This window comes from Streptomyces sp. MMBL 11-1, assembly GCF_028622875.1.
In the GTDB taxonomy this organism is placed as follows: Bacteria; Actinomycetota; Actinomycetes; order Streptomycetales; family Streptomycetaceae; genus Streptomyces.
The window spans coordinates 5,118,883-5,227,120 of record NZ_CP117709.1; the positions used below are offsets into that span (position 1 = coordinate 5,118,883).

The 108,238-nt window shown below is 69.6% G+C and carries 129 protein-coding genes and 4 pseudogenes (2 of these 133 running past the window's edge); 75 read left to right on the plus strand and 58 right to left on the minus strand.

Annotated elements, in window-relative coordinates:
• From PSQ21_RS22830 to PSQ21_RS22850, 5 genes and pseudogenes are all read right to left on the minus strand, one after another.
• On the minus strand, window positions 1-614 hold the 5' portion of the coding sequence (locus tag PSQ21_RS22830; RefSeq protein WP_274032554.1) for a hypothetical protein. 208 nt of this gene lie to the left of the window's left edge; the window shows 614 of its 822 coding nt (coding positions 1-614); the start codon lies at window positions 612-614; its stop codon lies beyond the left edge, outside the window.
• Between the two features lie 54 nt (window positions 615-668).
• A pseudogene (locus PSQ21_RS22835) lies at window positions 669-2,246 on the minus strand (phage portal protein); the annotation flags it as partial.
• 217 nt (window positions 2,247-2,463) lie between these two features.
• Window positions 2,464-3,174: a hypothetical protein gene (locus PSQ21_RS22840; protein WP_274032555.1), complete on the minus strand. Its 711-nt coding sequence runs from the start codon at window positions 3,172-3,174 to the stop codon at window positions 2,464-2,466.
• A gap of 3 nt (window positions 3,175-3,177) precedes the next feature.
• Window positions 3,178-3,573 (minus strand): hypothetical protein, encoded by a 396-nt coding sequence (locus PSQ21_RS22845; RefSeq protein ID WP_274032556.1) that lies wholly within the window; start codon window positions 3,571-3,573, stop codon window positions 3,178-3,180.
• 67 nt (window positions 3,574-3,640) lie between these two features.
• Complete coding sequence (locus tag PSQ21_RS22850; RefSeq protein WP_274032557.1) at window positions 3,641-5,191, minus strand: phage terminase large subunit family protein; 1,551 nt, start codon at window positions 5,189-5,191, stop codon at window positions 3,641-3,643.
• A gap of 104 nt (window positions 5,192-5,295) precedes the next feature.
• Here PSQ21_RS22850 and PSQ21_RS22855 point away from each other — a divergent pair, with 104 nt between their 5' ends.
• From PSQ21_RS22855 to PSQ21_RS22870, 4 genes are all read left to right on the plus strand, one after another.
• Entirely contained in the window at window positions 5,296-6,321 is a 1,026-nt protein-coding gene (locus PSQ21_RS22855) for a tyrosine-type recombinase/integrase (RefSeq protein ID WP_274032558.1), read from the plus strand.
• 105 nt (window positions 6,322-6,426) lie between these two features.
• On the plus strand, window positions 6,427-6,825 hold the full coding sequence (locus tag PSQ21_RS22860; protein ID WP_274032559.1) for a KTSC domain-containing protein: 399 nt from the start codon (window positions 6,427-6,429) through the stop codon (window positions 6,823-6,825).
• A complete protein-coding gene (locus PSQ21_RS22865; protein ID WP_274032560.1) occupies window positions 6,822-7,142 on the plus strand; it encodes a hypothetical protein in 321 nt (106 codons plus the stop codon). The genes PSQ21_RS22860 and PSQ21_RS22865 overlap by 4 nt, the downstream gene beginning before the upstream one ends.
• On the plus strand, window positions 7,106-7,321 hold the full coding sequence (locus PSQ21_RS22870; RefSeq protein ID WP_274032561.1) for a hypothetical protein: 216 nt from the start codon (window positions 7,106-7,108) through the stop codon (window positions 7,319-7,321). The genes PSQ21_RS22865 and PSQ21_RS22870 overlap by 37 nt, the downstream gene beginning before the upstream one ends.
• 74 nt (window positions 7,322-7,395) lie before the next feature.
• Here PSQ21_RS22870 and PSQ21_RS22875 read toward each other — a convergent pair whose 3' ends face one another.
• From PSQ21_RS22875 to PSQ21_RS22895, 5 genes are all read right to left on the minus strand, one after another.
• A complete protein-coding gene (locus PSQ21_RS22875) occupies window positions 7,396-7,800 on the minus strand; it encodes a hypothetical protein (protein WP_274032563.1) in 405 nt (134 codons plus the stop codon).
• 59 nt (window positions 7,801-7,859) lie between these two features.
• Window positions 7,860-8,750 (minus strand): JmjC domain-containing protein, encoded by an 891-nt coding sequence (locus PSQ21_RS22880; protein ID WP_274032565.1) that lies wholly within the window; start codon window positions 8,748-8,750, stop codon window positions 7,860-7,862.
• A 99-nt stretch (window positions 8,751-8,849) separates the two neighbouring features.
• A complete protein-coding gene (locus PSQ21_RS22885; RefSeq protein ID WP_274032566.1) occupies window positions 8,850-9,092 on the minus strand; it encodes a DUF397 domain-containing protein in 243 nt (80 codons plus the stop codon).
• Window positions 9,093-9,643: 551 nt separating this feature from the next.
• A complete protein-coding gene (locus tag PSQ21_RS22890; protein ID WP_274032567.1) occupies window positions 9,644-9,991 on the minus strand; it encodes a hypothetical protein in 348 nt (115 codons plus the stop codon).
• A gap of 23 nt (window positions 9,992-10,014) precedes the next feature.
• Window positions 10,015-10,479: an ATP-binding protein gene (locus tag PSQ21_RS22895; protein WP_337961682.1), complete on the minus strand. Its 465-nt coding sequence runs from the start codon at window positions 10,477-10,479 to the stop codon at window positions 10,015-10,017.
• A 139-nt stretch (window positions 10,480-10,618) separates the two neighbouring features.
• Between PSQ21_RS22895 and PSQ21_RS22900 the strand changes: the two genes are divergently transcribed.
• Both PSQ21_RS22900 and PSQ21_RS22905 read left to right on the plus strand, forming a co-directional pair.
• The gene (locus PSQ21_RS22900) at window positions 10,619-11,503 is read left to right on the plus strand and encodes a DUF5753 domain-containing protein (protein ID WP_274032570.1); all 885 of its coding nucleotides are present in this window, start codon (window positions 10,619-10,621) and stop codon (window positions 11,501-11,503) included.
• Entirely contained in the window at window positions 11,496-11,756 is a 261-nt protein-coding gene (locus PSQ21_RS22905) for a DUF397 domain-containing protein (RefSeq protein WP_274032571.1), read from the plus strand. The genes PSQ21_RS22900 and PSQ21_RS22905 overlap by 8 nt, the downstream gene beginning before the upstream one ends.
• Window positions 11,757-12,201: 445 nt before the next feature.
• Here the strand turns inward: PSQ21_RS22905 and PSQ21_RS22910 are convergent, their stop codons facing one another.
• From PSQ21_RS22910 to PSQ21_RS22935, 6 genes are all read right to left on the minus strand, one after another.
• A complete protein-coding gene (locus PSQ21_RS22910; RefSeq protein WP_274032573.1) occupies window positions 12,202-12,519 on the minus strand; it encodes a hypothetical protein in 318 nt (105 codons plus the stop codon).
• Entirely contained in the window at window positions 12,512-12,685 is a 174-nt protein-coding gene (locus PSQ21_RS22915) for a hypothetical protein (RefSeq protein WP_274032576.1), read from the minus strand. The genes PSQ21_RS22910 and PSQ21_RS22915 overlap by 8 nt, the downstream gene beginning before the upstream one ends.
• A gap of 75 nt (window positions 12,686-12,760) precedes the next feature.
• Entirely contained in the window at window positions 12,761-13,081 is a 321-nt protein-coding gene (locus PSQ21_RS22920) for a hypothetical protein (RefSeq protein ID WP_274032578.1), read from the minus strand.
• The gene (locus PSQ21_RS22925; RefSeq protein ID WP_274032580.1) at window positions 13,081-13,476 is read right to left on the minus strand and encodes a hypothetical protein; all 396 of its coding nucleotides are present in this window, start codon (window positions 13,474-13,476) and stop codon (window positions 13,081-13,083) included. Before PSQ21_RS22925 ends, PSQ21_RS22920 begins: the two co-directional genes overlap by 1 nt.
• On the minus strand, window positions 13,466-13,723 hold the full coding sequence (locus PSQ21_RS22930; protein ID WP_274032581.1) for a hypothetical protein: 258 nt from the start codon (window positions 13,721-13,723) through the stop codon (window positions 13,466-13,468). The genes PSQ21_RS22925 and PSQ21_RS22930 overlap by 11 nt, the downstream gene beginning before the upstream one ends.
• A gap of 197 nt (window positions 13,724-13,920) precedes the next feature.
• A complete protein-coding gene (locus PSQ21_RS22935; protein ID WP_274032583.1) occupies window positions 13,921-14,397 on the minus strand; it encodes a hypothetical protein in 477 nt (158 codons plus the stop codon).
• An 81-nt stretch (window positions 14,398-14,478) separates the two neighbouring features.
• Here PSQ21_RS22935 and PSQ21_RS22940 point away from each other — a divergent pair, with 81 nt between their 5' ends.
• Together PSQ21_RS22940 and PSQ21_RS22945 are read left to right on the plus strand one after the other, a co-directional pair.
• Window positions 14,479-14,784 carry a hypothetical protein gene (locus PSQ21_RS22940; protein ID WP_274032584.1) on the plus strand — a complete coding sequence of 102 codons (306 nt, stop codon included), beginning with the start codon at window positions 14,479-14,481 and terminating at the stop codon, window positions 14,782-14,784.
• Window positions 14,781-14,990: a hypothetical protein gene (locus PSQ21_RS22945; protein ID WP_274032585.1), complete on the plus strand. Its 210-nt coding sequence runs from the start codon at window positions 14,781-14,783 to the stop codon at window positions 14,988-14,990. Before PSQ21_RS22940 ends, PSQ21_RS22945 begins: the two co-directional genes overlap by 4 nt.
• 73 nt (window positions 14,991-15,063) lie before the next feature.
• On the opposite strand, the gene PSQ21_RS22950 is transcribed toward PSQ21_RS22945, so the two are convergent.
• The 4 genes from PSQ21_RS22950 to PSQ21_RS22965 all read right to left on the minus strand — a co-directional run bounded on the left by PSQ21_RS22950 (window position 15,064) and on the right by PSQ21_RS22965 (window position 16,995).
• Window positions 15,064-15,399, minus strand: a complete 336-nt coding sequence (locus tag PSQ21_RS22950; protein WP_274032587.1) for a hypothetical protein — start codon at window positions 15,397-15,399, stop codon at window positions 15,064-15,066.
• A 69-nt stretch (window positions 15,400-15,468) separates the two neighbouring features.
• Window positions 15,469-15,876 carry a hypothetical protein gene (locus PSQ21_RS22955; protein WP_274032589.1) on the minus strand — a complete coding sequence of 136 codons (408 nt, stop codon included), beginning with the start codon at window positions 15,874-15,876 and terminating at the stop codon, window positions 15,469-15,471.
• 352 nt (window positions 15,877-16,228) lie between these two features.
• Complete coding sequence (locus PSQ21_RS22960) at window positions 16,229-16,636, minus strand: hypothetical protein (protein ID WP_274032591.1); 408 nt, start codon at window positions 16,634-16,636, stop codon at window positions 16,229-16,231.
• 86 nt (window positions 16,637-16,722) lie between these two features.
• A complete protein-coding gene (locus tag PSQ21_RS22965; RefSeq protein WP_274032592.1) occupies window positions 16,723-16,995 on the minus strand; it encodes a hypothetical protein in 273 nt (90 codons plus the stop codon).
• A 1,043-nt stretch (window positions 16,996-18,038) separates the two neighbouring features.
• On the opposite strand from PSQ21_RS22965, the gene PSQ21_RS22970 reads away from it, so the two are divergent.
• Complete coding sequence (locus tag PSQ21_RS22970; protein ID WP_274032593.1) at window positions 18,039-18,812, plus strand: DUF7873 family protein; 774 nt, start codon at window positions 18,039-18,041, stop codon at window positions 18,810-18,812.
• 436 nt (window positions 18,813-19,248) lie between these two features.
• Here the strand turns inward: PSQ21_RS22970 and PSQ21_RS22975 are convergent, their stop codons facing one another.
• From PSQ21_RS22975 to PSQ21_RS22985, 3 genes are all read right to left on the minus strand, one after another.
• On the minus strand, window positions 19,249-20,370 hold the full coding sequence (locus tag PSQ21_RS22975) for an adenosine deaminase (RefSeq protein ID WP_274032595.1): 1,122 nt from the start codon (window positions 20,368-20,370) through the stop codon (window positions 19,249-19,251).
• Between the two features lie 95 nt (window positions 20,371-20,465).
• Window positions 20,466-21,482 carry an endonuclease/exonuclease/phosphatase family protein gene (locus tag PSQ21_RS22980; RefSeq protein ID WP_274032596.1) on the minus strand — a complete coding sequence of 339 codons (1,017 nt, stop codon included), beginning with the start codon at window positions 21,480-21,482 and terminating at the stop codon, window positions 20,466-20,468.
• A 165-nt stretch (window positions 21,483-21,647) separates the two neighbouring features.
• On the minus strand, window positions 21,648-22,088 hold the full coding sequence (locus PSQ21_RS22985) for a hypothetical protein (RefSeq protein WP_274032597.1): 441 nt from the start codon (window positions 22,086-22,088) through the stop codon (window positions 21,648-21,650).
• Window positions 22,089-22,274: 186 nt separating this feature from the next.
• Here PSQ21_RS22985 and PSQ21_RS22990 point away from each other — a divergent pair, with 186 nt between their 5' ends.
• Complete coding sequence (locus tag PSQ21_RS22990) at window positions 22,275-22,652, plus strand: hypothetical protein (RefSeq protein WP_274032598.1); 378 nt, start codon at window positions 22,275-22,277, stop codon at window positions 22,650-22,652.
• A complete protein-coding gene (locus PSQ21_RS22995; RefSeq protein ID WP_274032600.1) occupies window positions 22,649-22,858 on the plus strand; it encodes a hypothetical protein in 210 nt (69 codons plus the stop codon). The genes PSQ21_RS22990 and PSQ21_RS22995 overlap by 4 nt, the downstream gene beginning before the upstream one ends.
• An 807-nt stretch (window positions 22,859-23,665) precedes the next feature.
• Here PSQ21_RS22995 and PSQ21_RS23000 read toward each other — a convergent pair.
• Window positions 23,666-23,884 carry a hypothetical protein gene (locus PSQ21_RS23000; RefSeq protein WP_274032601.1) on the minus strand — a complete coding sequence of 73 codons (219 nt, stop codon included), beginning with the start codon at window positions 23,882-23,884 and terminating at the stop codon, window positions 23,666-23,668.
• Window positions 23,885-26,280: 2,396 nt separating this feature from the next.
• Here PSQ21_RS23000 and PSQ21_RS23005 point away from each other — a divergent pair.
• The 32 genes and pseudogenes from PSQ21_RS23005 to PSQ21_RS23160 all read left to right on the plus strand — a co-directional run bounded on the left by PSQ21_RS23005 (window position 26,281) and on the right by PSQ21_RS23160 (window position 46,178).
• Window positions 26,281-26,784 (plus strand): hypothetical protein, encoded by a 504-nt coding sequence (locus tag PSQ21_RS23005; protein ID WP_274032602.1) that lies wholly within the window; start codon window positions 26,281-26,283, stop codon window positions 26,782-26,784.
• Window positions 26,781-27,332, plus strand: a complete 552-nt coding sequence (locus tag PSQ21_RS23010; RefSeq protein WP_274032603.1) for a hypothetical protein — start codon at window positions 26,781-26,783, stop codon at window positions 27,330-27,332. The genes PSQ21_RS23005 and PSQ21_RS23010 overlap by 4 nt, the downstream gene beginning before the upstream one ends.
• Before the next feature lie 88 nt (window positions 27,333-27,420).
• The gene (locus tag PSQ21_RS23015; protein WP_274032604.1) at window positions 27,421-27,897 is read left to right on the plus strand and encodes a hypothetical protein; all 477 of its coding nucleotides are present in this window, start codon (window positions 27,421-27,423) and stop codon (window positions 27,895-27,897) included.
• Window positions 27,898-27,908: 11 nt separating this feature from the next.
• Entirely contained in the window at window positions 27,909-28,187 is a 279-nt protein-coding gene (locus PSQ21_RS23020; RefSeq protein ID WP_274032605.1) for a hypothetical protein, read from the plus strand.
• Window positions 28,184-28,789 carry a hypothetical protein gene (locus PSQ21_RS23025; protein WP_274032607.1) on the plus strand — a complete coding sequence of 202 codons (606 nt, stop codon included), beginning with the start codon at window positions 28,184-28,186 and terminating at the stop codon, window positions 28,787-28,789. Before PSQ21_RS23020 ends, PSQ21_RS23025 begins: the two co-directional genes overlap by 4 nt.
• A gap of 231 nt (window positions 28,790-29,020) precedes the next feature.
• A complete protein-coding gene (locus PSQ21_RS23030; RefSeq protein ID WP_274032609.1) occupies window positions 29,021-29,455 on the plus strand; it encodes a hypothetical protein in 435 nt (144 codons plus the stop codon).
• Between the two features lie 254 nt (window positions 29,456-29,709).
• On the plus strand, window positions 29,710-30,255 hold the full coding sequence (locus tag PSQ21_RS23035; RefSeq protein WP_274032611.1) for a hypothetical protein: 546 nt from the start codon (window positions 29,710-29,712) through the stop codon (window positions 30,253-30,255).
• A 122-nt stretch (window positions 30,256-30,377) separates the two neighbouring features.
• Entirely contained in the window at window positions 30,378-30,881 is a 504-nt protein-coding gene (locus PSQ21_RS23040; RefSeq protein ID WP_274032613.1) for a hypothetical protein, read from the plus strand.
• 301 nt (window positions 30,882-31,182) lie between these two features.
• A complete protein-coding gene (locus tag PSQ21_RS23045) occupies window positions 31,183-31,386 on the plus strand; it encodes a hypothetical protein (RefSeq protein WP_274032615.1) in 204 nt (67 codons plus the stop codon).
• 117 nt (window positions 31,387-31,503) lie between these two features.
• The gene (locus tag PSQ21_RS23050; protein WP_274032617.1) at window positions 31,504-32,091 is read left to right on the plus strand and encodes a hypothetical protein; all 588 of its coding nucleotides are present in this window, start codon (window positions 31,504-31,506) and stop codon (window positions 32,089-32,091) included.
• Entirely contained in the window at window positions 32,088-32,591 is a 504-nt protein-coding gene (locus PSQ21_RS23055; RefSeq protein WP_274032619.1) for a hypothetical protein, read from the plus strand. Before PSQ21_RS23050 ends, PSQ21_RS23055 begins: the two co-directional genes overlap by 4 nt.
• 2 nt (window positions 32,592-32,593) lie before the next feature.
• Window positions 32,594-33,301 carry a hypothetical protein gene (locus PSQ21_RS23060; protein ID WP_274032620.1) on the plus strand — a complete coding sequence of 236 codons (708 nt, stop codon included), beginning with the start codon at window positions 32,594-32,596 and terminating at the stop codon, window positions 33,299-33,301.
• Window positions 33,302-33,304: 3 nt separating this feature from the next.
• The gene (locus PSQ21_RS23065; protein WP_274032622.1) at window positions 33,305-34,165 is read left to right on the plus strand and encodes a hypothetical protein; all 861 of its coding nucleotides are present in this window, start codon (window positions 33,305-33,307) and stop codon (window positions 34,163-34,165) included.
• On the plus strand, window positions 34,158-34,526 hold the full coding sequence (locus PSQ21_RS23070) for a hypothetical protein (RefSeq protein WP_274032624.1): 369 nt from the start codon (window positions 34,158-34,160) through the stop codon (window positions 34,524-34,526). The genes PSQ21_RS23065 and PSQ21_RS23070 overlap by 8 nt, the downstream gene beginning before the upstream one ends.
• On the plus strand, window positions 34,513-35,037 hold the full coding sequence (locus PSQ21_RS23075) for a hypothetical protein (protein WP_274032626.1): 525 nt from the start codon (window positions 34,513-34,515) through the stop codon (window positions 35,035-35,037). Before PSQ21_RS23070 ends, PSQ21_RS23075 begins: the two co-directional genes overlap by 14 nt.
• Window positions 35,034-35,477: a hypothetical protein gene (locus PSQ21_RS23080; protein WP_274032628.1), complete on the plus strand. Its 444-nt coding sequence runs from the start codon at window positions 35,034-35,036 to the stop codon at window positions 35,475-35,477. Before PSQ21_RS23075 ends, PSQ21_RS23080 begins: the two co-directional genes overlap by 4 nt.
• Window positions 35,474-36,091: a hypothetical protein gene (locus PSQ21_RS23085; RefSeq protein WP_274032629.1), complete on the plus strand. Its 618-nt coding sequence runs from the start codon at window positions 35,474-35,476 to the stop codon at window positions 36,089-36,091. Before PSQ21_RS23080 ends, PSQ21_RS23085 begins: the two co-directional genes overlap by 4 nt.
• Window positions 36,081-36,938 (plus strand): hypothetical protein, encoded by an 858-nt coding sequence (locus tag PSQ21_RS23090; protein WP_274032630.1) that lies wholly within the window; start codon window positions 36,081-36,083, stop codon window positions 36,936-36,938. The genes PSQ21_RS23085 and PSQ21_RS23090 overlap by 11 nt, the downstream gene beginning before the upstream one ends.
• 11 nt (window positions 36,939-36,949) lie before the next feature.
• Window positions 36,950-37,633 (plus strand): hypothetical protein, encoded by a 684-nt coding sequence (locus PSQ21_RS23095; RefSeq protein ID WP_274032632.1) that lies wholly within the window; start codon window positions 36,950-36,952, stop codon window positions 37,631-37,633.
• Window positions 37,633-38,316 (plus strand): hypothetical protein, encoded by a 684-nt coding sequence (locus tag PSQ21_RS23100; RefSeq protein ID WP_274032633.1) that lies wholly within the window; start codon window positions 37,633-37,635, stop codon window positions 38,314-38,316. Before PSQ21_RS23095 ends, PSQ21_RS23100 begins: the two co-directional genes overlap by 1 nt.
• 61 nt (window positions 38,317-38,377) lie before the next feature.
• Complete coding sequence (locus PSQ21_RS23105; RefSeq protein ID WP_274032635.1) at window positions 38,378-38,836, plus strand: hypothetical protein; 459 nt, start codon at window positions 38,378-38,380, stop codon at window positions 38,834-38,836.
• 82 nt (window positions 38,837-38,918) lie between these two features.
• Window positions 38,919-39,542 (plus strand): hypothetical protein, encoded by a 624-nt coding sequence (locus PSQ21_RS23110; RefSeq protein ID WP_274032636.1) that lies wholly within the window; start codon window positions 38,919-38,921, stop codon window positions 39,540-39,542.
• Window positions 39,543-39,675: 133 nt separating this feature from the next.
• Window positions 39,676-40,161, plus strand: a complete 486-nt coding sequence (locus PSQ21_RS23115) for a hypothetical protein (protein WP_274032637.1) — start codon at window positions 39,676-39,678, stop codon at window positions 40,159-40,161.
• A gap of 99 nt (window positions 40,162-40,260) precedes the next feature.
• The gene (locus tag PSQ21_RS23120; protein ID WP_274032638.1) at window positions 40,261-40,614 is read left to right on the plus strand and encodes a hypothetical protein; all 354 of its coding nucleotides are present in this window, start codon (window positions 40,261-40,263) and stop codon (window positions 40,612-40,614) included.
• 69 nt (window positions 40,615-40,683) lie between these two features.
• Window positions 40,684-41,142, plus strand: coding sequence for a hypothetical protein (locus PSQ21_RS23125; RefSeq protein ID WP_274032640.1), 459 nt, complete (start codon window positions 40,684-40,686; stop codon window positions 41,140-41,142).
• A 3-nt stretch (window positions 41,143-41,145) separates the two neighbouring features.
• On the plus strand, window positions 41,146-41,757 hold the full coding sequence (locus tag PSQ21_RS23130; RefSeq protein WP_274032641.1) for a hypothetical protein: 612 nt from the start codon (window positions 41,146-41,148) through the stop codon (window positions 41,755-41,757).
• A gap of 279 nt (window positions 41,758-42,036) precedes the next feature.
• On the plus strand, window positions 42,037-42,378 hold the full coding sequence (locus tag PSQ21_RS23135) for a hypothetical protein (protein WP_274032642.1): 342 nt from the start codon (window positions 42,037-42,039) through the stop codon (window positions 42,376-42,378).
• On the plus strand, window positions 42,378-42,695 hold the full coding sequence (locus PSQ21_RS23140; RefSeq protein WP_274032643.1) for a hypothetical protein: 318 nt from the start codon (window positions 42,378-42,380) through the stop codon (window positions 42,693-42,695). The genes PSQ21_RS23135 and PSQ21_RS23140 overlap by 1 nt, the downstream gene beginning before the upstream one ends.
• Window positions 42,696-42,998: 303 nt before the next feature.
• A pseudogene (locus PSQ21_RS23145) lies at window positions 42,999-43,331 on the plus strand (histone-like nucleoid-structuring protein Lsr2); the annotation flags it as partial.
• Window positions 43,332-43,822: 491 nt separating this feature from the next.
• Window positions 43,823-44,812, plus strand: coding sequence for a histone-like nucleoid-structuring protein Lsr2 (locus tag PSQ21_RS37830; RefSeq protein ID WP_337961683.1), 990 nt, complete (start codon window positions 43,823-43,825; stop codon window positions 44,810-44,812).
• A gap of 176 nt (window positions 44,813-44,988) precedes the next feature.
• Window positions 44,989-45,456, plus strand: a complete 468-nt coding sequence (locus PSQ21_RS23155; RefSeq protein WP_274032645.1) for a hypothetical protein — start codon at window positions 44,989-44,991, stop codon at window positions 45,454-45,456.
• The gene (locus tag PSQ21_RS23160) at window positions 45,456-46,178 is read left to right on the plus strand and encodes a hypothetical protein (RefSeq protein WP_274032646.1); all 723 of its coding nucleotides are present in this window, start codon (window positions 45,456-45,458) and stop codon (window positions 46,176-46,178) included. Before PSQ21_RS23155 ends, PSQ21_RS23160 begins: the two co-directional genes overlap by 1 nt.
• A gap of 63 nt (window positions 46,179-46,241) precedes the next feature.
• On the opposite strand, the gene PSQ21_RS23165 is transcribed toward PSQ21_RS23160, so the two are convergent.
• Entirely contained in the window at window positions 46,242-46,823 is a 582-nt protein-coding gene (locus PSQ21_RS23165) for a YkgJ family cysteine cluster protein (protein WP_274032648.1), read from the minus strand.
• 167 nt (window positions 46,824-46,990) lie between these two features.
• Between PSQ21_RS23165 and PSQ21_RS23170 the strand changes: the two genes are divergently transcribed.
• The 3 genes and pseudogenes from PSQ21_RS23170 to PSQ21_RS23180 all read left to right on the plus strand — a co-directional run bounded on the left by PSQ21_RS23170 (window position 46,991) and on the right by PSQ21_RS23180 (window position 47,882).
• Window positions 46,991-47,308, plus strand: coding sequence for a hypothetical protein (locus PSQ21_RS23170; protein ID WP_274032650.1), 318 nt, complete (start codon window positions 46,991-46,993; stop codon window positions 47,306-47,308).
• A pseudogene (locus PSQ21_RS23175) lies at window positions 47,296-47,445 on the plus strand (adenosine deaminase); the annotation flags it as partial. The gene PSQ21_RS23170 and the pseudogene PSQ21_RS23175, both read left to right, overlap by 13 nt.
• A gap of 134 nt (window positions 47,446-47,579) precedes the next feature.
• Window positions 47,580-47,882, plus strand: coding sequence for a hypothetical protein (locus PSQ21_RS23180; RefSeq protein WP_003966771.1), 303 nt, complete (start codon window positions 47,580-47,582; stop codon window positions 47,880-47,882).
• A 106-nt stretch (window positions 47,883-47,988) separates the two neighbouring features.
• Here the strand turns inward: PSQ21_RS23180 and PSQ21_RS23185 are convergent, their stop codons facing one another.
• The 5 genes from PSQ21_RS23185 to afsQ1 all read right to left on the minus strand — a co-directional run bounded on the left by PSQ21_RS23185 (window position 47,989) and on the right by afsQ1 (window position 51,893).
• Window positions 47,989-48,195, minus strand: coding sequence for a PspC domain-containing protein (locus PSQ21_RS23185; protein ID WP_030591389.1), 207 nt, complete (start codon window positions 48,193-48,195; stop codon window positions 47,989-47,991).
• Between the two features lie 95 nt (window positions 48,196-48,290).
• A complete protein-coding gene (locus PSQ21_RS23190) occupies window positions 48,291-48,863 on the minus strand; it encodes a VanZ family protein (RefSeq protein ID WP_274032653.1) in 573 nt (190 codons plus the stop codon).
• A 194-nt stretch (window positions 48,864-49,057) separates the two neighbouring features.
• Complete coding sequence (locus tag PSQ21_RS23195) at window positions 49,058-49,693, minus strand: hypothetical protein (protein WP_274032655.1); 636 nt, start codon at window positions 49,691-49,693, stop codon at window positions 49,058-49,060.
• A complete protein-coding gene (locus PSQ21_RS23200) occupies window positions 49,690-51,219 on the minus strand; it encodes a sensor histidine kinase (RefSeq protein WP_274032657.1) in 1,530 nt (509 codons plus the stop codon). Before PSQ21_RS23200 ends, PSQ21_RS23195 begins: the two co-directional genes overlap by 4 nt.
• A complete protein-coding gene (gene afsQ1, locus PSQ21_RS23205; RefSeq protein ID WP_006127084.1) occupies window positions 51,216-51,893 on the minus strand; it encodes a two-component system response regulator AfsQ1 in 678 nt (225 codons plus the stop codon). The genes PSQ21_RS23200 and afsQ1 overlap by 4 nt, the downstream gene beginning before the upstream one ends.
• 182 nt (window positions 51,894-52,075) lie before the next feature.
• Between afsQ1 and PSQ21_RS23210 the strand changes: the two genes are divergently transcribed.
• Both PSQ21_RS23210 and PSQ21_RS23215 read left to right on the plus strand, forming a co-directional pair.
• A complete protein-coding gene (locus PSQ21_RS23210) occupies window positions 52,076-52,843 on the plus strand; it encodes a SigE family RNA polymerase sigma factor (RefSeq protein ID WP_274032658.1) in 768 nt (255 codons plus the stop codon).
• Window positions 52,844-53,216: 373 nt separating this feature from the next.
• Entirely contained in the window at window positions 53,217-54,230 is a 1,014-nt protein-coding gene (locus PSQ21_RS23215; protein WP_274035893.1) for a hypothetical protein, read from the plus strand.
• Window positions 54,231-54,252: 22 nt separating this feature from the next.
• On the opposite strand, the gene PSQ21_RS23220 is transcribed toward PSQ21_RS23215, so the two are convergent.
• Window positions 54,253-54,897, minus strand: coding sequence for a uridine kinase family protein (locus PSQ21_RS23220; RefSeq protein ID WP_274032660.1), 645 nt, complete (start codon window positions 54,895-54,897; stop codon window positions 54,253-54,255).
• Window positions 54,898-55,022: 125 nt separating this feature from the next.
• Here PSQ21_RS23220 and PSQ21_RS23225 point away from each other — a divergent pair, with 125 nt between their 5' ends.
• Entirely contained in the window at window positions 55,023-55,442 is a 420-nt protein-coding gene (locus tag PSQ21_RS23225) for a hypothetical protein (protein ID WP_274032662.1), read from the plus strand.
• A gap of 75 nt (window positions 55,443-55,517) precedes the next feature.
• On the opposite strand, the gene PSQ21_RS23230 is transcribed toward PSQ21_RS23225, so the two are convergent.
• The 3 genes from PSQ21_RS23230 to deoC are packed head-to-tail and all read right to left on the minus strand — an operon-like array spanning window position 55,518 to window position 58,829.
• Window positions 55,518-56,447, minus strand: a complete 930-nt coding sequence (locus PSQ21_RS23230) for an aldehyde dehydrogenase family protein (protein WP_274032664.1) — start codon at window positions 56,445-56,447, stop codon at window positions 55,518-55,520.
• Entirely contained in the window at window positions 56,437-57,876 is a 1,440-nt protein-coding gene (locus tag PSQ21_RS23235) for an aldehyde dehydrogenase family protein (RefSeq protein WP_274032665.1), read from the minus strand. Before PSQ21_RS23235 ends, PSQ21_RS23230 begins: the two co-directional genes overlap by 11 nt.
• Before the next feature lie 5 nt (window positions 57,877-57,881).
• A complete protein-coding gene (deoC, locus tag PSQ21_RS23240) occupies window positions 57,882-58,829 on the minus strand; it encodes a deoxyribose-phosphate aldolase (RefSeq protein ID WP_274035895.1) in 948 nt (315 codons plus the stop codon).
• Window positions 58,830-59,034: 205 nt separating this feature from the next.
• Between deoC and PSQ21_RS23245 the strand changes: the two genes are divergently transcribed.
• Window positions 59,035-59,673: a PH domain-containing protein gene (locus PSQ21_RS23245; protein WP_274032666.1), complete on the plus strand. Its 639-nt coding sequence runs from the start codon at window positions 59,035-59,037 to the stop codon at window positions 59,671-59,673.
• A 74-nt stretch (window positions 59,674-59,747) separates the two neighbouring features.
• Here the strand turns inward: PSQ21_RS23245 and PSQ21_RS23250 are convergent, their stop codons facing one another.
• The 3 genes from PSQ21_RS23250 to PSQ21_RS23260 all read right to left on the minus strand — a co-directional run bounded on the left by PSQ21_RS23250 (window position 59,748) and on the right by PSQ21_RS23260 (window position 63,035).
• On the minus strand, window positions 59,748-61,388 hold the full coding sequence (locus PSQ21_RS23250) for a phospho-sugar mutase (RefSeq protein WP_274032668.1): 1,641 nt from the start codon (window positions 61,386-61,388) through the stop codon (window positions 59,748-59,750).
• A gap of 268 nt (window positions 61,389-61,656) precedes the next feature.
• Window positions 61,657-62,481 carry a purine-nucleoside phosphorylase gene (locus PSQ21_RS23255; protein ID WP_274032669.1) on the minus strand — a complete coding sequence of 275 codons (825 nt, stop codon included), beginning with the start codon at window positions 62,479-62,481 and terminating at the stop codon, window positions 61,657-61,659.
• Window positions 62,482-62,597: 116 nt separating this feature from the next.
• Window positions 62,598-63,035, minus strand: coding sequence for a gamma-glutamylcyclotransferase (locus tag PSQ21_RS23260; RefSeq protein WP_097866233.1), 438 nt, complete (start codon window positions 63,033-63,035; stop codon window positions 62,598-62,600).
• A gap of 272 nt (window positions 63,036-63,307) precedes the next feature.
• Here PSQ21_RS23260 and PSQ21_RS23265 point away from each other — a divergent pair, with 272 nt between their 5' ends.
• Window positions 63,308-64,747 (plus strand): NAD(P)H-quinone dehydrogenase, encoded by a 1,440-nt coding sequence (locus tag PSQ21_RS23265; protein WP_274032670.1) that lies wholly within the window; start codon window positions 63,308-63,310, stop codon window positions 64,745-64,747.
• A 207-nt stretch (window positions 64,748-64,954) separates the two neighbouring features.
• The gene (locus PSQ21_RS23270) at window positions 64,955-65,917 is read left to right on the plus strand and encodes a DeoR/GlpR family DNA-binding transcription regulator (RefSeq protein WP_274032671.1); all 963 of its coding nucleotides are present in this window, start codon (window positions 64,955-64,957) and stop codon (window positions 65,915-65,917) included.
• A gap of 77 nt (window positions 65,918-65,994) precedes the next feature.
• Here the strand turns inward: PSQ21_RS23270 and PSQ21_RS23275 are convergent, their stop codons facing one another.
• Together PSQ21_RS23275 and PSQ21_RS23280 are read right to left on the minus strand one after the other, a co-directional pair.
• Window positions 65,995-66,573, minus strand: a complete 579-nt coding sequence (locus tag PSQ21_RS23275; RefSeq protein WP_443334427.1) for a TetR/AcrR family transcriptional regulator — start codon at window positions 66,571-66,573, stop codon at window positions 65,995-65,997.
• A gap of 135 nt (window positions 66,574-66,708) precedes the next feature.
• Window positions 66,709-68,463, minus strand: coding sequence for an acetyl/propionyl/methylcrotonyl-CoA carboxylase subunit alpha (locus tag PSQ21_RS23280; RefSeq protein WP_274032673.1), 1,755 nt, complete (start codon window positions 68,461-68,463; stop codon window positions 66,709-66,711).
• A gap of 365 nt (window positions 68,464-68,828) precedes the next feature.
• Here PSQ21_RS23280 and PSQ21_RS23285 point away from each other — a divergent pair, with 365 nt between their 5' ends.
• Window positions 68,829-69,275 carry a hypothetical protein gene (locus tag PSQ21_RS23285; RefSeq protein WP_274032674.1) on the plus strand — a complete coding sequence of 149 codons (447 nt, stop codon included), beginning with the start codon at window positions 68,829-68,831 and terminating at the stop codon, window positions 69,273-69,275.
• Between the two features lie 24 nt (window positions 69,276-69,299).
• Here the strand turns inward: PSQ21_RS23285 and PSQ21_RS23290 are convergent, their stop codons facing one another.
• The 4 genes from PSQ21_RS23290 to PSQ21_RS23305 all read right to left on the minus strand — a co-directional run bounded on the left by PSQ21_RS23290 (window position 69,300) and on the right by PSQ21_RS23305 (window position 72,007).
• Window positions 69,300-69,911 carry a nucleoside triphosphate pyrophosphatase gene (locus PSQ21_RS23290; RefSeq protein ID WP_047178448.1) on the minus strand — a complete coding sequence of 204 codons (612 nt, stop codon included), beginning with the start codon at window positions 69,909-69,911 and terminating at the stop codon, window positions 69,300-69,302.
• Between the two features lie 43 nt (window positions 69,912-69,954).
• On the minus strand, window positions 69,955-70,083 hold the full coding sequence (mmpB, locus tag PSQ21_RS23295; protein WP_274032677.1) for a morphogenic membrane protein MmpB: 129 nt from the start codon (window positions 70,081-70,083) through the stop codon (window positions 69,955-69,957).
• Window positions 70,084-70,182: 99 nt separating this feature from the next.
• Complete coding sequence (locus PSQ21_RS23300; RefSeq protein ID WP_030086852.1) at window positions 70,183-70,389, minus strand: acyl-CoA carboxylase epsilon subunit; 207 nt, start codon at window positions 70,387-70,389, stop codon at window positions 70,183-70,185.
• A gap of 37 nt (window positions 70,390-70,426) precedes the next feature.
• Window positions 70,427-72,007, minus strand: coding sequence for an acyl-CoA carboxylase subunit beta (locus PSQ21_RS23305; protein ID WP_274032680.1), 1,581 nt, complete (start codon window positions 72,005-72,007; stop codon window positions 70,427-70,429).
• Between the two features lie 155 nt (window positions 72,008-72,162).
• On the opposite strand from PSQ21_RS23305, the gene PSQ21_RS23310 reads away from it, so the two are divergent.
• The 5 genes from PSQ21_RS23310 (at window position 72,163) to hutH (ending at window position 78,410) form a co-directional block, all read left to right on the plus strand.
• A complete protein-coding gene (locus PSQ21_RS23310; protein ID WP_274032682.1) occupies window positions 72,163-73,032 on the plus strand; it encodes a biotin--[acetyl-CoA-carboxylase] ligase in 870 nt (289 codons plus the stop codon).
• A gap of 178 nt (window positions 73,033-73,210) precedes the next feature.
• The gene (locus PSQ21_RS23315) at window positions 73,211-74,410 is read left to right on the plus strand and encodes an adenylate/guanylate cyclase domain-containing protein (RefSeq protein WP_274032684.1); all 1,200 of its coding nucleotides are present in this window, start codon (window positions 73,211-73,213) and stop codon (window positions 74,408-74,410) included.
• A gap of 155 nt (window positions 74,411-74,565) precedes the next feature.
• Window positions 74,566-75,378, plus strand: coding sequence for an enoyl-CoA hydratase/isomerase family protein (locus PSQ21_RS23320; RefSeq protein WP_274032686.1), 813 nt, complete (start codon window positions 74,566-74,568; stop codon window positions 75,376-75,378).
• Window positions 75,379-75,506: 128 nt separating this feature from the next.
• On the plus strand, window positions 75,507-76,661 hold the full coding sequence (locus PSQ21_RS23325; protein ID WP_274032687.1) for a GGDEF domain-containing protein: 1,155 nt from the start codon (window positions 75,507-75,509) through the stop codon (window positions 76,659-76,661).
• Between the two features lie 198 nt (window positions 76,662-76,859).
• Complete coding sequence (gene hutH, locus PSQ21_RS23330) at window positions 76,860-78,410, plus strand: histidine ammonia-lyase (RefSeq protein WP_274032689.1); 1,551 nt, start codon at window positions 76,860-76,862, stop codon at window positions 78,408-78,410.
• Between the two features lie 81 nt (window positions 78,411-78,491).
• Here the strand turns inward: hutH and PSQ21_RS23335 are convergent, their stop codons facing one another.
• Entirely contained in the window at window positions 78,492-78,809 is a 318-nt protein-coding gene (locus PSQ21_RS23335) for a hypothetical protein (RefSeq protein WP_274032691.1), read from the minus strand.
• Between the two features lie 108 nt (window positions 78,810-78,917).
• Here PSQ21_RS23335 and PSQ21_RS23340 point away from each other — a divergent pair, with 108 nt between their 5' ends.
• Entirely contained in the window at window positions 78,918-79,367 is a 450-nt protein-coding gene (locus PSQ21_RS23340) for a hypothetical protein (protein WP_274032693.1), read from the plus strand.
• A 236-nt stretch (window positions 79,368-79,603) separates the two neighbouring features.
• Window positions 79,604-80,872 (plus strand): L,D-transpeptidase, encoded by a 1,269-nt coding sequence (locus PSQ21_RS23345; protein WP_274032695.1) that lies wholly within the window; start codon window positions 79,604-79,606, stop codon window positions 80,870-80,872.
• A gap of 471 nt (window positions 80,873-81,343) precedes the next feature.
• Here PSQ21_RS23345 and PSQ21_RS23350 read toward each other — a convergent pair whose 3' ends face one another.
• On the minus strand, window positions 81,344-81,562 hold the full coding sequence (locus PSQ21_RS23350; RefSeq protein WP_274032697.1) for a hypothetical protein: 219 nt from the start codon (window positions 81,560-81,562) through the stop codon (window positions 81,344-81,346).
• On the opposite strand from PSQ21_RS23350, the gene PSQ21_RS23355 reads away from it, so the two are divergent.
• Entirely contained in the window at window positions 81,561-83,048 is a 1,488-nt protein-coding gene (locus PSQ21_RS23355) for an alpha/beta hydrolase (RefSeq protein WP_274032699.1), read from the plus strand. The genes PSQ21_RS23350 and PSQ21_RS23355 overlap by 2 nt on opposite strands.
• Before the next feature lie 472 nt (window positions 83,049-83,520).
• Window positions 83,521-83,835, plus strand: coding sequence for a hypothetical protein (locus tag PSQ21_RS23360; protein WP_274032700.1), 315 nt, complete (start codon window positions 83,521-83,523; stop codon window positions 83,833-83,835).
• Window positions 83,836-83,882: 47 nt separating this feature from the next.
• Here PSQ21_RS23360 and PSQ21_RS23365 read toward each other — a convergent pair whose 3' ends face one another.
• The gene (locus PSQ21_RS23365) at window positions 83,883-84,335 is read right to left on the minus strand and encodes an RDD family protein (RefSeq protein ID WP_274035897.1); all 453 of its coding nucleotides are present in this window, start codon (window positions 84,333-84,335) and stop codon (window positions 83,883-83,885) included.
• Between the two features lie 661 nt (window positions 84,336-84,996).
• Here PSQ21_RS23365 and PSQ21_RS23370 point away from each other — a divergent pair.
• The 4 genes from PSQ21_RS23370 (at window position 84,997) to PSQ21_RS23385 (ending at window position 88,333) form a co-directional block, all read left to right on the plus strand.
• Complete coding sequence (locus PSQ21_RS23370; protein ID WP_274032702.1) at window positions 84,997-85,179, plus strand: hypothetical protein; 183 nt, start codon at window positions 84,997-84,999, stop codon at window positions 85,177-85,179.
• A gap of 347 nt (window positions 85,180-85,526) precedes the next feature.
• Window positions 85,527-86,915, plus strand: a complete 1,389-nt coding sequence (gdhA, locus tag PSQ21_RS23375) for an NADP-specific glutamate dehydrogenase (RefSeq protein ID WP_274032703.1) — start codon at window positions 85,527-85,529, stop codon at window positions 86,913-86,915.
• Window positions 86,916-87,080: 165 nt separating this feature from the next.
• The gene (locus PSQ21_RS23380; protein ID WP_274032705.1) at window positions 87,081-87,674 is read left to right on the plus strand and encodes a hypothetical protein; all 594 of its coding nucleotides are present in this window, start codon (window positions 87,081-87,083) and stop codon (window positions 87,672-87,674) included.
• 194 nt (window positions 87,675-87,868) lie between these two features.
• Window positions 87,869-88,333, plus strand: a complete 465-nt coding sequence (locus PSQ21_RS23385) for a helix-turn-helix domain-containing protein (protein ID WP_274032706.1) — start codon at window positions 87,869-87,871, stop codon at window positions 88,331-88,333.
• A gap of 78 nt (window positions 88,334-88,411) precedes the next feature.
• Here PSQ21_RS23385 and PSQ21_RS23390 read toward each other — a convergent pair whose 3' ends face one another.
• Complete coding sequence (locus PSQ21_RS23390; protein ID WP_274032708.1) at window positions 88,412-89,326, minus strand: alpha/beta fold hydrolase; 915 nt, start codon at window positions 89,324-89,326, stop codon at window positions 88,412-88,414.
• 103 nt (window positions 89,327-89,429) lie between these two features.
• Between PSQ21_RS23390 and PSQ21_RS23395 the strand changes: the two genes are divergently transcribed.
• Window positions 89,430-90,173, plus strand: coding sequence for a TetR/AcrR family transcriptional regulator (locus tag PSQ21_RS23395; RefSeq protein WP_274032710.1), 744 nt, complete (start codon window positions 89,430-89,432; stop codon window positions 90,171-90,173).
• 10 nt (window positions 90,174-90,183) lie between these two features.
• Here the strand turns inward: PSQ21_RS23395 and msrA are convergent, their stop codons facing one another.
• Window positions 90,184-90,849: a peptide-methionine (S)-S-oxide reductase MsrA gene (gene msrA, locus PSQ21_RS23400; RefSeq protein WP_274032712.1), complete on the minus strand. Its 666-nt coding sequence runs from the start codon at window positions 90,847-90,849 to the stop codon at window positions 90,184-90,186.
• Window positions 90,850-91,009: 160 nt separating this feature from the next.
• Window positions 91,010-91,933, minus strand: coding sequence for a LysR family transcriptional regulator (locus PSQ21_RS23405; RefSeq protein ID WP_274032713.1), 924 nt, complete (start codon window positions 91,931-91,933; stop codon window positions 91,010-91,012).
• 183 nt (window positions 91,934-92,116) lie between these two features.
• On the opposite strand from PSQ21_RS23405, the pseudogene PSQ21_RS23410 reads away from it, so the two are divergent.
• A pseudogene (locus tag PSQ21_RS23410) lies at window positions 92,117-93,348 on the plus strand (MFS transporter).
• Between the two features lie 12 nt (window positions 93,349-93,360).
• Here the strand turns inward: PSQ21_RS23410 and PSQ21_RS23415 are convergent.
• Window positions 93,361-94,464, minus strand: coding sequence for a hypothetical protein (locus tag PSQ21_RS23415; RefSeq protein WP_274032715.1), 1,104 nt, complete (start codon window positions 94,462-94,464; stop codon window positions 93,361-93,363).
• 67 nt (window positions 94,465-94,531) lie between these two features.
• On the opposite strand from PSQ21_RS23415, the gene PSQ21_RS23420 reads away from it, so the two are divergent.
• Window positions 94,532-95,677, plus strand: coding sequence for a cystathionine gamma-synthase (locus PSQ21_RS23420; protein WP_274032717.1), 1,146 nt, complete (start codon window positions 94,532-94,534; stop codon window positions 95,675-95,677).
• A gap of 119 nt (window positions 95,678-95,796) precedes the next feature.
• Here the strand turns inward: PSQ21_RS23420 and PSQ21_RS23425 are convergent, their stop codons facing one another.
• The 4 genes from PSQ21_RS23425 to PSQ21_RS23440 form a co-directional block, all read right to left on the minus strand.
• A complete protein-coding gene (locus PSQ21_RS23425; protein ID WP_069752587.1) occupies window positions 95,797-95,988 on the minus strand; it encodes a DUF1059 domain-containing protein in 192 nt (63 codons plus the stop codon).
• 70 nt (window positions 95,989-96,058) lie between these two features.
• Window positions 96,059-96,316 carry a hypothetical protein gene (locus PSQ21_RS23430; protein ID WP_274032718.1) on the minus strand — a complete coding sequence of 86 codons (258 nt, stop codon included), beginning with the start codon at window positions 96,314-96,316 and terminating at the stop codon, window positions 96,059-96,061.
• Window positions 96,313-96,876, minus strand: a complete 564-nt coding sequence (locus tag PSQ21_RS23435; protein WP_274032719.1) for a sigma factor-like helix-turn-helix DNA-binding protein — start codon at window positions 96,874-96,876, stop codon at window positions 96,313-96,315. The genes PSQ21_RS23430 and PSQ21_RS23435 overlap by 4 nt, the downstream gene beginning before the upstream one ends.
• Window positions 96,877-96,938: 62 nt before the next feature.
• Window positions 96,939-97,469: a MarR family winged helix-turn-helix transcriptional regulator gene (locus PSQ21_RS23440; RefSeq protein ID WP_097870909.1), complete on the minus strand. Its 531-nt coding sequence runs from the start codon at window positions 97,467-97,469 to the stop codon at window positions 96,939-96,941.
• Window positions 97,470-97,625: 156 nt separating this feature from the next.
• On the opposite strand from PSQ21_RS23440, the gene ilvA reads away from it, so the two are divergent.
• The 4 genes from ilvA (at window position 97,626) to PSQ21_RS23460 (ending at window position 101,907) form a co-directional block, all read left to right on the plus strand.
• Entirely contained in the window at window positions 97,626-98,855 is a 1,230-nt protein-coding gene (gene ilvA, locus PSQ21_RS23445; protein WP_274032721.1) for a threonine ammonia-lyase, read from the plus strand.
• Between the two features lie 151 nt (window positions 98,856-99,006).
• Window positions 99,007-100,029, plus strand: coding sequence for an ATP-binding cassette domain-containing protein (locus PSQ21_RS23450; protein ID WP_274032723.1), 1,023 nt, complete (start codon window positions 99,007-99,009; stop codon window positions 100,027-100,029).
• Entirely contained in the window at window positions 100,026-100,889 is an 864-nt protein-coding gene (locus tag PSQ21_RS23455; RefSeq protein ID WP_274032724.1) for an ABC transporter permease, read from the plus strand. Before PSQ21_RS23450 ends, PSQ21_RS23455 begins: the two co-directional genes overlap by 4 nt.
• 202 nt (window positions 100,890-101,091) lie before the next feature.
• Window positions 101,092-101,907, plus strand: coding sequence for a DUF899 domain-containing protein (locus PSQ21_RS23460; protein WP_274032725.1), 816 nt, complete (start codon window positions 101,092-101,094; stop codon window positions 101,905-101,907).
• A gap of 95 nt (window positions 101,908-102,002) precedes the next feature.
• On the opposite strand, the gene greA is transcribed toward PSQ21_RS23460, so the two are convergent.
• The gene (gene greA / locus PSQ21_RS23465; RefSeq protein WP_274032727.1) at window positions 102,003-102,500 is read right to left on the minus strand and encodes a transcription elongation factor GreA; all 498 of its coding nucleotides are present in this window, start codon (window positions 102,498-102,500) and stop codon (window positions 102,003-102,005) included.
• Window positions 102,501-102,684: 184 nt separating this feature from the next.
• On the minus strand, window positions 102,685-103,101 hold the full coding sequence (locus tag PSQ21_RS23470; RefSeq protein WP_274032728.1) for a DUF4307 domain-containing protein: 417 nt from the start codon (window positions 103,099-103,101) through the stop codon (window positions 102,685-102,687).
• A 238-nt stretch (window positions 103,102-103,339) separates the two neighbouring features.
• Between PSQ21_RS23470 and mca the strand changes: the two genes are divergently transcribed.
• Together mca and PSQ21_RS23480 are read left to right on the plus strand one after the other, a co-directional pair.
• The gene (mca, locus tag PSQ21_RS23475; RefSeq protein WP_274032730.1) at window positions 103,340-104,221 is read left to right on the plus strand and encodes a mycothiol conjugate amidase Mca; all 882 of its coding nucleotides are present in this window, start codon (window positions 103,340-103,342) and stop codon (window positions 104,219-104,221) included.
• 1 nt (window position 104,222) lies between these two features.
• On the plus strand, window positions 104,223-104,462 hold the full coding sequence (locus PSQ21_RS23480; protein WP_274032732.1) for a hypothetical protein: 240 nt from the start codon (window positions 104,223-104,225) through the stop codon (window positions 104,460-104,462).
• A gap of 184 nt (window positions 104,463-104,646) precedes the next feature.
• Here PSQ21_RS23480 and PSQ21_RS23485 read toward each other — a convergent pair whose 3' ends face one another.
• Both PSQ21_RS23485 and PSQ21_RS23490 read right to left on the minus strand, forming a co-directional pair.
• The gene (locus tag PSQ21_RS23485) at window positions 104,647-107,868 is read right to left on the minus strand and encodes a tetratricopeptide repeat protein (RefSeq protein ID WP_274032733.1); all 3,222 of its coding nucleotides are present in this window, start codon (window positions 107,866-107,868) and stop codon (window positions 104,647-104,649) included.
• A gap of 142 nt (window positions 107,869-108,010) precedes the next feature.
• Window positions 108,011-108,238: the 3' end of a DUF4190 domain-containing protein gene (locus PSQ21_RS23490; RefSeq protein ID WP_274032734.1), read on the minus strand. 981 nt of this gene lie beyond the right edge of the window; the window shows 228 of its 1,209 coding nt (coding positions 982-1,209); its start codon lies off the right edge, out of view; it ends in the stop codon at window positions 108,011-108,013.

Here is a 108,238-nt window from a genome sequence, read left to right on the forward strand (position 1 = left end):
TGCAACGAGGTAAAGATGGCGTCCGTCTTGGCCTTCAGCATCTCGATCGACTGGTCGACCTCTTCCGGGGTATTACCCGCCACGAGGTCGCGCAGCTCGGGAGCAATGCTGCTGCTCTCCGCGTTGATTCGCTCCTGAATGTACGCACGCAGCCGATTGAATTCAGCTTCCTTCGCGAGAGTCGCCCGCTCCTGCTCTCGCTCCCGCTGTAGCTCCTCGAAGCGACGCTCCCACTCGGTGGAACGCTCATCGACCAGCTTCCGGGCGGACATGTCCGCCTCCGCCTTCTCCTTGGCGGCCTGCTCCTCGGCGGCCTGACGCTCCGCCTCCGCCTTCTCGCGAGCCTCCCGGTCCTCGCGGAGCTGGGCGAGTTCGGCTTCGAGGCCCTGGAGCCTCTCGTCGCCCTTCTGGAGCCGGCTGTACAGCTTGTCCTTCTCCTCCTGGCGCGCACGCTCCACATCGGCCTGCGTGAAGCTGCGGCCTTCAGCGGCGGGTGCTGCCGGCGGTGCGGCGGGGCGGATGGTGACGGTGCCGTCGGGATTGGTGGGTGCGCCGCTGCCAGGGTGGGGCGCCGGCGGGGCCGGGGCGTCAGCGGGGTTCGAGTTTTCGGGCACTTCTACTCCAGGCTGGGTAGCCGCCGGAATGAGTAGGAATGAGAGGCGGGCGGTCTAGTCGTTTTCCGGGTTTCTCCGCTGGGCTAGTTTTGTGCCCTTGGAGAGCGTCAAGAGTTCACTGAGAACCGATTCGATGTCCTTGCCACTGCCCGTTCCGGGAAGCCCCGGCAAGGGGCCGGCGCTTGTCGCCCCGGATTTGGCTGCCGAGGTGGACGAGCCGGTTGCCGGTGCAGGGGGCGGGCTTTCCACGCCTGTGGGCGGCAATCCCGTTGAACGCAAGATAGCGCTAGCTATTTGAGCCTTAATAAGTTCGAGCGCGCCCTCCTCGCGAGACTCCCGGAGTTGCTCGTCGAAGATTTCCTGCATCTTCTCGTCGACAAAGGTCTCGCCGAGGTCGCGCAGGGCGCCCCGCTTGGACTCCAGGCCCAGGGCCAGCTTCGCCTGCACCTCGTTGAGTTTGACCAGGACGTCGACCGGGAGCGGCGGCGGCCACTCGCATTTCGTGTCGTACACCTGAGGGTCGCGGGGGTCGATGACCAGGGGCTGGGCGTCCGCCGTGCGGATTCCCTGGGTGTCCGGGTTGTAGACGAGAGTGTCGGGCTCGTACAGGAACAGGGTCCGGAGGACCAGTTCGTTGATCTGCTTGAGGCCGAGGGTGTAGTTCGTCTGCTTGAGCGCATACCGCTGCATAAGCGGGAGAAACTGAATAGAGAGGGCGACGCCACTCGTGTTGGAGATCGCCTGGGCCTGCCCGAGAGCTGTTTCCGGTACGCCGGTCAGCTCGTGCATGGACCGCTTGATCAGGTCCATATAGGCCAGCGGCCCGCTCAGGTCGACGCCGTTCTCCAGGTTGAAAACGCTCGCGTCCTTCGGGAGGCCGCCCCAGATTTTCCGGGGTCCCTTCTCCAGATTGCTGGCCTTGGCGCCGGTGATGATGGTGACCGGGGCCGAGTGGTAGTTGATGATGTCCGAGACTTCTGTCGCCTTTTCGTTGTACTCCCGATTGAGGGGGATGATGTCAACGATGTCGGCGAGGCCCCAGGGGGAGCCGGACACGGCGATGTTCCGAATGTGAACGATGGGGATCGTGCCGAGTGGATTCTCCCGGGCGTCGAGCAGCTCGTCGTTGACGTACTCCTCGATGTAGTCGTCCGTGATGATCTCGGTGTACGTGTACACCGCCCGCGTTCCTTCGAGGGAAGTACCCCAGAACTTGTATTTGATCTTCATTCTCAGCAGCCGGTCACGGTCATGGGGGTGATACTCGGGGAAACACTGCGCCCCATTGAGCGGAAGAATGCGAACACGCCCGGGGTGCGCGTTTCCGGCAGCATCGGCCCATGCTGGTTCGTAGGCGACCTTCACGAAACAGTCGCCGCTGACTGAACCGTTTTCGCCCATCTGCCACAGGACGGTCTTCTTGTCGTTGTCGATCGTCCAGGCGCGTTCCAGCAGCGCGGGCACCACGTGCTCGTACTTCTTGTCAGACTGGAAGTGCACGCCCCGGCCGAAGCTAAAATTCGTGATGTACCGGCTAAGTGCACCGACGTAATTGATGGTGAGGCTGGGTTCACCAGCCTCACGCTTGTACCCCCAGTGATGCCCCAGGTACCAGGCCCAGTGGTTCGCGTACCGAGTTAGACGCGGGCCATGTACCTCAAATTCCTCTTAACTCGTCCGCCAGCTCGACCAATCCGAGCGGACTGACAGAGATGGTCAGGTCGCTGGCGGCTGCGCGCATGGATGGTGAGACAAAAGCAACGGACATGGGACATCACCTCCTTTCAATTCCGCCAGCGGAGATGAGCGTGAAATGAATGCTGGTCTGTACTCGACGTCAGCTCTACTGCTAAACGGGCAGGTAAGGGACGGTGAGGCCACTCCAGGGAAGCGCAACGGCATAGATGCGGGGATCTGGCGCCTGCGTCGCGAGAATGCGGGACGACGAGGCGGACTGGCCGTAGACCTCCAAGGTCAGGCGTACCGAAGGACTCTTCCCAGCCTCGACGGTCTCGATGAAGGTCAGGGTCGCCGTCTGGTCCACACCGCTGGTGATGCTGATGTTGCGGTCGACATAGGACGACCCGCCGTCGGCCCGAAGCTGGAGACGGGCTCGCGCCTGCGTGGTGGTCGCGTTGTCGGTCCACCCCACGCTCATGGTCGTGTGCACCATGAGCAGACGCCGCTGCGAAGCGGACGGAATGGTCATCGAGTGGACCTGGGTGGGCGTACGGGTCGTTCCCGTGATACTCAGCGTCGTGGTGCGGGCTGTCGCGGACGCCCACGGCACAGCCGAAAGCCTGGCGATCTGGTCCTGGATCTGGGCGATGTCCGCCTGCTGGCTGCTCTGAGTAGCGTTGAGCGACCCGATACTGGCAGACGCCTCGGTAATGGTGGGGCTGAGCGGGCCCGTGGGGGCCGTCGCCCCGCCGATCACGTTCTTGAGGAGCGTGTCGATCGGGTCGACGACCGCCGCCAGGTCGACCGGGACGTCCGGGACCTTCCCCGACGAGGGGATGGGGAGCTTCGCCCACGGTGTGGACTGTCCGGGCTGGGTCACGCGTCAGTCCACCCGGGCGTAGTTCCGGCGGATGTGCGGGCGCTCGCCCCGGTCGACGCTGGAGTAGCTCAGCTCACGCTCGCTCGCCCCCTCGGCCATGGCCGAGATGAAGGTGGGGGCCTCCGGCCAGCTTGCGCTACCGACGTGCGCCCGCTCCCGCGTGGTCTCCTCGGCGCTCTTGGTGAACACGTTGACGTTGTGGTTCGAGCGGCCAGGCGGCGTGCGGTAGCCCTGCATGACGCCCTCGCTGAACTCGCTGGGTACGTCACTGTCGGAGGCGATGCCTTCCTGGAAACGCAGGGGACCGCGCCGGGCCGGGTTGCTGGCGGTCTTCCGCTCGTAGAAGCGGTCAGCGGACTCGTGGAAATTCGGGTCAGGGGCGAGGGGGCTCTGCGCCATGGTGTGCCTCCCAATTTGAGACGTCTCACCAGGACGCTAGGTCGGGTCCTTTTCTTGTCGGTAATGGCTACCAGGGCGCATTCTGCATCTCGACCTCGGGCATGGTCATTTCTGCGGTGAGGAAGAGGGCGTTGGCCAGGGAGTCCACGTAGTCGTCGTGCGCGGCATCCACCTCGGGAGCCGCGACGATGATGTGGGGGCCCTGGTAGGTCAGCTCAGCGTCTTCCATCTGCTGCCTGAATTTCCGCCAGGTCTTTGTGGACCTGGTCTTGGCGTGGGCCGGCCAGATCACGAGGCCCTTGGACATGAGGTCCATCATGTGGGCCCAGCGCTTGGTTTGATTCGTGCGGTCACTTTTCAGGTCGATCATCTGGGAGTAGGGCATGAGCACTCGCAGTCTGCTGGCCACCACGTCGCCGAGGCCGCCGGCGTCGATGCCGATGGCGAAAACGTTGTAGTGGGAGAGGAATTCGACGATGCGGTAATACTGCGTCTCCCAGTCCAGTCCCTGAAGGTCCAACCAGTTGAGTACGCGGTGCTCGTAATTTCCGTACTCGTCGGGGTAATCCCAGTTCACCCAGCAAACAGTGACGATCGTGGAGTCCGTCTTGCGGGCGGGGTCGATTCCGACGATCACGGGGGAGCGGTGCCATTCCTGCACTGCACGCATGGAGACATCGCCGAGAGAGTCGAAGCGATCGGATGTGCAGAGCATGCCCTTGTCGAGCAGCCAGATCAGCCGGTAGGACAGTTTGAATTCGTCACTGTCCTCGCCTAGGCGGTCCATCTCGCTCTGCACGAACTTCTTGTAGCGCGGAACGCTTTTGGCGACTTCCTTCCAGTCGACCTGGAAGTGGTTGGCCTTTTTGCCCTTACGGGTGGCCTCTCGCCGGTTCTTCTGTATCTGTTCGTAGAAGCCGGACTTCGTGTAGGTGGGGGTGCCTGTCAGGCAGATCGTCCCAGCGGTAGAAGCCAACATCGGCGTGATGCTCTTGTTGAGTACCTTGTCGTCGGCAGCCTGCGCCTCGTCGATCACGACCAGGTGGTAGGTCTGTCCCTCGATCATGGCCTTCGGGTGTGCCGTCTGCTTTCGAATGAGGCTCCCGCAGCGCTTGAGGTGGAGAACCTTTCCCCGGGCCACCAACTTCTCGTCGATCTCCGGGTCCGCCATGATGTCCTGGGCGCGCTCGGATGTGAGCCTGCCAACGATGCGGGAAAAGAGAGTCTCGGACATCTCGTCGGTCGGGGCGAAAACACCGACCCACAGCCCCTCCTTGAACTTCCCCAGAAGCGTGGGAAACACCTTGGCGAGCCGGGGCAGCATGATCGCCGCGCCGGCCACGGTGTCGGCGACGGTCTCAGATTTGCCAGACTGCCGGCTCCACAGCGCGGTGATCTTGGCCGAGTCCTCGATGATGAGTGACTCCAGAATGCGGCGGGCCAGAGGGAGCTGGTACGGGCGCAGGGGGTGACCGGACAGTTCGTCGATGACCAAGATGATCTTGTCGATGATGTCCTCGATGACGGCCTGGTCTCCGTCGGCAACGTCGGCCGGCTCCGGCTCCTCGGGCATGCCGAGGGTCAGTTCGCGCTCCGTGGCATCAAGTGGGGTCCCCATCCGGCGAAGCTAAAGCCGGACAAATAATGTCAAATAATCCCCACGACGCCGCCAATGCACGGAAGCCCATGACTACCTATGCGTTGTCTCGCTAGAGTGCGCACATGCCCGCCAGCACCACACCGCCCGCATGGGCCGACCGCACCCGCCGCCAGCGCAACGCCGAGATGGACCTGGAGACGTTCACCCGCCGATGGGGCAACCAGCTCACGAGCCCCGAAACCCGCCGCAAGTACCTGCCATATTTCGAACTCTTTCTCGGCTGGATGGAGCGATACAGCGACTACGCAGGAATCGACGCACTCAAACACGCTGGCGTCGAAGAAATCGAGGACTACTTCACATACCTCGAAAGCCCCCACTGGAACGACCACCCCGGCAACTGCACCACGGAATGCGCAAGCCTTCCGTACGGAACCCCCAGCCTCAAAGCAAAGTACGACGCGCTCAGTTCTGCATTCACCTACTCCATCGTCCACCAGCTCCGAGGCACCAACCCCATCAAGGCAGTAAAGCTCGAAAGCCGCACCAGAAAGCAACGCTCTGTCCTGCTCCCCTGGGAAATCAGCGACGTCCTGGCGGCTGCCCGAGCAAAAGCGATCCGCTCCCAGATAGCCAACGGCTACGCCTTCGGCCCCGGACTGCGGTGCGAGGAAATCGAGAACGTCAGCGTCGAGCACTTCTACCAGGTCCCCCGAGGCCGCATGCTCCGGTTCAAACGCAAGGGCGGCGCCTGGGTGGACATCGACATCCCCCACCGCCTCGCCGAGCTGACGGATGAATTCCTCGACGGCCGAACCGCCGGACCTCTGATCATGTCCACCGGCCGCCGCACGCGGAACAAGGAGACCGGACAACTCGAACACACCCGGCTCGACGCATCCGGCATCTACCGCATGGTCCAGGAAGCCGGTCGTGAATGCGGTTTCGCCATCGGTCCCCACGACGGCCGCGCAACCGCCATCACGCTCGCGCTGGTCGACCCCAACAAGCCAAGCCACGACCGAGTCATGGCCTACTACGGGCACAAGGACTTCAGTACCACCATGATCTACCGGCACGCATCTCGACTCCCCGCCGGCCACCACCGCAACCCCATCGGCATCGACTGGAGCACACAAGCGCCCTGACCACGAGCCACCTATTCAGCAGCCCGCATCAAACCCTGACGAATATCGTTCGAAAACCCTCCCCTTCTACGGTCAAAGGACCGACTCGAACCGGGAGGGTTCTCGATGCCCCGAGGAATACCGCCGGGTAGTGGCTACACGCCCGAAGAAATCCGCGAATACATCCTGCAATCACGCGAAGACCTGGGCCCCCGCAAGACAGCAGCCCTTCTGCGCGCCTTCCACCTCGGCGACGACCAGTCCCTGCTCACGGAGCGCCCGACCAACACGAGCAATCCGCCCCGGCCCCGTACGGTGGCGGCGGGCTACGACTACAAGTCGAAGACCATGTTCGTAAGATTCCGGGGCGAGAGGGTCGCACCCGGGATCTACCAGGATGGCGTCGGCTACGAGTATTACGGCGTGACCCGTCGCGAGTGGAATAGGTTCCGCGCGGCCGGCAGCCCCGGACGAATGATCAACCAGGTCTTCAACGGCAAGCCCTACACTCGCGCGGCCTGGTGATTGATCCGATGCCCCTGGTCACCACCACTCGCTGCCAGCGAACTTGGCCCTGGCGCTACCGCACCTACTACCAGGAGACCGCCCCGCCCTACCGCAGGGCCGAGCCCGCGACCGTCTACCGCATCGGCACCCTCGGCATCGTCGTCGGCCGTTGGACCTCCCAGGCCGACGACGAGCACCAGGCCCTCACCGACGCCCTGAGCGCCCGCCCCGCAGCCGTTCTCAGCTCACAGGGCCACCTTCTGCCCAACTACCGCCGCAACTCGATGGAGGGCCCCACGTGTTCACCCGACGGACCGTCGACACCAAACTCCTGAACGACGCCCGCCGGCGCATCGCGAAGATGTCCCCCCAGGCCGCCCGGGAGTACAGCGCCACCGTCTGGGCCTACGGATGGCGCATCGCCGAAAACCCCGGAGAGCACCCGGAGGACGACCTGACGGAGTGGGACATGGCCCTCGCCGTGCTCCAGGCCGTACGAGAACGCATGACGTAGAGAAGCGGTGGTTCACCCCCCCAGACGATCCGCGAACAACTCCCTCGCCCGACTGGCCTTGCACAAGCCCGTAGCTAGACAAGGCCGGTCGGACAAGGAGGCGGAGCCTCGCCAAAATTGTTCAGCCGCTTCCGGGGACAGGTGATCAATGCCCGAGAAACGTAGAGTCTCCCTACCGAGTAATACCCGTACACCACGTCGCTGCCGGCGGCCTGCGCCAGAGCGCTCCGCGCGTAGGCCAACCGATCCTCAATCGTGAAGCTCTCGGCTCCGAGAGGAACGTGCAACTCCAGCGCCCCTCGGAGCCACTCCACAGCAGCGTCAATCTCGGTGAACGTCTCTTCGATGTCACGCGCGGGGCGGGCCAGCCAGTGCATGATCTCAAAGGGCGGGTAGGTGGAGGGCGCGACACCTGCGCGAACCTCCCCGTCCTTGTACGACCTGCCCGTGTAGCCGTAGGCGTGCCAGTGCTTCGTCACCCTGAAAACTCCCATGGAGATCGGTAGAGAAGTAGCAAGCTAGCGGGACGGCCAGACGCCTACGCCACGCGGCGCGCGACACGTACGAGACGCTCGCCCATCTCCTTCGTGTCCATCAGCATCAGCGCCCCCTGAAGGTAGGTGCGCATGTCGTTCACGGCGGCCACCGGGTCGCGGAACAGCGCCGCCGGCTGAAGTTCTTCCCGCATGGCTGGGTCGACGATGGCCTGCTCCAGAATTTCGGAGGCCATCTGTTCGGCCACCCAGTGCGCGGTGCGCTCCTTCATCGCCAACGTGATGTGCAGAGAGGTCTCTTCACCCACCGTGTGGGGGGAGTGGAGGTACCCGCGCGGCAGCCAGAACACGTCGCCGGGCTCCAGCGTGAACGTCTGCGCCGGCGGCGTGTTGGCCAGGTAGACACGCTCCTCATGCGTGAAGCCGCGCCCGAGGAAGTTCCCGTGTTCCTTCGTCGGGTTCTCAACGATCGGAGGGTGCAGCGGCCACGCCTTGCGCCCGGCGATCTGGATGATCAACGTCACGTACGGGTCATAGTGGTACTTGAGACCTTGAGAATCCGGCGGTGTCAGGTACGCGTTGGCGTGCACCAGGCACCCTGTCGCGGCCTGGACCTCGCGACGGAGCCGCGAGATGGATGGACGTAGTTCCTGCAACTGGCGCAGGGAGATGGTGCCGCCGTTGTTGATGTGCTCGCGTACGGCCCCGGGGTAGGGGAGGTCGCCGTCGCCGAAAAGCCGGCGTTCAATGAGCGAGCCGTCCTTGATCAGAACGAGATTGCGCATCGCGATGCACTCCTCGTCGATCAACTCGTTGACCTCGTCGAGAGTGAGGAGGTCTGCGAACGTGTCGGCGGCGTGGTGGTACAGCCTTGGAGTACGAGGCCATGCCGCGAGAACGCTCTCGGGGTCGGTGATCAGTGTGGAGAGAGCCACGGGGACACTCCTATCAAGGGGGTTGTGGAACACGGAGGGCGCCCCGCCGGGAAGACAGGGCGCCCGTACTGACTCCCGCTAGTTGCGGCGCGGGGGAGATCAGGCAGTCGCGGTGCCGTGGTCCTCGGTCCAGCGGTCCACGAAGCTCTGGATCTCCGCCTTCGTCATGCGCAGCTCTCGCCCGGCGCCGTCCGGCTTGGTGTCGCCGAGGGCGTAGCCACCGCCGGCCAGCGGAGCGATCGAGATGCAGGACTCCATGTTGCCGTCGTTGTCCGTGCCTCCGCCGCACATGGCTGCGAACGGACCGGTGATCTCCTGGTCGTAAAGCGACTCTCCCGCCATGGGAGTACCTGCTTCCTGTTGAGTGAGCGCCGGGAGAATTCCCGACGGGCAGAAAGGTACTCGCGCTCGGGGCAACCGGAAAGCGAAACCGGCATGATCGGCGAAATAGGAATATGCCAGATTTAGCAAATAGCTTGCGAGCATGCTAAAAGCCGGAAAGCCCTATTGGGTGATCCGGGAAAAGGGAAACTAAAACCCAGGCCGGTCCTGCGCAGGGGAGTGAAACGCAGGGCGACCCAGGCAACACGCGTGACGTATTGGCGACCCCTATGAACCACCTCCCGTATCAAAGTCGTTAAGCCTGCTTGGCGGTGGGCGCCCGCTTCCAGAGCATGAGCGGGCGCCCTTTTCTGCCTCTTGACCGCCCCCGCTGATAGAGGGTCGAGACAGAAACTCAGTGCTCCCGGCCGGCACCGAGGAGGAACAGCCGACGGTGCCGGCCGGGATGGGACGCCTGGGTACGGGGAGGCCCACGGCGCCCGCCCACCCGGGTTCACGGGCGGGTGTCTGTCACGGCCTGGCCCTCCGCGAGGGGCAGGCCAGGCCGTGGTCTAGATTTCGTGCAGCTTCACGAAGACTCGCTCAAGCAGTGCAACGTCCGGACGGGGGGCGGGACGGGCGGCGATGGCCGCCTGCTCCTTCAGCTCTGCGAGCGACTGGAGGCCCGCGCCGGTACGACTGATGCGACTCACAAGCGCAAGCTGTGACGCGCGGCCCTGTGCCAGAAGTGCAGTGAGGTCGGCGGAGTCGAAGCGAACGCTTAGGCGGGTCGAGCTGTACCCATCCCCGGGCGAGCCCTCCCACCAACCGTCCAGCTCCAGCCGGAACGGTTGATCCGGGTGCGGATCTTCCGTCAGTTCGGCTTCGCTGATCAGAACGAGACGCGGACTCGCATCCATCGTCGGCCCCTCCATTCCATGCGCTAGAAGCTGACCTTTGGCTGGAAGCAGACGCTCTTGCCGCCCTCTTCACACACCACGGCGAAGCCCGGCGCGAGGAGATCCAGCAGCTCCAGCCCCCGGCCGTTCTCCGAATCTGCGCCGATCACGCGGCGCTGCGGCATCTGGCAGGAGCTGTCCCACACCTCAACTCGCAGGTCCGCACGGTGAATCCGTACGCGGAAGGAGTCGCCGCCGGCATGTAACACCGAGTTGGTGACCACTTCGCTGACCAGCAGGCAGCACGTCTCCGACATGTCCCGGTCGGCTCCCGCCTCGGAGTAAACTGCGGCTGCCCATCGGCGAGCTGCCCTGACCTGGTCGGGAGTGCAAGGGAACGTTCTCTCCCGCACTGCGTCTGTACTTGCATGCTGCTGGGTGTGCATGAAGCCCTCCATCACGCGGGCATGGGGAAACCGCGTAGGTGACGCACCGCGACGACGGACCATCGGTACGTGAGACCGAGTGTGGTGCGATTGCACCTGCGGTTGCAAGCCCTAGGGGCGAAAAACCCCCACACGTGCCCGGAAGTACGCCCTCGCGCTACTCTTCGCGTTGTCTACAAGCCGCGAGAGAAGGGGAAGCACCGTGGCGGTCAGTACCGCAGGCATGGTCGCCCGGCAACGATTCGGGGAAGCCCTGAAGAAGGTGCGCCTCGACGCCCGGACCCCGAAGGGCGCACCGATCAAGCAGATCGACGCCGCCCGAGCAATCAAGCGCAGGACGATCGACCGCGTCAGCCGCTTCGAACGCGGCGCTGCCTGGCCCGAGCCAGCCGAGCTGCAAACCCTGCTCAGGCTCTACGATGCGGACATCCCGACCAGCGTCCGGCTGGAGACGATGCTGGAAGCGGGAACGGCCATCACCGAGACCTGGTGGCAAGGCTTCGAAGACGAATTCCCGGAGAGCCTCATCGAGTTCGTGGCCTACGAGGACAGTGCCCGTGAGATCACTACGTGCACTCCCAACATTCTTCCCGGGCTGCTCCAGACGCGCGAGTACGGCCGGACGCTCACGCACTACCTGGCGAAGTCGACCGCGAAACCGCAGTCGGTGGACCGTTCCGTTGAACTGCGTGCTCGGCGTCGGGACATCCTCTTCAAGGACTCACGGCCGACTGTGGAGGTACTCATCGGCGAGGCGGCGCTGCGGCAGAAGGTCGGGGGCCGTGACGTCATGCTCGCCCAGCTCGACGCACTCCTCGAAGACGCCACGGAGCGAGGCGTGATCTTCCGCGTGATCCCGTTCGAGGCCAACGCCACCCTCACGTACACGTTCCACTTTCTCAGCTTCGGAGGGACAGAGTCGCCCATCGCTGCTTTCGACGCGATGACGGGTATGACCTTCCGGAAGAGTCTCAAGGAAACTCGGGGGCTGAAGGGCTTCCTGGACGACTTGCGCGAACTCGCGCTGTCCCCGACAGACTCGTTTGAAAAAATCGAAACGATCAGGAAAGAGCTGTCTCGTGACTGACCACACCAACGCCGCCAAGCTGGACGCACTCAACGCCATGGTGGACAACGCCCCGGCAGACCTCACGTGGAACACCCCGCTGGCCTCCACCAACGGAACCGGTGACTGCCTGGAGACCGCCCGGGTCGAGGGCGGATACCTGGTCCGGAACTCCAACATGCCCGGTACCGTCCTTCCGTTCACGGACTCTGAGTGGGCCGCCTTCGCGCAGGCCGTCCGCGACGGGCAGCCCGGTTTCGCTCCGGGAGCCTGATCCATACACGACGAGACCCGCTTTCCCAGGCTCAGTTGGGAGGGCGGGTCTCGTCGTGCGCAACGTGGGGTCAGTACATGGGCGCCATGAAGATGGAGCTGCGCCCCTGGCCCGTGGCCGGTGCCCCGGTCGGTGCGGTGCCGGGGGAGCCGAGGCCGAGCTGCTGACGCGTAGGGCGCCCCCGGACGGGGGAGGTGCCGGGTTGCGCGCTCAGACGCGGCAGGGTGGCCGCTGAGAGCGCCGACGTGCCGCCTGGATGAGGGTCGGGCAGTTCCGAAGGCCAGCCGGCGGCGAGCTGGGACCTGGGGCCGCCTGTGGGTGTTCCGGGCAGCACCTGGACCGCGTCCCACGATGGGTTGGGGCGTCGCAGGAGGGGCATGACGGTCACCTCGATTCGGGACGGAAGTCTTTCAACGGTGCCCGTCCCGAATTCCGGCGGGGTAATTCAGGGGTGGCCGTACTCGGGCCTCGCGTACGTCATCTTCGGGAGGTCGTGCAGGAGAGCCCGCACGCGCCGGTATTTCACCGTCGTGCTGTGCTGGTCCCAGGGGTAGTTCTCGACCACGGGGACGGCTTCGAAAAGCCAGAGGTCGTCGGGGTGGATGTGCCAGGAGAGCTGTCCGGCCGGGGACTCGACGTAGAGGACGGGCCAGCCGGGGGTGAGCGGGTCGCTGTAGGACAGAACGCCTCCGAACAGTGCCACCATCACGGCCAGGAGGTGGGCGCGCTCGGTGTAGATGTCCGGCTCTTTCGTCTCAGCCACAGCGCACCACCACCAAGGAAATGGGCCGCAGCGTGCCGTTCGGGGATGCCTGCCAGCCGAGTCTGACAATCAGCGGGGGTTCCTGCGGGTGGGTGGCCAGCAGGCCGGCCACCACCGCTGCGATCGGGCCGGCCACCGGTGCGGGGCGGGCCGTGACGTCAGCCATATGAGTCCTTTCGGGACGGGGGCTGACGTCATCCTGCAAGTCCGAGCAATTTCTTTGGTGGCGACACGAATGGGCTCAGGCGGAAACCTCCGAGTGGCCCACACCGTCCCGGATTTCTGCGAGAAGGAGAGCGGCGGTGACTTTCCTTTCCGGCCACTCGGATGGCGGGTTGTACAGGCACAGGTACTGGGCGGTCTCCCGGTCGTATCCGGAGAGGACGAGGCCGGCAGGTGCTTCGGAACCGGGCTCGGGCCGGATGTAGTTCGCGGACACGAAGCCGAAGCGGTGCAGCTCGTACATGGCCATCTGGAGCTGTTGGTGGGGCACCACGGGGTTCCGTACGGTCCAGCCGTGCTCCTCGGGTACGAAGGTGCCGGGCAGGCGTAGCGCGTACATCAGGCACCGCTCCTCGGGGCGAACAACAGGGCCGCCGCAACGGCGAGCTGGTGCGCCATGCGAGGCCGGCGCAGCTCGTGGACGTGGTTCTCCAGCACGCGGGTCATGGCCTGCACCAGGTCGTCGCGCACGCCCATCTGCTGTGCGTCGTAGGTGTACCCCTGGCGGCGGCCGTCTTCGGCGTAGTGCAGGAGCGGCAGGGCGACCGGGGGAGGGGAGCCGACGAATCCGGTGTGGTCGCACGCTGTGCAGCAGCACGGGCGTCCGGAGTAGGTGTCGACCAGGGGGCATTGGTGGTGGGCGCCGGCTGAGCACGCGGCGGAGAGGAACAGGTACCGGCTGAGCCTGTGGAGAAGCTCGGCGGCCTGGCGCACGTCGAAGGGGTCAGCCAGCACGACGGACCTTTCCAGGGGCGGGGGCCAGCGGCGCGGTCCAGCTTTCGACTTCTTCTCGGCCGGCCTCGGTGATGGTGTAGCGGTCGAAGCGGTCGCGGCGGGCTTTGGCGGTGTGCTGGGCACGGGTGAGAGCGTTGAGGTGGGCGATAGCGCGACCTGCCGGAATGTTCGTGCCGTCCACCACCTGGAGCAGCGTGGCCTCGCCTTGATCATGGAGCCATCGCAGCACTTGCATTTTTTCGGTCATACTCCGAGATTTTTCCACCTCGGGCTGCTCCTCGGGGGGACGACACAGCAAGAACCCCCCACTGGGAACAGGCAGTTGGGGGGCTCTCGCTAAGGAAGAGGCGGTGCATCCGTCACCTCACCGACGAGGCGACAGTGCGCCGCCCGGATGCCCCGTTCCCCTTCCTTGGAGGGAACAACGGGCTGCCGGTGTCAGAGTTACGGATTTTTATTTCCATCACCCGTATGGCAGAACCTATTTCGCACCCGGCCGAGTGCGTGAAGAATCGCTTCTCTCGCGCTCACCTCGCAGTCGTGCGCGGCCTCGACGGAGTACGCGAGGCACAGCATTCCGGCTACCTCCCGGGTCGCTTTCCGCAGGTGAGGGCGGGCGCGCAGCACGCGGCCCTGCGCCAGTCGGCGGTATCGGCGACGCCGCAGCAGAGAGGCGGTGAATTCCGGGTCGGTCCGTCGCCGGAAGTCGACCTCCACCCACCCGTCGGCCCATCCGACGCCATGCTGGACCGGGATGACCACCGTGTCCATCAGGAACCAGGCGAAGGCTCCGACCGCCTGGGCGATCTGGCGTCTGTCCCGCTCCAGCAGGCGCATGCTCGCCTTGTCACCCCTTGCCCAGAATTCCATGTACGCGATAGCGAGGAGGCGCATGTCGTCGCCGGGCTGCTTATCCACCATGTGAAGCATGCTAGCCATTACGCTCGCGCCATGACTTACGTCCCGGAAACGCGCACCCTGTGTCCACGGTGTGAAATTGAAATGGGCGTCACTCGAATGGAGTACGGCTACTGCGGGCAGTGCCGCGACTTCCACGCTGCGCAGGCCGACCTCATTGCCGACAAGTACACCCCTCCGCAGATCATGGGCGGTGGCTGCATGCGCTGCTGCGGGCACTCCCTGCGGGCGTGGGCGGTCTACCACCCAGCTCCCTGGGAGGCCGGCACCGTCGTGCGATGCGTCTTCAGCGAGGACGCTCTGCTGCACGCGATGCGGTACTGCCCGTGCGGGTTCTGGCACTGGCGAGCCGCCGAGTGCGACGAGCTGCCGAGGGAGCCGGCCCTGTGAGTGACGCGGAGGCGTGCTGCTGCGTCGTCAGGGCCCTGGTGGTGATGGCGCCCGATCCCGAGACCGAGCCGGGCCGGTACTTCGTGTGCCGGACGCATGGGCAGATGATCGTGTGGGACGGGCGCCGGTGGCGCTGGTCGGACCAGGCCGAGGACATCGATCAACTCCCTCCGACGGCGGATGCCGGGAGCCACCGTCCCGTGTGAAGCTTTTTCCGGACCGGTCGTCCACGCAGGAGTCAGGGCCTCACCCCTCGCGCATGGGGTGAGGCCCTGACTTCTATGACGGGCTGCGATAGCCGTTGGGGAATATCTCCACGGTCAACTCGCCGGAATCCTCGTCCTGCTCCCATACCGTCCGGCAAGGAAACACCTCGTCCCGGCCCGTGATCTCCCGCGCACGGTCCTCGACCGTTTCTGCCCACGGAAACAGTTTCGCCGGAAGGCGCCAGGTGCCTCGCTCACACTCGATCCAGGCGATCCGCGTCTCCGGATCGCTGAAAAGGGCCAGCACTTCCAACTGCTGCCCGTTGCGGCGAACCTGGAACTGCGGAAGCCCCCGGACCTCGTTCAACAGGCGTGTGCGGATCGTACCTTCGTAGGTCAGATGAGCCACCGGGGCTCCCTCTCGCGTATCGGACAGGTCGAGGTCCCGCGCGATCGGCGCGGCCGGCGCCGCACCCTGCTACGCGGCCACACGGGCACGTCCGGACGCGAATTCCTCCACGGCCTCCCCGTGACCGGCCTTGGCCTCGGCCGGCAGCCCGTACGTCCACAGAGTCCCCAGCAAGTGCCCGGGGTCGTCGGCCGCGTACAGCGCCGAGCCGAAGACCTGCGGGACGTAGTCGGCCGGCAACTCGCTCGCAACGCACGTGGCCAGCAGGTCGTCGAAAACCAGGCAGATGGTTCGCACGACGGCCGGCCTGCCGTTGGGCAGCACGACGTCAGTCTTGTGGACCGTCCGGGCGTTCATGTCCTCGAACAGTTCCGCAGCGGCCCTCGTGGTGAGCGGCTCGGCATCCAAGCCGAACGCGAAGGGGCGGCCCGCCGGCCCCATGTCGATCCTGTCCAGAAGGTCGTCGGTCTGCTTCACACCGTTTCCTTTCCCCCAGTACGACGGAAGGCCCGGCGTAGCCGATGAAGAGGACGATTCCCAGGGGGGTGGTATCGCGCCGGCGGCTACGCCGGACCGTTCTAGGGCGCGTGCCCAGCGGGATTCCGGTAAACGGGGGGGTGTCTACCGAAACCCCGCCGCGTGGGCACGCACCAACATCAACCCACACCGGCGGGGATGAGTCACGCCACTTCCGTGAAGTTTTTATTGCGTCACTCGAATGGGTGACCCCTGGTTACGCTCCGCGCAGGCTCCCGCCGGTGGCGATGTCCAAGATGCACCGAATGGGTAGCCACATCGTGGGAGAACATCAGCAACACCCCACCACCAGTCACGACTTGAGGGCGCCCAGCAGCCGCCGCCGGGTGCCGGCCGGCAGCTCCCGCAACCACCCCATCGCCTCCCACTCCCGCACCTCACAAACGGATTTCAGCCCGTAATGCCGAACCAAATAGCGCGCAATGCGGTGCCCGTGAATGTCGTGCCCGAGCAAGCCCGCCACCTCGTAGCCGCACGGCTCCGGGTACGGGCACTCCGACGTCGGCGCCGTGTCCGTCACGCACGCCGGGCACAGGTCGACCATCTCCCCGTCGACCCGCAATCCCTGCCAGCCGTCCGCCCGCGACGCGCGCATCGCCGCCGCCCGGGTCGCACCTGCCCACCGTCCAGACGTCGCACAGCGATGCCCGCCGCAGGCCACCTCCAGCACGGCCTGCGCCCGCCCGGTACGCCCCTCCACCCTCGACCCCTTCCCCAGTTCCTCGACAACACAAGGGCCCCGCACCCAGCCATCGGCTGGCTACGGGGCCCACCCCACGGTCGGATTCACCCAACGCCGAGCGAACGCCCCTCGACCCAGTCGCAGCGGTTCCTGCCGGCCCACGACGGCGCCCACGGGTACACCCGGTTCTTCGCGTCCTTGAACCAGATCCCGGGCTCGGTCTCAGCCTCCGTCCCATCAGGCAACTGCACCTTCACAGCCCCCCAGAAGACGTACTTTCCCGGCTGGGTCCACTCCAAGGAACTGACCTCCAGGCCGGGCACGGCCATCAAGCGCGCCTCGGCCTCCGGCCACGACATCCCCTCTTCGCTACTCATCGTCCTCATCCCCTCGATTCGGCTGGTGCTCCGGCTTCGGGCACAGCCACAAGCCAGCCCAATTCCTCTGTAGAGCCGTATTCGGATGCACGGAGCAGTGCTGCGTGTCCACAAGCTCGTAGCGCTGCTCACTACGAGCCGCGTCCGCCAACAACTCCTGAAAAAGCGTCGCCACGACCCCTCCGCCCTCCGCGACAGGCGCGGCATCAAGAACCAGCTCCACCGGCCACAACCAGGCCGCTGGGCACCACGAGGGAACGCTACGCCCTGCGACCGCACTTGCGACCGCAGATCAACCGAACCGGCATATGCCCAACGCCACGGCCCAGTCTCGGAATCGGCTCCCCTTCCGGACCCGGCCCTCAAGCTAGGTCACCCCAGCGACAGCTCTAATCCCTCGAACGGGTGAACAGGCCAAGGTAACGAGCAGATTCACGCCGAGCCACCCCCGATCCAGAAGCGCGACCGCGAACCCCGCCCCCACCAGCACTGACGTGAGTGCCGCCATCCGCTCTATCCGGTGCTCCGCAGCCTCCAGCGGCTCTCCGGGCGAGTGCGGGCCATCCCCGTGCCGAAACTCCGCCGGGAGGAAGTACCACAGCTCCACGCACACCCCGGCACCCCGAGGCCAGTCCACCTCGTGCACGGCGCGAACGCCCACCCACTCCGACTCGATAGACGCCGACGACCCCGCCACGGCGTTCCCGCACACCCAGCCCTCCCCGCCCAGAAAACCGCTCACGCGGTCCACGGACGCACACATGGCCTCGGACCATGGGTCAGTCCGCTCGGTCAGAGGGAAGTCCTCCACTGCTGCGATCTGCGATTGCAGGTGCGATTGCATCATGAGGCCAAGGATGACGTAACCACCAGCCCCAGCAGACCCGTTCACCCCCAGAAGCGACCCGCGTCACACTGCGGCGGACGCACCCTCACCGTCGCTGGAAACACCCGAACGCCGAACCCGAATATCAAATCGCGACACACGAATGGGCTAAAGGGGATTTGCGTGACACTACGGATGCTTCATAACGTCCAGCCCCATGACGACGCGCCTCAGCCAGGTAGTCGCAGTGGAAAAGCCGATCAAGACCGACGCCTACAACGTGCTCAGCCAGGCGCACCACCAGGTCCAGAAAGCCCCACTGCTCACCGGTCTCTCCCGCACCTACCGCCCCCGCGACGACGAAGGCGAGCAGCAGCCCGCCGAAGCGACCCGCGTGCAGCTCCGAGCAGTGGACGCCATCGCCGAGGTAAAGGCAGTCCTCCTCCGCTTCTACGACGTCACCGCCACCCGCGACTGGGCCAACTGCGAGGCCCGAGCCGACATCAAGGTGAACGGCGAAACCCTGCTACGCGACGTCCCGGTGCCCTACCTGCTTTTCCTCGAAAAGCAGCTCACCAACCTCGCCACCTTCGTCGAGAAACTGCCCGTCCTCGACCCGGCCGAAGAGTGGCTCTGGGACCAGGACCGAGCCGTCTGGCGCACCGCGCCATATGAGAGCGTCAAGACGAAGAAGGTCCCCCGCAACCACGTCCTGGCCGAAGCCACGGCGCAGCACAAGGCACAAGTCGAGATGTACTACGAGGACGTACCCGTAGGCACCTGGACGACCGTGAAATTCTCCGGAGCCATGCCCGCCGCCCAGGTGAAGGCCCTCTCTGTACGGGTCCAGGCCCTCCGCGACGCGGTGAAATACGCTCGTGAGGAAGCCAACGGAACCGAAATCCAGCAGCAGCGCATCGCCGCGCCCCTCCTGGACTACCTCTTCGGCACGTTCACCCCGCTGGCCTCCGAACAGGCCGTCGCCGCGTAATCCCCAGACTCCCGCCGCCGGTGTGCGGCGGGTGCGCAGGAGCGCAATCTGAAGCTCAGGACTGAAGTTCAGCATCCGGGTCAGGTCACAGCGGAGGTTCGAATCCTTCTCCCGGCACCACACGCCGGGGTAGCCCAGCGGTAGAGGCAAGCCAACCCGTATCTAAAGTTCTCGCTCCTAGTTTCAACACACCACCAAGCGCCGGATCGACCGGCCCGAGCCACATCACCGAGTGGGGGTTCAATTCCCTCCCCGGGCGCTCCGTGCCTGGGTTGTCTAATGGCAGGACGCGGTGACCTCAATACGACTCGGAGCCTTAAATGTGCCGGCGTGAGCTGAAGGGTGGAAAACCCTACCAAGGGCTCGTCTTATGGAACGAGTAACCTCCCCCAGGGGGTCGGGACTGGCTACGTCCCGGCCCCCGCCAGCATGTCAATCACCGCTCAGCGAAAAGCCATTCAGCCCGAAGCGCCGCGTACCCCGGCTTGACGACCTCATTGATCATCGCGAGCCGCTCATCGAACGGGATGAAGGCAGACTTCAAAGCGTTCACCGAGAACCACTCAAAATCCGACAGCGTGTATCCGAATGCCTCGGTCAGCAGCTCGAATTCCCGGCTCATGCTCGTCCCGCTCATGAGGCGGTTGTCCGTGTTCACGGTGACGCGGAAATGCAGCTTCCGCAGGAGCCCGATCGGGTGCTCCGCGTACGAGGTGGCGGCGCCGGTCTGGAGGTTGGACGTCGGGCACATCTCCAGCGGGATGCGCTTGTCCCGCACATAGGAGGCGAGGCGGCCGAGGGAGACCGAGCCGTCCTCGGCGACCTCGATGTCGTCGATGATCCGCACCCCGTGGCCGAGCCGGTCGGCGCCGCACCACTGGAGGGCCTGCCAGATCGACGGCAGGCCGAACGCCTCGCCCGCGTGGATGGTGAAGTGGTTGTTCTCCCGCTTGAGGTACTCGAACGCGTCGAGGTGGCGGGTGGGAGGGAAGCCCGCCTCGGCGCCCGCGATGTCGAAGCCGACGACGCCCTGGTCCCGGTAGCTGTTGGCCAGCTCGGCGATCTCCAGGGCGCGGGCGGCGTGCCGCATCGCGGTGAGGAGGGCGCCGACGCGGATGCGGTGGCCGTTGGCGCGGGCGATGCGCTCGCCCTCGCGGAATCCCGCGTTGACGGCCTCGACGACCTCTTCGAGGGTGAGGCCGCCCTCCAGGTGCTGCTCGGGGGCGTAGCGGATCTCGGCGTAGACGACACCGTCCTCGGCGAGGTCCTCGGCGCACTCGGCGGCCACCCGGAACAGCGCGTCACGGGTCTGCATGACGGCGCAGGTGTGGGCGAAGGTCTCCAGATACCGGGGCAGCGAGCCGGAGTCGGCGGCCTCGCGGAACCAGACGCCGAGCTTGTCGGGCTCGGTCTCGGGGAGGGAGTCGTAACCCTGCGCGCGGGCCAGCTCGACGATGGTGCCCGGCCGCAGGCCGCCGTCGAGGTGGTCGTGGAGCAGCACCTTGGGGGCGCGCCGGATCTGGTCCAGGGTGGGCGAAATGAGTGTCTGGCTCGTCATCTGCGCACCCTAGCGCCTACGCGCGTAGAAGTGTAGCTTCGCCCGCCACGCAGAAACCGGTGCCGAGAGCTGTCGACCCCCGGCACCGGCAACCATCAAACAGCGAAGCGCGCGGCCAACTCCCACGGCTCCAGCGGATCGAACAGCCGGCCCAGGCCCTCCGCATACTCGTACCGCGACACCAGCACCTCCACCAGCTCGTGATCGGAAAGGCCGGCCATCGAGATGACGTTCACCTCCACCACCGCCTGCACCGTCCACGGGTCCATGTAGAAACGGTCGATCCGCTGATCCCCGCCCTGCCCGACCGTCTCACGCCCGGCCGTGGCGCGGAGTGCGTCGGACCGACCGAGCCGATGCGCAGCGAACCGCGCAGGGTCCCACATACCCGCATCCAGCATCAGGCTGTCGAGGTAGTCGCACGACCTCCACGACCCATCCGCCTGCTGACGGGCACGGTGCCGGCGGTGTACCCGGTCCGTGATCTCCGGGTGTGCCCAGTCGATCGGCGGCACGCTCTCTCCCGCAGGCACCGGGTACTCGTTGCAGTCCCCAGCCCCGAGAAAGGCCGACCAGGAACGCTGGGGGTCGGCGCCCCATTTCGCCTGCACCTTGTCGACCAGATGCGACAACTCATCTGCCTCGGCTTCCCGACCCGCTGGCGAGCAGAAGGAGTTGTGCCAGGCCACCGTTTCGATCTCAGTGCGCGGTCCGCCGCGCAGCCGGAGCTTCACGCTTGTCGGCGGAGTACGCCACACAGCGAGCTGGTCGCGCCGCGACAACACCTCGAAGGTGGACTCACGCACAAACATCCCGGTCGGGTTGTTGCCCTGGGCGGCGGGGGACCGGAATCCCCGCATGCCGAGCACCCGCTGAGCATCATGGAAGCGCCGGTCCGCCGCAGCCCGGCCCGCCGTCGCAGCGGCCTTTTCCTCCTCGGACGCCTCCAGGGGGGCCGGGGCCGGCTGGGAGTACGTCATCTCAGCACGCCCCAGCCAGTCGAACTGGCGGGATGCCAGCAGGTCGTGCGCCTCCCGCCATCGTGCCGGGGCGACGCCCGGACTCTCGTCGGGGCCCCCATCCACCTCCAGATTCAGGAACCCGAACCGCAAGATGTCGTCACTATGTGAACTCACGTCGCTCCCCTCGGTTACTTACGAGCGGGACCGTGACCGACGGCGATGAACAATCGATAAACGCCCTGCGTACACAACTGCGGTCGCACTTGCGACCGCAGTTGCGAGTCACCCCGGCGGACCCACGGAGGCAGGCAGACGTCAGTAGCCGAGCTGCTTCAACCGCTTCAGACAGTTCCCCAGGTGTTTCCGCGCCTCGCGAAGGCGGGGTTCGGCATCCAGGACGGCAGCTCGCACCACCACGGGGGTACCAAACTCCTCGGTCTCGCTGTTCACCGTGGCTGGAATCCGCATGAGCTGAAGCGCGGCATCCACCAGGGACCACACGGCCTTGCCCGCCATGTCGCCCACCTTGTCTGCCCCGGTGACGAGAAGGGAGACCTCGACGCCCGCCCGGTTCAGACGACTCCCGGCGAGCGTCAGTCGCAGATAGAGGTTCCGCCGCGCGTAGTCCTCGGGGTCGCTCGCACCATCGAGCGTCCGCGTGTCGAGCGCCATCCCGTAACCGACAGCCTCCTCGGCCTCCTCGATCGGATTACCGACCAGCCCATGCACCTCTGCTTCGACGATCAGGCGCAGCATCCCCAACATCTCGGCTCGCGTTGCCGGCCGAGCCGAGTTTGGAGCTGGATTCCAGCCCAGGGCGTCCAAGGCGGCGCCGAGTCGCTCTACAGGGATCGGGGGGCGCTCTGTTGAAGTCATGCCGGAATCCTACGGGTGCTATCGCAACTGCGAGCGCAAGTGCGGTTGCACCACTAGGCTGCGCGCATGACTCAACCGACGCTGGACATAGACGCGTTACTCACCGAATACGGGGCGGCCTGGCGCCGGGCCCATCCCCAGTTGACCTCCGAAGAGGAGGAGTTGCGCTCGCAGCGGTGCTGGGACCGCATCCTCACGGAGTTCAACGCCGAGCTGGACACCAACAACACCACGGCCTGCTCACACTGCCACCGCCAGCGCCCCAGGCGGTTCTTCTGCGAGCCGCGTTTCTACCCGATGAACGAGTGTGCCAACGTCCGCCAGCCGTGGCATTACCGCCGCGTGTGGGGAAACCCCAAGGCCGACAGGCGAGAGATGCGCCGCCACCGCCGTCGCGTGCGCAAGGGCCGGGCACCCCGAGTGCCTCGTGGGGGTGTCTCATGACGACGGAACAGCGGCCCGACCACGAAGACGCCGACATGCGTCAGCCGACCGATGCACCCTTCGGCCGGAACGGCGACATGCTCACGTCGATCTTCGAAGGCGTGGCCAACGTCCTCGGCTACCCCTTTATGCTCATGCTGTGGCCCAGAGTCCCCCCGGGGTTTCGCAGGGGCGCACCCCGCGAAGCCGACCGACGCGACCGGTAGCCAACTGCACGCGCGCCCCGGAGGTTGGCCCCTCTGGGGCGCGGTCGTACGACTTCTGCTCAGCCGTTCAGGAGCAAGGCCCTGATGTCCGGATCGAGCCTCGGATCGTCCAGGTGCTCCCGCTTCAGGTGCCTATCACCCTCCGTCCCCCAGTCGAGCCAGATGAGTGTCCAGCCTCGTCTCCAAGCAAAACCAGCGATGCTCAGAATGCTGGTGCAGCCGGAACAGCCGGGCACCGCGTCGAAGGCCGGCGGTGGACCCGCGACGTCGGTACATGACTTCGATCCCCTATTCATGAGATCAGCATGCCGAACGAGCACAACTCCCGCAGGACATCGTCATTTCCCGATTTCGCAACTACGGTTTGTGCACCTGCAAGCCGGCCGCAAGGCCGGCGACCCGCGACGAGTATTTATCGAACTGAACTCGCACCGGCGTAAGTTGCTTGCCTCGCGTACGTCCTGGAGCCTCTGGTCAACGGCAGGGACCTCGACGGCGAAGTTGAGTATTTTCCGCAACTGCGTCCCGATTTTATGGCGTTGGCCCGCATGCGTGGACCTGGCGCTACGGTTGGTCTGTTGTTCCTCGTTGCCTAACCGAGGTACGGCGGGCTCGGGCCGCCCGGAGACTTTGCCGAGTCGCTCGTCCGGGCGGTCCACTGCTGCTAGCTTCACCATGCGGGGCCGTGTCCGCTGCTCTGGCGACCGTCTGGTGGGCGTCCACGAGGGGTGACCCTCACGGCAGACCATCGCGTGTCGTTGAGACTCCGGCGGCCCCGCACCCAGCCCCAGGCCCACGGTCGTCGGCTCAGCGCCCCAGCGGCCAACGCTGGCCGGCGTACAGGCGCAGCTTCGATTTCACGCTGGAAATACGTGCACGCACCAGATGCGGCGTGCACCCGAGTTTTCTAGCGGCCTCCTCAACGCTCAGACGCTCCTCGCCGTCAATGACGAACCAACTCAACACTGCGGCCTCGATCGGCGTGAGCAGCAGTCCATCGTCCGGGGCGGCTTTTTCGGTACCCATGCCGACCATTTTGCTAGAGTCGCGAGCCCCGAGCCCACGGCCACTGCCGCCGGCCGTGACACTGCCTGTTGGTCTAGGGTCGATATTTGCAAGACGGACCAGGGGGCCCGGCTGTCCGTTTCGCCCGTTTAATGGTGGGGGGTCCATTTTGCAGGGATACGTCACCTATTTGTCCGTTTCCACGGGTTCGGGCGACTTCGTAGGGCTTAGGAGCGATTGTGGCACGTGCCCCGATACAGGGCAAAGGCCCCCCATGTCGGCTAGGCCACGCTTGCCCGCACATGCCCGTTCTTACGCACGGTAGTTCCAGCTACCATGCGTAATACTGAACCCAGCGTGAGTGATCGCGTACGGCCGGTGACGCAAGCGGAAGTGCAGTTCCGCTTTGCTCAGCAAATACGGACGTAAGGCAATTCACGCTTATAGCGGGGCGTAGGCATGTAGAGCATGACAAGAGTGAGGTACTGCCTAAACAAGGCATTCCTGTGTATAAGTTGCACCCCTGGCATACGCCCCAGAGAGGGGCAAGGGGTAGTTACCCCCTCATGGCCCCGCACACTCCACCTAAGCCGCGTAAGCGCATGAGCTGCGCATGAGCCCTACCTCGGGGCAAGCACGGTATACCTCGCCTCTCTCCCATACGTAGAGATAGAGGGCAGACGCCCCAGGCCCCCCGAATTTTTGCTCCCTGGCATTTTCTGGGGCGTGTCCGTCATGCCCTCTTTGTGGGGGCGGGCCGCTGTGCGCCGTTCTGCCGTGCCGTCCGCCCCGGGGGGACCGTCGGGCGCGCGCGCCGAGACAGGCTCTTACGCGGGCAGGCAGCGCGACGCACGGGCCCGGTACGGCCGGGCGGTACGGCCGGAGCTATGCCGCGCGGACCCGTGGCCGGACGCGTGAGCGGCCCGGGGGGACTGGCCGGAGCGACGGACCCCCGGGGGAGGGGAGGGCCGCAGGAAGGCGTACAGGGACGCGGACACGTAGCGTCATTCTTTCCCGAATTTCGGCGGTTTTCGCCACTCTCCGTGATTTAGGCAGTCGCGGACGCCGCTTGCGCGCACACCTGACGACGCGTCAGGAAATAGGCAAAAGTGCAGGTCAGGGGCCCTTTTTGGGGATGTCGTGATAATCATGCGCGCTTGTGATTTTTGGGCCTCGTTTGTCCCTTTATCTCCCTTCATGCCGTACCTAGTAAGGAACTAGGCGGTATCACATGCCTTGTCATTCTTTTAGCGGGCGAATCGGGCTGCCCGGGTGTCTCAGCATTTGAGATTCTCCCTAGGTTTTCAAGATTCTTTAGGTCAATTCACCCCGACTGACCTGCATAAATACTGTGCGTGCTCACTTGACTACAGGAAAGGGGTACACAGGCCCTCCCTGTACCCGTAACGTCTTCCTTGTCACCACGACAGCCCGCCACTCCGGCGGACGCGGGGGGCGCGAAAGGAAGGTGATTAGCGCGGAGGGAAATTCCCTCCCTTTGCTCTTGGGCACCCGTGCGCTTAGCGGGTGTGACGCCGGTCCTAACCCGGTTCCTGGCACTCGTGGGGGTATTTCCTCCCCGCGCGTGACCGTGGCTAAGTCCCTCGTTTCTTAGGGGACATCATTTAAGCCTTTACGGTCTCGGTTGCCATTCTCCCGTCCCATCGTGGCGCGGCCTGCGCAAGGCCAAAAGCAGAGCACACATTTCTGCGGGCGTGTCACTTCTGGACGGCCGTTTCGTCAGTCGCGTACCAACGCTGTGAAGCGTGGATGCCCGACCACGGATCGGTAAAGCCCTGTGATGGGGCCGGAGCGTGAGCGGCGTTTTCTGGACACGAAAGGTAGTTGTGTAGGGACGTAGTGTCTCACCGGTGATTCCATCGCGCGGTTTACCGTGCTCATGAACTTTCGGAATCACGAGACATTACAACGGAATCTTGAGCTGTGCGCGGATACGTGCAACAGCAGGGGGACCGGTAACACGGGACGACAGAACCGAACCGCTAGGGATGTCCTAGTAGGCGGCTGGTTACGGCAGAACTCGGCAGGGGCAAAGCTAGGGCCCCCCGGATGACGTCAATGCCCGTTGAACCATGCTGCGGATACTCGCCGCATGGGTGAATGGCGGCTCGAAAGGGCCAATAGTGCCGGACACCCCCCGAATTGAACCGCTACCGCGTAGGCACCCCCCTTGGCAGGGGGAGAGTGTCACACGTGCTCGGATTCCCTCCCCCAAATGACCGGCCGTGGATGCGGGGTCATGGGTGGATGCCATGAGCGACACAAACCCAAAGAGGAAATGGGACGCGTAAATATAGCTCTGACGCCCGGAACATTGGGTGATCTGACTAGGTGCGAGACCTAGGACGCGTACACATCTGACAACGGCTGAACCTCACAGGAAAGGAAAAGACGACATGGCCGGTAGTTACTACGGAGCGCCGACGGTTTCTTTCGGCCCCCCGCTTCCCCGCACCACGGAAAACCCGGACACCCGTAGCCACAAAGCCAAGACTCATCGCGTCGACTACCGGGGGAAGATCAATCTTCGCGGTGACCGGACGGGCGCAAAGGTCAACGCGCCCCACAAGCGCCACACGGGTAAGAACCTCCGCACCCCTAAGCGTCACATCGTCTCGGATGCCCCCACGGACTTGGGGAACTCCCCCACCTACGCGCCCGGATCGTACGCGCGTGGCATGGGGCACACGGACAACAGCGGATATCAGCACCTTATGCGCGTTGACGCAACGTCGCCCGTATTCAACATGAGCGTTAAGGCGGACGCCCGCGCCGCCCGGGACTACGCGTTGGAAAAGCAGCGCACCGCTACCGGAATTGCCCGCGAAACCTACGCCGCTCTGGTCAAGGACATTCGGCGAACTGTGCGCAACCTGGAAAAGGAGAGCAACAAGTCATGAGCCGTTCCACCACTCGCGCCCGCAAGCGGGCGCAGCGTAAGCAGAACGCCACCGCGCGCCGGTCCTCTCTCGCCTTCCTGGACCACATGCGCGCCGCTGAGTTCAAGGCCACGGGTAAGCACTCGTCCTTGGGGATGCTCGCGGCGGACAACATGGCCAAGAGGCGCGAGACCGTAGCGGACGCGTTCGCTGCCAAGCCGTCCCCGTCGGTCCTCCCGAACACCCCCACCACGGTCACGGCCAAGCCGTCCGACATGCCGTCGCGGTCCATCTGGCAGGCCGCCACGGGCACCCCCGCGCCCGTGCCGGAGGAGACGCCGGAACCGGCCAAGGTTCTGCCCGCCCCGGAGCTGAGCACGCGCACGCACACGCCGATCAAGGCTGCCGAACTGGACAAGGAGATGCGGGCGGCAGCGATGCGCATCGTGCACCACCAGGACGGCGTCCACGGGTGGCGGTTGGTCGGCGTGATCAACGTCGAGGGCGGACGTCGCACGGTCTACGCGCGAAAGCACGGTGCGTCGGTCCGCTACTCGACCGCCGCGTAGACGCACGATAGCTGCAACCGAGGGCCGCAATTCGGGCGAGAAATCGTCCGGGAGGCGGCCCTTTTCCATGCCCGAAAGTGAGGCACACATGAGCGATCTTCGGCTCCAGCACTTCGATACCCGACGTGTTTGGTGCACCTATGCCGGTCAGCTCTGGGGCACGACGGACAGCGAAAAGGCTCGCGCTATCCGAGACGCCCGCCGGTTCTACAACGCCTACCCGCATGTGTGGATTGGCGGGGTCCGTCTGATCGACATGGCCGGTCGCATCGTCTGGTCCATCGCTGCCGCGCCGACGTTCCGTCTGGAAATCGCCAAGGGCGACGGCTGGGAGGAGCTGCCTTGGTCCGAGCACCGGGCCCTCTCCCGCGACGAGGCCGAGCGTGGACGCGACCACAACGCGGCGATCTACAGGGCACCGGTCCGCATCGTGCTGGAGGAATACCCGCGCGAATCGGCCCCGGTCGATCCGATCCAGCCCCCCACCTTTTCCGCCCCCGACACCCAGCCGGAGACCCCCCGCACCGGCCGCCCCGTAGCCCCCGTGATCTTCCAATACGGATAGAGGACAACAGCATGACGCTCTCGATCGACCCCGCGCAGTTCCCGACGATGACCGTATTCACGCTGGAGGTCTTCGACACCTTCACGGCCGAAACGGTCGGCTTCTACCCGATCACCGCCCCGGACATCGAGTACGTGGAGGGTCTCGCCGCCGACTTGCTCGTGGCCATGAACTACGGCCGTGCCACGGCCCTGGACTGGCGACAGATCACCGAGCACCCCTACAACCCCGCCGCGCCCGACGTGTTCAAGGCGCGCCCCTTCGTCGACAAGATCGGAGCAAAGGCATGAACTCGCGGCGCGATGGCCTCTACCGCAAGGAAGCCCGGCAGGCGGCACATGTACGCGGCCCGGCAACCGCCCCCGCCGGACGGTTCGAGCCGGTCGAGGTGACCAAGCCCTACGTGTACGGCGGTAGCCGTCCGGGCACCCGCCCGCCCATTCCGGCGGGGGAAATCGCCGACCGACCCGACCCCGCCATGGCCGAGCGGACGCGGCGCGCGATGCGACGGGCCATCATCCAGCGGTCGTACCGGCCGCTCACCACGGCCGAGCTGGTGCCTGGTCTGTGGGTCGAGCAGATCATCGAGACCAAGAGCGGGAACTATTCCAACCCCGGTCTGCTCGCGGTCGATCGACGTCTGGAGGCGCACGCCCGGGAGGGTGTGGTCGAAGACCACCGCATCGTGCTCTGGACCCCGCTGCGCCGCGACACGGCCCGGTCCCATTTCGTGCTCGGCCCCGGGTACCCCCGTGACGACCGCTTCCCCACTCACGAAGTCTGGCCGATCGACCCCGAGCACTTCACGCCGGACATCCGCCGCCTCCTGGAGGCGTTCGCTGACCGGGCGGTCTACAACCCGGCCCGGGGCGAGTTCGAGGTCACCGCGTAAATGGCTTCAGCCGGCCTCGACACGTAGGAGGTGCCGAGGCCGGCCGTGGCTGTGCGCTGTGCACGCCCTGCATTCCGATCAACCGCTGAACCGGCAGGGATGCAGCAGAAATTCTGCCTATCAAAATCGAGGTCACCTATGGCTCGTCGAACTCTGCCCAGTGGGCTGGAAGTTGAAGTCCTTGGCCGTTGCACGGGCAAGAGCCTGTGCAACGAGACGGTCACGCATTCTGTGACACGTTTGCCGCGCGTCGACCACCGGACGTTCCCGCTTCCGCCCAAGGGCGTCTGCCAGCGGCACTCCGAGAACAACTACGTGAGCGACGACGAGTACGCCCGCCACAAGGACACGACGGTAGGCGGCCTCGTGTCTCTGGTCTTCCGGCGGTCGGAATTCGAGATCCGGCCCCTGACCGCCGAGGAAGCGGCCGAGGTCGCCCACGAGGCGGCGGCGGCGGAGCGCTGGGAGGCCGAAGGTCGGATCGGGGCGTTCCGCCGCATCGTCGAGCTGCACCAGGCCGAAGAGATCGACGGCGTTCTGGTCGACGCGTTCTCTGCCCAACACGTGATCGCGGTCCACGACGCGCTGAAGCCGGAGCAGCAGCGGATTTACGCGACGTGGGATGTGTACCGGCAGGTCGACGCGGCGTTCAAGCTCACGAAGTAATGCCGCGCGGAACGAAACGTCATGTGGTCCACGCGAAATATGGGCCGGATGGCGAAATTCTCTGCTGGATGTATTCATGCGGGAAGTCTGCTGTGTGGTGGGAGGACGTGGAGCGCTGGACCATCAAGCGCTGGCTTTCCACTGCATATTGCGGAAGCCATCGAACCGGACCGGAATACCCGGCCGAGGAAGGGCTGACCGAAAGGCCCGTGCGGCAACCCGCACGGGCCATCTCTCATAGAAGGGAAGAGAACGTGGACTTGGACTTCGATGTGCTCGTGCACCACATGCAGCCGACGCACCCCGGTGCGGCCCTGTCCGAGCCGCTGACCGGCGAAGAGGCGAACATCCGCATTCGCGGCCTGGTCGTGAACTCCATGGCCGACGAACTGTGGACGTACGAGGTCCCCGACCGCAAGGGAGAACCGCTGCGGATCGTGGCGCGGACGCAGCACACACGGAACATGGGGCTCGACGGGCCGCGCGTGGTCCGTGAGGTCTACGTGCAGCGTGCGACCGGCGGGCCCGTGCACGACTTCGACTGGTTGGAGCGCGGCGAGTACCAGACGCCCAAGCCGACCCGACAGCCGGTCAGGGTCGGCGACACGGTCTCGGCCATGCCGAACGGGCACAGCCTCGCCATGGCGGAGGTGACGTCTGTCGAGTGGAAGGTGCACCCCATGCAGGCGCACTACCAACTGCCGCCGCTGTGGACGTGGGAGTGGCGCGTCGAGGTCAAGTTCCCCGACGGGCGAACGCGCGAGGGGCGCTGGCACCCCGACTGGATCTCCAAGGCGTAAGCGCCTGGTACGACAACTGACCCATGCGGCTGAAAGGGAGCCACGGCGCGTGTATGTGCCGGGTGGCTCCCTTTCCGCTGCCCAAAATCAAAGCCCGTCCATCGAATGGCGGAAGGAAGCATATGTTCACGGTCTGCATTCTGGAGCCCTGCTGCGAGAAAACCGAGCCGGGGTACACGCCCATGCCCAAGCCGTTCTACGTGCGCACGCCGGGATGGTCGGACACGTGCCAGCACAAGCGGTCGGAGCGGCGTAAGGCGACGTTCACCGTCTACGACGACCGCGCGATGGCCGAGAGGGAGTACCAGGGTAGGGCGGGCGGTGGCTGGTACACGACGGACGGATACCTGTTCGAGGGTGAGATGCCGCCCGAGGGAGAACGATTCCGCATCATGCCCATCCGTGGAAATCTCACCTCGGGATACTTCCACTGCGAACCGGCCGAAATTCCGTTTCCCACCATTGAAACGGCAAGAGAGTACGCCGAGGATTACCACGAGTACCCGAGCGGCGTTCGTGACAAGCAGATCCTGTACAACATCGTCGGCGACCAGGACACCGTTGTGCGCTGGTCGTCGTACAGGGTTCCGGTCGGTCGTGAGCTGACTCCCGGTGACTACGCCTGACCTCGTCGAGGTGCTCTGGTTCTTCATGCTCCAGGTCTACGAACCCCCGGCCGACGGCCGGCCGGCCTCGTGGACCGATACCGCGACCCGGTACGTGCAACTCATGCCACGCCGTGATGGGACCGAGCCCGATCCTGTTGCGGCCTACTGCGTGCGCCATATGAGAGCACGCATGAGAAACGGCCTTCCCCAACTCCGTGTGCGAGTGCACGAATACCGGGGCGGCGCATTTTATGAAGCGTTTGTTGTGCACATCGATGCCACGCGCACACCTATCGGCGTTTGATACCGAGGGAGCAATATGTCTGAGCGGCAGTACGCGTACGACGGCAAGAAGGAATGCGTCGTGACAGTCGTGGCGAGCAGCCGCGAAGAGGCCGACCGGCTGGTGCGTGAAATCCTCGGCAAGGAGGAGCACTGCGGAATCCAGTTCGAAAACGGAGTTCGCATCACCGGTGAAACCATCAACGAAATGCCGGTGTTCTTCGACTCTGACCCCGCGTAGAGCAGGACCCCCAGCGTAACAGCGAGTGTCTGAGCTAACGGCAGTCCAGGACGCAGCAGCAATGCCGCGCCCCGGGCCTCCGACTGTCAGCCATTCAGAAATTAGGGAGGGATAGCGGTGCCCCACTACAAGCGGCCCGAAAAGTATTACCCCACGGTCGGCGAAACCGTGGTCGTCAAGATCCACGCTTCCGAGTGCATGATGCACCTCGGCCTGGTCGACAAGCGTCTGCCCGTCCGCATCCTGGAGAACGGCTACGGCCAGCTCCGGAACCCGGTCGACGGCCGCGACGACGGGATGCCGAACCCGCTGTCCTGGATCAGCGGCTTCTACCGCGACTCCGAGGGCTACTACGGCACCGATGTCCTCGAAATCGGCGTCAGCCACTCGGTTACCCACACGGCCGGGCGCTTCTACGTCTACGTCAACGGCCGCCAGACCTACGGCGTCCAGTCGCTGCACTTCGAGGAGATGCGCGACGAAGCCCGCGCGATGCACGAGCGGGACATCCCGAGCGCCGAGGTCCGCTTCGTGGAGAACAGCCTGGTGCTGGGGAGCTGGTGGTCCCGCTCCGTACCGGTGCCCCTGGACACCGAGATCCGCGAGCGCGTCACCGGCACCGCCCGGGACACCTGGGTCGACTTGCCGACTCACTTCAACCTGTTCGCCGGCCGATACCGCACCGAAGAATCGAGGGCAATGTGAGCGCGGAAGAGAAGCGCCCCCCGGCCGTGTGGCCGTTCCACAGCACTGCTGACGCGTACGACGCGTGCCAGTGCAACGAGGACATCCGCGACGGTGACGTCCTCGTGATCGAAGACGAGAAGGTCGTCGGGATCGCATGGACGTGGCCGTTCGCGCTGACCGAGAACTTCAACGAGCTGCACGTGACGACCGCGAACCCGCGCACCTACCAGGGCGGCATTTTCGCTGCCGGTGTCGACCGGGCGGAGCAGATCGCACAGGAGCACGGCTGGAGGCTTATCCCGCTGATGGACCCGGTCACGGCCCGCGCGTTCTTCGCCGCGCACCCGCGCTGCGGTGAGCCGATCGGCTTCAAGGGTCTGTCGGTCAAGACGGCTGACAGCCGGAAGTGGGTCGGCTGGCTGCTCGCCGGGACCACGGGATACATCGAGCTGGACTCCTACGGCCACATCAAGTTCGTCAACGAGTGGTCACCCCTCACGGAACCGAAGGAGGTCTGAACATGGCTGTCGTCGGATACAGCTACAAGGCCGAGAACCTGTGCCCGAGCTGCACGGTGAAGGCGATGCGGGCGAACGGCATCAAGGTGCAGCGCGGTAAGGCTCACGAGGACGCGATCCGGGCCGCAGCCGCAACGCTGGGGATCGACTTCGAGGACGAACGCTCCTACGACCAGGACGAGTTCCCCAAGGTCGTCACGGAGCAGATGTGCGAGACCGAGCTGACCGAGGTGCCGGAAGGCGAGACCGGTGTGCGGCACGCCATCTCGGACGAGCGGTGCACCGGAGACAAGTGCGGCAAGTGGCTCGTGCTGGGGGAGAAGTCGCCGAGCGAGGCGGGTCTGGCGCGCACGATACGCGAGAAGTACGAGCTGCCCCGCGCCCTGGCCAAGCTGACGGCCGGCACGCTGCGGGAGTGGGGGTTGTCCCACCCGGAATTCATCGACGAGGACAACGTCAAGGAAGCCGCCGCGCAGCACCCGCACGCGTGGCTCAGCTATCGGTTCGTGCTCTACCCGACGTCCGCCAAGACCGTGGAGATCCGCACTCCGGAATCGGAGGACGAGGCATGCGTGCTCTGCGGGCAGCCCTGGGAGGCGCACACCTTCACCTGCGACACGTGCGGGATCGACGTCTCGGTCATCGTGCCCCACACCCATCAGCCCCGGGTCGAGGGCCAGGTCAAGATCCGCATGGTTAAGGGGGAGTGAGCCATGGCGGAGATTTCCACGGACGCTATCGCGCAGGCTGCCGCTGATCTCGTAATCAGTCGTCTCGGCGAGAAGTACGAGCTGGTGCACATCGACCAGGGGGAGCGCCTGTCCGAGGAGCAGCTTCACCGGCTGTTCGCGGAAGACGAGGACGCATCCGGGCTCGACCACGCGGAAGGCGTGCTCGACTTCGACTGGCTGGACGAGAACCGCTACCACGGCACGCAGCACGTTCTCGGTGAACTCCTGGATGACGATGCCCGGGAATTCCTGGAGAAACACGACGTGCTCGACCAGGTGCGCCACGCGATCGAGGAGCGCGACCAGTCCGACCCGATCGGCGACCTGATGAACGGGACCGGACCGCAACTGTTCCGCTACCGGCTCGACGGGGAAGCCGAGGCCGAGCCGTGGCGGTTCTCCGACGCGAAAGCCGAGGAAGTGGCCCGAGCGCTGGCCGCCGCAGCGGGCGTCGACTTCTGGGACAACGTCGGCGCATTGCAGGAGTTGGTTGCGCACTCCTCCTATGGAGGCGGGCTGCACATTCTGTGGCGCGGTGACGTGCGCCCGGTCTGGGATGCGGTGAACAAGATCCGGGGTGCGCTTCCCGACGCGAAGCCGACCATCACCGTGCAGTGGACCGATCCCGAGCTGCTGGTGCTCGACACCTGGAACGGGTCGGGTCACACCGTGAAGGTGCGCGGCACCGTGCGCCTCCCGTTCGACCCGGCCCGCCTTTCCCTCGACACCGAGCGAGCCCCGGGCGGCTACTCCTGGACCAACGTCGTCGGGGGCGGCTACCAGCCCGAGGGGGACGAGCCCCAGTTCACCGAGACACACACCGAGGAGGCACAGCATGGCTGACATCAAGGCCGACACGATCGGTCTGGGAACCGGCACGTACGCGCTGAACTGCGGCTGCCGGATCTACGTGCACTTCCCCGGCGGTCACATCCACCTGTCGCACGGGTGGTCCCAGTGCCCGGAGCTGGCCCGCCTGTGGCGCCTGTACTCGCGAGCGTGCTCGTGGAGTGCGACCGACCCCCACGCCTGGGACTCGCTGACCCGGTACCTGTTCTGCCTCCGGCACGTGGGTGCGTGGCGGGGCCGGATCGAACGGATCGAGGCGATGCGCTCCAAGTACCCCAGCCCGGCGGAGACCCGGGATTACCCGGCGACCGTGAACCTGGAAAAGAAGGAGATGAACGTTCGTGTCGCAGCGTAAGCCGCCCAGCGGACTCCGAGTCCTGATCGCCGACCAGGGCTGGCCCGAGGAGGGGCAGCCCGTCCAGCACCGGTTCCAGGAGAACCGGTACCGACTCGACGACTTCAACGACGAGGACGCAACAGAAATGCGCGCGGGTCGAAAGCTGCCGCTCGTCGCGATAGTCCAGGAGAAGAACGCGAGCGGCAACCGCTGGGTCGCGATCGACCACCTGTGGAACTTCGTCGGCGCCCCGGACATGCTCGGCGCTTTCGAGAACCCGAGAGAGATCCCGGACCCCGTCCTGCGCGCATTCGTGGCCGACCTGTGGACCGGCGTCTTCGATCTGAGCATCGGCCAGTTCGTCTACCGAAGGGCGTCCCGCCGGACGTGGCGAGTGCTCGACCTGGAGAACACGCCTTACGAGGGTGACAGCCACCTGCTGACGGGCTACGTGATCTGCGGCCCGGAGCACGGCACCGGTCAGGCGGTCCGCGTCCCCGTCGAACAACTGCGAAAGAGGTACCGATGAGCGACATCCCCGATGTCCGGCTGGTCCCGGTGACACGGGCGCAGCAGGAAGCGATCAACGAAGTCCTCGAAGCGCTCGCCCGTGAGAACCACCGGCTCGACGACGCGGCCGAGGGCGACAGCAACGACGCCGAGATCCAGGCCGGACACGACCTGGCGGCGGAAGCCGAGCGCCTCGTCAAGCTGCTCTACAGCTTGAATCTCGACGCCGCCCCGGCCCCCACCGAGGACGGGAACCGGATGTACACCGTCTTCGGTGTCCAGTCCGACTTCTCCGGAGAGCGGTTCGTCTCCGCCATCCTCGACGGCGAATTCCCCCTGCCGGACAACACCTTCGAAGGGGCCGACGATTTCACGTCCCGGGTCGCGCGGGTGAGTGCGCCGTCGAGCGAGGCCGCAGCCGCCGAGTTCCGCACCATGAATCAGGAGGACGACGCATGAGCGCAGTTGTGCAGGGCTGGACGATCGTCACGCAGACCCGGCAGCAGGTGGCACCCAACCACATGCAGGGGGTGTTCCTCGCCACCTGCGGGGAGCGCTGGATGGTGGGTCGGCAGTACGACGGGAAGAAGGGGACGACCGGCTTCTCCAAGGACGGGGAGTGGTGGCACGCCCGCTACTTCGACGGTGACACCGGCACCGACAACATGCTCGCGGCGCTGGACGCGTACCCCGACGCCGCGATGAAGGCCGCCGTCTGGGATCGCATGTTCCACCAGGACGCAACCGAAAGCGTGTGCCGCTTTCTCGCCGGCGGTGAGGAGGACGGTCGGCCGAAGCTCTCGGCCGGCTGGAAGCAGACCGAGGTGCTGTCCGGCGTCCCGGTGACCTCCTCCACGATCCCCATGCCGTTCCACGAGGCCAAGTACGAGCTGCTCTGGTTCATCATCTGGTCCACGCGCCTCAGCGCCAAGGTGCACCTCACCAAGGGCGTCACGATGAGCCGCCACGAGGCCGTCACCCTCGTCCGCCAGGCCACCGGTCCGATCCGGTTCGAGATGGGCTACAACACCTACTGGCTCGCCCAGGAAGAGGACTCCACCAATGCGCTGTAGCACCCTCAAGGGCACGGCGCCGGACTGCACCGGCACCGCCACCCACATGCTGCTCTACCCCGACCCCGAGACACAGGAAGCTCTCCGCGACCCCGTCTGCAAGCCGTGCGGTGAGGGCTTCACCCGCAGGCCCCGACTCAAGGGCCGCATCGTCCCGCTCCACGTCCACATGCCCGAGAGCGCCTTCATCGAGGTCGCCGAGGGACACCGGCTGGTCCAGGACGACGAGCACGAGGCCCGGTGCTTCGACTGCGGCAAGACCGGCAGCCCCAACTGGTTCCGGTTCCAGACGAACGGCTGCCCCGGTCGCCCGGAGTCCATCACCGTGCTGTGCCACACGCGCGAGATGCTCGGCGCGGAGCCCGACGTCCGCGCCCGGGAGACCGCCCGCCTGTGGTGGGACTACGCAGTCGACTACCTGCACACGTTCGTCGGGGACTGGCGGGTGGTCACCGACAACACCTACGCCGCCTACTTCACCTTCCGTGACCGCGAGTACGGCGTACGGCACGACCTGCCCGCCGGCCGGTTCCAGGCCGAGAAGCTGCCCAACCGGGGGAAGCCCGAGCCGCGCATCATCGACGCCGACCTCAACCCCTACAACCAGGCGGTCTTCTACTTCCACGGCCGCACCACCGACTCCGGGTCCATGTCCTTCGCCACCTGGACCCCCAGCTACGTGGACATCGCCGCCCGCGAACTCGTCATCCTCTACGCCCCCGAGGGCCAGATCACCGAAATCCTGCGCGTCCCCGGCCTGCGTGACTGGACGGAGACCACCGGCGCGATCTGTGACGCCTTCGGCCCCATCAGCGACATCAAACTCCAGACCCGCATCTACGAGTAGGGATCTCCCCCATGCCCACACCCACCTTCACCTTCCACCCCACCACCCCGCCCGACGAGAAGCCGACCAATTTCCAGGTCTACGCCGACAAGGTCCCCGACGTGGACGACGCCTACCTCGGCATCGTGTACCTCACCGCCGGGGGCGAGTGGGTCGCCGACTGGCACAAGCGCAACGGCGCCCCCTCGATCGCCATGCCCGGCTTCGGGTCCAAGCAGAGCGCGGCCGAAGCGCTGTGGTGGTACGCCCCGCCCTCCCAGTCGGTACGCAGCCGGCCGATCGGGCAGACCACGCCCGTCTCGGACGAGCGAACCATCGACCTGTCCGCGTGCGGCTGCTGCATCACCAACGGCTGTGACTGCGAGGGACTCAACCGCAACAGCCAGCGGTTCAAGACCGAGCAGACCTACCAGATCCACCCCTCCCTCATCCCGGCACCCGGCGTGCTGATCTCCCTGATGCCGATGGACAACGGCGACTTCCTCGTGGACCTCAACACCCGAGGGATGGGCACAGGGATCGGCTACCTCCAACGCCAGGAGAACGGCCGCTACGACGTGCTGATGGGGCAGAAGTCCCTCGGCACCGTCGAGGCGCCGGAGGTCGGCATGTGGGCTGTCCTCCAGGCGCACACCACCACCCGGTCCTACAGCCGCCTCGTCGAGTCCCTCGTCGACAGCAAGGAGACGAAGTGATGCCTACCCCCGCTGGGTACCAGCCCGAACCGCGCTACGAAGTCCGCACGCTGAAGAACGAGAACGGCTCCGCCCGACGACTCGGCGTCTACGACAACCACCGGGGCACCTACGTCCGCAGGCTCCCGCTCGCCACCCCCGAGCGCCTGGTGCACCGTGTGATCGAGGAACTGGAGCGGACCTTCCGCCCGGCCTCCGTCATCTACCGGGAGAAGCGGACGACCCGCGAACTCAACGAACCGTGGGAGTACGCCACCCTCCACGGCGACATCGTCGAGGTCACACCGAAATACCGCGTCGTGCTCGACAACGGCCGCAACCTGCACACCGTCCCGGCCAGCCGCCACGTCCGCACGATCTGGGGCAGCACCGTCGTGGACCACGCCCCCAACTCACGCTACGGGTTCCGGGGCGCCATCGTCACGGAGCGCCCCGACCATGTCGAGGGCTGGACGGAGCCCCGGCACCAGGAGCTGTACCACCTGGTCCACAACGGCTCCGTCGAGCCGTGGTTCGCCGACTTCGCGCTCCGGTTCGGGCTGGCCGGCAAACACTGGCAGTGGGACGAGATGGTCCAGGCCGGCCACACGGTGCGACCGCTCAACAGCAACGGCCAGGCCCAGCGGCTGCTCCGGCACTGGGACCGCGAGCACCCGGACATCGCCCACCGTCTGTACGCCTGACAGCTACCGGGGCATCGCGGCCCCGCCACCCACTCGACCAACTGACCGGCAAGGGGAAGAAATGAGCGAGACCGCAGCTATGCAAGCCGCTGAGTCGGAGGACCCGACCGAGGACCAGTTCATCAGCTACCGCGTCACGTGGAAGGAGCCGGGGGCGGACACCTCCCGCACCACCCGGTGCCTGATCGACGCCGCCCACCTGTCCCGGCCCGGAGACGTGGAGCAGCGCAACGAGCTGCTGCGCAAGATGATCGCGATCCGGCACCTGCCGCGCGGCCTGGCGGAGGCGGACAGGATCGTGCTCCTGGACGTCCTCCCGATCTGCAACTGCATGACCTACCCCAACGGGCCCTGCCAGTTCGCCGAGTACGGGGGCACCCGTTTCCGTCTCCTGCCGTCCACCCCCGCGAACTTCGAGGCCCTTCACGACCGGCACGACGACCAGATCATGGGTCGCGTGCACAACACGCTCAGTGTCGAATTCCTGACGATGGTGCGCGAGAAGTACAGCCACCAGTAAACGGACACAGCAGCAACCTGTAGCGGCTCGCCATTCGGTAGCCGCTTTTTTCATGCCCGAAATCAGAGAACCGGAGTCAGCCATGACCGCCACCGTCGTTGAGCCCACCGTCGAGACCTCGACCCCCGTCATCACCCTCCCCGAGCCCCAGAGCCTGTACCGGGCCGTGTCGAACGCGCTGCTGTTCACCATCGGCGCCAAGGAGCACATCCCGGCGCTGCGAGCGGTCCGCTTCGAGCGGGACCTGGACGGCACCCTGACGCTGGTGGCATGCGACCGGTACCGGCTGTTCACCGAGACCGTCGAGAACACCATGGAGGGATGGAAGGGCCAGCTCCAGTTCCTCCTCGCCTGCGACGACGCGAAGCGTCTCGCCGACGTCCTCAAGGGAGCAGGCCGAATCGGAGAAGTCACGCTGACCGTGGACGACACCCGGATGACGGTGCGGGCCGGCGCCGTCGACATCAGCCTGGGCTTCGAGCAGGAGGCCACGTTCCCGCAGTGGCGAAACCTGCTGCCGAAGGAAGACGATGCCAGTGACGTCGGCGGCATCGCGCTCAACCCGGCGCACCTCGGACACATCAGCAAGCTGAAGCTCGCCTCCGGCGGCCCCGCCCAGTTCAAGTTCTACGGCGCCAACAAGCCGTCCCAGATCAGCTTCAACGACGGCCCGGTCATCTGGCAGATGCCCGTCATCAGCAGGTAACTCCGCCGATTGGCCAGCCGGCCCCCGAATGGCCGGCAGTGCAATCCGAACTGTGCAGATTCACTGATGCCCAGCCCGCTGGAATCCGCAGCGGGCTGGTCTTCGGTGTACCCACACAATGAGGAGGTTTACCGTGCCTGAAATTCGGACCGATGTCTGGATCAGGAACGCCACGTCCGCAGAAGTCTTCCTGGACTACCTCGGCAAGCACCTGGTGGCGCTGCCTTTCGGCAGGGAGGAGGACAAGGTCGGAGGACAGTTCGTCGTCCTCGACCCCGCAGCCGAAACACTGTCGCTGCGGAACTACGCCACCGGCGCGATCACCGAACTGCCCTGGTTCACCACGCACTTCCGGTACAGCACCTACATCGAATCGCCGTTCACCGGTTTGGCGGTAGGGATGGTTCGCCGATTCGAGTGGCACCACGACCGCAACGGCAACCCCCTGGTCCTGCCGACCAGCCATCTCGGAACGGTCGACAAGGTCACCGACACGTACATCGACCTGTGGGTCCGAGACGCCTCCTACCAGGCAGGGGGTTGGTCGGGACGCATCAACGCCAGCGACGCGGCCCGCCACTCCGTCCGCGCCCCGCACCTCAAGAACCCCAGCGAATAACGAATCCCGTCACTCGAATGGGTGACCGGACCAATTCTGTCGGAACTCGTTGAGCCATAAACGCCAGCGGCCCCGACCAGAACCCGAAAGGAACCAGCCGTGACCATGCCCGCACCCGAGGCGCTCCCCACCCCGCTCCCGCTGCCCATCCGCACCGTCGTCGCCGACTGGGAGACCGTCTCCGACGACCAGGGCTCCACCATCTCCCCGGACATGCGCCCGGTCGTCATCACCGTCACCGCCGACAGCAGCGACGCAGCGATCGACGCCGCGTCCGACAAACTCCAGGCCCGCTACGGCCCCCACGTCGAGGCCCTGCACCGGCAGCTCCTTACCCGCGACGACTGGTTCGGCCTGAACGACACCGACCCCCTGCTGCGGGTCTGCGCCGTCTTTGTCGGCGCCCCGATTCTCGACGATGACGGCGACGAGCACGCGGTCTACCTCGCCTGACCACACCGGCCCGGCCCCAAGCCCCGGACGCAGCCGCAACAACCAACAGCCCAGCAAGAGGAGCCCCGCATGAGCGACCCCCGACCCGCCCCTACCACCGGCTGGTTTATCGACCTGTCCGAGGAGCAGCAGGCTGAGCTTCTCGGCGCCAGCCTCACCGTCTTCTGCAACATGAGGGCCACCACCGGCATCCTCACGGCCGTACAGGACGGGATCGCCTACCTCTACCTGCCCAGCGAGGCCGACCCCGTGCAGTACCCGGTCGGCGGCAGCCGCTACGAGCGCGTCCCCGGCACCCCGATCAGGCCGGCCCTCGCCTCCGCGCTGCGCTACGAGGAGTCCTGGCGCCAGCGCACCAAGACCCTGACCGACGAGAACGGCGAACTCCTCGACGGGGTCGACCAGTCCGACTACGACCAGGCGGAGGCCAGGTACGAGGCGGGCCTGCCCGGCGTATTCGACAGCCTGCTCTCCGAGTCCATCGACGCCACGTTCAGCCGCCACACCGACCCTGTGAGGGAGAAGTAACCCATGACCACCAACAGCGCTCCAGTCTTCAAGGCCCCCTTCGGTGGGGCCGGGTGCCAGGTATCCGACCCCAGAGAGCACAAGGGCTACCACTACGTGGTCGCGTGGTGCATCGGCTTGGGCGCCACCTCGCGGGACTACGTCATCGGCCAGTGCAACCAGGCAGCGAAGGAGGACGCCCCGGTCAACGCGATTTACAAGACCCGCGCCGCTCCCCACGAAGAGGACAAGGGCACGTGGGTGGTCTTCGACGAGATCGCCCGCCCGGAGAACAAGGAGCGCATCGAGCAGTACGTCCAGGCCATGGTCGACTACGAGAGGCGCCTTGCCGAGTGGCGCCAGGCGCAGAAGAACCACCCGCCGCTTCACTCCTACACGCTGACCTTCCCCGCCACGGTGACCGTCACCGTTCGGGCGGTCTCACTCAAGGCCGCCGCCGTTGCCCTGGCCCCGGTGGACGGACAACAGCATCACGAGGTCAAGCAGGTGGTCCCGGCCTTCGGCGGCACGATGCGGCTCCTGCTGGATCGGACAGCCGCCGACCTGGTCGCCACCGACGACCCCGAGCACAAGGCCCCGCCGGCTCCCGAGCGTAGGATGCCTCTCGGCACCTGAACAGCTCCTGGTACCGGCCCGGCCCTCCTTCGCGCCTCCTACGCGCCAAGGGGGGCCGGGCCTTTGCTATCCCCCGGGCTGGAGCAGACGATGTTCCCCCGCGCATTCGAGACGCAGTAGCGTCGCGGGCAGGGACACCGCAGCAACCAGGGAGCATCCTGCTGACGGCTTCGGCACCCCATCACTCGTACGGGTGGTGGGGTGCAGTGTTCGCCAGCCGAAAGTATCCCCGCCCATGGGGGCGACCTGATCATCGGCAGAAATAGAATCGGAGTGCGAATGAGTGCCCGCGTCGGTATGAACTACGTGGACGAACACGGCAACCAGCAGAAGCTCTGGGAGAGCGGCGCGCAAAAGCTCGCCCATGTCGCCGAGAACGCCCCCGTCGGTCGGCTGCAAGCCCCTGGGCAGTGGCGGGTCACGGCCGTGAGGGACTTCCAGGACAGCGGTCTTTGGGAGGTGACGTGGGTAGAGCCGGGCGATACCGAGCGGGTTGGCGGCTGGATCATCACCGGGCTCACCGCCAAAGGTCGCAACCTGCTCAGCGACTGGAACCGCCGCGTCACCGTGGGCGGCGATCGAGGACCCGCCAGGAAGAACCGTCCAGGAGAGGCCACTTGATGAGCAAGCTGCAAAACTGCTGCTGGACCCTGGTGCAGCACTCCGCGTACGCAGCCAAGCAGGACCCCGTCTTCAGGAACGCGGTCGAACCTGCCGACCTCACCACCCACCAGCAGCTCGGCGAGGTCGTCGATGCCGGAGGGCTTCTTTTCACAAGCCTCCCCGACGCTGAGGAGGCAGCCGACGACGCCAGCAAACCAAGCCTCGACCAAACCCTGTACCCCGACCGGGTGAGCAGCGTCCCGCCAATCGAGCTGACTTTCCACGAAGCGCTCACCATCGGCGGCCGACCCCTATTCATCGGAGGGAATTCGTAGTACCGGCTCTCGTCAGCCGAACGGGCTAGACGTGAGACCGCTCCTAAGCAGACAAACGCAGACAGGCATGGGGCGCACACCCGGCTCAACTGGGCTTTGCGCGGGCCTAGATGACGCCTGTCGTGCGCTTATGCGCCCGGCGTATGCGCCCCCAACTAGTAACGAAACTGTTCGGTCGCAAGACGCCAATCAGTCAAAATTTCGTATCCAAACCAACGTCCTGTACCCCCCTTTGGCTCCTTCACACGCTTGGCGGCGCTAGAGTGCGGCCTTACCCTTACCGCACCGCATGGAGGAACAGCCATGGCGCAAAAAGTTCAACTATTGCTCATCGATGATCTCGACGGAGGTGAAGCCGCCGAGACCGTGACGTTCGCTCTGGACGGCCGCGTCTACGAGATCGACCTCAACCACCTCAACGCGCAGAAGTTGCGGGAGACGATCGAGCCTTTCCGCCGCGCAGGGCGCCGCGCCGGCACAACCAACCTGCGAGCCAGGGGCCTGCACGTTTCCCGCACCAGCCAACTACCGCCCCAGCCTGACGACAGCGGTCAGATCCGGCACTGGGCCAAGCGATATGGCATCCCGGTCAACAAGCGAGGCCGTGTGGCCGGCGAGGTGCGCGAAGCCTACGAAGCCTGTCAGCGCAACGATAGTGAGCCTCTCAAAAAGTTGCTCGCAGTAAACAATCTCGACCCTGACACCGAGCCCGCTCCGGAGACAATCTCCACCGAGCCTGAGGCTCCCACGGTAATCACCTCGGAAGACCGTGCCCGCATCACAGCACGTCAGGCAGGCAAGCTCAGCAAGGCCCAACTCAACAGGCTCCGTGAGGCATATGCAGACGACAAGGGCCTAGGAATCTCCGACGGCCGCAGCAACGCCACGACTTACGAAGCTCTGGCCAACCGAGGACTCATGCGGAAGATCGAAGAGAACGTCTACGAGATCACCCTGGCTGGCCGACTCTGGTTCGAAGTCCACGACATCAGCCCGGCCGCCTAACCTCAAGCCCACAACTGCATACCCAAAGAAGCCCGTCAGCCTGCCGACGACTGACGGGCTTCGCCGTACCTCCAAGGCCCCGTAGCCCGGGGCCTTTTCCATGCACACCCAGGGAGACAGCCATGCTGCGCACCATCGTTACGACCACCGACGACCTCGCCAACGACGGCACCCTCGCCGATGAGACCATCCGCTTCGCCCTCGACGGCACCCAGTACGAGATCGACCTCACCTCCGCCAACGCCGACACCCTGCGCTCCGCCCTCGCGCCCTACATCCGGGCCGGCCGCACCATCCGAACCGGACACAGCAACAACTCCAAGTCCGGCGCTGTGCCCATGGAGACGCCCGCCGGCGGCGGCGCAACGAGCAGCCGACACCAGGGCGGCATCAACCCCGCCGAGGTGCGCGCATGGGCGCGCGAGCACGACGTTCCTGTCCCCAAGCGAGGCCGCCTGCCCAAGGACGTCAAGGACGCGTACAGCGTGCACACGAAATTCGGAGACCGCACCCAGCTCGACGCCCTCCTGCGCAGGCAGAGCACCGACACCGAAGCCCTTACACCCGATCCCACTCCTCAGCCCCCCACCCCCAGCACACAGACCGAGGCAACGGAAGGCATGCTCCTGAACTTCGCCCCGCCCGCCCCCGCCGAGAACACCGACAAGCCGACCAGCGAGAGCACCGCACCGCAGCAGGACGCAAAACAGCAGCCCGCCGAGCCCGACACCAACACCCCCGACGACCCCGAAGAGGCCGAAGCCCGCAAGCACTACCGCAACCTCAAGGAGGCCGGGCTGCTCAGTGCCCGCGCATCGGCCGACGGGTACTGGGAACGGCGAACGGCAGGCGGTCTGGAGCGTACCGACAAGGTTGAGAGCATGACCCTCGCCGAGCGCATCAGCATCCTCACGGAAAGGAACGTCACCCTCCTGGGGAAGCTCGCCGGCATCCTCAACCTCGACAAGGGCGGCAAGATCAGCTACCTCGCAGGATCAATCCAGCGAATGGAGAACCTGGAGGTCATCGTCGAGGACCGAACCTCTCCTCACGGCTGGGCGATCACTGATTTCGGCCGCTACGCCCACAGCGTCCACAGTCTGGGCGAATAGCGTGGGGCGAAACTATGGAACCCGGCGCGTATCGTCCTCGCCGGGTTCCGCAAGGCCCCGGACGGCGATTCACCCATTCGAGTGTCGGTGAAACAATTCGTCCCAGTGCGTTCCGGACACAGCGACTTTCCCGCTAGCTTTGGTCCATCGTGACTCGATCAGCACAGGGAGTAACTGTGGCAGTAGAGACTACCGACTTCGTGCCCCCCTCCGAAGACGACGTGTACGCGCACATTGACTCCATCCCCCCACGGCTCCGCAGGTGCGCCGCAGCCCAGCACAACTGGCAGCCCCACGACTGGACCGGCTACAAGGCCAGCGGCGCTCTGCTCAAGCCCAAGGAAGACCCCAGGCGAGCTGTCAGCTTCGAGGTCACCGAGGTCTGCGGCGGTGGGGCAGGCTGCGGTCTTAGGCGCCACCATTCCTTCAGCGTTGCAGGCGAACGCGTCTACGACCGGACCGCGTTCACCTACTCCCAGCGCAACGAGAACCTCACCAGCCCCTACGGCATTTCCACCACGGGCATCAGCGTCCGCCGCGAGGTCAGCAACGACAACATGTACCGCCGCATCATCGGGGCCGGCCGCGTCCACCTCGCGCCCGCTGGCGCCACCAAGAAGGCGCTCGGCAGGAAGGCCGCGTAATGGCCCGCCAACTCATCCAGACGGCAACCACCTCCTGCGACTGGCACGCTGCGCTCCCCGACCCCCAGAAAATCGACGCGACCACCCAACGCACGCCCGCACTCGACAAAGAGATCGACCTCTGCGGCTTCTGCGCGCTGGTGTGGGACTTCGTCTTCCCGAGACTGGACGAGATCCACCAGATGCTCAAGCCGGACGTCGTCGAAATGCTGGTGCGCTCCGCCCGCAGTTCCAAGGACGCCGATGCCCGCGTCCCCGTACAGCTCGCCCTCCACGGGAACACAACACCAGCGGAGCCTGCACCATCGAAGGCAGGCGGAAAATCTCCAAAGGAGAAGAATGAAGCACGCGCGTCTGCACCCGCTCCTGCACGTGCAAGCAAGAACGGGCGTTGGCTCGCAAATGAAGATCAGGTCCGCTGCCCCCTCCCGCACCGTGCCGGCAGCCCGGCCACGTACTGGGTCAAGGTCCGCGACAGGGGCAGCCATGCGAAAAGTAGTCACGGGTTGCTCGGCCCTCAAATCGCCTACGAGTTCCCCCCAGCCCCGACCACGGGGAAGCAGCTCGACCTTCCCGTGAAGTGCTTCGTCCACAAGGTATGCGCCGAAGCCGGCGGCTTCGGCTTCAAGGACGAGGCGGGCCTTCGCTGCCACATCATCAAGGCCAAGGCGTGGGAACCGCACGAGGACGCCGCAGAAACCCCGCAGAGCGCAGCCGCGTAGAGCTGAAAATCAGCAGGGCCCCCGTCTTCTCCGTAGAGACGGGGGCCCTGCTGATTTCCGACCTCACAGACCCGGCCGTCGCTTAATAGTCGCCTGGAGGATGACAGTCTCCTCCTGCACCGGCCGACTCCGCTCCAGAAAATCGAGGAGCGCCGCCCGGCGCTCCGGGTCAGCGGTGAGCATCGCGTAGAGCTTCGGCTCGATAGCCACGGCCGCACCGCCGTACCACAGGGCAGAATTTAGCAGCCGCAGCCCTTCGATATCGTCGAGGAAACCGCCCTCCGGACGGCAACCCCAGGGGCACGCCAGGGCTTCCATCAGCCCCCAGATTCGGCAGACCATCGGCCGGTCCTCGTACACCCGGCACACCAGACGTGAGAGATCCAGCGCTGAACAAGCAGTCCCTGCTGCCTCGCCGTTCGTCAAGGGGATCGCACGACCGTCCACCCACCGGTGGCCCCGGGATTCGATACGGCGCCGCTCCAGGGGGCTGAGCTGCACGGGGCCGCACGCCGACGCACATTCCCCGATGCATTTCATGCGTGGGAGGGAACGGTATAGCTCATCAAGCTTCTTCGGATTGGGCTCTCGGGCCGGCCCGCCGGCCAAGGCCGTGACCGTGGCTACCGCCTCGTCAATTTCCATGTCCAGCAGGTTATGTGCGCGACCATCGGGACGTGGTGCACGTCACCCGTACGAGTGACGGACTATCAATGCGGGCGTCATGGCCGTAACTGCGACTTCGGCCCTCTTGATGACCGGTCCGACGGTATGATCGCGAGCTGTTGGAGCAGTACGTGAGGGGGCGGGGCATGAGGAAGAAGTCGCAGCAGACGTCGCAGGACCACCTGACGGAGTCTCTGCACCGGATCGTCGAAGAGGCGAACCTGGCGCTGGCTCAGACGGACGGTGAGTGCCTCGACGCCCGGCTCTCGCCGCGACAGCAGGACTACCTCCGGGACCTGCTGCTGGGGCGGGATGACGAGGTCGCTGAGGGCATCCGGGCGCTCCTGGAGCGCGGGAAGCCCCATCTTCGGGTGCTTCCTGACCAGCGCCGCTGCGAAGAACCCGCAGGTCAGAACGATGATCCTACAACCAATGCGTTCTGGTACGGTTCGTCAATGCGATGAAATCAGCTTTCATTCCTTTCGACGAACGTCTCGCCATGATCAACGACGTCGTCAAGCCCGGCTACGCGGAGCTGAAGTCCGAGTGGCTCTTCCGTCAGACCGCTGTGACCAGCGGCTCTGCCGTCTCCGGGGGCTGAGACATCCGACAGGGGAAAGGGCCGGGAAGGGAAATCCCGGCCCTTTTTCGCGTGTCGGGATGTTTGCGATAAGGGCAGCGGAATGGCTAGCTTGCAGAGCCGCTCACATCCCCTTCCCCAAGGATGAAATCTCCATGAAGAAGTCTGCTGCCAAGACTCTCGGTGTCGCCGCTCTCGGCGCCGCTTTCGCCGCTGCCGCCGCCGGCAGCGCCTCCGCCGCCCCCTCGCTGCCGCTGGACGCCGCCGCCGGGGCGCTCCCCGTCTCGACGATGGCGCTCGACACCGTCGCGAAGTCGGCCCAGAACGCGCCGGTCCAGGAGACCGTCGGCAAGGTCCTCGGCGGCGACGCCACCGACGCGGCCGCCCCGGTCACCGGCCTGCTCGGCGGACTGCCCACCAAGGGCCTCACCGCCAACGGGATTCCGCTCGGCGGCTGAGAGGCCGCCGGGCCACCGGCGCCACCCCGCACATGCCGGTGGGGCGCACACCCTGATCCAGGGTGTGCGCCCCACCGCGCGTTCTCGCTCCCCGTGACGCGGCGCGTCACCAGGCCGTCGCGGAGGAAGCGGACTTCTCCGAGGGAAGCAGCGCCCACAGCGCCAGGTAGAGCAGGAACTGCGGGCCGGGCAGCAGACACGAGACGACGAAGATGACGCGCATCGTGCTTGCGGAGATACCGAAGCGCCGGGCGAGGCCCGCGCACACTCCGCCGATCATGCGGCCTTCGCGGGGGCGGACAAGTGCGGCCATGGTGGGCTCCTTCGCGAACCGTTGCGGTGAGGAGCGGCCGTGTGCGCTCCCCGATGTATCCATGGTGCCGCCGCGAAGGGGGACAAAGCATCGCTCTACGGTGCGAGGCCGACCCCGGTAATCGTCGGGGTCGGCCCCCCAGGGGCCTCCCCCCTGAGACGGGTCTCCTGCCGGTAGTGGGGCAGGTCCCGTACCCCCGGCAGCCCCCGGCGGCGCAGCCGCGTCCGGCAGACCGGGACGACCAGCAGATGGGCCAGTACCACCCCGGTGGTGTTCAGCAGCAGCGAGTCGATGTCGACGATCTGACCGGGCACGCCGGTCTGGCCCAGCTCGATGGCCAGGGAGATGAGCGCCCCGGCGGCGACCGTACGCAGCAGGGAGACCCAGGGGGAGACGAAGATCCGGCCCCCGGCCATCGGCAGCAGCACCCCGAGCGGGGCCAGCAGCAACAACGCCCCGCCGATCCGGCGGGCCGCCTCGGCCGGTCCCAGCGCGAGGTCCGCCCTGATCCCGGCGAGCGGCTGGAAATTCGCCGCCGTGATCCAGGGAACGTCCAGCGGGCGCAGCGTCAGCCACCCGACGAACAGCAGATGCGCGACAAGGAGAGTGACCCCCGCCGCGCGGAAGTGGATGACGGTCTGGCCGTCCGAACTGTGACGCACGTCCACCAAGACGCCGCGACCGGCAGGATCGGTTCCGCGCTGCCGCGGACCGGAGCCCGGGCGGCTCTCCCGGCCGCCGCGCGACCCGATCACACGGGACCCGTCCCGGCCGGGGCGGACCGCGCCGGTCCAGCCGGGCAGCGTCAGTGCAGCCGGGCCGTGTCGGCCGGGGCAGGCGATCTCAGTGCGACCGGGCCGCGTCAGTCCAGCCGGGCCGCGTCCGGCGTGGCCAGGTCACCCGGCCGGGACTTCGTCTGCGAGGTGCAGAGATAGCCGCGCGGCGGGTAGTCCCCGGGCCCGCCCAGGACCACCGAACCGTCCCTGACGAGCGTCTCACTCTCCGCGTACGTGCACACCAGCTGCGCCAGCGCCTCCGCCGACAGGTCCTCCGGCTGGCTGCTGAGGCGCACGGTGCCCGCCGGGTCGCCGTCCCGGGCCGGAGTCACCCGCAGCCCGGCCGGAACCGCGGTGGTGAACCCGGCCCGCCGCTCGTTCGCGGGCGGCGCCTGCTGGACCTCCTCCAGCAGCGCCCGGGCGACCACCACCGGATCGGCGCCCGCCGCGTCCGCCGCCACCGGCCGGTCCGCGGTGACCAGCTGCGAGGTGCACACCAGGTACACCGTGGCGCTCACGCCGTCCGGCGACCGGGTGGCGACGTCCGACGAGGACAGCCGGCACGGCACCCGGGAGGGCGCGGCCCCCGCGTCCACCGGCACCGAGGTCGTACGGATCCCGCACCCGGAGGCCAGCGCCGCGGCCGCCAGTACGGCCGCCACCGAGGCCGCCGTACGCCGCCGGAGCGGACCTCGCCGGTACGTGACATCGCCGTGCTTCACGTCGCCCCGTTCTCGTCCGGGGCGTGGGCCCCCGGTCCGTCGTGGTGCGCGAGCTTCTCGGCGTCGCGCGGCAGCCGCAGTTCGAAGACGGCACCGCCGTCCGGGGAGTTCGCCGCCGTGATGTCACCGCCGTGGATGTGCGCGTTCTCCATGGCGATGGAGAGGCCGAGCCCGCTGCCCTCCGACCGAGGCCGGGAGGCGCTGGCCTTGTAGAAACGGTCGAAGACGTGCGGCAGCACGTCCTCGGGGATGCCCGGACCGTGGTCCCGTACCTCGATGACCAGCTCCTCGCCCTCGGTCCGCACCCGGACGCCCACCGGCGAGCCCCCGTGCTTGAGTGCGTTGCCGATCAGATTGGCCAGGATCACATCGAGCCGGCGCGGATCGAGCCGGACCATCATGCCGCGTTCCGCGTCCAGGTCCACCGCGTCCAGCCAGGCCCGCGCGTCGATGCACGCGGTCACCTGGTCGGCGACGTCGACCGTGTCCAGCACCAGACGGGCCGTGCCCGCGTCGAAGCGGGTCACCTCCATCAGGTTCTCCACCAGGTCGTTCAGCCGCCGGGTCTCGCTGACCACCAGATGCACGGCGGGCGCGATCATCGGGTCGAGGGTGTCCGCCTCGTCCTCCAGCACCTCGGCCACCGCGGTGATCGCGGTCAGCGGGGTGCGCAGCTCGTGCGACATGTCGGCGACGAACCGCCGACTCGCCTCCTCCCGCGCGCTCATGTCCGCGACCCTCTTCTCCAGCGATCCGGCCGTTCTGTTGAACGTACGGGAGAGATCGGCGAGTTCGTCCGTGCCGGAGACCACGAGCCGGGTGTCGAGCTTGCCCTCGCCGAGCTTGCGGGCCGCGTCGCCGAGCCGCTGCACCGGGCGCAGCACCGTCGTGGCGGCGGCCTGCGCGAGCAGTGCCGAGCCGACCAGCGCGAGGGCGGTGGCGATCCCCAGCGACCAGGCCAGCGAGTTGAGGTCCTGCCGCTCCTGGTCGAGGGACTTGAGCATGTAGCCGGTCGGGCCGCCGCCGATGATCCGCGTACCGGCGACCAGGTACGGCGTGCCGGATATGCTCGTCCGCTGCCAGAACAGGTGGTACTCGTGCTCGTTGCTCGACGTCAGTGGCTGCTTCCGGGACACCTGTTCCTGCAGCGAGTCCGGCACATCGGCCCGGGTGAAGGTGTCCAGGTCGGAGTAGCCCACGATCGGCTTGCCGCGCTCGCGTTCGGCCTCCAGCAGCACGTCGTAGCCCAGGCTGCTGGACGCCATCCTCTTGGCGGCCCGCTGGAGGTCGTCCTTGGTGGTACGGGTCGGCAGCTCCGCCGCGGTGTCCTGCATCTGCCGCCGGAAGTCGTCGAGCGCGGTGTCCTGGGTGCGGGTCAGCACGGCCTCGCGGTTGAGCCAGTACGCGATCCCCGAAGCGGACACCGCGGCCGTCAGCGCCACCAGCGCGAACACCACGACCAGGCGCAGCCGCAGACTGGTCCAGCGCAGACCTGCCCGCAGGGACCGCTTGGCGGTTTCGGTCACTGAGGCGAGTCCAGCCGGTATCCCACGCCCCGCACCGTGCGGATCAGGGTCGGGGAGGACGGCACGTCCTCCACCTTCGCGCGCAGCCGCTGCACACAGGCGTCCACCAGACGGGAGTCGCCCAGGTAGTCGTGCTCCCACACCAGGCGCAGCAACTGCTGCCGGGACAGGGCCTGGCCGGGCCGGCGGCTCAGCTCCAGCAGGAGCCGCAGCTCGGTCGGTGTGAGCTGCAGATCCTCGCCGTCCTTGGTGACGGTCATGGCGGAGCGGTCGATCACCACGTTGCCGAAGGTCGCCGAGTCGGTCGACTCGCGCTCCCCCCGGCGCAGCACCGCCCGGATCCGGGCGTCCAGCACCCGGCCCTGGACAGGTTTCACCACATAGTCGTCCGCGCCGGACTCCAGTCCCACCACGACGTCGATGTCGTCGCTGCGCGCGGTCAGCAGAATGATCGGCAGTTGGTCGGTGCGGCGGATACGCCGGCACACCTCGAAACCGTCGATCCCGGGCAGCATCACATCCAGCACGACCAGGTCGGGCCGCTGCTCGCGCAGCAGCTCCAGGCCGTCCTCTCCCGTCGCCGCGGTGGCCACACGGTGGCCCTGGCGTGACAGCGAGAGTTCGAGGGCCGTGCGGATGGCGTCGTCGTCCTCGATCAGCAACAGGAAAGGCACGGACGTCATTCTGGCCCATGGTGGCGCTTCAGTTCGACCTGTGGCCCCGTCGGATCTTCCGGGCACGGCTCCGACCACCCCTGTGACAGGCCTGTGACAGTCGGGGGACAGCGTCATGAAACTGCCCCGGCAAGCTCTTCGACATCAGGGAACGAACGGACTCCACCGATAGGGGGCGCGAGATGAACGCACTGCACAGCACCAGCTCAAGCGCAGTTGTCACGCGTCTCCACGATGTCGGGCGGAGCACGGAGAAGTCCGGTGCGATGGCCGTGCGGGGGTGTGTCCGGAGCACCGGGCGGCAGCACCAGGCGACCGCGGAGCAGGTGCGCATGCCGTACATCGCGGTGGTCGATGTCCCCAAGGGGGCGGCGGACGCGTACGGGGAGTCCACGGGGGATCGCACGGCCCGGACGGAGAACGCGGACGCCGAAGCGGTGTTCACGGCCTACGTCCAGGAGCGACGGGCCTCCCTGTACGCGACCGCCTACCACCTGACCGGTGACCGGTTCGAGGCCGAGGACCTGTTGCAGAGCGCGCTGTTCTCGACGTACCGGGCGTGGGACCGGATCAGCGACAAGGCGGCGGTCGGCGGCTATCTGCGCCGCACCATGACCAATCTGCACATCAGCGCCTGGCGCCGGCGCAAGCTCAACGAATACCCGACCGAGGAGCTGCCGGAGACGGTGGGCGACACGGACGCGATGCGCGGCACGGAGCTGCGGGCGGTGCTCTGGCAGGCACTCGCGCGGCTGCCCGAACTCCAGCGCACGATGCTGGTCCTGCGGTACTACGAGGGCCGCACCGACCCGGAGATCGCGTCGATCCTCGACATCAGTGTCGGCACGGTGAAGTCCAGCATCTGGCGCTCCCTGCGCCGGCTGCGCGAGGACGAGGTCCTCAGCTTCGGACGTGACGAGCAGGAGTCCTTCGGCGAGCTGGTGGCCTGAGGCTGGGCCCTTCGCTTCGGGGGAGGCGGGGGCCGCGGGGGGAGTACGGGGGAAATACGGGGGAGCAGTAGAAACGGGGACCGAGGGGGTTCGGGGGAACCACGGGGGAACGGCCCGTCGCTTCGGGGGAGGCGTGGGTCACGGGGGAAACACAGCGGGGTCGTACGGGCCGGGGGGTCCTGTACGGCCCCGCTTTCCGTGGGGTCAAGAGGGCCAAGGGCACCGACGCCGCGGAGAACGCCAAGGGTGAGGCGAAGCAGAGCTGCATCACAGGCCGTGAAGAAGCGTATTCGGCCCTGCGGACCAGGAAGTGAGCAAAGTGAGCACCGCAGCTGCGGGCCGAACGAGGCCGGCGTGGAAGGTCTGGGCGGTCGTGGCCGCCGTGGTCGTGGTGATCGCGGGGCTGTTGCACGCCTGGCGCAACACCAACGTGCTGACGGCGGACAGGCTCTGTGGGGACCTGGTCTCGGCGGAGAAGGCGGACGCGGTCCTTCCGGGGTCCGGGCGTCTGGACGCCGAAGGGGACGGTCTGGATGACGGCGACCTGACGGATACGACGTGCAGTGTCGAGAAGTCGTCCGTCGCCCTCGGCTCAGGCGAGGGCCGGCTGACTGTTCGGCTCTGGGGGGTACGAGGCTACGATCCGCTGACGTTCGAGAGTCAGCCCTACCCGACGGGCGCTTCGTTCTTCAGCGGCGAGGTGACCGGCGGGGTCGACGCTCACAAGGCGTGGGTCATGCTGCCCGAGAAGTGCTGGACGGACCGGCCGGTGGTCGCCGAGTTCAACATCACCGAAGCGGCTGCCGACCGCACCGCCTTCGCCGTCCTGGCCACCGACACCGTACGGACCATCGCGGCTCGGACCGGATGCGGTGACCTCCCAGGGAAGCCCGGAACGCTCGTGTCTCCTCGCTCCGACGCCGCCCGTCCGGTCTCCGCGGGACAGGTGTGCGGGCTGGACGGCCTGACCGTCCGAGGCCAGGTGCCGGCAGGGGCGAAGGTCCTCGACGAGGGGCAGAAGGCCCCCACCGACCTGTGGACCTGCAAGCTGACCCTGGACGACGGGACGCGCGGCCATGTCCGTGCGGACGGCTTCATGAAGTACACGGCCTCCCGGGACCCGCTGCTCATCGCCGCCATGCGGAAGTTTCCGGGCACGGTCAACGGCGCGGCGCGGGGCGGCCGGGAAGCGGAGACCGTCGACAAGGGTGCTGGATTCATCCTGCGCTGTGCGGAGGGCGACCCCCTCTACCTGGCGGTGGAGTCGGGACAGCAGTACCTGGAGGCGAGCAAGCTCCACGCGGACCTTCCGCGGCGGGACGCCTACGTCGAGCCCTTCGTGAAGGCAGCCGCCAAGACCTTCGGCTGCGCGGCCCCCACCGGCTGAGCGCGAGCGGGGGCGCCCGTCCCTACTCCGGGACCGGTGCCCCCACGCTCGCCCGACGGCACCGTCCGGCCGCCGCGGCGGCGAACCGCCCCAGCGCCTCCTCCTTGCCGCAGGGGTACGCCCCCAGAGCCGTCTGGCGGGCCACGATGCGGCGTTCGGCCCGCATCAGCCGCCAGCCCCGCCGCAGCAGGAACGGCACCGACTTGCGGCCCTCGCGCAGGTCCCGTACCAGCCGCCGCCGGAACGTGGTGGACGGGCGGCCGCGCAGACACAGCGCGTCCGCCAGCAGCCCCAGTTCCTGGCAGCGTTCGACGATGTCCGCCGCGAAGATCCCCTCCGCCACGAACAGCGGTGACCGCTCGATGTGGAAGGCCTCGTGGTGCGTACGGGAGCTGGTCGCGATGTCGTACACCGGCACCTCGGTGCGGCCGGCGCGGCACAGCTCGGCGATGGCGGCCACCGCCGCCTCCGCGTCCCAGGACCCGGCGGAGTCCCAGTCGATGTCCGTGGAGCCCGGCACCCGGGGCAGCGTCGGGTCGTTGTGCTCCTTGTAGAAATCGTCCAGACGCAGCACCGGCAGGCCGGTGCGGGCGGCCAGGACGGACTTGCCGGAGCCGGAAGGGCCCGCGAGCAGCACGACGCGGGTCGGGATCGGTTGGGAACTCACAGAACAGAAGTGTGAGGCATTGACCCGCGCAGGGGATCCCCCGGGCCTCCTGTTGGTATCCAGCGTCACACCTCAACTACTCTGCGCGCACAGACGATTACCCGAACAGCGATCAGGTGGAAAACATGGCACTTCACGCACGTAAGCCCGAACGTCGCGCCCTGCTGCGCGCCGGTCTGACCCTCACCGCGCTGGGGGCCGCGCTGGGAGCCGGTGCGGGCTCCGCGGGGGCCGTCCAGCTGCCCCCGGTGGCGGAGATCCCGGACCAGGGCACGTCGGCCCTCCAGGCGGTCGGCGAGACGGCCGGGCCGGCGGTCACCAGCGCCCTCGGGACCTCGCTGGCCAGCAGCATCGCCCCGGTCACCGAGCTCCAGCTGGACCCGCTGGCCAACACCGGGGTGGACCCCCTGGACAACGCGGTGGGCACCCAGATCGCCGACTTCAAGCCGCTGACCACGGCCATCCTCACGGACCCGATCACCAGCGGCGGCTCGCTGAGCGACCTGCCCGTGGTGGGGACGGCCACCGGGCTCGTCACCGGCTGACGCCGGCCGCCGACGAACGGCGGACGGGGCCGCCCCGGGGTGGGAGGGCGGCCCCGTCCGGGCCTCGGGTGTCCGTCAGTACGAGGAGCCGGCCGCTCCCAGGGCGCCCGTCGGGTGCCACACCGTCTTGGTCTCCAGGAACGCCGTCAGGCGGTGCGTGCCGGGGGAGGCCGTCCAGTCCGCGAAATCCGCCCCGCCGTCCGCCCCGCCGTCCGCGTCCGCCGGCCCCGGGCGCAGGACACGCTTCAGGTTGTCCGCGGCCGCGATCTCCAGCTCCTTCGCCAGGGCGGTGTCCGCCCCGGTGAGGTCGATCGCGTTGACGTCCTGGTGGGCGGCGAGCGGGGCCGCCAGCTCCGCCGTGACGCCGGACAGGATGTTGACCACGCCGCCGGGCACGTCCGAGGTGGCCAGCACCTCGCCCAGCGAGAGCGCGGGCAGCGGGGCGTCGGCCGAGGCGACGACGACCGCCGTGTTGCCGGTCGCGATGACCGGGGCGATCACCGAGACCAGCCCGAGGAACGACGACTTCCGCGGCGCGAGGACCGCGACGACGCCCGTCGGCTCGGGGGTGGAGAGGTTGAAGAAGGGGCCCGCGACCGGGTTCGCCCCGCCGGAGATCTGCCCGATCTTGTCGGTCCAGCCCGCGTACCAGACCCAGCGGTCGATCGCCGCGTCGACGACGGCCGCCGCCTTGGACTTCGACAGCCCCTCGGAGGCGGCCACCTCACGGACGAACTGGTCCTTGCGGCCCTCCAGCATCTCCGCGACGCGGTAGAGGACCTGGCCCCGGTTGTACGCGGTCGCGCCCGACCAGCCGCCGAACGCCTTGCGCGCGGCCACGACCGCGTCGCGCGCGTCCTTGCGGGAGGACTGCGGCGCGTTCGCCAGCCACTGGCCCTTGGAGTCGCTCACCTCGTACACCCGGCCGCTCTCGGAGCGGGGGAACTTGCCCCCGACGTACAGCTTGTAGGTCTTGAAGACGCCAAGTCGGTTGTTATCGGACATCGAGGTACGCCTCCAGGCCGTGGCGGCCGCCCTCGCGGCCGTAGCCCGACTCCTTGTAGCCGCCGAACGGCGACGTCGGGTCGAACTTGTTGAACGTGTTGGCCCAGACGACGCCCGCGCGGAGCTTGTTCGCCACCGCGAGGATGCGGGAGCCCTTCTCCGTCCAGATGCCCGCCGAGAGGCCGTACTGACTGTTGTTGGCCTTGGCGACCGCCTCGTCCGGGGTGCGGAACGTCAGGACGGAGAGCACCGGGCCGAAGATCTCGTCGCGGGCCACCGTGTGCGCCTGGGTGACGTTCGTGAAGAGCGTCGGGGCGAACCAGTAACCCGACGACGGCAGTTCACAGGGGGCGCTCCAGCGCTCCGCGCCCTCCGCCTCGCCGGTCTCCACCAGGGCGGTGATCCGGGCCAGCTGCTCGGCGGAGTTGATCGCGCCGATGTCGGTGTTCTTGTCCAGCGGGTCGCCCAGGCGCAGCGTGGACAGCCGGCGCTTCAGCGCGTCCAGCACCTCGTCCCGCACCGACTCCTGGACCAGCAGCCGGGAGCCCGCGCAGCAGACCTGGCCCTGGTTGAAGAAGATCCCGGTGACGATGCCCTCGACGGCCTGGTCGATCGGCGCGTCGTCGAACACGATGTTCGCGCCCTTGCCGCCCAGCTCCAGGGTGACCTTCTTGTCCGTGCCCGCGACGGAGCGCGCGATGGCCTTGCCGACGGCGGTCGAGCCGGTGAAGGCGACCTTGTTCACGTCCGGGTGCGTGACGAGGGCCTCGCCCGCGTCCCCGTAACCGGTCAGGATGTTGACGACGCCCTTCGGCAGACCCGCCTGGCGGCAGATGTCCGCGAAGAACAGAGCGCTGAGCGGGGTCGTCTCGGCGGGCTTCAGGACCACCGTGTTGCCCGTGGCGAGCGCCGGGGCGATTTTCCACGCGAGCATCAGCAGCGGGAAGTTCCACGGGATGACCTGGCCGGCCACGCCCAGCGGACGGGGGTTCGCCCCGTACCCCGCGTGGTCCAGCTTGTCGGCCCAGCCCGCGTAGTAGAAGAAGTGCGCCGCGACCAGCGGGAGGTCCGCGTCGCGGGTCTCCTTGATCGGCTTGCCGTTGTCGAGGGTTTCGAGAACGGCGAGCTCGCGGCTGCGCTCCTGGATGATCCGGGCGATCCGGAACAGGTACTTGGCGCGCTCGGAGCCGGGCAGCGCCGACCACTTCTCGAACGCCTTGCGGGCCGCCTTCACGGCCCGGTCCACGTCCGCCGCGCCGGCCCGCGCGACCTCGGAGAGGACTTCCTCGCTGCTCGGCGAGACGGTCTTGAAGACCTTGCCGTCGGCGGCCTCGGTGAACTCGCCGTCGATGAACAGCCCGTAGGAGGGCGCGATGTCGACGACGGCGCGGGACTCCGGCGCCGGTGCGTACTCGAATGCGGATGCCATGGCGATCAGTCCACCGTCACGTAATCGGGGCCGGAGTAACGGCCGGTGCTGAGCTTCTGGCGCTGCATCAGCAGGTCGTTGAGCAGGCTGGAGGCACCGAACCGGAACCAGTGCGGGTCCAGCCAGTCCTCGCCCGCGGTCTCGTTCACCAGCACCAGGAACTTCACCGCGTCCTTGGTGGTGCGGATGCCGCCGGCCGGCTTCACCCCGATCTGCACGCCGGTGGCCGCCCGGAAGTCCCGGACCGCCTCCAGCATGAGGAGGGTGTTGGCGGGGGTGGCGTTGGTGGCCACCTTGCCGGTCGAGGTCTTGATGAAGTCCGCGCCCGCCAGCATCCCGATCCAGGAGGCCCGGCGGATGTTGTCGTACGTGGACAGCTCACCGGTCTCGAAGATCACCTTGAGGCGGGCGGCCCCGCACTCCGCCTTCACGGCGAGGATCTCCTCGTACACCTTCAGGAACCGGCCGGAGAGGAACGCCCCCCGGTCGATCACCATGTCGATCTCGTCGGCCCCGGCCGCCACGGCGTCGCGGACGTCCGCGAGCTTGACGTCCAGCGCGGCGCGGCCCGCCGGGAAGGCGGTCGCCACGGACGCCACCTTCACGCCGGAGCCGGCCAGCGCGGCGGCGGCGGTGGCCGCCATGTCGGGATAGACGCAGACCGCGGCGGTGCGTGGGGTCGTGCGGTCCGTCGGGTCGGGGTGGACGGCCTTGGCGGCGAGCGCCCGGACCTTGCCCGGGGTGTCCGCGCCTTCCAGCGTCGTCAGGTCGATCATCGAGATGGCGAGATCGATGGCGTACGCCTTGGCCGTCGTCTTGATCGAACGGGTTCCGAGGGAGGCGGCGCGCGCTTCGAGGCCGACGGCGTCGACGCCGGGCAGCCCGGACAGGAAGCGGCGCAGCGCACTGTCGGACGCCGTCGCGTCGGAAAATGCGGGAGCAGTGGTGGGCATGGTCACCAGAGGAGCATATCTACGCGCGTAGCGACCTGTACAGGGGGCCGGGCCATCCGTGCGTCCCGCACCCGGCCCTCCACGCGTTCCGCTTCCGGGTGCCGTGCGCGCGGCCGACCCGCCCGACGGGCGCGGGGCCGACCCGCCTGACGGGCGCGGGCGGCCGCTCCGCCGCCCTCCGCGCCCGTCAGGCAGAATCGGCCCCATGACGAGCCCCACACCTTCCGCGGAGCCGCCCCCCGCGACACGGACCTACCGTTCCGTCGCCGCGCTGGTCTGCGGGTCGCTGCTGCTCCTGCTGATCGCCTGGATGGCCGGCGACGCCATGATCCGGGGCGAGGGACGGGTGCCCTGGCTGGCGGCGGCCGCGCTGCTCCTCGTGGTGCCGCTGGTCGTGGCGTTCACCCTGCGGCCCGCCGTCTTCGCGGACGACGAGCGCATCCGGGTCCGCAACCCGTTCCGGACGATCCGGCTGCCCTGGACCGAGGTCGCCGACGTACGGGCCTCGTACTCCTCCGAGCTGCTCGCCCGGGACGGCACGAAGTACCAACTGTGGGCCATCCCGGTCTCCCTGCGCGCCCGCAAGCGCGCGGCGCGCAGCGCGGCCCGCGCGGCGCACGACGACCCCTACGGCCGCACCTCCGTCAGCGCCGACGTCCGCGACTCCGCCGCGCGCACCGCGTCCGCCGACCAGACCGTCCGCGACCTGCGGGACATCGCCGAGCGGGCCGGCGACACGACCCCCGAGGGCGCGGACCGGGGCTCCGTGCGCTGGGCGTACGAAGTGATCGTCCCGGCCGTCGCGGGGGCCGTCCTGCTGGTGGTGCTGGGGGCGACCGGCTGAGGCCGACGCCACCGAACGCCGAAGGGCCGGCACACCCGGGAGGGGTGCCGGCCCTTCGGTGTGGGAGCGGTCCGTCAGATCCCCGCCGCCGCCGCGAGGCCCCGCTTGATCCCGGCGAGCAGCTCCGCGCCCCGGGCCCGCGCGGCGGGCAGCCCGGCCGCGTCCGCCACCGGGACGACGACCTCCAGGTAGCACTTCAGCTTCGGCTCGGTGCCGCTCGGGCGGACGATCACCCGCGCGCCCTCCAGGTGGTAGCGCAGACCGTCGGTGGGCGGCAGCCGGTCCGTGCCCAGCGCCAGGTCCTCGGCCGAGGTGACGGCGAGACCCGCCAGCGCGGTCGGCGGCTGCTCCCGGAGCCGGGCCATGGCGTCCGCGATGACCGACAGGTCCTCCACCCGCACCGAGAGCTGGTCGGTGGCGTGCAGGCCGTGCGCGATCGCCAGGTCGTCCAGCAGATCCAGCAGCGTGCGGCCCTGCTCCTTGAGTACGGAGGCGAGCTCGGCGACGAGCAGGGCGGCGGTGATGCCGTCCTTGTCGCGGACGCCCTCGGGGTCGACGCAGTAGCCGAGCGCCTCCTCGTACCCGTACCGCAGGCCGTCCACCCGGGCGATCCACTTGAAGCCCGTCAGGGTCTCCTCGTGGCCGAGGCCCGCCTTCTCGGCGATCCGGCCGAGCAGCGACGACGACACGATCGACTCGGCGAACACGCCGCTCACGCCCCGCTCCACCAGGTGCGCGGCGAGCAGCGCGCCCACCTCGTCGCCGCGCAGCATCCGCCAGCCGCCCTCCGTGGCGGTGTCGGGCACGGCGACGGCGCAGCGGTCCGCGTCCGGGTCGTTGGCGATGACCAGGTCCGGCGCGGCCCGGCGCGCGGTGGCGAAGGCGAGATCCATCGCGCCGGGCTCCTCCGGGTTGGGGAAGGCCACGGTGGGGAACGCGGGGTCGGGCTCGGCCTGCTCGGCGACGAGGACCGGCGCGGGGAACCCGGCCCGCTCGAACGCGGCGGTCAGCACGGAGGTGCCGACGCCGTGCATCGCCGTGTATACCGCGCGAGCCGTACGGGGGCTGCCGGGGGCCAGGACCGCGTCCGTACGGGCGAGGTAGGCGTCCAGGACCTCGTCGCCGAGGATCTCCCAGCCGTCCTCGGGGCGCACCACGCCCGCCAGCGGGCCGACCGCGTCGATGGCGGCGGCGATCTCGCCGTCGGCCGGGGGCACGATCTGCGAGCCGTCGCCGAGGTAGACCTTGTAGCCGTTGTCGCGCGGCGGGTTGTGGCTGGCGGTGACCTCGACCCCGGCGACCGCGCCCAGATGCCTTATGGCGTACGCCAGTACGGGGGTGGGGAGCGGGCGGGGCAGCACGGCGGCGCGCAGCCCGGCCCCGGTCATCACGGCCGCCGTGTCGCGTGCGAAGTCCGCCGACTTGTAGCGGGCGTCGTAGCCGATGACGACGAGCCCGCCCTCCTCGCCCCGCGCCTTGAGGTAGGCGGCGAGGCCCGCCGCCGCCCGGATCACCACGGACCGGTTCATCCGCATCGGCCCGGCCCCCAGCTCCCCGCGCAGCCCGGCGGTGCCGAACTGGAGCGTGCCCGCGAAGCGGTCGGTGAGCTCCCGGGTGTCACCCGCCTCGATGAGCGCGCCCAGTTCCGCGCGCGTCTCGGGGTCGGGGTCCTCGGCCAGCCAGGTCCTGGCCTGCGCGATGAGGTCGTGCTGCACGGGGGCCGCCTTTCGGGGGTCTGTAAGGGGGTACGGGGGTGGGGTACGGGTGGGGCGGGGGTGCGGGTGGGCGTGCGGGGCGGGCGCTGCGCGGGCTGTTCCCCTCCCCGCCCCTTCCCGAAACCGGGGCTCCGCCCCGGACCCCGGTCCTCAAACGCCGGACGGGCTGAAATACGCAGCCGGGGCGGGCTGAAAATACGCAACCCAGCGGGCGGGAAGCGCAACCGGGCGGGCTGAAAATGCGCAACCGGGCCGGCCGTGGCACGGCCTAGACGCGCTCCAGCACCCTCGCCAGCAGCGCGCCCATCCGGGTCGCCGAGTCGCGGCCGGCCTGGAGGACCTCCTCATGGTTGAGGGGTTCTCCGGACATGCCCGCCGCCAGGTTGGTGACGAGGGAGAGTCCGAGCACCTCGGCGCCCGCCTCCCGGGCCGCGATGGCCTCCAGGACCGTGGACATGCCCACCAGGTCGCCGCCCATGACCCGGACCATGTTGATCTCGGCCGGGGTCTCGTAGTGCGGGCCGGGGAGCTGGACGTAGACGCCCTCCTCGAGGGTGGCGTCGATCTCCTTGCACAGCGCGCGCAGCCGCGGGGAGTACAGGTCGGTCAGGTCGACGAAGTTGGCGCCGATGATCGGGGAGGCGGCCGTCAGGTTGATGTGGTCGCTGATCAGGACCGGCTGTCCCGGGCGCATGCCCTCGCGCAGACCGCCGCAGCCGTTCGTCAGGATGACGGTCCCGCAGCCCGCGGCCACCGCCGTACGGACCCCGTGCGCGACGGCGGCGACGCCCCGGCCCTCGTAGTAGTGCGTGCGGCCGAGGAAGACCAGCGCGCGCTTCTCGCCGATCCTGTACGAGCGGACCGTGCCGCCGTGGCCCTCGACGGCGGGCGCCGGGAAGCCGGGCAGCTCGGTCACGGGGAACTCGGCCTCCGGGACGCCGAGTGCTTCGCCCGCGGGCGCCCAGCCGGAGCCCATGACCAGGGCGACGTCATGGGTCTCGGCGCCGGTCAGCTCGCGCAGGCGGGCGGCGGCCCCGGCGGCGGCGGCCTGCGGGTCGCCCTGGATGTTGTCCGGAATAACTGATGCGTTCACGCGGACGAGCGTAACCGCTGAATCCCTACGCGCGTAGATGTCCGGGCGCAAAGACGCGTCGCGGGTCCTTGTGCTTTTGCACGAAGACGGCGTGACCGGGCCCTGGTCCGCCCTGGTCAGCAGGGACGCTTGCGCAGTTCCATCACGTAGTCGTGCGGTGCGCCGGAGGATTCCGCGGCGTCCGCGATCTCGCCCAGATAGCGGGCCGAGGGCAGCCCGCCCTCGTACCCGTTCAGCACGTACATCCAGGCCGGCTCCTCACCGTCCAGGGTGTGCACGCGCACGCGCATCCGCCGGTAGATGTCGAGCCCGACACCCTCCCAGCGGTCCATCGAGTCCTCGTCCATCGGCGCCAGGTCGTACAGCGCGACGAAGACCTGGGAGCGCGGAGCCTCCACCACGGTGGCCAGCGCCCCCTCCCAGCCCATCTGCTCCCCGCCGAAGGTCAGCCGCCAGCCGTTGAGCCAGCCGGTGCTGCGCATCGGTGAATGCGGGGCGCGGCGAGTCATGAGCCGCGCGTCGAGGTTGCCGGCGTACGCGGCGTAGAGCGACATGGGACCGAGGGTACGGGAGGTGGGCGCGGGAGCGGCGGTTCCTGTGACGAAGGCCCCGGTCGGGGGAGTGCGCGGCGGGTCCGCGGCCCCGTGCTTGACGGCTCGTTCCCCTGCGGCGGACGCCTTCTTTCCCGTATGGAGGGCCCCGGGGCGAAGCCCTTTGGCGCGTGCGGGACAATGGAGTACGTACTGCATTCCCCCGGGGCGATCCCCCGGACCCCCGGCCGGGGCGGCAGACGGCCGCGGGTTACACAACGCGAGGCGGACTTTTCGTGACCCGGATCGTGATCATCGGCGGCGGCCCCGGCGGCTACGAAGCAGCCCTGGTGGGCGCCCAGCTCGGCGCGGAGGTGACCGTCGTCGACTGCGACGGTCTGGGCGGGGCCTCGGTCCTCACCGACTGCGTGCCCTCGAAGACCCTGATCGCCACGGCCGAGGTGATGACCACCTTCGACTCCTCGTACGAGGAGCTGGGCATCATCGTCGCCGACGACACCCCGCACGTGGAGCAGGCCGCCCGGGTCGTCGGCGTGGACCTCGGCAAGGTCAACCGCAGGGTCAAGCGCCTCGCGCTCGCCCAGTCCCACGACATCACCGCCTCGGTCACCCGGGCCGGTGCCCGCGTGATGCGCGGCCGGGGCCGGCTCGACGGGCTCCAGGCCGCCGACGGGTCCCGCCAGGTCGTCGTCACCGCCGCCGACGGCACCGAGGAGCGGCTAACCGCCGACGCCGTGCTGATAGCGACCGGTGGCCGCCCCCGGGAGATCCCGGACGCGCAGCCGGACGGCGAGCGCATCCTGAACTGGACCCAGGTCTACGACCTCGACGAGCTTCCCGAGGAGCTCATCGTCGTCGGCTCCGGTGTCACCGGAGCCGAGTTCGCCGGGGCCTACCAGGCGCTCGGCTCGCGCGTCACCCTCGTCTCCTCCCGGGACCGGGTGCTGCCCGGCGAGGACCCGGACGCCGCGGCCGTCCTGGAGGACGTCTTCCGCCGCCGCGGGATGAACGTCATGGCCCGCTCCCGCGCCCAGTCCGCCAAGCGTGTCGGCGACCGGGTCGAGGTGACGCTGGCCGACGGCCGGGTCATCAGCGGCTCGCACTGCCTGATGGCGGTCGGCGCGATCCCGAACACCGCGGGCATGGGCCTGGAGGAGGCCGGCGTACGGCTCAAGGACTCCGGGCACGTCCTCACCGACCGGGTCTCGCGCACCAGCGCCCCCGGCGTCTACGCGGCCGGTGACGTCACCGGGATCTTCGCGCTGGCCTCGGTCGCCGCGATGCAGGGCCGCATCGCGATGTACCACTTCCTGGGCGACGCGGTCGCCCCGCTGAACCTCAAGGCCGTCTCCGCCAACGTCTTCACCGACCCGGAGATCGCCACCGTCGGCTACAGCCAGGCCGAGGTCGACGCGGGCAAGATCGAGGCCCGGGTGGTGAAGCTGCCGCTGCTGCGCAATCCGCGCGCCAAGATGCAGGGCATCCGCGACGGCTTCGTCAAGATCTTCTGCCGTCCCGGTACGGGGATCGTGGTCGGCGGCTGCGTGGTCGCCCCGCGCGCCAGCGAGCTGATCCACCCCATCTCGATCGCGGTCGACAACAACCTGACGGTGGAGCAGATCGCCAACGCGTTCACCGTGTACCCGTCCCTGTCCGGATCGATCGCCGAAGTGGCCCGGCAGCTGCACACCCGCAAGCTCACGGGCGAGGACTGAGAGCCCGGGAAGAGCGGCATTTCCGGCATCTCGCCGCCACCTGGCGGCAGTCCGGGCGGTGCGAGGACCGCCTGACGACCGCCTGACGATCACTGCTGAACAACAGAGGGGCCTCCTATACCACTTGGAGGCCCCTTTGAAGTACAACTTCTGTTATTCGGCGCAAACTGCTGAAAACTCACCGGCGGCCAGGTTACTGTCAGTTTCGTGTTCGCTGCAGAACGTCGTCAATTGATCCTCGAAATGGTGCGTGCCAACGGGGCGGTATCGCTCCGTGAGCTCGCCCGCGTCGTCCAGACCTCCGAAGTGACCGTACGGCGGGACGTGCGGGCACTGGAGGCAGAAGGACTCCTCGACCGCCGGCACGGCGGTGCGGTCTTGCCGGGCGGTTTCACGCGGGAGTCCGGCTTTCCGCAGAAATCCCATCTCTCCACCGCGGAGAAGACCGCTATCGCCGACCTCGCCGCAAGCCTCGTCGGCGAGGGCGAGGCCATCGTGGTCGGCGCCGGCACGACCACGCAGGAGCTGGCCCGCCGGCTCGCGCGGGTCCCCGGTCTGACCGTCGTCACCAACTCCCTGCTGGTGGCCCAGGCGTTGGCCCACGCCAACCGGGTGGAAGTCGTCATGACCGGCGGCACCCTGCGCGGGAGCAACTACGCGCTGGTGGGCAGCGGGGCCGAGCAGTCCCTCCAGGGGCTGCGGGTCTCCCGGGCCTTCCTCTCCGGGAGCGGCCTCACGGCGGAGCGCGGCCTGTCCACCTCCAACATGCTCTCGGCCAGCGTCGACCGGGCTCTCGTACAGGCCGCCGCGGAGGTGGTCGTCCTGGCGGACCACACCAAGCTCGGCTCGGACACCATGTTCCAGACGGTGCCCACCGAGCTGATCACCCGTCTGGTGACGGACGAGCCCCCGCTCCACGACGAGCGGGCCGCCGCCGAGCTCCAGTCCCTGGCGGACCAGGGTGTGGAGATCACGGTGGCCGGTCCGGGCGCGGACGCGTCCGGCGGGGACGGCGGCCCTCCGGGGCGTCAGCCCCGCCGGGAGATGCCGCTCCCCGGCCAGCGGCGCACGCAGAACGGCGGTCTCGGGCCGCAGCTCCGCAGTGCCTCCGCCTTGGCGGACGTGCCCGGCGAGCAGCGGGCCCGGGTGGCGGACCTGCGGCGGCGTTAGGCCCGCGTCGGGGGCGCTGCCCCCGAGCCCCCGCTCCTCAGACGCCGGAGGGGTTTGATCTGCCGCCGCAGGACCCGCTACTTCAGCCCGCGCAGCGTCAGCCGCAGCAGCCGCTCCGCCAACTCCGGGTCGTCGGGCGACTGCTCGGCTGCCAGCGCGATCGCGTTGGTGAGCTGGAGCAGATCGTCGATCGAGACGTCGGCCCGCACCGACCCGCTCTCCTGGGCCCGGCGCAGCAGCCCCGCGCCCGCCTCCCGGAGCGGCAGATGGCACTGCGCGAGGGCCGAGGTCTCGTTGCGCGAGGCGGACATCAGGCCGTGGGCCAGGCCGCGGTACTCACCCGCATGAGTGACGATCGCGCCCAGCCAGTCCACCAGCGCCCGGCACGGGGCTTCCGCCGCCGCCAGCTCCCGGGAGCGGTCCAGGAGCGAGCACAGGGCGTCCTGGAAGACCGCGTTCATCAGGGCGTCCCGGTTCGGGAAGTGCCGGTAGAGGGTGCCGATGCCCACACCCGCCCGCCGGGCGATGTCCTCCAGCGACGCGTCCGTACCGTGCTCGGCGAAGGACCTGCGGGCCTCACCCACCAGCCGGTCGTGGTTCCGGCGCGCGTCCGCGCGCATCGGCCGGGCCGGCGCCTGTGCCGTGCTCGTCTCCATCGGGATCGCCCCTGCCATGGCTTCCGCCCCTCCCTCGGTCCTCGGACCCTCGTGGGTTCCAGGATGCCACTGTGCCGAAGGGCCCGGCCCGCGTCGTCACGACGTGGACCGGGCCCTTCGGGGCGTGCCGGGCGGTCAGTCCTTGATCTCGCAGATCAGGGCGCCGGAGGTGACGGAGGCGCCGACCTCGGCGGCGAGGCCCTTGACGGTGCCGGAGCGGTGCGCGTTGAGCGGCTGCTCCATCTTCATGGCCTCCAGGACGACGACGAGGTCGCCCTCCTTGACCTCCTGGCCCTCCTCCACCGCGATCTTGACGATGGTGCCCTGCATGGGCGAGGCGAGGCTGTCGCCCGAGGCGGCGGAGCCGGCCTTCTTCGCGGCGCGGCGCTTGGGCTTCGCACCGGCGGCGAGGCCGGTGCGGGCCAGCGACATGCCCAGCGAGGACGGCAGCGACACCTCCAGGCGCTTGCCGCCGACCTCGACGACGACGGTCTCCCGTCCGGCCTCGTCCTCCGCGTCCGCGTCCGCGGGGGCGGCGAAGGGCTTGATGTCGTTGACGAACTCGGTCTCGATCCACCGCGTGTGGACGGTGAACGGGTCCGCCGTGAAGGCGGGGTCCGCGACGACGGCACGGTGGAAGGGGATGGCGGTGGCCATGCCCTCGACGGTGAACTCCGCCAGCGCGCGGGCGGCGCGCTGGAGCGCCTGCTCGCGGGTCGCGCCGGTCACGATGAGCTTGGCGAGCAGGGAGTCCCAGGCGGGGCCGATCACGCTGCCCGACTCGACGCCCGCGTCGAGGCGGACGCCGGGGCCGGTCGGCGGGGCGAAGGTGGTGACGGTGCCGGGGGCGGGCAGGAAGCCGCGGCCCGGGTCCTCGCCGTTGATACGGAACTCGAAGGAGTGACCGCGCACGGCGGGGTCGTCGTAGCCGAGCTCCTCGCCGTCGGCGATGCGGAACATCTCGCGTACGAGGTCGATGCCCGTGACCTCTTCGGTGACGGGGTGCTCGACCTGGAGGCGGGTGTTGACCTCCAGGAACGAGATGGTTCCGTCGACGCCGACGAGGAACTCGACCGTGCCGGCGCCGACGTAGCCGGCTTCCTTCAGGATCGCCTTCGACGCCGCGTACAGCTCCTCGTTCTGCGCCTGGCTCAGGAAGGGGGCCGGGGCCTCCTCCACGAGCTTCTGGTGGCGGCGCTGGAGCGAACAGTCACGGGTGGAGACGACGACCACGTTGCCGTGGGTGTCGGCCAGGCACTGGGTCTCCACGTGGCGCGGCTTGTCGAGGTAGCGCTCGACGAAGCACTCGCCCCGGCCGAACGCCGCCACGGCCTCGCGGACCGCGGAGTCGTACAGCTCCGGGATCTCCTCCAGCGTGCGGGCCACCTTCAGGCCGCGACCGCCGCCACCGAAGGCGGCCTTGATCGCGATCGGCAGTCCGTTCCGCTCGGCGAACGCGACGACCTCGTCGGACCCGGAGACCGGGTCCGGGGTGCCGGCCACCAGCGGGGCGCCCGCGCGCTGGGCGATGTGCCGGGCGGCAACCTTGTCGCCGAGGTCGCGGATGGCCTGCGGCGGCGGGCCGATCCAGGTCAGCCCGGCGTCCAGGACGGCCTGGGCGAACTCCGCGTTCTCCGACAGGAATCCGTAACCGGGGTGGACCGCGTCCGCCCCCGAATCCGCCGCGGCCCGCAGCACCTTGGCCATGTCCAGATAGCTGGCGGCCGGGGTGTCACCGCCCAGGGCGAACGCCTCGTCCGCCGCCCGGACATGCAGCGCGTCCCGGTCCGGCTCGGCGTAGACCGCGACGCTCGCGATCCCCGCGTCCCGGCACGCCCGAGCAACGCGGACAGCGATTTCGCCACGGTTGGCGATGAGCACCTTGCGCACGATGACTCCCTCCTCGAAACAAGCTGAGTTTAGGGACTACCGACACGGCCGTACGACCCGTCCCCAATGGTGAGCTTGCCCACACGGAGTGTGATCCGAGGCTTGCCCCAGTAGTGAAATCCCTTGTGGCACCACGGTACGCCGCGATCCTCCACCGCACAGTAACCAGCCGGTGTGGTGCAGGTCTCTGTCTTTAGGGTCAACGCCTCACGGTGTTTCTTTGTGGAGTCCCTACGAACGGCCGCGACATTCTTTGCCCGGCGCACGGGCCCGTCCCGTCCCTGTCGCACCTCTTGTCCGACGGAATACCCGTGAGTAGGGTCCGCGCTACGCACGTACTGCAGGTAACAGGGGGTGGAACGGTCATGCGCAGATGGGTGGCGATCGCGACCGCGCTCGTGCTGTCCGGGGAGGCGGTGGGCATCGTGCTCATCAACGCCGTCCTGGCCACGGTCGCCGAGAACCAGAACATGTCGCTCGCCGGTCTGGACCCGGACGCCATGTCCACCGGCACCTGGGTGATGGGCGGCGTCTTCGGGCTGCTGCTGGTCCTGTGCGGGCTGGTCGCCCTGCTGGCCGGGGCCCGCGACCGTGCCCCGGGGCGCCTCGGACGCGTCACCCTGATCGGCTGCGCGGTCGTGCACGGCGTCCTCGGCGCGGTCACCGTCGGCCTGGTGGGCTGGGGCGCCTTCGCGTTCATGATGCTCGTGCTCGCCCTGCTGGTGTTCACGCTGCTGGCGTACGGGCCCGGGCCCCGGGCCGAGGACGGCGTGAGCGACGAGGCCGGCCCGGCGGCGGCCCGGACCGCCTAGAACCCGCACCGGGCCCACCGTGGCTCAGACCCACAGCTCCGTCACGGAGACGTCCAGTTCGCCCAGCAGCCGGCGCAGCAGCGGCAGCGAGAGCCCGATGACATTGCCGTGGTCGCCCTCGATGGAGTCGACGAACGGGGCCGAGCGGCCGTCCAGCGTGAACGCCCCCGCGACATGGAGCGGTTCGCCCGAGGCCACGTACGCGGCGACCTCGGCGTCGCTCGGCTCGCCGAACCGTACGACCGTGGACGCCGTCGCCGACGCCGTACGGCCGGAGGCTGTGTCGATCACGCTGTGCCCGGTCCGCAGGACACCCGACCGGCCACGCATCGACTTCCAGCGGGCGGTGGCCTCCTCGGCGTCGGCCGGCTTGCCCAGCGCCTCGCCGTCCAGCTCCAGTACCGAGTCGCAGCCGATGACCAGGGCGCCCGCCGCCTCGGGGCGCTCCGCGACCGCCGCCGCCTTGGCCCGGGCCAGGACGAGCGCCAGCTCGGCGGGGGTCGGCGCGCTCAGCGCGTCCTCGTCCACCCCGCTGACGATCACCTCGGGGGCGAACCCGGCCTGGCGCAGCAGACCGAGACGGGCGGGGGAGGCGGAGGCGAGCACGAGACGGCGCTGATCAGTCATGCGCGCCATCGTAGAAGGGCCCGTGGGGGCCGGGGAGCCGAGGGCCCGCCGCTCAGCGGATGCCGAGCACGAACATCGCCACCAGCATCGCCAGCGCCAGCAGGACGCCCGCTCTGCGCAGCATGGCCTGGGCGTCGCGCAGTTCCTTCGGCGGCTTGTTCTCGGGGTCGGACCACAGCATGCTCCCGATCCTGCTGCGCCGCCCGCCCCCACGCCTGAGTACAGGTACTCAAAGCCGCCCCCGATCGGGACGGGGGCGGCTCGCGGCCGGTCCGGCGGCTCAGGCCGGCCAGTACGTCCGGGCCCAGGCGCGGGGGCCCGGACGAGGGCGGCCGGTGCGGGCGATGCGTCCCGGGTCGGACCACTGCTCGGGCGGCAGCGGCGCGCCGGACGAGACGGCGGACGCCGCCGCGGCGCGCGCCCGGACCACCGCCAGCGCGGCGGCCAGCTCCTCCGGGGTGGGGTTGCCCCGTACGACCTTGATCATGGGCGGACCTTTCTGCGAACGGGCGGGCGTACGGCTGCTAGAGCGGGATGTTGCCGTGCTTCTTCGGAGGCAGGGTTTCCCGCTTCGTCCGCAGTTGACGCAGCCCCTTGACGATGTGGGCCCGGGTGTCGGACGGCATGATCACCGCGTCGACGTAGCCGCGCTCGGCCGCCACGTACGGATTGAGCAGCGCGTCCTCGTAGTCCGCCATCAGCTCGGCCCGCGTCGCGTCCGGGTCCTCGGCGGCGGCGATGGCGCGGCGGTGCAGGATGTTCACCGCGCCCTGCGCCCCCATGACGGCGATCTGCGCGGTCGGCCAGGCGAGGTTCAGGTCGGCGCCCAGGTGCTTGGAGCCCATCACGTCGTACGCCCCGCCGAACGCCTTGCGGGTGATGACGGTGATCAGCGGGACCGTCGCCTCCGCGTAGGCGTAGATCAGCTTCGCGCCGCGCCGGATGATGCCGCCGTACTCCTGGTCCACGCCCGGCAGGAAGCCCGGCACGTCCACGAAGGTGACGACGGGGACGTTGAACGCGTCGCAGGTGCGGACGAAGCGGGCCGCCTTCTCGCTGGCGTTGATGTCCAGACAGCCGGCGAACTGCATCGGCTGGTTGGCGACGATGCCGACCGGGTGGCCCTCGACCCGGCCGAAGCCCGTGATGATGTTCGGCGCGAACAGGGCCTGGGTCTCCAGGAACTCGCCGTCGTCCAGCACGTGCTCGATCGCGGTGTGCATGTCGTACGGCTGGTTCGCCGAGTCCGGGATGAGCGTGTCCAGCTCGCGGTCCTCGTCGGTGGTGGCGAGGTCCGCCTCCTCCGGGAAGGCCGGGGCCTCGGAGAGGTTGTTCGACGGGAGGTAGGACAGCAGCGACTTGACGTACTCGATGGCGTCCTTCTCGTCGCCCGCCATGTGGTGCGCCACCCCGGAGGTGGTGTTGTGCGTACGGGCGCCGCCCAGCTCCTCGAAGCCGACGTCCTCGCCGGTGACCGTCTTGATGACGTCGGGGCCGGTGATGAACATGTGCGAGGTCTGGTCGACCATCACCGTGAAGTCGGTGATCGCGGGGGAGTAGACCGCACCGCCCGCGCACGGGCCGACGATCAGCGAGATCTGCGGGATCACCCCGGAGGCGTGCACGTTGCGGCGGAAGATCTCGGCGAACAGGCCGAGCGCGGCGACGCCCTCCTGGATGCGCGCGCCGCCGCCGTCGTTGATGCCGATGACCGGACAGCCGGTCTTCAGCGCGAAGTCCATGACCTTGACGATCTTCTCGCCGTAGACCTCGCCGAGCGAACCGCCGAAGATCGTGAAGTCCTGCGAGTACACGCAGACCGGGCGGCCGTCGACCGTGCCGTAACCGGTGACGACTCCGTCCCCGTACGGGCGGTTCTTCTCGATGCCGAAGTTGGTGGAGCGGTGCCGGGCGAACTCGTCGAGCTCCACGAAGGAGCCCTCGTCCAGCAGCAGCCCGACCCGCTCACGGGCCGTCAGCTTGCCCTTGGCGTGCTGCTTCTCGACCGCGCGGGCCGAACCGGCGTGCGTCGCTTCGTCGATGCGGCGCGTCAGGTCCGCGAGCTTGCCCGCGGTGGTGTGGATGTCGCTTAGCGGCTCGGACATCGGGGGGCGGCTCCCTGCCTGGTCACGGGGACGACGTCTGGCACCGGTCACGGGGGGACGGCCAGCTGTCAGTCCGGCTCTGGCTACTGACTCGTAGGGTATCGGCGCGCCTCCGGAAAGGCAGTGCGTCCTTTGCCACACCTAGGCTGGGTTGCATGACACCACCGGATGCGCCACACAACCGCTGGTCGGATCTCGACCGGCCGCCCCTCAACGTGACCGCGCTGCGGCGCGGACTGCTGCGGCCGGACGCGCTGTGGACGTCGCTGGAGGTCGTGGGGTCCACCGGATCGACCAACACCGACCTCGCCGCGCAGGCCCGCGGCGGAGCGGCGGGCGAGGGCACGGTGCTGGTCGCCGAGGAGCAGACCGCGGGGCGTGGACGGCTGGAGCGGAGCTGGACCGCACCGCCCCGCTCCGGGCTGTTCCTCTCGGTGTACCTGGAGCCCGGTGACATCCCCGCGGAGCGGTGGGGGTGGGTGCCGCTGCTGGCCGGGGTCGCCGCCGCGACCGGGCTCGCGAAGGCGGCGGGTGTCGACATGTCGCTGAAGTGGCCCAACGATCTGCTGGTCTCGGTGGAGGGGGAGGAACGCAAGACGGGCGGCATCCTCGGCGAGTTCGCCGGGGACGGCATCGTCGTCGGCCTGGGCATCAACGTCTCGCTCCGCGCCGACGAGCTGCCCGCCCCCACCGCCGGGTCGCTGGCGCTCGCCGGAGCGGTCTCCACCGACCGGGAGACCCTGCTGCGCGCCGTCCTGCGATCGCTGGAGCACTGGTACGGCCAGTGGAAGGCGGCCGGCGGCGACGCGGCCGCGAGCGGGCTCCAGGCCGCCTACGCGGCGGGCTGCGCGACGCTGGACCGGACCGTGCGGGCGGAGCTGCCGGGGGGAACGGCCCTGGTCGGCGAGGCGGTCGCGATCGACGGGGACGGGCGTCTCGTCCTCTCCACCGAGGGCGGACTCCAGCGGCCGGTGTCGGCCGGGGACATCGTCCACCTGCGGGGCGCGGCGGGCGGCCTGACCTGAGAGGGGCCGCGCCCCCGACGGGCGTACGGGCGGATACCGCGTATGCCTGGGATGTCACGCGCGACGCACCGGGGGCGGGCCGCCAAGGACGTGAGCTGGGGCACACCTGCCGTATCGTTGAGGCGATCCAGCGACAGATCGGCAGGGCAGTGCGCAGGGAACGGGCAGGAGGCGGCTGGTGACCGTCGGCGACACGACGTCCGGTGCGGGTGAGGAGCCCGGGCCGGACTCCTCGGTCCACGCCACACCCCACCACGAGGTCGACCACACGGTGGAGCCGACCGACGACCCCCTCGCCATCCGCCTCGAAGCGCTGATCCTGGGGGCCGACCGGCGCTACACGCCCTTCCAGGCGGCCCGCACCGCCGGGGTCTCCATGGACCTGGCCTCCCGGTTCTGGCGGGCCATGGGCTTCGCCGACATCGGCCAGGCCAAGGCGCTCACCGAGGCCGACGTGCTCGCCCTGCGACGGCTCGCCGGCCTCGTCGAGGCAGGGCTGCTCAGCGAGCCGATGGCGATCCAGGTCGCCCGCTCCACGGGGCAGACCACCGCCCGGCTGGCGGAGTGGCAGATCGACTCGTTCCTGGAGGGGCTGACCGAGCCGCCCGAGCCCGGCATGACCCGCACCGAGGTCACGTATCCGCTGGTCGAGCTGTTGCTCCCGGAGCTCCAGGAGTTCCTCGTCTACGTGTGGCGGCGCCAGCTCGCCGCCGCCACCGGCCGGGTCGTGCAGGCCGCGGACGACGAGGAGATGGTCGACCGGCGGCTCGCCGTCGGCTTCGCGGACCTGGTCGGCTTCACCCGGCTGACCCGACGCCTGGAGGAGGAGGAGCTCGGCGAACTGGTCGAGTCCTTCGAGACAACCGCCGCCGACCTGGTCGCCGCGCACGGCGGCCGGCTCATCAAGACCCTCGGAGACGAGGTCCTGTTCGCCGCCGACGACGCGGGCACGGCCGCCGAGATAGCGCTCCGCCTGATCGAGGCGATGTCCCAGGACGAGACGATGCCCGCCTTGCGCGTCGGTATCGCCTTCGGCACGGTCACCACCCGGATGGGCGATGTCTTCGGCACCACGGTGAACCTCGCCAGCCGGCTCACCTCGATAGCGCCGAAGGACGCCGTCCTGGTCGACGGGGCGTTCGCCAAGGAACTGGTCCGGCACGGCGACGCCCCGGAGTCCGAGGCGCAGGCCGCCGAGGCCGTCGCGGCCGCCGCCGAACGGGCCCGGCTCGCCGAGAAGGAGGGCCGCGAGCCCGACGACGAGCCGCCGCTGCCCACGTACCGCTTCGGACTCCAGCCGATGTGGCAGCGTCCGGTGCGCGGCCTCGGAGTGGTGGAGCCGTGGCTGCTGGCCCGGCGGGGGAAGACCGGCTCCTGAGCGCGGTCCGCCCCTTCGGCGAGCCTCCGTCCTCGCGCCCCCGCCCCGGTCGTCACGCCCCCCGCGCCGTCCCGCCCTGTCGGGGCGGCGCCGTCCTGTCTAGGATCCGTGACGGTAACGCTCGTTAACAGGCCGTCCATGACAGGGGTGCAGCCATGACCGTCACGTCCGAGCAGCGGTACGGGGAGTTCGTCGTCGTACGGCGGCACGAGGGGCAGGACCACGTCGCCGAGCTGGTCCTCGACCGGCCCAAGGCCATGAACGCCGTCTCCACCGACATGGCCCGCTCCCTCGCCGCCGCCTGCGACGCGCTCGGCGCCGACCGGGACGTCCGGGCCACCGTCCTGACCTCCAGCCACGAACGGGCCTTCTGCGTGGGCGCCGACCTCAAGGAGCGCAACTCCTTCACCGACGCCGACCTCGTACGTCAGCGGCCCACCGCGCGCGCCGCCTACACCGGGGTCCTGGAGCTGCCGATGCCGGTGATCGCCGCCGTGCACGGCTTCGCCCTCGGTGGCGGCTTCGAGCTCGCCCTCGCCTGCGATGTGATCGTCGCCGACACCACTGCCCTGGTCGGGCTGCCCGAGGTGTCCGTGGGCGTCATCCCGGGCGGCGGGGGTACGCAGCTGCTGCCGCGCCGGGTGGGGGCGGCGCGCGCCGCCGAGCTGGTGTTCAGCGCCCGCCGGGTCGAGGCCGCCGAGGCGCGCGAACTGGGCCTGGTGGACGAGCTGGTCGAGGCGGGCAGGGACCGCGAGGAGGCCCTCGCGCTGGGCGGCCGGATCGCCGCCAACTCGCCGGTCGGGCTGCGTGCGGCCAAGAAGGCGCTCCGGCTGGGCCAGGGGCTCGACCTGCGGGCGGGGCTGGAGGTGGAGGACGCGGCCTGGCGGTCGGTGGCCTTCTCCGGGGACCGGGCGGAGGGGGTGGCGGCGTTCAACGAGAAGCGGCGCCCCGACTGGCCCGGTGAGTGAACCGGGCCAGTCGCCCGGTGAGTGAACCGGAGCGTCGGCTACGCGGAGTGAGTGCGCTTCCGGGAAATAGTTGAACTAGTTACGCATCACATTGATCAAAAGGGAACAAATCTACATAAGCTGTAGCAATGGGTGGTGACGATGTGCGGCTGCGGGCCGTGGTTTCGCTGGCGCAGACCATGGCCGCGGCCTACACGCCGCGCGAATCGTGGCGGGCGGCGGCGCTGGGCGCCTGCGAGGCGCTGAGCGGCAGCTTCGCCGCGCTCTCCGTGTGGGAGCGGGACCGGGGCAGGCTGCGGGTGCTGGTGAACGCGGGGCAGCGGGCCGAGGGGGAGGAGGAGTTCCCCGAGGAGGAGGCCTACCCGGTGCACGAGTTCCCGGAGATCACCGAGTTCCTCCATGAGCGGTGGGCCGGTGGTGGAGAGCCCGACGCGTGGGTGGAGACCGCCGACGGGCAGCCCGGCGCGGGCGGTCCGGCGCGCGGCGCCCGCCCCTACTGCCACCAGCGGGTCGCGGCGCTGCGGCGGCGCGGCCGGGGCTGCTGCGTGGTCGCGCCGATCGTGCTGCACGGCCGGGCCTGGGGCGAGCTGTATGTGGCGCGGCCGGCCGGGCGGCCCGTGTTCGACCGGGCCGACGCGGACTTCGCGACCGTGCTCGCCGCTGTCGTGGCCTCCGGAATCGCCCAGACCGAGCGTCTGGAGGAGGTCCGCAAGCTGGCCTTCACCGACCCGCTGACCGGTCTGGCCAACCGCCGGGCGGTCGACATCCGGCTCGACGAGGCAGTCGAGCGCCACCGTGTCGACGACACGGTCGTCAGCCTCGTCGTCTGCGACCTGAACGGTCTCAAGGCGGTGAACGACACCCACGGCCACGCCATCGGCGACCGTCTGCTGGAACGTTTCGGCTCCGTGCTGTCGCTCTGCGGGGCGATGCTGCCGGAGGCGCTGGCGGCCCGGCTGGGCGGCGACGAGTTCTGCCTGCTCGCGGCGGGCCCCCCGGCCGACGCGGTGGTCGCCGTCGCCACCGAGCTGTGCGACCGGGCGGCGGTGATCGAGCTGGGCGACGGGGTCGCCTGCGGGGTCGCGTCGACCGGCGACCCGATCGGCCCGGTGCGCTCGGCCCGCCGGCTGTTCCGGCTCGCGGACGCCGCCCAGTACCGGGCCAAGGCCGCCCGCTCGCCGGGCCCGGTGGTGGCCGGGCGGGACGGCGAGGTCGTCCGGCTCGCGGACTCCCCGCCGAAGTCCGCGCACGACCGGCGCAGACTCCGCGGCAACCGACCGTGAGCCCGGGTGTGCCGTGCGCCCGGGTGTGCCGGGTGTGCCGTGCGCGCCGTGCGCGGGCGGGCGCGGGCGCGTCGTTCGGCTCGGTGGCGGCGCGCCAGGTCCCGGCGCGGGGCCGCTCACGCACTCCGCCGGTCCCGTAAGGGGCTCAGGGCCGCACCACTAGTGACATGAAGGGTTTCAGTACGTACGCTGCTGAATATGGATATGCACACTGTCGTGGTGGGAACGTCCGGAACCACCGCCGAGGACGTCGTCGCCGTGGCCCGCCACGGCGCCCGGGTCGAGCTCTCCGCCGCCGCCGTGGAAGCCCTGGCCGCCGCCCGTCTCATCGTGGACGCGCTCGCCGCCAAGCCCGAGCCGGTCTACGGCGTCTCCACCGGCTTCGGCGCCCTCGCCAGCCGCCACATCAGCCCGGAACTGCGGGCGCAGCTCCAGCGCAACATCGTCCGCTCGCACGCGGCCGGCATGGGCCCCCGCGTCGAGCGCGAGGTCGTCCGCGCGCTGATGTTCCTCCGGCTGAAGACGGTCGCCTCGGGCCACACCGGCGTACGCCCCGAGGTCGCGCAGACCATGGCCGACGTGCTGAACGCGGGCATCACGCCCGTCGTCCACGAGTACGGCTCGCTCGGCTGCTCCGGCGACCTCGCCCCGCTCTCGCACTGCGCGCTCACCCTGATGGGCGAGGGCGACGCGGAGGGCCCCGACGGCACCGTCCGCCCGGCCGGGGAACTCCTCGCCGCGCACGGCATCAGCCCGGTCGAGCTCCGCGAGAAGGAGGGACTGGCCCTCCTCAACGGCACCGACGGCATGCTCGGCATGCTGGTCATGGCCCTCGCCGACCTGAAGAACCTCTACACCTCGGCCGACATCACCGCCGCCCTCTCCCTGGAGGCGCTGCTCGGCACGGACAAGGTCCTCGCCCCCGAGCTGCACGCCATCCGCCCGCACCCCGGGCAGGGCGTCAGCGCCGACAACATGCTGCGGGTGCTGGCCGGTTCGGGGCTGACGGGGCATCACCAGGACGACGCGCCCCGGGTCCAGGACGCCTACTCGGTGCGCTGCGCCCCCCAGGTCAACGGCGCGGGCCGCGACACCCTCGACCACGCGGCGCTCGTCGCGGGGCGCGAACTGGCCTCCTCCGTCGACAATCCCGTGGTCCTCCCCGACGGGCGCGTCGAGTCCAACGGCAACTTCCACGGCGCGCCCGTCGCGTACGTCCTGGACTTCCTCGCGATCGTCGCCGCCGACCTCGGCTCCATCTGCGAACGCCGCACCGACCGGCTGCTCGACAAGAACCGCTCGCACGGCCTGCCGCCGTTCCTCGCGGACGACGCCGGGGTCGACTCGGGCCTGATGATCGCCCAGTACACCCAGGCCGCCCTGGTCAGCGAGATGAAGCGGCTCGCGGTCCCCGCCTCCGCCGACTCCATCCCGTCCTCCGCGATGCAGGAGGACCACGTCTCCATGGGCTGGTCCGCCGCGCGCAAACTCCGTACGGCCGTGGACAACCTGGCCCGGATCGTCGCCGTCGAGCTGTACGCCGCGACCCGCGCCGTCGAGATCCGCGCCGCCCAGGGGCTGACCCCCGCCCCCGCCTCGCAGGCCGCCGTGGACGCGCTGCGGGCCGCCGGCGCCGAGGGCCCGGGCCCGGACCGCTTCCTCGCGCCGGACCTGGCCGCCGCCGACACGTTCGTACGGGAAGGGCGCCTGGTCGCGGCCGTGGAGCCGGTCACGGGACCGCTGGCCTGAGCCGCCCCCGTACGCACGGAGGCCGTACGACAGTGGGCCCCGCACGATCGTGCGGGGCCCACTGCCGTACGTACGGGAGGCTCAGAGCGCCGGGCGCGCCCCGGGCCCGGAGCGGCGTACCGAGTACGTGACGAAGCCCGCGCCGATCCCCAGCAGGGCCGTGCCGCCGATGAGGTACGGGGTGGTGTCCGCACCCGGCCCGGTGTCGGCGAGGAGCGCGCCGGAGGCGTCGTCGGGGCTCCCGGCGGACTGTTCGGCGGGGGCCCGGTCGGACGTGGCGGCCGGGGTGCCCTGAGCGCCGTCCTCATCGGTCGCGTTGGCCGACGGGACGAACCAGAGAGCGGCCAGCAGGGTGCCTGCGGCGGTGGTGGTCAGCAGTGTGCGACGAGCGACGGACACAGATTCGATCCCCTTGCGACAACCATGAGTTAGCCCCGTGGGCCGATGCTAAGCAAAGCAGCGGGTCGGTGGAAAGTCGCTGCCTCGCCGGGCCTTACGCTCCGGCCTATGAGCACAGAAGAGACATCCAGGTTTGTTCGACTTCGTGTGGAGATGGTGCTGGAGGTCACCGACCTCGACGCCCTGACCGGCACCGCCCTCGAATCCATCGCCGCCGAGTACGGAGAGCCCGTCGCGGCTGTCGCCGGGAGCGACACCGCCGAGGAACGGATGCATGCGGAGGCCACCGTCCGGGCAGACGGTGCGGAGGCCCTCGCCTCGCTGGTCGACCCCTTCGACCTGGTCAGCGAGGTTCCCGGGGTCGAGCTGGCCCAGGCGTCCTGGAGCAGCGAGAGCATCGAGTACGACCCCGACGCGGAGGGCTGGGACGAGGCGGACGACGGCGACGAGGACCTCTTCCTGCCGTCGGACGGGGACGACGAGGAGGGATACGGCGGCGCGGTCGCGCACAATGGGAAGGACGACGGCGAGGACGGTGGCCCCGCGCAGCGGGTGTGACGTCGGAGAACACCGGCCCCGGACCCGCTCGGCGGCGGGCCGGGGCCGCGCCGCACCCGCGGCGGGAAAGCGGGCCCGGCCACGGGAACCGCCACTGCCGGGGCCGCGTCGATGAGTGGTGTTCCCCACATCTGTCATGGATGGGGAACGGAGCACCCTTTCCGGGTGTTCTTGGAACATTGACGGGGAATAGCGGCCTGGCGGCCCCGTCCGGGGATTCTGGGGAATCGGCAACGATGGAGAAGCGTGTGATGACGGACAGCAAGCGGCGCAGGGGCCTCATGGCCATGTCCGCACTGCTCGGCGGCGTGCTGGTGCTTTCGGCCTGTAGCGACGACGGCGACAAGGGCGGAAAGACGAATGCCGGGAGTTCGGAATCGTCGCAGCAGGAGGTGGACAAGGCGGCAGCCGCGGACGCCTCCGACGCGCAGATAGCGATCGAGCCGAAGGACCGCGCGACCAACGCCAGTATCAACAACGCGGCCCAGGTCACCGTCGCCAAGGGCAAGCTGACCAAGGTCGTCATGACCACGGCGGACGGCACCCCGGTCGAGGGCACCCTGGCGGCCGACGGGTCCAGCTGGAAGCCCGCGGGCCAGCTGGAGCGGTCCACCACGTACAAGATCGACGCCACGGCGACCGACTCGAAGGGCCGCGAGGCCCACGAGAACAGCTCCTTCACGACCGTCTCGCCCGACAACAGCTTCATCGGGAACTTCACCCCCGAGGACGGCTCCACGGTCGGCGTCGGGATGCCCGTCTCGATCAACTTCAACAAGGAGATCACGGACAAGAAGGCCGTCCAGGACGGCATCACCGTGACCTCCAGCAGCGGCCAGGAGGTCGTCGGCCACTGGTTCAACTCCCAGCGCCTGGACCTGCGCCCGGAGAACTACTGGCAGGGCGGCTCCACCGTCACCCTGAAGCTGGCCCTCGACGGCGTCGAGGGTGCGGACGGCGTCTTCGGCGTCCAGCAGAAGACCGTGACCTTCAAGGTCGGCCGTAACCAGGTCTCCACCGTCGACGTGAAGTCCAAGACGATGACGGTCACCCGCGACGGCAAGACGATCAAGACGATCCCGATCTCCGCGGGCTCCCCGGAGAACCCCACGTACAACGGTCAGATGGTGATCTCCGAGAAGCACAAGGAGACCCGGATGAACGGCGCCACCGTCGGCTTCACCGATGACGACGGCAAGGGTGAGTACGACATCAAGGACGTGCCGCACGCCATGCGCCTGTCCACGTCGGGCACCTTCATCCACGGCAACTACTGGGGCAAGGGCATCTTCGGCAACGCCAACACCAGCCACGGCTGCGTGGGCCTCGCCGACGTGAAGGGCGCGAACGACTCCAGCGCCCCCGGCGCCTGGTTCTACGACAACTCCCTCGTCGGCGACGTGGTCATCGTCAAGAACTCCCCGGACAAGACCATCACCCCGGACAACGGTCTCAACGGCTGGAACATGAGCTGGTCCGAGTGGAAGGCCGGCTCCCAGGCCTGACCCACCCGCCGTATCCCCTCGGCCCCCCGTCCCCGCCCGAAGGCGGCGGCCCCGGAAGACTCCGGGACCGCCGCCTTCGGCGTTCGGCGGACCCCGGGCGTGCCGTCCCTCGTGTCCCCGGACAGGGTGCCTGACCGCCCACCGAACTGTGCCCGAAGCAGCACTCCGGTGCGGTGAATATGTACACGTGCTCGGGGTCGTTGCGTTCACTCCAGCATGGAAACCTCGTCACTGCCGAGGATTTGTCCCTTCCTGGATACACGGAAATCTGCTCGGACAACGCCGCGGAGATCCTTTGGACCGCACCGTACTAAGGAGTCCACATCTTGGTGGCGGCGAACTTCGGCCGATGCCGGGGAAAGCCAGGCCAACATGCACGGGGACACGTTCGTCGTGGCCGAATCGGGATATTCCCAGCTCTACGAGGCCGATAAAGCCGGTTCCACCGGCGAAGAGCATCGACGACGCCCGCTACGCCGCCAACGAGAAACCGAAGATGGAGCGCGAGAGCGCGGAGACGACCAGCAGGAAGGGCCCGGTCTCGCTGAACTTCTCCCGTACGGTGACCCGGAAGCCCACCGAACCCTGACAGAGGAACCGCGTCGGCGGCAGCGCACCTGACGTGACGATGGTGCCCTCGTCCGGGGGCGCGCGCCTGGAACAACCGCTCCCCGCACCAGGAGGATTCATGTTATCCAGAGGAAGATCCGCGCTGCGGGGCGTCGCCGCACGGGGCATGGCCCTGGCTGTGGGAGCGGCCACGGTCGTCAGCGCCGGCCTCGCCGCCGCTCCCGCGGCCCACGCGTCGCCGGCCGCCGCCACCGGTGTGCTGCGATGGACGCCGTGTGACGCCGCGACGAAGCCCGGAGCCGAGTGCGCCACTCTTTCCGTGCCGGTCGACTGGGCCCGTCCCGCCGGGCCGAAACTCGATCTGGCCGTGGCCCGCCGCCAGGCCACCGACCCCGGCGCACGCGTCGGCTCGATGGTGTTCGGCCCCGGCGGCCCGGGCGACTCGGGTGTGAAGATGGTGGTCGACAGGATCGGCAGGTTCAGCTCCGAGGTCCGCCGCGGGTTCGACATCGTCAGCTTCGACCCGCGCGGCGTGGGCGGCAGCAGCCCAGTGGTCTGCTCCGACGACCTGCTCGCCGATCGGCCGTCGCCGGAGCTGAGGAGTCAGGCGGACTTCGATGCCACCATGGCGTACAACAGGCGGCTGCGCGCCGATTGCCGGGCCCGGACCGGACCGGTGTTCGACCACCTCGACACCGCCCAGACGGTCCGGGACCTGGACGCTCTCCGGGCTGCCCTCGGCGAGCGGAAGCTGACCTTCCACGGCAGTTCGTACGGCACGGTGCTCGGCGCCCAGTATGCCGAGACCTACCCGCGCCGCGTGCGCGCGATGGTGCTGGAGAGCGTCATGGACCACAGCGTCCCGACCACCCGGGAGTTCCTGCGGTCCGAGGCGGCCACGGCGGAGGATTCGTTCCGGGAGTTCGTGAAGTGGTGCGACGCTGCCGCGGAGTGCGCGCTGCACGGCCTCGACGTCCGCACCGTCTGGCAGGACCTGTTGGACCGGGCCGGGCGCGGTGAGCTGGAGGACCCGGCGAAACCGGGCATCTCGCTGTCGCCTTCGGACCTGGTCAACAAGACGGCGTTCCGGAAGTTCTATTCGGCCGACTACGCGGGCCTGGCCGAGGCGATCGCAAAAATGCGCGCCAGCAGGCCGCTGCCCGCGTCGCCCACCTCGACAGAGCCGCTGCATCCGGCCACCCCGGTCTTCTGCTCCGACTGGCGCCTGCCGGTGCGCGACTACCAGGAGTACGCCTCGCTGGTCTCCATGATGCGCACGACCGCGCCCGACCTGCCCTACCTGCTTCCGGTGCACATGGTCGCGGCGTGTCTGGGCGCGCCGACCGCCAACCCGCAGCATCGCCTGCGTGTGCGCGGTGCACCGCCGATCCTGTTGTCCAACGCGCTGCACGATCCCGCGACCGGCTACGCGTGGGCGGTCTCGGTGGCCCGGCAGCTCGGCCGCAGCGGTGTGCTCCTCACGTACGAGGGCCACGGTCACGGCAGCGTCACCAGCGGCCCCTGCATGGAACGCGCAGTGGACAGCTACCTCACGGACCTGGAGGTCCCTCCACGGGGCATGAGCTGCCCCGCTGTGCCTTTCTGACAGCCTGCCGTTCCGGATCCGTCCAGTAGGCGCCGAATACCGGGTTCCGGGTTCCGGGCCGCCAACTCCCTCGCGGTCATGGCTCCCCCGGGGCGCCGCCGCTAGGTGCACGGTGCGCGACTCCGCGATCTCCGACGACCGATTCGATGAACCGGGGGCGGCCTTCGAGAGGGAGAAGCTGGTGGTGAGGCGGGCAAGTCGGCGGTGCTGCGGCCTGCTTGGCCGGGCCGGCCGAAGTGGTTGCCCGCGCTGAGGGATGGCAGGTCGGGCACCGGCCGCGTGCCGCCGTCGGCTGATGTGACGGCAGGTCGGGCACCGGCCCCGTACCGCCGCCGGTTGATGTGACGGCAGGTCGGGCGCCGGGCCCGTACCGCCGCCGGCTGATGCGACGGCTCAGGTCGCGGGGTCCGTCCGACCGTGATCTGCCGGTGCGCCGCCTCCCCGGCAACCGGTTCGTGGAACACTCCCGCAGGTGTCTCACTGGATAACCTGGATTACTCCGCGCCGCCTGGGCGCCACCGCCGCCCTGTACGCCGTCTTCGTCTGTGGTTGGCACCTCGGCCAGCCCCTTCCTCACGTCGGCTGCGAAGAGGAGACCACAGCCGCTTCCTCCGCCCCGGTGACGATCGGGGAACCCGGGGACGTCAGCGGTGGCTTCAGCCGGGTGGCGCGCGACGTCGGGCGGGCCGTCACCCACGATTTCGTCTCCACCCGGCTGATCGCCGAGTGCGACCCGTACACGGCCCGCCCCCGCCTCGTCGCCTGGATCACCGGCGACTGGCGCTGACAGGGCCCCCTCCCACCTGTCTCACCTGAAGGTTTCGCCGAGCAGGCTCAGTCGGGACGCCCCGCCATCGCCGCCCGGTAGGACCGCAGGTCGCTGCACCGGACCTGGCGCACGCCCGCGAGGTCCTCGTGCGGCGCGGAGGGGCGGCCCGGGGCGCTCTCCGGGCCTCCGGCCGCCCCCTGGCCGCGGCGAAGCCGCCGCCAGGGCTGGCGCGGCAGCCAGAGGAGCCCGTACAGCCAGCGCAGCACCAGCACGCGGAATCCCGGCCGGCCCGCGTCGGGCAGCCGGATCACGCGGACGCCCATGATGAGCTTTCCGGCGCTCGCCCGGACGGCCATCGTCAGCAGCACCTGATTGGCGAACGACAGTGTGACCAACTGGACGACCAGCAGGGCGACCGCGCGCCCGGTCCCTCCGGCGTTCAGACAGGACCGCACCAGGAGCCCGACGGCCAGCAGGCACAGATAGCTGTCGAGGCCGACCGCCAGATAGCGCCGCATGTCGCCCGTGCCCCTGGGGATGCGGGGCTGCCCCCGGGGCATGGGGGCGGGGTACGCCGAACGGGCGTACGCCGGATACGCCGCCCGCGGCAGCGAGGGCCCGGACGGCGGCACGGTCGGCGGGGTCGGCGTCGCGGGCGGGGCCGGGCGGGGCCGGGTGGCGCCGCTCCCGGCCCGGGTGGCGCCGCTCCCGGCCCGGCGAACACCGTGCAGCGCCCGTAATGCGTCAGGAGGCTGCCCACTCCGACGCCCCCGCGGCTTCGTCATGGGGGCATCATGACTGATCGTCACGTGAGGTGTCCCTGTTCCTGACGGGTAACTCCGCCGCCCCGGCGTTGTTTTCACGGGGTCCTTACGGTTGCCTTCCGCCGGCTGCACGCACGGGCCCCCGGCCGAACGCGCGGTCCCCCGGCCCGGCTGCACGCGAGGTCCCCGGCCGGACGTGCGGTCACCTGCCCGGCCGCACGCGCGGGCACCAGCCGAACGCGCGGTCCTCGGCTCGGCTCGGGGTGCCTGCCCGCCCCCGGCCCGCCCCGGTCCGAGCCGCCCGCCCGCTCACGGGTGCAGCCTGCTGCACCCCGATACGGGGGCCCGCTCCCTCCTCGCGGCGCGCCCCGGCCGACAGGCTGGACGCATCACCGACCACGGAGGCATCGCCGTCATGAAGTCCCTGCTCTGGCTCGTCCTGTCCGCCGCGCTCGTCGCCAACGTCTTCCTCGGCTTCACTGTCGACCGGAACGGTCTCGAAACAGCCCTGAGCATCGTCTCGGGCGTGGTCGTGCTCGCCTCGGCGGCCGGGCTCTGGAAGCTGCGCGGCCCGCGCGAGAGCCGATCCGACATGTGACCTTCGTCATGCGAGGGGGCGTCGCAGGGCGGTGGGCCCGAGGCGCGCGGGCCGCTCGGAACAGCGGATCGGGGGCCCGTGCCGGGCCCCGCACGGTGGTCCGGGCCCTCATCGAACGGCTGATCATGGCCAGTATGTGGAAGGCCCTCGAAGATCATCGGGCCGCACGGGAGAATCGGACCGTACGACGGTCCTGCACAGCGCCCTGCCGGGCGACGGCCGCATGGTCCTCCCGCATCCTCCCGGGAGGGAGTCCGCGGGTTCCCGGTGGGGGGAGACGGACCGGTGGTGCTCCCCGGGGCGGGGGCGCCGACGCGCACGAGCCGACCACGAAAGGTCTTGATCAGATGCCGGTCATCCCCGACTCGCCCGACTCCGCCCGCACGCACGCTGCCGCGGACCGCGTCATCGAGCCGCTCTACGCCGAGATCCTGCGCCGCAACCAGGGTGAGCAGGAGTTCCACCAGGCGGTCCGCGAGGTCCTGGAGACGCTCGGGCCGGTGCTGACCCAGCGCCCCGAGTTCGTCGACGCGCGCATCATCGAGCGCGTGTGCGAGCCCGAGCGCCAGCTGATCTTCCGGGTGCCGTGGTCGGACGACTCCGGCGACATCCACGTCAACCGCGGCTTCCGGGTGGAGTTCTCCAGCTCGCTCGGCCCCTACAAGGGCGGGCTGCGCTTCCACCCCTCGGTCAACCTCGGCATCGTGAAGTTCCTCGGCTTCGAGCAGATCTTCAAGAACGCCCTCACCGGCATGCCGATCGGCGGCGGCAAGGGCGGCGCGGACTTCGACCCCAAGGGCCGGTCCGATGCGGAGATCATGCGCTTCTGCCAGTCCTTCATGACCGAACTCCACCGCCACTTGGGGGAGTACACCGACGTCCCGGCCGGTGACATCGGCGTGGGCGGCCGGGAGATCGGTTACCTCTTCGGCCAGTACAAGCGGATCACCAACCGTTACGAGTCCGGCGTCCTCACCGGCAAGGGGCTCGGCTGGGGCGGCGCCCAGGCCCGTACGGAGGCCACCGGCTACGGCACGGTCCTGTTCACCGCCGAGATGCTGCGCAGCCGTGGTGAGTCGCTGGAGGGGCAGACCGTCGCGGTGTCCGGATCCGGCAACGTGGCCATCTACGCCGTCGAGAAGGCGCAGCAGCTCGGCGCGACCGTGGTGACCTGCTCGGACTCCAGTGGCTATGTCGTCGACGAGAAGGGCATCGACCTCGCCCTCCTCAAGGAGATCAAGGAGGCCGGCCGGGGCCGCGTCTCGGAGTACGCCGAACGGCGCGGCGCGCACGCCCGGTTCGTCCCCGGTACGGGGGTGTGGTCGGTCCCCGTGGACGTGGCCCTGCCCTGCGCCACGCAGAACGAACTCCACGAGGCCGACGCGCTGACCCTCGTGCGCAACGGGGTCAAGGCGGTCGCGGAGGGCGCCAACATGCCCACCACCCCGGAGGCGGTCCGGGTGCTCCAGGAGGCGGGCGTCGCCTTCGCCCCCGGCAAGGCGGCCAACGCGGGCGGGGTCGCGACGAGCGCACTGGAGATGCAGCAGAACGCGTCCCGGGACTCGTGGACCTTCTCCCACACCGAGGAGCGGCTGGCCGAGATCATGCGGCACATCCACGACTCCTGCTACACGACGGCGGAGCGCTACGGCAGCCCCGGCAACTACGTGGTGGGCGCGAACATCGCGGGCTTCGAGCTGGTCGCGGAGGCGATGCTGGCGCAGGGCCTGATCTGACCGGAGGCAGCGGGGCGCCGGTGCCGGCGCGGTCGCCGACGGAACCGCCGACGGAACCGCCGACCCGCGTGGGCGAGGCCGCCAGGTGGGGTCTCCCCCGAGCGGGGGAGCGGGTTGGCTCGCTCGGGTGATTCCTCGTCATGTCTGCTCCGGGAGGGTGGAGTCATGACGCTGAAGATCCTTCACCGCCCCCCGTCCGTCGGTGACACCGAGCGGCCCGTTCCTCGGTGGGCGATGCGCCTGGCCTACCTGCTCCCCCTGCTTCTGCTGCCGGCGTGCCTGTGGCGGCTGCCCTTCGCTCTGCACTTCACGATGGGGCAGGAGGCCCAGGAGGGCAGTCTGCCCGCCCTCTGGCTGAGCATTCCGTACGTTCTCGGGCTCAGCGTGCTGACGGAAGTGGTCGCGATCCTGACCATCGGGCTGGTCCGGGGCTGGGGGGAGGTGGCGCCCGCCTGGATACCGGTCATCGGCGGCAGACGCGTCCGGCCGCTGGCGGCCGTCGTCCCGGCTGTGCTCGGCGGCCTGATCCTCACCTTCCTGTTCACCGCCGTCCCGCTGGGCGACGATCGCGAGCTCACCCTGTACGGCGTCGTCGACTCCATCGGGTACGCCAACGGCGCCTGGGACGCGCTGGCGATGGTGGTTGGCACCCCCCTCGCCGCCTGGGGGCCCATCACCGTCGCTCTCGCGATCGCCTACTACCGGCGTCGAGTTACCGGCGTCGGGGTCCCGCCGTCGCCGGGTGAACACGCCGCCTGAACCCCTGTCCCCCCCGTCGCCTCCGTCACCCCTGTCGCCTCCGGGCCCCCGGGTCCGGCCGCCCCAGTACCGGCCCTCCCGGCACCGCCCTCCCGGTACCGGCCGCCTGTCACGCGACTTCGCCGTCAGCAGATCCGCCCGGAGCGCAACGCCCGACCCGTGCCCGGGCGGTGCCGCGCTCCTAGGCTGGGACGGTGAGTATCCGAACGACGAACCAGGCCGACGTGATCCCTCTGCGCCCGCTCCCGACGGCGGCTGTCCCGGTGGCCCCGGCTCCGCCCCGGGAACCGCTCTGGCGTGATCTCGTCGGGGAGGTGCTGCGCCGCGAACGCCGGGCGCAGGGACGGACGTTGAAAGACGTTTCCGGCGCTTCCCGGATCTCCATGGCGTATCTCTCCGAGGTGGAGCGGGGCCGCAAGGAGGCCTCCTCCGAGGTGCTGGCCGCCGCCGCCCAGGCGCTCGGCCTGAGCCTTGCCGACGTCCTGGCGCTGGCGGGGGAGCGGCTGGTCAGCCTCGCGGCAATCCGCTCCCGGTCCGGTTCGCTCGGGGCGGCCGGCGGGCACCGGTCCGTGCGGTCGACCGGCCCGTCGGGCCCGGCGGGTTCGGCCGGAGCGATGCGTCCGTCGGGCCCGATGGGCGGCGTGCTGCTGGCGGCCTGACCCCGGGGAGGGCCGTTACGCGGCCGTCGGCCCCGGGGAACGGGCGCTCCGCGTGGCTGCCCGTCCAGGGGAGGGCCGTTACGCGCGGTCGTCGACCCGGGCGGCCCGGTCCGCGAGCGCCCGTACCTCGGCGGCGACGGCGGTGTGCCGCTCGCGCGGGATGTCGTGACCGACGCCCGGTTGGAGGACGAGCCGGGCGTCGGGGATCGCGGCGGCGGTGGCCCGGCCGGCGGAAGGCTTGAGCAGCGGGTCGTCCGTGCCGTGGAGCACCAGTGCGGGGACCCGCAGTCCGGCCAGGGAGGGGCCGTGCCAGGGCGCCCCGATCTGGCGGGACTGGGCGTCCGGGTCGGCGATGCCGGTGTCCACGTCGGCGGTGATCCGTTCCAGGGCCTCCGCCTCGTCGAACGGGTAGCTGGGCGACGCGCAGAGCCGCGCCACCGCGAGCCCGGTCGCGATCCGCTCCTCCCGGTCCCGGGCGGGCTTGATGCGGGCGAACTTCGCGAGCGTGCCGAGCCGCAGATGGCGGAAGGTTCCCAGCCCACCGACATCGCTGGGGAGCGCGGCGGACGAGGTGAGCGTGCGCACCCGGTCCGGGTGGCGCAGGGCGACGCGCTGGGCGACGACGCCGCCCAGGGAGTGCCCGAAGAGGTGCGCCGACTCCCAGCCGAGCGCGTCCATGACGGCGACCGCGTCGTCCGCCATGTCCTCGGCGGTGTAGGCCGCGCTGCGGCCGGCGGCCAGGGCGGCGAAGGGGTTGCCCCGGGCGGTGCGCTTCGGCACCCGGCTGGACTCGCCCGCGTCCCGCTGGTCGTAGCGGGCGACCGCGAACCCGGCGTCGGCGAAGGCCGCGCACAGCTCCCCTGGCCACCAGTGCCGGGAGACCGCCAACCCCATCACCAGGAGCAGCGGTTCGCCGTCCCCGCCCTCCCGGAGCCGGTCGTGGGCGAGCTCGACCGCACCGTTGCGGGCGAAGCGGCGTTCGGTCCAGGGCATGGCGGGCTCCTCCGGTGGACGAAAATACTGCGAACTATGTTCGCAGTATTAGACTACAGCCGTTCCGGACCCCGGACGAGGACCTGAAGGAAAGGAGGCGGCCGTGGCCGATCGCGAGACCCGGCCGACGACTGTCTGGTCGCGCCCCGACCGGGGCGCGCGCGGACCCGCACCCGAACGGAGCCGCACCCAGATCACGGCGGCCGCCCTCGCGCTCGCCGACGCGGAGGGGCTGGCGGCCGTGTCGATGCGCGCGATCGCGCAGCGGCTGGGCACGGGGCCCGCCTCCCTCTACCGCTACGTGGGCAGCCGGGACGAGCTGCTGGACCTCATGGCGGACGCGGTCGCGGGCGAACTGGACCTCTCGGGGACCCCCGGCGGCGACTGGCTGGACGATCTCGTCGGCCTGGCCCTTCAGTCCAGGGCCGCGCACGTCCGGCACCCGTGGCTGGCCGATCTGAACGACCGGCGCGGCGAGGTGCTGGGCCCGCACGCGATCGATTACCTCGACCACGCGCTCGCGATCCTGGCCCCCGCGCCGGGGACCGGCGGGCAGAAGCTGGAGGCCATCGGTCTCATGGGCGGCCTGGCCGTCCTCTTCGCCCGCCGGGAGGTCGGCGCCACAGCCGGCACCGCAGCCGGCGCCACTGCCGGCGCGGCCACCGACGGCGATCCGGCCGCCGCCCGGGCGGCCCACCTGGCCGCCGTCGCCGCCGAGGGCCGCCACCCCCACCTGCTCGCCGCCCTCACCACGGCGGGCGCACCGCCCCCGGCCGACCGGGACGCCCTGTTCGTCACGCTGTTGCGGCGGCTGCTTCCGGCGATGCTCGGCCAGGGGGACGCGTAGGGGCCCGGGATCAGCCCTCGGCCGGGGCCACGCCGATCGGGCAGGAGACCCCCGTGCCGCCGATGCCGCAGTAGCCGCCCGGGTTCTTGTCCAGGTACTGCTGGTGGTACGCCTCCGCCGGCCAGAACGGGCGGCCCTCGGCCGGGAGGATCTCCGTGGTGATCTCCTGGTGGCCCGACGCCGTCAGGACCTTCTGGTACGCCTCGCGGGAGGCGTCGGCGGCGGCTGCCTGGGCGGGGGAGTGGGTGTAGATCGCGGAGCGGTACTGGGTGCCCACGTCGTTGCCCTGGCGGAAGCCCTGCGTCGGGTTGTGCGACTCCCAGAAGAGCTTCAGCAACTCCGTGTACGGGACGACGGCGGGGTCGAAGACCACGCGTACCGCCTCCGTGTGCCCGGTCAGACCCGAGCAGGCCTCCTCGTAGGAGGGGTTCTCCGTGTAGCCGCCCTGGTAGCCGACGAGCGTCGTCCAGACGCCCTCGGTCTGCCAGAACTTCCGCTCGGCACCCCAGAAACAGCCCAGCGCGAAGTCCGCCACCTCCAGGCCCTCCGGATACGGGCCCACCAAGGGGTTGCCGAGGACCGTGTGGCGGGAGGGGACGGTGAACTCGGGGACGGGGCGGCCGCGCAGGGCCTGCTCCGGGGTGGGGAGCTCGGGGGTGCGGTGGTTCAGGAACATGCGGGGGCTCCTCCGGGGGTCGGTGTTCGGTAGCTACAACAAGGGAGCGGCCGTCGGGATTCCGAGGCCGGGGGCCGGGGGCCGGGGCCCGGGGTCGGTTGGGCCCGGGGGCGTTGGAGGCGGGGTGAGCCGCGCGGCCCGCCCGCTCACCTGCCTACGCCTACGCCTCCGCCTCAGCCTCCGTCTGGGCCTCCGCCGCCGTCACCGCTGCCAGCGCCCGTGCGAAGCCCCGCGTCCGGGCCGTCTCGTGGTTCCGGTGCCACACCAGCGCGAGGGACGAGTCGGGGAGACCGGTCACCGGGACGAAGGCCACGGCGTGGCTGCCGTAGTAGTCCGCCGTCGGGTCGCACAGCAGCATCGCGCCCCGGCCCGCCCGCACCAGGGCCAACCCCTCCTGCAGGCTGCTCACCGTGGGCCCGGCCGGAATGGCACGGCCGCCCGGCGTGACGACCGGGGCCTGGGCCAGCCGCCAGTACTCCGGGGCCGCCCCGTGGACGCCGATGAGCGGGCAGCCCGCCAGCTCATCGGCGTCGATGCGGGGCCGGCGTGCGTACGGGTGCCGTTCGGAGACGGCGAGGGTCAGCGGCCGGGCGGAGAAGACCGGGCCGAGCACCAGCGCGTCGTCCAGGACCGGCATCAGGACCACCGCCGCGTCCACCTCCCCGCGGTGCACCGCGCCGAACGGGTCGGAGAGCGGGATCTCCACTATCTCGGCGGTGCAGTCGGGATGCCCGTCGCGGAAAGCCACGACCGCCCGCATGAACGGGTCGTTCGCCGTCCCCTGGAAACCGACGCGGAACACGCCGCCGACACCGCGCGCCACCTCGCGCGCCTCCTCCACCGTCGCGACCATCGCGTCGAAGGCGGGACGCAGCCCCGCGTGGAGCTGTTCGCCGAGCGGGGTGAGCCGGACCCGGCGGCTCGTGCGGTCGACCAGCCGGCCGCCGATCCGGCTCTCCAGGGCCCGCAGCAACTGGCTGATCCGGCTCTGCGAGAGGTGGAGGCGCTCTCCGGCACGGCCGAAGTGAAGCTCCCGGGCCAGCGCGAGGAAGGCCTCCAGCTCCCGGATCTCCGGATTGCTCACGTGTTTTCCCTCCGCCGCCTGTCCTCTTCGTCGCGACCGCTCCCCGTCCCCGTCCCCGTCGCCGTCCCCGCCCCCCGTCCCCGTCCCCGTCCCCGTATCCGTATCCGTATCCATGAGCTCAGCTCATAGAAGGATGAGAGTTCGGCCGTTGTTCCCGTCCTCCGCCCCCGATTGGCTGGAGACATGACACCGGCTCAGGAATCATCGACCTCCCCTTCTGTCCGGCCCGCACCCGTGCCCCACGGCTGGCCGGGTGTGGCGGTCCTCGCTCTCGGCACGTTCACGGTGGTCACGTCCGAGATGCTGCCCGTCGGGCTGCTCACGCCGATGGGCCGCTCGCTCGGCGTCCCGGAGGGCGTGGCCGGTCTGACGCTGACCGTCACCTCGTCGCGGCGCTCTCGGCCCCCGCCCTCGTACCCCTGCTCGGCCGCGCCGACCGGCGTACGGCCCTGTGCGTGCTGGTCGCGGTGCTGGTCGCGGGCAACCTCGGCGCGGCCTGGGCGCCGGACTTCGGGACCATGGTCGCCGCCCGCGTCCTGGTCGGCATCGGCATGGGCGGCGTCTGGGCGGTCGCGGCCGGGCTCGCGGTGCGCCTGGTCCCGGCGAAGTCCGCCGGCGCCGCCACCTCCCTGGTCTTCAGCGGCGTCGCGGTGGCATCCGTCCTGGGCGTCCCGGCCGGAACGTACCTCGGCGCCCTCGCGGGCTGGCGCGCCGCGTTCCTGGCGGCTGCCGGGCTCGGAGCCGTCGTGCTGGTCGCGGCGGCGCTCCTGCTGCCCCGGCTGCCCGCCGAGCGCGCGGTTCCGTTCGGTGGGGTGCTGCGGCTGACCCGCGACCCCCGGCTGCGTACCGGTCTCCTCGTCGTCGGCTTCCTGGTCACCGGGCACTTCGCCGCGTACACCTACGTCAGGCCGGTCCTGGAGGACGTCACCGGCGTCGGCGCGGGCACGATTGGCACCCTGCTCCTGGTGTACGGAATCGCCGGCGTGGCCGGTAACTTCCTCGCCGGGGCCGGTGCCGCCCGCTCGCCGCGCACGACGATCCTGGTGATCGCCGCGGTCCTGGCGCTCACCGTGGCCGTTCTGCCGCGGCTGGGCGGTTCCCCCGCCCTCGCGGCCGTCCTGATGGTGGTCTGGGGCCTCGGCTACGGCGGTGTCTCGGCGGGCACCCAGACCTGGGTGCTGCTCGCGGCCCCCGATGCCCGCGAGGCCGCCTCCTCGCTGTTCGTCGCGGTGTTCAACGGGGCCATCGCGCTCGGGGCGCTGGCCGGCGGGCTGGTGGCGGACCGCGTCGGCGTCACGGCGGTCATGGGGACGGGCGCGGCGCTCATGGCCGGTGCGCTGGTGACCACGGCGGTCGGCCGGGCCCCCGCACCCGCGCCCGCCCCCGAACCCGCGCCCGGCCCTGCCAGGAAGTGATCCGTACGGAGGTCAGTGCGGCAGCGTCGCCGGGCTCCCGCCGTTCGCCTCGTACCCCGCGACCGCCAGCGCCCGGTAGACCGTGTACTGGGCGGCCGGGTCCGCGTCCGCCGTCCACGGCAGCGCGCCCACGTGGCCGTCGATCCGGATCAGCTGGTGCATCGCCTCCGACCAGCGCTCCATGTGGACCAGGAAGAGCACCAGGAGGTGGCGGACATGGGCGAGCATCGGATCGTCCGGCTGCGCCGCGTGCACCGCGAACATGGCGCCCTCGACCGCCCTGGTGACCACCTGGCTCCGGTAGAAGCCCTGCACGAGGTTGACCTCCGGCAGGTGCTCATACACCGCGAACAGCGGGAGCGCCGCGAGCAGCGAACCCCGCGGGGCGCGGGCGGCGGCGGCCGTGGCGAAGGCCTCGGCGTCCTTGCGCGAGCCGTGCCACTTCTCGCAGTGGAAGTGCAGCGCCGCGAGGTGCGCGCCCATGTGGGCCGGGGCCCGGTCGATGATCTTCGCCCAGAGCTGGTCGAACTGCTCGGGGGTGTAGCCGAGCCCCCGGGCCACCGCCAGCTCCACGATGTACGGGACGGGGTCGCCCGGTGCGAGCAGGGCCGCTTCGCCGCAGACCGTACGGGCCTCCTCCAGGATGATCCGGAAGTCGTCGCTCCCCGCCGCCGAGGACCGCCACGCCTGCTGCACCAGGAACTCCGCGTGCACCGCCGCGCCGCCCGCGTCCTTCGGGGACTCCGCGCGCCAGGCCCGCAGCCACGCGCCGCCCGCCCCGGGCCGCTGCGCCAGCTCCAGCGAGGCCGCGCCCGCGAAGGCCTGGATCCGCTGCCAGCGCACCTCGCCCTCCTTCGGCGTCCCGGCGAGCAGCTGGGCGGCGGCCCGCCAGTCCTGCGTGCCCTGGACGACGTCGAGCACGTCCAGGAGGTCCTGGTCGGGGCCGGGCATCCGGACGTCCAGCTCCTCCTGGCGGGCGAAGCCGTACGTGTCCGGGTCGGCTGCGTCCGGCGAACCGGGGGCGACCTGACGGATACCGCCCCGGCGGCGCATGACCCAGGGGCCGACGACCGCCGCGAACAGACACATCGCGAGCAGGAACAACAAGATCTCCATGACCCCATTGTCCCCGGAGCGGCAAGTGGCCGGTACGGGCCCTCTCCACGAACTACGCTCGGGCCTCATGAGCGACCAGTGCAGCTTCGAAACCCGCGCCATCCACGCGGGGAACACCGCCGACCCCCTCACCGGCGCGGTGGTTCCGCCGATCTACCAGGTCTCCACGTACAAGCAGGACGGCGTGGGCGGACTGCGCGGCGGCTACGAGTACAGCCGCAGCGCCAACCCGACCCGTACCGCGCTGGAGGAGAACCTGGCCGCCCTCGAAGGCGGCCGCCGCGGCCTCGCCTTCGCCTCCGGCCTCGCCGCGGAGGACTGCCTCCTGCGTACGCTGCTGACCCCCGGCGACCACGTGGTCATCCCGAACGACGCCTACGGCGGCACGTTCCGGCTGTTCGCGAAGGTCGCCTCGCGGTGGGGCGTGGAGTTCTCCGTGGCCGACACCTCGGACGTGGCCGCCGTACGGGCCGCGCTCACCCCGCGCACCAAGGCGGTCTGGGTGGAGACCCCGTCCAACCCGCTGCTCGGCATCACCGACATCGCCGCCGTGGCGCAGGTCGCGCGGCAGGCCGGGGCCCGCCTCGTCGTCGACAACACCTTCGCCTCCCCCTACCTCCAGCAGCCCCTCGCGCTCGGCGCGGACGTCGTCGTGCACTCCACCACGAAGTACATGGGCGGCCACTCCGACGTCGTCGGCGGCGCGCTCGTCGTCAGCGACCCGGAACTCGCCGAGGAACTGGCGTACCACCAGAACGCCATGGGCGCGGTCGCCGGCCCCTTCGACGCCTGGCTCGTGCTGCGCGGCATCAAGACCCTCGCCGTCCGCATGGACCGGCACACCGAGAACGCCACCAAGGTCACCGACCTGCTGACCCGGCACCCCAAGGTCTCCCAGGTCCTCTACCCGGGCCTGCCCGAGCACCCCGGCCACGAGGTCGCCGCCAAGCAGATGAGGGCGTTCGGCGGCATGGTGTCCTTCCGCGTCGCGGGCGGCGAGGAGGCGGCGGTCGAGGTCTGCAACCGGGCGAAGCTCTTCACGCTCGGCGAGTCCCTCGGCGGTGTGGAGTCCCTCCTGGAGCACCCGGGCCGGATGACGCACGCCTCCGCCGCGGGCTCCCCGCTGGAGGTCCCGGCCGACCTTGTCCGGCTCTCCGTCGGCATCGAGAACGGCGACGACCTGCTCGCCGACCTCACCCAGGCACTGGGCTGATCCCGGAGACCGGAGACCGGAGGCGGGAGACCGGAGACCGGGAACCGGAACACGGAGTACGGAACACGGAGTACGGAGCACCAGGGGCGCCCGCCGGAACCGGAGGGCGCCCCTCACGTTCAGACGCTCACCTTCTCGTCCTCCAGCATGCCCCTGACCTGCTCGCGCAGTTCGGGACCGTCCTCATGTCCATGGACCGACGCGGCGTGCTCACTCGCGGCCCTGACGACCTCGTCCTCCTCACCGGCGATGGTGAGAGTGCAGTTCATCTCGCTCGGATACTTGCGGCAGTCCGCGATCTTCCTCGTCATCACGGCCTCCTCGGCTCGTTCGACGACCGGCCCCTCCAGCGTAGGCCCGCAGGGGGCGGACCCCAACGGCTCACCAGCCCTCCAACGGCGGAGTGACCTGCGCGGGCTCGGTCGCCCACGGCTGCTCGACCCCGGCCCAGACCAGGAACGCGGCGAGCGCCGCGGCCAGCAGCCAGCCCGCCGTCCGCCGCGCCGCCCGGCGCAGCCGCATACGGCGTCCGCCACGCCGGACCGCCCGCGCGGCCAGCTCCGGCGGCAGGGCCGGATGCGGGCCGTCCAGCATCCGGCGGACCTGCTCCTCGCGCGGGTCCCGGCGCTCGGCGCTCACGGCGTCGCCCGGGAGTCGGGGGCCGGCCGGGGGTCCGGGGCCGGCCGGGAATCCGCGGCCCGTCGCGGCCCGGCCGTACGGTGCGACGGCGCCCGCCCCGGGCCACCGGCGCCACGCCCCGGCGCGCGCAGCGTCGCCACCGCCCGGGCGCACACCGCGCGGACCCGGTCCTCCGGCAGCCCGAGCAGCGCCGCCGTCTGCTCCTCGCCGACCTCCTCGTACATCCGCAGGACGAGAACGAGCCGTTCGACGGGGGTCAGCCGGTCCAGCGGACCGCCGCGCGGCCGCTGGTGGCGACGGGACTCCCGGGCGAACCGGAGGACCAGCTCCCGGCGGGCCAGGTCGTAGGGGTCACCACCGCGCAGCCGGCCCCAGTCGGCGTACGTACGGGCGAGAGCCGCGAGCAGCAGCCGCTCGGCCCGCCCGTACGCGCCGGGCGGCTGCGACGGCTCGCCGGTGAGCAGCGTCGCCGTGTGCAGCAGACGTCCGCCCGCGCCCGCCACGAAGGCCTCGAACTCCAGGGCGCGGAGCCGGTCCCGGTGGGTCGCCCGCTCTGCCATGGACCACATACGAGCCCCGGTGCACCGCCCCGGTCAAGAGCCCGGACGCGGTCCTCTCCCCGTCAGTCGGACTGCGGTGGCTGGTGTGCCGCCTGGCGGGCGGCGAGGGAGGAGTTGAAACGGGTGAGCAGGGCGCAGAACGTGTCCCGCTCCTCCTGCGACCAGCCGTCCGTCACCTGGGACATCAGCTCGCGCCGCGAGGCCCGGACCTCGTTCAGGCGGGCCTGACCGCGCGGCGACAGCTGGAGCACCACGGCCCGGCCGTCCTCCGGGTGCGACGTGCGCTTGACCAGACCGGTGTCGACGAGCGGCGCGACCTGCCGCGTCACCGTCGAGGAGTCGATGCCCATCCCGGCCGCCAGCGCCTTGACGCCCATCGGACCTTCCCGGTCCAGCCGGTTCAGCAGCAGGTACGCCGCCCGGTCCATCGAGTTGCGGACCTGGCCGACACCGCCGAGGCGAGTCTGCTCGGCACGGCGGGCGAAGACCGCCACCTGGTGCTGGAGGGAGTCCAGCAGGCTGTCGGGGCCCGGGTGTTCGGGGACGGCGCCCCCGGAAGGAGACGCAGCAGTCGTCATGTCCTGAGGGGGCATGGCCGGGGGCTCTCTTCGTGCGGTGTCGGATGGGTGGGGGACAGAGTACGCGGCCCCGGGGCAACGCGTACCACGCCGCACAAACCTGCGGACTCCGCCGCGGGCCGCCCTGAGACAAGTCTGCCGCGCACGGTCGCAGCTGCGAGACTTGCGGACATGAGCTTCCGCGCGACCGCCCACCACCCGGCCCTGATCCTCGACGACATCCGGGGCGCGCAGAAGATGCTGTCCGGGGTGGCGCGGGTGACCGCCCTGGAGGGCAGCCGCCATCTGACCGAGCTGGTCGGCGCCCCGGTCCACCTCAAGTGCGAGAACCTCCAGCGCACCGGCTCGTTCAAACTGCGCGGCGCCTATGTCCGGATCTCCGGCCTCTCCCCGGTGGAGCGGGCGGCCGGGGTGGTCGCGGCCAGCGCCGGGAACCACGCCCAGGGCGTCGCGCTGGCCTCCTCCCTCCTCGGCGTGCGCTCCACGGTCTTCATGCCCGTCGGGGCACCCCTGCCCAAGGTCGCCGCGACCCGGGAGTACGGGGCCGAGGTGCGGCTGCACGGCCAGGTCGTCGACGAGACCCTCGCCGCGGCCCAGCGGCACGCGGAGGAGACCGGCGCGGTCTTCATCCACCCCTTCGACCACCCCGACATCATCGCGGGCCAGGGCACCGTCGGGCTGGAGATCCTGGAGCAGTGCCCCGAGGTCCGCACGATCGTCCTCGGCATCGGCGGCGGCGGTTTCGCCGCGGGCGTCGCCGTCGCGGTGAAGGCGCTGCGCCCCGACGTCCGGATCATCGGCGTCCAGGCCGAGGGCGCCGCCTGCTACCCGCCGTCCCTGGCCGCCGGGCACCCCGTCTCGCTCGACTCCCCGGTCACGATGGCCGACGGCATCAAGGTCGGCCGGCCCGGCGACGTGCCGTTCGCCCTGATCGATGAGCTGGTCGACGAGGTCCGCACCGTCACCGAGGACGAGCTGTCCAGCGCGCTGCTGCTCTGCCTGGAGCGGGCCAAGCTGGTCGTCGAGCCGGCCGGGGCCAGCCCGGTGGCCGCGCTGCTCAGCGACCCGGAGGCGTTCCGGGGGCCGGTGGTGGCCGTGCTGTCCGGCGGCAACGTCGACCCGCTGCTGATGCAGCGCATCCTGCGGCACGGGATGTCCGCCGCGGGCCGCTACCTGAGCCTGAGGCTGCGCCTCACCGACCGTCCGGGGGCGCTGGCCGCCCTGCTGGCCGCGCTGACCGTGGCCGACGCCAACGTCCTCGACATCAGCCATGTGCGCACCGACCCGCGCCTCGGCCTGACCGAGGCGGAGGTCGACCTGCACCTGGAGACGAAGGGGCCGCAGCACTGCGCGGAGGTCGAGGCGGCGCTGCGCGCCGAGGGCTTCCGGGTGATGGGCTGAGCGGGACGAGGAACCCGCCGGGGAGGGCCGATCTCGCGCCGCGCCGCCGGGATGGGCCCGTTCACCGGGCGGCGACGGGCCGCCGATCCTAGGATCGGACCGGCAGGCCGCCACCGGCGACATCATCCGCGAGTGACGGGGGAACCTCTCCATGCCAGGTGCGATCCATGCCGAAGGACTGGTGAAGACCTTCGGCGACGTACGGGCCCTCGACGGCGTCGACCTCGACGTCCCCGAGGGCACGGTCCTCGGACTGCTCGGGCCCAACGGCGCGGGCAAGACCACCGCCGTACGCGTGCTGACCACGCTGCTGCGCCCGGACAGCGGCTCGGCCTTCGTGGCCGGGATCGACGTACTGAAGAAGCCCAACGAGGTACGCCGTTCGATCGGGCTCTCCGGGCAGTTCGCGGCGGTCGACGAGTATCTGACCGGGCGGGAGAACCTCCGCATGGTCGGGCAGCTCTACCACCTGAGCGCGCGGGACGCGAAGGCCCGGGCGGGCGTCCTGCTGGACCGGTTCAACCTCGGCGACGCCGCCGACCGCACCGCCAAGACGTACTCCGGCGGTATGCGCAGGCGCCTGGACCTCGCGGCGGCGCTCGTCGTGTCGCCGCCCGTGATGTTCATGGACGAGCCGACGACCGGCCTCGACCCGCGCAACCGGCAGCAGCTCTGGGACGTGATCGAGGACCTGGTGGCCGGCGGCACGACCCTGCTCCTGACCACGCAGTATCTGGAGGAGGCCGACCGCCTCGCCCATGACATCTGCGTCATCGACCACGGCAAGGTCATCGCCCGCGGGACCTCCGACCAGCTCAAGGCCCGGACCGGCGGCGAGCGCGTCGAGGTCGTCGTGCACCGCCCGGACGAGATCGAGCGCGCCCGGTCCGTGCTGACCTCCCTCGGCAAGGGCGAGGTCGCCGTCGCCCCGCTCTCCCGCAAGCTGACCGCCCCGGTCAGCGGTGGGGCCAGACTGCTGGCCGAGATCATCCGCGACCTGGACGCCCAGGGCGTGGAGATCGACGACATCGCCCTGCGCAGGCCCACCCTGGACGACGTCTTCCTCTCCCTCACCGGCCATGCGGCCGAGGTGCACGAGACCGGGGAAGAAGAGCCCGACGGAGCGGAAGCGGAACGTTCCCGCGGCGCCCGGAGCAAGGAGGACACCCAGTGAGCGAGATCGCCAAGGACGCCCCCTCGTTGCTCCCCCGTCCCGCCGGGGGCATCACGCAGTCCGTGAAGGACTCCCTCGTCGTCGCCAAGCGGAATCTGATCAGGATGACCCGGATCCCCGAGATGGTGATCTTCGGTCTGATCCAGCCGATCATGTTCGTGGTGCTCTTCACCTACGTCTTCGGCGGCTCCATCAGCATCGGCGGCTCCACCGACCCGCAGCTGTACAGGGAGTTCCTGATGGCGGGCATCTTCGCCCAGACCGTCACCTTCGCCACCGCCGGAGCCGGCGCGGGCATCGCCGACGACATGCACAAGGGGCTCATCGACCGCTTCCGGTCGCTGCCCATGGCCCGGGGCGCGGTCCTCACCGGGCGGACCCTCGCCGACCTCGTACAGACCACGCTCACCCTCGTCGTGCTCGCGGGGGTCGCGCTGATCGTCGGCTGGCGCACCCACGAGAACATCGGCAAGGTGATCTGCGGCTTCCTGCTGCTGCTCCTGCTCGGCTACGCGTTCTCCTGGATCGGAGCCCTGATCGGCCTCTCCGTGCGCACCCCGGAGGCGGCCACCTCCGGCGGCCTGATCTGGCTGTTCCCGCTGACGTTCATCTCGAACGCCTTCGTGCCGGTCACGGGCATGCCGGCGTTCCTCCAGCACGTCGCCGAGTGGAACCCGTTCAGCGCCACGGTGGCGGGGGCCCGCGAGCTCTTCGGGAACACGATGCCGGGCGTGCCGAAGTCCGTCACCGGGGCCTGGCCGATGGAGCACCCGATCCTCGCCTCGGTCATCTGGTCGGTGCTGATCATCGTGGTCTTCCGCACCCTGGCGGTCCGCAAGTACCGCTCGGCGGCCGTCTGACACCCGCGCCCGGGGTGTCTGACGCCCGCCCGGGGTGTCCGACGCCTGCCCGGGCCGTCTGACACCCGCCCTGGGTGTCGCGATGAGTTCCGGCGGTGCCGCGAGTCTCTACCGGTGGGGCGCCGCCGGCGTCGTACGACGTCCCCGGCGCCCACCGTGACCGACTTCGGCACCCCCGGCACGCGACACCACGGAGGACACCATGACCACCGCACCGGACGATCCGGCCGCCGAGCTGCCCGGCGCCCCGCCCGTCGTCGACCTGGCCACCTGGCAGGCCGCCCGGGACGAGCTCCTGGTCCGCGAGAAGGCCCACACCCGCCAGGGCGACGCGCTCGCCGCGGCCCGCCGACGACTGCCGATGGTGGAGGTCGACGGAACGGCCGAGGTCGTCGGAGCCGAGGGCCCGGTCCCGTTCCTGGATCTCTTCGAGGGCCGCCGGGAGCTCGTCGTCTACCAGCACATGTGGTACGACGGCGCACCGCACCAGGGCCAGTGCGAGGGCTGCACCGACGCGGTCTGGCACATGCGGGACGCCGTCTACCTCAACGCCCGGGGCGTCTCGTTCGCCGTCCTGACCACGGGGTCCTGGGAGGAGGTGGCCGCCTACACGGCGTTCATGGGCTACACCCAGCCCTGGTACTCGGTGCGGGGCCTGGACGCGCCGATCGGCGGGGAGATGGGGCACCTCGCCTGCTTCCTGCGCGACGGCGGGCGCGTGTTCCTCACCTACTCCACGACGGGCCGCGGAATCGAGCCGGCCAACGGGTCCTTCGGGCTGCTCGACCTGACGCCGTACGGCCGTGGCGAGGCGTGGGAGGACCGGCCCGAGGGCCGCCCGGCGATCGGCCGGGTCCGCGAGGGATACCCGGGTGAGAGCGGTCAGGCCTGCTGGTACTGGCGCACCGACGCGGACGGGACCGCGAGCTGGGGCCCGGCCAGCCGCCCCACCCCGCAGTGGACCCGCCCCGGCGTGACGCCCGAGAAGAGCCTCGGCCGCACCGGCGACTGCTCCTGACCCGGCGACCGGCACCGCCCCGGCGCACGCGACGCACGGGAGCCCCGGCCGCCCATGGCCGGGGCTCCCGCGTCGTTTTGTCGTGACCGGCCGGATCAGCCGGTGTAGGGCTTCGCCGCCAGGATCTTCACCGAGGCCGTCTTGCCGTTCGGCAGCTCGTACTCCGCGTCGTCGCCCGTCCGCTTGCCGTTCACGCCGAGGCCGAGCGGGGACTGCGGGGAGTACGTCTCGATCTCCGTGCTGGCGTATTCACGGGAGGCGAGCAGGAAGGTCAGCGTGTCGCTCTCGTCGCCGTCGAAGGCGATCGTGACGACCATGCCGGGCTCGACCACGCCGTCGTCGGCCGGCGCCTCGCCGACCTTCGCGTGCTCCAGGAGCTGTGTCAGCTGGCGCACCCGCAGCTCCATCTTGCCCTGCTCCTCCTTGGCCGCGTGGTACCCGCCGTTCTCCCGGAGGTCACCCTCCTCACGGGCCGCCGCGATCTTGACGGCGATCTCCGTGCGCGCGGGACCAGACAGGTACTCCAGCTCGGCCTTGAGCTGGTTGTACGCCTCCTGCGTGAGCCAGGTGACGTTTTCGCTGGTCTGGGTCACAGGTGCTCCTCGTCGGTGCTGGGAATACAAAGCATCGCCCTACCCAGAAGCATGTGCCTCCACGGGTGGGCGAAACCACGAGCCTAACAATTCCCCAGGAAAAGGGGGAGAAGGTAAACCGTCACACCCCCCGACCGGCCGATGTGACCCGTATCGTCGCAGGTCACAGGGGGTCTGGTCGGGATCAGCCCGTCGGGCCGTCGTCGGCGGTGCAGCCCATCGGCTCGACCGCGGTCGCCCTGGAGCGGGTCACCACGGTCACGACCTCGTCGATCCGGTCCTCGGCCCGGTCGAAGCGGACCTCCTTGCGGCCCACCTCGGAGCCGTCCTCGCTGAGCGCCCGCACCAGGCAGTAGCCGTGACCCTCGCGGTCCTTGCGGACCTCCAGGTGGACATCGGCCCGGGCGTCGGAGACGACCTTGAACTTGATCATCTCGGCGCTGATGCCCTGGCCGCCCACGTAGTCGAAGCCGATCCACCCGATCACGCCGAGCAGGGCGACGCCGAGGACCGATCCGACGATCTTCAGCTTGCGGTCGGCACGCTGGTCCTCGGTCCGGCCGTACCGCCCCTCGGGCAGGGCCTCACGAACCGTCGTCATGATCGTTCCCTCCGGACCTGGCATCGAGGAATTTTCCGGCGCCTCGTTCAGTCACTATAGAAGCCGCCCGCCCGGCACCCGACCGCGCCCCACACCGATGCCGCGCGGGCGCGGCACCTTCCGGAGACAGAGACCCGGACCGGCTTCGACAGCGACCCGGACGACCCGGACCGGCCCGACCTGACCGACCCGACCGACCCATGATCGACCAGAGCGACCAATGACTGAGGATCGAGCTTTGACTGAGCAGCTGCGACTGATGGCCGTTCACGCCCACCCCGACGACGAGTCGAGCAAGGGCGCGGCCACCATGGCCAAGTACGTGTCCGAGGGGGTGGACGTGCTGGTCGTGACCTGCACGGGGGGCGAGCGCGGCTCCATCCTCAACCCGAAGCTCCAGGGTGACGCGTACATCGAGAAGAACATCCACGAGGTGCGCAAGAAGGAGATGGACGAGGCCCGGGAGATCCTGGGCGTCCGGCAGGAGTGGCTCGGTTTCGTCGACTCGGGACTGCCCGAGGGCGACCCGCTGCCGCCGTTGCCCGAAGGCTGCTTCGCCCTGGAGGACCCCGAGGTCGCCGCGGGGCGCCTGGTGGCGAAGATCCGCGCGTTCCGGCCGCAGGTCATCACGACGTACGACGAGAACGGCGGCTACCCGCACCCCGACCACATCATGACGCACACGATCTCGATGATCGCGTTCGACGGTGCGGCCGACGCGGAGCGGTTCCCGGAGGACGAGTTCGGCCCGGTCTGGACGCCGCGGAAGCTCTACTACAACCAGGGCTTCAACCGGCCGCGCACCGTCGCCCTGCACGAGGCGCTCCTGTCCCGGGGCCTGGAGTCCCCGTACGGTGAGTGGCTGGAGCGCTGGAAGGAGTTCGAGCGCGTGGAACGCACCCTGACCACGCACGTTCCCTGCGACGAGTTCTTCGAGATCCGCGACAAGGCGCTCATCGCGCACGCCACCCAGATCGACCCCGAGGGCGGCTGGTTCCGGGTTCCGATGGACATCCAGCGCGAGGTCTGGCCGACCGAGGAGTACGAGCTGGCGAAGTCTCTGGTCGATACCTCCCTCCCCGAGAGCGACCTCTTCGCGGGCATCCGCGACAATGCCTGATATGTACGCGACCCAGGCACTGACGCACCTCGTCCCGCTCGCCGCCGAAGAGCTCGACAAGAACAAGGTCACCCCCGGCGTCCTCGGCTTCCTCGTCTTCGCGGCGCTCGCCGTCGGCGTGTGGGCCCTGATGAAGTCGATGAACCGCCACATGGGCAAGGTCGACTTCGAGGAGGCCCCCGACCCGGACGCGGTGGCCTCCGAGCCCGTCGCGGGCAGGGCGGCAGCCCCCCGGAAGTAACCCGCGCCCGGGGGGCCGCGCGTACGGGAAGGGCGTCCGGCCCCGGTGCCGGGCGCCCGCCGCCCCGTGCGCGTACGGAACGACGGCCTCCGCCGTCCCGTGCATGTGCGGAATGACAGCCTCCGCCGCCCCGTGCACGTACGGAACGACGGTATCCGCTGCCCGCCCGGTCAGCGCCGTGCCGTCATGGCCGGGTCGGCTCCGTCGCGACGCCCATGATCTGGCCGGCGGCGCGGGTCGGCGTGAGCCCGAGCCGCCACACCTGCCAGCCGTCCTCCAGGTCCACACCCCGCTCCAGCGCCACCGCGAACGCCGCCGCCGACTGCTCCAGCTTCCCGTCCCGCGCCGGGTGGCGGCCCTCGATCAGCTCGGCCAGCTCCCGCTGCGCCACCACCGTGCCCACCACGATGCCCCCGGGCGAGGCGTACGGCAGCAGCGTGCAGCGCAGGAACCGGGCCCAGTCGCCGCCCCGCGCGTCCCCGTACGAGGCGAACAGCTCGGCCGCCTCGCCGCACAGCTCCAGCGCCTGCGGCGCACGCCCGTTGCCTGCGTCGATCAGCGCCAGCTCCACACACGCCCACGCCTCGCCGTACGGCACCTCGATCCGCCGGAAGTCGGCCCGCGCGTCCATCAGCAGCTGCCGGGCGAACCCCGAATTGCGCAGGTTGCCCGTCTGCGCGGCCCGCTGGTCCCGGGTCACCCGGCCCGAGTGGTGCCGGGCGCACGCCAGCCCGTACACGTCCCGCATCCGCGAGAACATCGTGCGGGAACGCTCCAGCTCACGCACCGCCTGATCGGTGTCCCCGTCCTCCTCCAGCGCCTGCCCCAGGTAGTACAGGGTCCACGCCTCGCCCCGCGCGTCCTCGTTGTGCCGGTGCCTCTCCAGCGCCTCGCGCAACTGCTCCAGGGCGGCCGCCGGATCGCCGTCCAGCAGCCGGGCCCGGGCCAGCTGGGTGAGCGCCCACGCCTCGCCGCGTTCGTCGCGGGTCCGCCCGTACAGCTCCAGGGCGGTACTCAGCGCCTCCTCGGCCGGAGCCACCTCGCCCGTCCGCAGCCGCACCTGCCCCAGCTGGAACTGTGTCCACGCCTCACCGTGCAGCGACTCGCCCTCCCGGTGCAGCCGCAGCGCGTCGGCCAGCAGCGACAGCGCCCGCGCCAGACCGCCCCGGTCGCGCTCCACGGCCGCCAGGGCGTGCAGGGTCCAGGCCCGGTCCTCGGCCTGCGCGTCGGACGACTGGAGCGCCAGCGCCTCGCCGAGCCGGGCCGCCGCCTCCGTCAGATTGCCCTGGTGGTGCAGGGTGATGCCGAGCGAGCACAGCGCCAGCGCCTCGCCCGCGTCGTTCTGCGCCTCGTGGTACAGCCCGACCACGGAGGACAGGGTGGTGCGGGCCTTGTCCAGCTCGCCGAGCTGCCGGGCCGCGATCCCCGTACGCCACTGCACCGACCGCTCCAGCAGGCCCTGGTCCACGGCCTGCGTCAGCTCGCTGATCTCACCCAGGCGGTACAGGTCGCCGCGCAGCAGGCAGTAGTCGCACAGGGCGCCCAGCAGATGCAGCACCGTGGCCTGGTCGACGCCCTCCGCGTGCCGCAGCGCCGCCGTGATGAAGCTCGACTCGTCGTCCAGCCAGCGCAGCGCCGAGTCCAGCGAACCGAAGCCGTGCGAGCCGAACTGCCCGGCGCGGGTCGACATCTTCCCGTCGACCATCCGGATCACCGCGTCGGCCAGCTCCGCGTAGTTCGTCAGCAGCCGCTCCTGCGCCGCCGTCCGCTCGGCCGGCTCCTCCTCGTCCAGCAGCCGGGCCAGCGCGAAGGCCCGCACCAGGTCGTGCAGCCGGTAACGCGATCCCCGTACGCGGGTGAGCAGCCCGGCCCGTGCCAGCACGGTGAGCAGGCGCTCCGCCTCCTGCTCGTCCGCCGCGAGCAGCGCCGCCGCCGCTGCCGCCCCCAGGCTCGCCCGGCCCGCCAGCGCGAGCCGCCGCAGCAGCCGCCTGGCCTGCTCGCCCTGGTCCGTGTAGCGCAGCCACAGGGCCCGCTCCACCGGATCCACAGGACTGTACGCCCCCAGGTCCTCCGCCAGGGTGTGACGGCTACGGGCCCCGAGCGCGGAACCAGCCACCCGCAGCGCCAGCGGCAGCCCGCCGCACAGCTCCACGACGGCGTCCGTGGACGGGTAGTCGTACGGCCCGGCCTCCTCTTCCTCGGCGACCTCGCGCAGCAGCTCCTCCGCGCCCGCCGCGTCCAGCGGGCCGACCGGCAGGTGGTGCACCCAGGCCGGCAGATCCTCGGGCAGCTCCAGCGGCTCCCGGGCGGTGACGATCACCAGACTGTCCGAGCGCTCCGGCACCAGGGTGCGCACCTGCCCGGCGTCCGTCGCGTCGTCGAGCACGATCGTGACCGGCGTCCCCGTGAGGTGCTGGTGGTACAGCTCGCCGAGCCGCCGCACCTGCTGCTCGGCCGAAGCGCCTTCCCGGAACAGCAACTGCTCGCGCGGCGCGCCCAGCCGGTTCAGCAGGTGCAGCAGGGCGTCCCGGGTCGGCAGCGGGCTCTCCCCGGCGACCTGGCCGCGCAGATCGACCACGCACGCGCCCCGGAACTGATCCTTGAGCGCATGGGCGGCCCGCACCGCGAGCGCCGTACGCCCCGCCCCCGGCTCACCGTGCAGCACGACGACCGTCGGCCGGGTCTGCGTGGAGGCGCGGGCCGCGTGCACCCACTGGGCGATCTGCGCCAGCTCGGCCCGCCGCCCGGCGAACGGCCCCTCCGCCTTGGGGAGATGCCCGAAGGACTGCTCCAGCACCACCCGGGTACGGGCCGCCGCGCTGCGGTCCCCGCCGCGCAACTGCCGTCCCACCGGGGCGGTCTGCTTTTTCGGGGCGCGCGCGGCGGGCGTCAGCATGCGCTGCTGGTCCAGATACGGGCGGATGCCCCGTACCTCCAGGGCGGTCAGCCACTGGAGCCGCAACTGCTCGGCCCCGCCCGGCTGTCCGGCCGCCCCGGCACGACGGTGGGCGGCGGGCCAGTGCGAGGCGGTCGCCTTCACCACGGTCGTCGCCGTGCCGGCCACCGCGACGGCCACACCCGCACCGAGCGCCAGGCCGGTGTTCGCACCCAGCGCCAGATCCGCGCCGAACGCGGCGGCCGCGCCAACCCCCGTCACCAGCAGCGGAGTTCCGAGCGTCGCCCTGCTGAAGCGCTCCGAGAGCGGGCGCTCTCCCGCCGCCACCGCGTCCAGTGCCTGCGTGTACGCGGCGTACTCCTCGCCCGCGCCGGCGGCCATGGTGTCGAGCGCGGCCCGCGCCCGTGACAACAGCGCACCGGCATCGGTCTGTCCGCCGGAGCGCCGCTGCTCCTCCTCCACGGCACGCACCAACAGCCTCTCGGCTTCCGCCCGATGGCTGTCCCGCATCTAAAGTCCCCCTCCGAGTGCTGCTTCCCGGGCATCCGTCGCCGGGGCGTCAGATACCAAGCGTCGGGTCAAGTGTCCTGCGTGGCGTGCTCCGGCGCGAGGGGTGCCGGGCAAGGGGCGGGTCAAGGCGTGGGCGGAAGGCTCATGGCTGCTGCTCCTCGCCGTCCCCCTCCTCGTCCTCCACCGGCAGCCCCAGGGCGAGCCGGGCCTCCCACTCCTCCCCGGACTCGTCCTCGTCGCCGTTGTAGTCCCAGCGCTCGCCGAACTCCGCCAGGGAGGGGGCCCTCGATGCGGACCGGTGGATGCCGGAGAGGGCGTCGAGCCGGTTGGCGAGCGCGGTGACCGGGCCGCGTGCCCGCGCCGGGAGGCC

Excerpts from the sequence above, each read along its gene's own strand:
- PSQ21_RS22845 (WP_274032556.1), bottom strand. The coding sequence starts at position 3,573 with ATGGCGCAGAGCCCCCTCGCCCCTGACCCGAATTTCCACGAGTCCGCT.
- PSQ21_RS22850 (WP_274032557.1), bottom strand. The coding sequence starts at position 5,191 with ATGGGGACCCCACTTGATGCCACGGAGCGCGAACTGACCCTCGGCATG.
- PSQ21_RS22855 (WP_274032558.1), top strand. The coding sequence starts at position 5,296 with ATGCCCGCCAGCACCACACCGCCCGCATGGGCCGACCGCACCCGCCGC.
- PSQ21_RS22860 (WP_274032559.1), top strand. The coding sequence starts at position 6,427 with ATGCCCCGAGGAATACCGCCGGGTAGTGGCTACACGCCCGAAGAAATC.
- PSQ21_RS22885 (WP_274032566.1), bottom strand. The coding sequence starts at position 9,092 with ATGGCGGGAGAGTCGCTTTACGACCAGGAGATCACCGGTCCGTTCGCA.
- PSQ21_RS22890 (WP_274032567.1), bottom strand. The coding sequence starts at position 9,991 with ATGGATGCGAGTCCGCGTCTCGTTCTGATCAGCGAAGCCGAACTGACG.
- PSQ21_RS22895 (WP_337961682.1), bottom strand. The coding sequence starts at position 10,479 with ATGGTCCGTCGTCGCGGTGCGTCACCTACGCGGTTTCCCCATGCCCGC.
- PSQ21_RS22915 (WP_274032576.1), bottom strand. The coding sequence starts at position 12,685 with ATGGCTGACGTCACGGCCCGCCCCGCACCGGTGGCCGGCCCGATCGCA.
- PSQ21_RS22920 (WP_274032578.1), bottom strand. The coding sequence starts at position 13,081 with ATGTACGCGCTACGCCTGCCCGGCACCTTCGTACCCGAGGAGCACGGC.
- PSQ21_RS22930 (WP_274032581.1), bottom strand. The coding sequence starts at position 13,723 with ATGACCGAAAAAATGCAAGTGCTGCGATGGCTCCATGATCAAGGCGAG.
- PSQ21_RS22935 (WP_274032583.1), bottom strand. The coding sequence starts at position 14,397 with ATGGTGGATAAGCAGCCCGGCGACGACATGCGCCTCCTCGCTATCGCG.
- PSQ21_RS22940 (WP_274032584.1), top strand. The coding sequence starts at position 14,479 with ATGGGCGTCACTCGAATGGAGTACGGCTACTGCGGGCAGTGCCGCGAC.
- PSQ21_RS22965 (WP_274032592.1), bottom strand. The coding sequence starts at position 16,995 with ATGAGTAGCGAAGAGGGGATGTCGTGGCCGGAGGCCGAGGCGCGCTTG.
- PSQ21_RS22970 (WP_274032593.1), top strand. The coding sequence starts at position 18,039 with ATGACGACGCGCCTCAGCCAGGTAGTCGCAGTGGAAAAGCCGATCAAG.
- PSQ21_RS22975 (WP_274032595.1), bottom strand. The coding sequence starts at position 20,370 with ATGACGAGCCAGACACTCATTTCGCCCACCCTGGACCAGATCCGGCGC.
- PSQ21_RS22985 (WP_274032597.1), bottom strand. The coding sequence starts at position 22,088 with ATGCTGCGCCTGATCGTCGAAGCAGAGGTGCATGGGCTGGTCGGTAAT.
- PSQ21_RS22990 (WP_274032598.1), top strand. The coding sequence starts at position 22,275 with ATGACTCAACCGACGCTGGACATAGACGCGTTACTCACCGAATACGGG.
- PSQ21_RS22995 (WP_274032600.1), top strand. The coding sequence starts at position 22,649 with ATGACGACGGAACAGCGGCCCGACCACGAAGACGCCGACATGCGTCAG.
- PSQ21_RS23000 (WP_274032601.1), bottom strand. The coding sequence starts at position 23,884 with ATGGGTACCGAAAAAGCCGCCCCGGACGATGGACTGCTGCTCACGCCG.
- PSQ21_RS23005 (WP_274032602.1), top strand. The coding sequence starts at position 26,281 with ATGGCCGGTAGTTACTACGGAGCGCCGACGGTTTCTTTCGGCCCCCCG.
- PSQ21_RS23010 (WP_274032603.1), top strand. The coding sequence starts at position 26,781 with ATGAGCCGTTCCACCACTCGCGCCCGCAAGCGGGCGCAGCGTAAGCAG.
- PSQ21_RS23015 (WP_274032604.1), top strand. The coding sequence starts at position 27,421 with ATGAGCGATCTTCGGCTCCAGCACTTCGATACCCGACGTGTTTGGTGC.
- PSQ21_RS23020 (WP_274032605.1), top strand. The coding sequence starts at position 27,909 with ATGACGCTCTCGATCGACCCCGCGCAGTTCCCGACGATGACCGTATTC.
- PSQ21_RS23025 (WP_274032607.1), top strand. The coding sequence starts at position 28,184 with ATGAACTCGCGGCGCGATGGCCTCTACCGCAAGGAAGCCCGGCAGGCG.
- PSQ21_RS23040 (WP_274032613.1), top strand. The coding sequence starts at position 30,378 with ATGTTCACGGTCTGCATTCTGGAGCCCTGCTGCGAGAAAACCGAGCCG.
- PSQ21_RS23045 (WP_274032615.1), top strand. The coding sequence starts at position 31,183 with ATGTCTGAGCGGCAGTACGCGTACGACGGCAAGAAGGAATGCGTCGTG.
- PSQ21_RS23060 (WP_274032620.1), top strand. The coding sequence starts at position 32,594 with ATGGCTGTCGTCGGATACAGCTACAAGGCCGAGAACCTGTGCCCGAGC.
- PSQ21_RS23065 (WP_274032622.1), top strand. The coding sequence starts at position 33,305 with ATGGCGGAGATTTCCACGGACGCTATCGCGCAGGCTGCCGCTGATCTC.
- PSQ21_RS23070 (WP_274032624.1), top strand. The coding sequence starts at position 34,158 with ATGGCTGACATCAAGGCCGACACGATCGGTCTGGGAACCGGCACGTAC.
- PSQ21_RS23080 (WP_274032628.1), top strand. The coding sequence starts at position 35,034 with ATGAGCGACATCCCCGATGTCCGGCTGGTCCCGGTGACACGGGCGCAG.
- PSQ21_RS23085 (WP_274032629.1), top strand. The coding sequence starts at position 35,474 with ATGAGCGCAGTTGTGCAGGGCTGGACGATCGTCACGCAGACCCGGCAG.
- PSQ21_RS23090 (WP_274032630.1), top strand. The coding sequence starts at position 36,081 with ATGCGCTGTAGCACCCTCAAGGGCACGGCGCCGGACTGCACCGGCACC.
- PSQ21_RS23095 (WP_274032632.1), top strand. The coding sequence starts at position 36,950 with ATGCCCACACCCACCTTCACCTTCCACCCCACCACCCCGCCCGACGAG.
- PSQ21_RS23100 (WP_274032633.1), top strand. The coding sequence starts at position 37,633 with ATGCCTACCCCCGCTGGGTACCAGCCCGAACCGCGCTACGAAGTCCGC.
- PSQ21_RS23105 (WP_274032635.1), top strand. The coding sequence starts at position 38,378 with ATGAGCGAGACCGCAGCTATGCAAGCCGCTGAGTCGGAGGACCCGACC.
- PSQ21_RS23110 (WP_274032636.1), top strand. The coding sequence starts at position 38,919 with ATGACCGCCACCGTCGTTGAGCCCACCGTCGAGACCTCGACCCCCGTC.
- PSQ21_RS23125 (WP_274032640.1), top strand. The coding sequence starts at position 40,684 with ATGAGCGACCCCCGACCCGCCCCTACCACCGGCTGGTTTATCGACCTG.
- PSQ21_RS23130 (WP_274032641.1), top strand. The coding sequence starts at position 41,146 with ATGACCACCAACAGCGCTCCAGTCTTCAAGGCCCCCTTCGGTGGGGCC.
- PSQ21_RS23135 (WP_274032642.1), top strand. The coding sequence starts at position 42,037 with ATGAGTGCCCGCGTCGGTATGAACTACGTGGACGAACACGGCAACCAG.
- PSQ21_RS23140 (WP_274032643.1), top strand. The coding sequence starts at position 42,378 with ATGAGCAAGCTGCAAAACTGCTGCTGGACCCTGGTGCAGCACTCCGCG.
- PSQ21_RS37830 (WP_337961683.1), top strand. The coding sequence starts at position 43,823 with ATGCTGCGCACCATCGTTACGACCACCGACGACCTCGCCAACGACGGC.
- PSQ21_RS23160 (WP_274032646.1), top strand. The coding sequence starts at position 45,456 with ATGGCCCGCCAACTCATCCAGACGGCAACCACCTCCTGCGACTGGCAC.
- PSQ21_RS23165 (WP_274032648.1), bottom strand. The coding sequence starts at position 46,823 with ATGGAAATTGACGAGGCGGTAGCCACGGTCACGGCCTTGGCCGGCGGG.
- PSQ21_RS23170 (WP_274032650.1), top strand. The coding sequence starts at position 46,991 with ATGAGGAAGAAGTCGCAGCAGACGTCGCAGGACCACCTGACGGAGTCT.
- PSQ21_RS23180 (WP_003966771.1), top strand. The coding sequence starts at position 47,580 with ATGAAGAAGTCTGCTGCCAAGACTCTCGGTGTCGCCGCTCTCGGCGCC.
- PSQ21_RS23185 (WP_030591389.1), bottom strand. The coding sequence starts at position 48,195 with ATGGCCGCACTTGTCCGCCCCCGCGAAGGCCGCATGATCGGCGGAGTG.
- PSQ21_RS23210 (WP_274032658.1), top strand. The coding sequence starts at position 52,076 with ATGAACGCACTGCACAGCACCAGCTCAAGCGCAGTTGTCACGCGTCTC.
- PSQ21_RS23225 (WP_274032662.1), top strand. The coding sequence starts at position 55,023 with ATGGCACTTCACGCACGTAAGCCCGAACGTCGCGCCCTGCTGCGCGCC.
- PSQ21_RS23230 (WP_274032664.1), bottom strand. The coding sequence starts at position 56,447 with ATGTCCGATAACAACCGACTTGGCGTCTTCAAGACCTACAAGCTGTAC.
- PSQ21_RS23235 (WP_274032665.1), bottom strand. The coding sequence starts at position 57,876 with ATGGCATCCGCATTCGAGTACGCACCGGCGCCGGAGTCCCGCGCCGTC.
- deoC (WP_274035895.1), bottom strand. The coding sequence starts at position 58,829 with ATGCCCACCACTGCTCCCGCATTTTCCGACGCGACGGCGTCCGACAGT.
- PSQ21_RS23245 (WP_274032666.1), top strand. The coding sequence starts at position 59,035 with ATGACGAGCCCCACACCTTCCGCGGAGCCGCCCCCCGCGACACGGACC.
- PSQ21_RS23260 (WP_097866233.1), bottom strand. The coding sequence starts at position 63,035 with ATGTCGCTCTACGCCGCGTACGCCGGCAACCTCGACGCGCGGCTCATG.
- PSQ21_RS23275 (WP_443334427.1), bottom strand. The coding sequence starts at position 66,573 with ATGGAGACGAGCACGGCACAGGCGCCGGCCCGGCCGATGCGCGCGGAC.
- PSQ21_RS23285 (WP_274032674.1), top strand. The coding sequence starts at position 68,829 with ATGCGCAGATGGGTGGCGATCGCGACCGCGCTCGTGCTGTCCGGGGAG.
- PSQ21_RS23290 (WP_047178448.1), bottom strand. The coding sequence starts at position 69,911 with ATGGCGCGCATGACTGATCAGCGCCGTCTCGTGCTCGCCTCCGCCTCC.
- mmpB (WP_274032677.1), bottom strand. The coding sequence starts at position 70,083 with ATGCTGTGGTCCGACCCCGAGAACAAGCCGCCGAAGGAACTGCGCGAC.
- PSQ21_RS23300 (WP_030086852.1), bottom strand. The coding sequence starts at position 70,389 with ATGATCAAGGTCGTACGGGGCAACCCCACCCCGGAGGAGCTGGCCGCC.
- PSQ21_RS23305 (WP_274032680.1), bottom strand. The coding sequence starts at position 72,007 with ATGTCCGAGCCGCTAAGCGACATCCACACCACCGCGGGCAAGCTCGCG.
- PSQ21_RS23310 (WP_274032682.1), top strand. The coding sequence starts at position 72,163 with ATGACACCACCGGATGCGCCACACAACCGCTGGTCGGATCTCGACCGG.
- PSQ21_RS23320 (WP_274032686.1), top strand. The coding sequence starts at position 74,566 with ATGACCGTCACGTCCGAGCAGCGGTACGGGGAGTTCGTCGTCGTACGG.
- PSQ21_RS23325 (WP_274032687.1), top strand. The coding sequence starts at position 75,507 with ATGGGTGGTGACGATGTGCGGCTGCGGGCCGTGGTTTCGCTGGCGCAG.
- hutH (WP_274032689.1), top strand. The coding sequence starts at position 76,860 with ATGGATATGCACACTGTCGTGGTGGGAACGTCCGGAACCACCGCCGAG.
- PSQ21_RS23340 (WP_274032693.1), top strand. The coding sequence starts at position 78,918 with ATGAGCACAGAAGAGACATCCAGGTTTGTTCGACTTCGTGTGGAGATG.
- PSQ21_RS23345 (WP_274032695.1), top strand. The coding sequence starts at position 79,604 with ATGGAGAAGCGTGTGATGACGGACAGCAAGCGGCGCAGGGGCCTCATG.
- PSQ21_RS23355 (WP_274032699.1), top strand. The coding sequence starts at position 81,561 with ATGTTATCCAGAGGAAGATCCGCGCTGCGGGGCGTCGCCGCACGGGGC.
- PSQ21_RS23350 (WP_274032697.1), bottom strand. The coding sequence starts at position 81,562 with ATGAATCCTCCTGGTGCGGGGAGCGGTTGTTCCAGGCGCGCGCCCCCG.
- PSQ21_RS23365 (WP_274035897.1), bottom strand. The coding sequence starts at position 84,335 with ATGCGGCGCTATCTGGCGGTCGGCCTCGACAGCTATCTGTGCCTGCTG.
- PSQ21_RS23370 (WP_274032702.1), top strand. The coding sequence starts at position 84,997 with ATGAAGTCCCTGCTCTGGCTCGTCCTGTCCGCCGCGCTCGTCGCCAAC.
- gdhA (WP_274032703.1), top strand. The coding sequence starts at position 85,527 with ATGCCGGTCATCCCCGACTCGCCCGACTCCGCCCGCACGCACGCTGCC.
- PSQ21_RS23380 (WP_274032705.1), top strand. The coding sequence starts at position 87,081 with ATGACGCTGAAGATCCTTCACCGCCCCCCGTCCGTCGGTGACACCGAG.
- PSQ21_RS23390 (WP_274032708.1), bottom strand. The coding sequence starts at position 89,326 with ATGCCCTGGACCGAACGCCGCTTCGCCCGCAACGGTGCGGTCGAGCTC.
- msrA (WP_274032712.1), bottom strand. The coding sequence starts at position 90,849 with ATGTTCCTGAACCACCGCACCCCCGAGCTCCCCACCCCGGAGCAGGCC.
- PSQ21_RS23415 (WP_274032715.1), bottom strand. The coding sequence starts at position 94,464 with ATGGAGATCTTGTTGTTCCTGCTCGCGATGTGTCTGTTCGCGGCGGTC.
- PSQ21_RS23420 (WP_274032717.1), top strand. The coding sequence starts at position 94,532 with ATGAGCGACCAGTGCAGCTTCGAAACCCGCGCCATCCACGCGGGGAAC.
- PSQ21_RS23425 (WP_069752587.1), bottom strand. The coding sequence starts at position 95,988 with ATGACGAGGAAGATCGCGGACTGCCGCAAGTATCCGAGCGAGATGAAC.
- PSQ21_RS23435 (WP_274032719.1), bottom strand. The coding sequence starts at position 96,876 with ATGGCAGAGCGGGCGACCCACCGGGACCGGCTCCGCGCCCTGGAGTTC.
- PSQ21_RS23440 (WP_097870909.1), bottom strand. The coding sequence starts at position 97,469 with ATGCCCCCTCAGGACATGACGACTGCTGCGTCTCCTTCCGGGGGCGCC.
- ilvA (WP_274032721.1), top strand. The coding sequence starts at position 97,626 with ATGAGCTTCCGCGCGACCGCCCACCACCCGGCCCTGATCCTCGACGAC.
- PSQ21_RS23450 (WP_274032723.1), top strand. The coding sequence starts at position 99,007 with ATGCCAGGTGCGATCCATGCCGAAGGACTGGTGAAGACCTTCGGCGAC.
- PSQ21_RS23460 (WP_274032725.1), top strand. The coding sequence starts at position 101,092 with ATGACCACCGCACCGGACGATCCGGCCGCCGAGCTGCCCGGCGCCCCG.
- PSQ21_RS23470 (WP_274032728.1), bottom strand. The coding sequence starts at position 103,101 with ATGACGACGGTTCGTGAGGCCCTGCCCGAGGGGCGGTACGGCCGGACC.
- PSQ21_RS23480 (WP_274032732.1), top strand. The coding sequence starts at position 104,223 with ATGTACGCGACCCAGGCACTGACGCACCTCGTCCCGCTCGCCGCCGAA.
- PSQ21_RS23485 (WP_274032733.1), bottom strand. The coding sequence starts at position 107,868 with ATGCGGGACAGCCATCGGGCGGAAGCCGAGAGGCTGTTGGTGCGTGCC.